Here is a 115,343-nt window from a genome sequence, read left to right as displayed (position 1 = left end):
AAATTGTTTTCAGTCAGAAAAATCATAGAATCTCTTAACGGTGTTGGGGGAATTATGACAATGGGAACAGACCTTATGTCTGGGAAGATATCTTCTGTCAAAAAGTTTGCTGCCCTAAATGTAGTTGAAAATTATGTTAATAACTTATCTCATAACAAATCTGTAATCAGTGCCATACCGTCAGGTTGCTACTTGAAATATCCTAATATTAAGTATGAGACAGATTATGATGTTAAATCACAATTTTGCAAGAGTAACTATAAGAACCTTAAAACATTAAAGTGTGAACTGTTTACAAAACCACTTGAGGATGTGGTGCATCAATACTCTTCATCAAAAAAAGATGTTGAGGTAGACACCAAGTGCTTCAGAGTTGTAAAGGGTGTCAATGCTCATCAAACATTTAAAGATGCCTTCTATTCGATTTTGCCAGACTCGCTTACAAAAGACATTAAACAGGCTGATGCTGATCTTGACTCTAAGAACGATGCTATCAATAAGCTTACCGGTGAGATTAAACAAATGGAGGCTCAGGCTGAGACAGCCTCTTCCGATAAATCATCAGCAAAGAAAGTTGATACATCACAATTAGAGGTTAAAAAGAAAGACCTCAGTGTACTTGAAAATGACAGAAAAAATATATTGCAAACCAGAAGCAAGCTTTATAAAGAAGCCGTAAACACACATCTCACAGGTAATGATGTGGAGTCTCAGAAGCAAAAAGCTATACTTGCGCAAAAAATGCAGGGGTTGATCAATTATATTGATGGTTCTCTTAATTCTACAACTGTAATGACCACTCTTTTAACGGCAGCTATTGTTTTTGACATAAAAGACTTAATCCCTGTAGTTACCAATCCGACTGCTGCTATAAATTCTGTCTCCCAACTAATTACGATGACACATCCAAATGTTAGTAAGGAGGAGGCAGCAAGCCTTGCTGAGAAAAGGGCTAAACTCCTCTTTAGCAGGTTGACCTCTTATCCAGGTTATGTATTTTCAATAATTTCAGGAGTTTCAGCGCAAAAGGATTTTGTCGCACAATACAAGAATTACATTGATCATGTAGTGAATGTGGGCTTGAAAAAGAAATATATAACTGCTCCTGCAAAGGAAACAATGCAATGCAAAGTGTACAAACAGCCGGTTATGGATATGGCAGATATGAGTGATTTTTCAAAATTGCAGGGTGGACAGGATAGTACAGAAAGTACCGTAAAATCAAAAACCGGTAAGAAGAAGAGAAAAGCTAAGAAAACAGAGGGATAAGAAGTAGGGTGGAGTCATGAAAAAACTTAGAGTGATATTGTTTTTGATAGTGATTCTTGCTATCCCATTACAACTATCTGCCGAGAAAACAACGGCAGATGGTAATGGCTCCTCTCCACAGTTGGCTGTTAAAGATGCAACAATTGCGGCATTAAAGAAATTGTGCTGGAGACTGCTTAAAGATTATGTGCGTGGGAATACACCATCGGATTATGAAAGATACATTAATAATGTCATTGGTTTGGTAGGCCACCCTAATGTACTTGAAGAGAAAGAGTTATTGCCTGGTGAATGGACTGTGTTAATAGAGGTTGACATTAACCCATCTTTACTCACTCAAAAGACCTTACAATTGTATTCCTCAAGAAATGGACAGCCACCAGGATATTCAGCTGGAAAACCTTCACAAAGTGATCCCGTAAATGGTGGTATTAACACTAGTGGCACTGGCGGTAGCGGTGGTAACGGCAGCGGCAACAACAAACCCAGCAACAATGATGGTAGTAGTATAACAACTGCCGCTGCCGCTCCTCCCACTATTGAAATCTATAAGCCTGAAGTTGATAGAGGGGTCAGCATAGTTTCAAAACCAAGAATTGCAGTTGAAGGCAGAGCAAATTCAGAGGCGGGAATTTCATATGTATTAGTTGACAATCGGCCTGCTGTGGTTGCTGCTGATGGCACATTCACTGCAAGAGATGTTCTGTTAAAAGTTGGAGAGAATGAAATAACTGTTGCAGCAAGAGACATAAATAGACAGGAGACAAAACAAACTTTTAAGATCAAACGAAAAGATGCTTCAGAACTTCCTTCACCTGGAAAAGGCAATTACTATGCGCTTTTGATAGGGATAAACACTTATCAAAACTATAGAAGATTGGACACTGCCGTTGATGATGTAGAAGTATTAGCAAAAATATTGCATGAGAAATATGGATTTAACACGGAACTATTGATTGAAGATAATGCAACTAAAGCTAATATTGAGCAAAAGATATTTGAATATTACAAAACATTGGGCAAAGATGACAGTTTACTTATTTATTATGCCGGACATGGTGACGAGGACAAAAAACGACACCAATACAATTGGATTCCTGTTGACGGAAATGAGGACAATAATTCATTGGTTAATACTTATGACCTTGTTAGAGATTTCGCCGAAAGTAACTCTTACCATATACTTCTAATAGCCGACAGTTGTTTTTCTGGAAGTCTCACTGAAGAAAGAAACGTTTACCGTATGAAGATACCCATAGCTGAGTATATCGAAACGGCATATCAAAATAAGTCGCGTCAGGTAATAACAAGCGGTGGTAACCAACCTGTGTTAGATGGTGGAGGTAAGGGAAATCACTCTGTGTTTGCTTCTGCTCTGATAGAAATATTAAAAAAGAAGGGTGAGAAACCTTTTACCGCCTTTGAAATAACTACTAACTTATGGCCGGTTGTATTAAAAAAAACCAATAATAAACAAACAGTTATGATAAAAAACTATGATAAAGCTGGTCATGAGGTAGGTGGCGATTTTGTTTTTATGAGAAAGCAATAAAAAAGTCGGAAAATTTATAATGTCTCCGACCATATCTTTAACTTGCCTTCTATAAAATCAGTGATAGCCTTATGCTCATCCGTGCCGGTTCCTTTTATGACAAGGGGTGTGCCGAAAGCAAAATGAACCACCTTTTTCGGGTCTATTTTGCCGTAGTCTTTCAGATACTTGCCATTCCCCCATGCGTCGGTTTTAAGTGCTAACGGAATTACCGGTACATTAGCCCGTCTGGCAAGCTTAACTCCAATAGTGTTAAATGCTGCTGCGTTAAACTCCACGCTTCGTGTGCTTTGTGGAAACACTACAACTGAGCGTCCCTCAGAAAGTGCGGCACAGCCGCCGTTAAGTACGGCCATTAGATCCTCTTTTGGGTTTTTTCGTCCAACTGAGATTGCCCTTATTCCAAACATTATGTGCTTAAATATGGGATAACGAAAAAGGCTTTCTTTTACCACATAAGTTAACTCCTTATAGGGACAGATAAATGTTGACAGTATAAATGTCTCCATTACACTCATGTGATTTGAAATAAACAGACACGCTCCCTCTGTGTTTTTGATGTTGTCTATTCCTGTAACATCAAAGGTAACTCCGACTTTTTCAAGTTCTTGAATAATCGTGATACCACTTTTGTAAGAGTTCTTTCTGTCATAAATTCCGGTCTTAGCCTCCCAACTTGCCTGATACACAGTGCGCACCATATTGGGATAGAAAAACAGGGATGGAAATATTGTTTTACCGTGCTTTTCGGTTTTATAAATCCCATTTTCAAACGGCAAATATTCTACTTGTAAAGGAGAGAGAAACAATTTCTTTAGTTTATGATTATTTTAAGGAATTTTCTCTTCCCAACGCTTATAACAAACTCACCCTTAGGTAGTTTTTCGTTAGCGTCGGTAACTACTCTGCCGTCTATTTTTACGCCACCTTGCTTGATGGCTCTCATCGCCTCACTGGTGCTTGCTGCAAGGGCATTGTCTTTTATGATTTTGCATATCCAAGGCGGCTCTGCCGATGCTATGACAACCTCTTTCATATCCTCCGGTATCTCTTTAGCGCCAAACACCTTGTCAAAGTGTTCTTTTGCCTTTAGCGCCGCTTCTTGTCTGTGATAACGCTCAACTATTTCCATGGCAAGATCTTCCTTGGCTTTTTTAGGATGATGTGTGCCGGCCTTTAGTGCATCCTTAAGAGTTGCCAATTCCTGTGCGCTCTTATGGCTTAACAACTCATAGTACTTAAGCATAAGCTCATCGGAGATGGACATGATTTTGCCAAAAATCTCATTAGGTGCCTCATTTATACCGATATAGTTACCGAGGCTTTTAGACATCTTATTAACTCCGTCAAGCCCTTCAAGAAGCGGCAGCATGATTACAGTCTGCTCCCTCTGCCCGTGAGTTCTTTGCAGATCTCGCCCCATCAAAAGATTAAATCTCTGGTCAGTGCCGCCAAGCTCAACATCGGCTTTCAAATGCACCGAATCATAGCCCTGAAACAGTGGGTAATAAAACTCCAAAAGAGTTATGGAATTTTGGCTGGCAAAACGTTTTTTGAAATCATCTCGTTCAAGCATCCGGGCTACAGTTTGCATAGCGCCAAGACGGGCAATCCCGATAGCATCCATCTGAGAAAACCATTCACTGTTAAACACTATCATGGTTTTATCGGGAGAGAGGATTTTGTAAATCTGCTCTTTATAGGTCTCTGCGTTTGCAAGTACGTCTTCTTTGGAAAGTGGTTTTCGCAGTTCGTTTTTTCCGCTTGGGTCGCCTATCATTCCGGTAAAATCCCCTATCAAAAAAATGACTTCATGGCCAAACTCCTGAAACTGCCTCATCTTTTCTATTAAGACAGTGTGTCCAAGGTGAATATCTGGCGCCGTAGGGTCAAACCCGGCTTTTATTTTCAACGGGATTTTGGTTGCGTATGACTTTTTGAGCTTTTCGACAAAGTCAGCCTCAGTGATTATCTCTGAAACTCCCCGTGAGAGTTCCGATAGCTGTTCGTCAGGAGTAAACATGCGGCTATATAATAAACAGTTACGGCTGCTTGCGTCAATAAGGGTTGTGAGGGAAAGTTAACTAAAATGAATTTAAAAAAGTGACGCAAAATATTAAATCGTGCTATTATTGTTAATAATGGCAGGGAGGGTCAGCAGAAAAATGAAAGAAAAAAATGAGATGGCTTGATGATGTACTTAAAAGGAAAATACGCCTTACTGATGAGCGTATAGCGCATATCGAAGCCGATCACCCTGAAATGTCTCAGCAATTTGATAAAATAAAAGATACCTTGTTAGAACCTGATGTCATTGTCAGGTCGTTATCAGATACCTTTGTGGAGTTGTTTTACAGGTATTACAAGACTACTCCGGTTGGTGTTAAATATATGTGCGTTATTGTAAAACAAGGAGAGAACGATTTTTTCATTATAACATCTTATTTTACAGATACTATTAAGCGAGGTACTATATTATGGCAGAAGAGATAAAAGTATGGTACGATAAAGAGGGGGATTATCTTGAGGTTGTCTTTAAGCAGGAGGTTGGTTACTTCAGAGAGACTGACAATGACGCCGTAATGGAAAAGGTTGACAGCGCAGGAAATATTATTGGGTTTTCCATCATGAATGTTAGTACGCTAAATGAGGAAAAGCCGCTGTCATTTGGATTGAAGACGCATATTGCATAGAAAAGTTGGCATTAGAATGAAAAAGGCAACTGATATGTACCATAAGTGGGTTGAATGGAGTGATGAGGATCAAACATATATTGGAAGGTGTCCTGATTTGATTACCTGTATCCATGGGGATAATCCTGTAAAATTGTACTCTGAACTATGTGAGGTTGTTGATGATGTAATTAGTCATTTTGAGGCCGAAAAGCGTAAACTTCCCACTCTCATGATAAAATCCATGCAAGACGTTGTATAGATTTACTAAAAAGTCAATTTATCTCTTCATTAATCAAATCAATGAGAGCGGTAATCAAATCGGACTCTTTTACCTTTCTGACAACAGTACCTTTTTTAAACAGCAGTCCCTCGCCGCTGCCGCTAGCTATCCCGTAGTCGGCCTCTTTGGCCTCACCAGGGCCATTTACCTCACAGCCCATTATTGCCACTGTTACGGTGCTTTGCACTGCCTTTAGACGCTCTGACGCCTCATGTGCGAGTTTTACCAGATTAACGCGCGTGCGGCCACAGGTCGGGCACGATATGAAATTTATACCCCGTTGCCGTATCCCCAGAGATTTTAATATCTCATACGCCACACGTACCTCCTCCTCAGGCTCACTTGTCAGAGACACCCTCATCGTATCCCCAATTCCTTCATACAGGAGTGCGCCAAGACCGACGGCGCTTTTTATTATTCCGGTTTCCGGTATTCCGGCCTCTGAAATTCCTATGTGAAGCGGAATGTCGTGCCGGCTGCTGAACAATCTGTAGGCTTCTATTGTAATTGGCACGTTTGATGCCTTAAGGGATACTTTTATTTCCTTAAAATCCATGTCGTAAAGTATTTCAATGTGGCGCTCGGCGCTTTCCACTATTGCCTCCGGTGTGGGATGCCCATACTTAGCCAGTATATCTTTTTGAAGCGATCCTCCGTTTACACCTATACGAATAGGAATGCCGTTGTCTTTACACGCTGTGACTACCTCTTTTACTTTCCACAATGGCCCTATATTTCCCGGGTTTATCCGCAACCCGTCCATCCCCTGTGCCACAGCCTCAAGTGCCAGTTTCCAGTCAAAATGTATATCGGCAATCATAGGAATGTGGATTTGCGCCTTTATTTTCCCTAAGCAAAGTGCCGCATCCATGTTAGGAACGGCAAGACGGATCAGCTCACAGCCTGCTATTTCAAGGGAATTAATCTGATATGCCGTGCCCTCAATATCGGTGGTTCTGGTCTTTGTCATTGATTGCACTGATACGGGAGCGTCCCCGCCTATTGTCACATTAGAGAGGTGGATCTGTCTGGTTTTTGCCCTTTTTAACATTATCGTCTTTTCCGTTTATGAGCTGACTTTTTACTTATCTTCTTCTTACTGTGAACCTTACCAGTTTTTCGTTTTTTTGTAATTTTCATATGCTGTTGTTTTTTAGTATCAGGAGCAGGTTCTATCTGAGTAGCTTCAGCAGCTGATTTATTAATTGTGTTTCTGTATTTATCAACATTTATCAGGTGTTCCTCATAAGTCTCTGAAAACCTGTGAGAGCCGTCTCCTTTGGCTACAAAGTATAAGTATGGCACATCGGCAGGCTCAAGGGCTGCCTGTATTGATCTTTGATTGGGCATCGCTATTGGTCCTGGAGGGAGTCCGTAAATTTTGTAAGTATTATAAGGTGTAACATTTTTCAGATCGCTTTTAGTTACCCCCTCTTTGTAACTTTTCACTCCGTAGATGGCCGTGGGGTCGGCTTGTAGTTGCATCTGCATCTTTAACCTGTTCTGATAGACGGCTGAAATCTGAAAACGCTCGCTGTCAAGTTTTGCCTCTTTCTCTATTATAGAGGCCAGTGTCAGAACTTGATTTTCCGTCATTCCAATGGCTGATGCTTTTTCCTTAAAGTCCGGTGGATAGTGTTTCCTCAGATTGCTTACCATTGTATTTAACGCATCTTTTGAGGATATGCCCTTTTCTATCACATACGTGTCAGGATACAGATAGCCTTCAAGAGACGGTGCTTTTACATTTAAACTTTTGAGAAGATCGGTGTCATTTGACTGCTTTAAAAAATCCTCACTCAGCTTTGTGCTATCCTTTATTTCCTCGGTTTTGTTAACCTCGCCAAACTTACGGGCTATATCTCTTAGAGTCTCACCCGGCACCACGCTGACCTTTATTTTAACCGTATCTCCCAACCCTAACGTCTCTATTATAGAAAGCGGAGACTGTCCGCTCTTAAACTTATAAAAACCAACCTTCATACGCCGGTCAAATCCCTTAAATTTACCGGCAAAATAGATCAACGAAAATCTTCTTAAAACCCCTTCGTTGACAAGTTTATTGACAGCACCTTTAAAGGATGTCCCTTTTGCAATATAAACCTCAACCTCATCCTTTGCAAACCTGACAGGCATACGCAGCTCGATGTAAAAGTAGGCAAAAAAAAGCAGCCCGCTTACAAGAGTTGAAATAATGAGTTTCTTTTTCATAGTGTTAGCCTCCTGCTTCACTTACCATCTATTTGAATGGTGAAGCCGGTAAGGACGTTGACTGTGGCGAGTTTTTCTTTAAGTCCCTCAGGGTTAAATTTGCCATACGCCTGGGAGAAACCCCAAAGAACAAGAAGTTTTTCGTTCTCATCTATTTTCCACGACCCGCCCCCTATGATTTTCCAACCGGTATCCGCAATTTCCAGATACTTATCAGCCGCATTATGGGTGTGCGCAATTTCCTGCTGCTTACAGAAAATCACCAGTATATCGGCATGGTAGGTGGTATAGTCTTTAGGAGAGAAGACAACAAACTCGGTGGTTTCATTTGTTAACTGAACAAATTTACCGGTACGCTCAAGAGGGGTTGCCGTCTTATGATTGGTCTGATAAAAAAAATCTGAATACTCTATATACTTGAAATCCATACTCTTGTCCCTCATATGCTCTTTAGCCCACACTTTTGGTATATACTGTAACATGAGGAAGTTTTTTTTGGCAACTTAACAGAAAGGTGGAGTGTTTAACCAAAATGAGAATGATAACAGGATATTAAAGGGGGGTCAATTAAATGAAATCTAAATTAGTATCTTTTTTATGCTGTCTATGTATCTTTTATGCAGAAGTAACATATAGTGGTTCAGTAAGCCCATGGCCTATGTTTCATCACGATGCACAGCATACAGGGCAGAGTGCTTATAACGGACCGCAAACAAATACTTTGAAATGGAGTTACAGAAGTACCAGCGGTTCTAATACAAGCATGTCGCCCAACACTCCAAGCATAAGCAATGATGGACAAACAATATATGCTAATTTTGCTAATAATCAATTACTTGCACTGAGTACAGAAACAGGGCAGCTGATATGGAGCGCTACTCTAAGTGGTGACGGAGCAACTGCAGTTGCCACTGATGGCACTGTATATGCCGTTGGGGGAACAACTCTTTACGCTTTTACATCTGCCGGTAGTTCAAAGTGGACTTTTTCCGAGGCAACAGAAAATATTTATGGGGAACCTTGCATAGGAGGCGATGGCACCTTGTACATCGGTTCGCGGGATACATATGTCTATGCTGTGAATCCCGACGGTACCCTTAAGTGGAAATATAAGACCTCTGGCTCCATAGCTCCACTTGCCTCCCCTACATTAAGCCCCGACGGACTTAGTGTGTATGTGGGAGCCGGAGACCCACACGATCAAACTGATGGGACTCTTTATGCGTTGAACTCCGCAAGCGGCACTCTCAAATGGAGTAAAAACATAGATCCTGTCAGAGCCAGTGGCGCTGTGGTTGGACAAGACGGGACTATCTATGTTTGCGGCAATAAGCGGGTTCATGCGTTTCAACCAGATGGGACACAGTTGTGGCAATCGGCTGATGGTACTGCAGAGTATTTAACACCAGCCCTTTCCTCATCGGGCATTATTTATACGGGTACAGGGGTAGATGGTAAGATTTATGCACTAAGTGCCAGCACTGGCAGTACCTTGTGGTCGTACCAGACAGGGACGAATATTGATCCTACAGGTCCGCAATATGGGGTTCTGACAGCTCCTGTTATCGGCGCTGACTCAACTGTTTATATGGGGTCGGTGGATGGAAAAATGTATGCCCTTAAATCAGACGGAACTCTTCGTTGGATCTATTCAACGTCAGCAAGCATTGTGGAAAACTGTCCGGCAATAGGAGCTGACGGCACACTGTATTTCAGCTCGGACGATACATATCTTTATGCGGTGAAAGACTCATCGTCAAACAGTACTTCAACGACAACTACTGCCTCCACAACAACCACAACTGTAAACTCAGGTACAATAGTTTCAAACAGCAGAGCAACAGTCACATATTCGCTGCCATATCTCCACACTAATACAAACAATGTAACCTACTGTGAGATATCTAATGTTTCGACAGATAATGTTACAGCACTGTATTTTGCGATGGGAGCAAACTCTGACGGAACTCCAACCGGCGCATTAAAGGAATTCCCCACAACTATGCTCTATGCTAAAATGTCAAAATTGATGACATTTAACGGTGAGTACATATACTTTGGGAATGATACCGTAGGGCTGTCATCAGAGCTTGGGAGCGCTACTTCTTACGGTGGAATGCTTACATTTTACTCATCAGGGACGGGATTAAATTGTAAGACTGTGGTTGTAAGCTGTTTTCAGGGAACCACAAGCCCCAGACGTAATTTAGCCGGACTTCTTTGCGAGGATAACAGCACAATAGGTCCTGGCGGAAATAAATTAATACTTGGATTTTAGTAAAGTAACATATGCTTATGGAAACCAAAGAGAGCTTCATATATGTACATATTCCTTTTTGTCTCAGAAAATGCCGGTACTGCGATTTTTATTCGATTCCTCAAAACGTAGAATCAGAACGGTTATATATTAATGCGCTGATACGGGAAATACATATGCGCCGTGGTGAAATAACACAGATCCGCACACTCTATTTTGGCGGAGGCACGCCGACAGTTTTATCAAACGAATCATTCTCAGCCGTTATACGTACGTTTTATGATAATTTCGAAATACATCCCGATGCTGAAATCACAGTTGAGGCAAATCCGGTAACTATTCAAGGCGATTATGACAATCTACTTTTGCTGAGACAACTCGGAGTAAACAGGATAAGCCTTGGAGTTCAATCATTCTGTGATGATGTATTAAAATCATTGGGCAGACTTCATAGCGCAGCTGATGCACGGGAGGCAATCCGCAGGGTTAGCGCAATTTATCCGAATTTTTCGCTGGATTTAATGTATGCAATTCCGGGGCAAAGTATGGCTGTATGGCAGGATACGGTAAAAGAAGCACTAAGCTATAATCCCGCCCACATATCGGCTTATGAGCTGACTCCGGAGGAGCACACGCCGCTATGGGAGGATATCAAAGCCGGAAAGATACAGATTACAGATGAAGACACTACAATAGAGATGTATGAGTTTTTAATTAAAACGCTTAAAAAAGCGGGATACAGCCATTATGAAATATCCAACTATGCGCTCAGAGACAGGCAGTGTCAGCATAATTTAAACTACTGGAGACGTGGGTTTTATACCGGATTTGGAGCCGCTGCACATTCGCACATTGCAGCAGATGGCGTAATTAAAAGATATTCAAATGCTGCAAACATAAACTCTTACACTGAGGCTATTAGTAACGGAACACTGCCAATTGTAGATGAGCTTATAGTGACAGAAAGTGAGGCGGAAAGAGAGAGAATTTTTTTGGGACTGCGAACCACTTACGGAGTACATTTTGAAAACATTCCCAAAGTTGCGGTAGAATTATTAAACGCCGGACTCATTGAAATCAACGGTAATATAATAACGCTGACAGAGAAAGGGTTTTTAGTGAGTAATTTTTGTATCGGACAGTTGACTGAATATTAATTAACCTTAAAACGACAGGTTAACGAGAAAAGTTGTTTACCATTTCTTGAAAACAAAAAACACTGCGGCCAGTATGAAGAAAAACCCCACTATGTAATTCCACCTCAGGTCTTCTTTCAGGTAGAAAATGGAAAAAACGCAAAAAACCACCAGAGTTATCACCTCTTGAATGGTCTTAAGTTGTGCGCCAGTGTACTGTCCATATCCAATCCGGTTAGCTGGCACCTGAAAACAATACTCAACAAAAGCAATAAACCAACTTATTAAGATAACTTTAAAAAGCGGGCTTCCTCTGTACTTAAGATGACCATACCATGCAAAAGTCATAAATACGTTCGATACTGTCAGAAGTATTATTGTTTTCAATCAGTAAGTCTCACTTCAGATAAATATTGTGAAATCATTATTCTTAATATTATAAATGATTATAAAAAAAAATACTCTATCGTTTGAACAATCTGTAATATAGCTTTTTTGTTATAATATAAACAATATCAGAATAGAGGAGTTTGTATGAACGATGCGGATATTCAGTACATATCAGACAAAACAGGAAAAGTAAGTGGGGTCATAGTTCCTATAGATTTATGGCGTGAGATTGAATCTGAAAAGGAGACAGCCTATCTTCTAAAGAGCAATACCATGCGGGAAAGGCTTAAAAAGTCAAGGGAACGCATTGAGAGTATTCCTGTAGAGGTTGTTTTTGAGAAGCTTGGTGTTTGACCCTCATGCGCTTGAGGACTTAGAGTGGTGGGTAAAAGAAGACAAGAAAAAAGTTTTAAAAATTATTAATCTTATTAAATATTTTCTTTCACGCTAAAAAAGTTTATAAATGGGCGGAAAACCCTGAAAACGAAAATGAACAGTCCCATGAGAAATTTCCGTTAACTTCTATAGGGCCAATAAAAAAAATAAGGATAAAGAAATTTGATAACACAACACTTGATAATATTATAATAAGCAAGATAATCCACCGCAATCTTGAAGTACCAGAAGTAAAATTCCTTCTTAAAGAAGTTAGTGACACTATTATTGTCCGTTATCTTTCCTATAACAAGACAAAAGAGGATGCCGAACGTGATTATTCCCAGGGGATTGATTTAAAGGGACGAGACTTAAGATTTGGTGATTTCGCAAAAACAGTGTTTTTGAATGCTGATTTCAGAGAAGCAAAATTAGAGAGAGCAAATTTTTACAGTGCTAACTTACAAGGGGCTTATTTAAAAGGAGCTTCGGTAAAATGTGCAGATTTGACATATACTGTTCTTAAAGGCATATATTATGACAACATTAGTTTTTTAGACATAGAAAACAATTTAGATTATGATAATCTGACAAAAATAGAACGTACTTCATCTTTTGAATCTGTTAAAAACAATATTAAACTCGCAAAATAAAGATGTGCAAAATTTAAATAAAAAGATAAAAACGAACTTGTCGCATTACTACAAAAGAACGACAATTTGACCGAGTTTATACATGTGAGAAGCAAAATGGCGTGTGAAAGTCCTCAAATGTCAAAAGCTGTGTTGAAAGGTATGGAGTGGGTTAGAAGCAATGATAATAGAACCGTAGCTAATGAAATAATAAAAAATATGGGAAAGAAGTGTCCCGATGTTTTACAGAAGGTTGGTAAGGAACGCAGGAGTTAGAGTACTATTCCAGGTTATCGGTGATTTTTGATGTGTCATTTTAATTCCGAACTGTTATACTAAATCATGATTAGAGCTGAGTGGATTTTGAGATGATTAAAGGGTTAGACAAAACTGAAGGGATGGTATGTAGTGAAGGGATTCCCTCACCGCTTGCAAATGCTGTAAGGACGATAGTTCAGGTGGCAAGACCTGACAAGATAATCCTTTTTGGTTCTTACACCGCAGGCACAAATAATGCTGGTAGTGATTATGATCTTCTTGTTTTGAAGAAAAATCTAAAGAACCAGAGAAAGTTAGTGCAAAATATATATCTGCATTTTAGAAATATCGGAGCTCCTGTTGATGTTTTAGCATTAGACCTTGACAGATTTGCTGAGCTTAAAGATGACCCATATCTGATTTACTATGAGGCAGATAAAAATGGGAAGGTTATCTATGAAAAATATCATGAAAGCAAGGGAATGGCTTAAAAGAGAATGACAGAAAAAACATCCACTTCTTTGTCATTCTCAGGGATCAGTGACCCGATGTAGAGCAGTAATCCAGTTCTTTTAATATATCCTTAGCTGAAAGAAACAGTTTAGTGGAGTTAACTTTAAAGCGTTTAAATCTTTTAATCTGCTCATATGTTGTGCGGGCAGAGCTCGTATTAAGACTTTTTAAGCGGCGGAACGCCGGTTAAAAAATTCTTTACCAACAAAGACAATGAAACAACATTAAAATAAAACCTCTTAATCGTTAACTGAAAACCGAGGGGTCACGGGGAAATCATTTCCCCGTGCGGATAGGGTTTAAGGGAAAGGCAGTGCCTTTCCCTTACTTAATTTACCTTTTTGAATCTACTTATTTTTGACAAGACGTGCCATGATATCTTAATATCTACAGCAGGGGTTAATTTTGAAAAACCACTTAAATAGGAGCATGAAGATATGTCAGATAAGATATTGATAACAACAGGCGATTTGGTACTAACGGCAGAGCTTAATGACACCGAGACGGCAAAAAAATTAAAATCCTTGCTGCCGCTTCAATTTTCTATGAGCCGGTGGGGGGACGAGTACTACGGGGATTGCGGCATCAGGGTGGAGCAGGAATCGGGCGCAAAGGTCGTCATGGAAATTGGAGAGCTTGCTGTGTGGCCTGTGGGCAGCGCACTGTGCATATTCTTTGGCCCCACTCCTGTTAGTGTTGGCGATGAACCCAGAGCGGCGTCATCGGTTAATCCGGTTGGAAAGCTTATTGATGACCCAGTACCGCTTAAAAAACTTAAAGATGTTATTAAAGTAACAGTCTCTAATTTAAACTAATTTTGAAGTTTTTAAAGAAATTCTATGATTGGGTTCTGCACTGGGCTTACACCTCATACGCAGTGCCTGCGCTGTTTATCCTGTCTTTTGCCGAATCCGCGTTTTTACCGATTATGCCGGAGGTTATCCTTTTTCCACTGTGCCTTTCCCGCCACAAAAAAGCATTTTACTATGCTTTTGTCTGCTCAATATCGTCTGTGCTTGGAGGGCTCTTTGGTTATCTTATTGGGCTTGAGTTTTGGAGTATCGGACAGAAAATTGTTTTCCATTACATGACACATGAGAAGTTTGAATCAGTGCGCCTTACGTATCACAACCATGAGGCCTGGGTGATTTTTATGGCGGCTCTGACCCCTGTCCCTTACAAAATTTTTACCATAGCTGCCGGATTTTTCAGAGGCGACATCCTTGTTTTTACAATAGCGTCCATTTTAGGCAGAAGCGCAAAGTTTTTTATTCTTGTTGCACCATTTTATTATTTTGGCCCCGGGATTAAATCCAGAATTGAGAAGTCTTTTCATATCATAGGGGTTTCAGTTATAATAGCCGCACTAATCGTAATTTTAATAATAAAGTTGGTGAAAAGATGAAAAAACAAAAAGTATCCGTAATAGGTGCCGGTAATGTTGGGGCAACATCGGCTCAGTTGCTTGCTATGGGAGGGCTTTGTGATGTAGTGCTCTTTGATATTGTTGACGGAATGCCGCAAGGGAAAGCCCTTGATATTGCTGAGGCCTGTCCGCTTTGGAATTCCTCAGCCACTATTATTGGCACAAATGATTATGCGGCAATTAGAGGCTCTGACGTCATAGTTGTAACAGCCGGAATGGCCAGAAAACCAGGCATGTCCAGAGATGATCTGCTTAAAATTAATGCCGGAATCATAAGCGGCGCTGCCGCAGAGATTTTAAAACATGCGCCGGACTCTGTCGTTATCGTGGTAACAAACCCGATGGACGTGATGGCGCACCTTGTGCTTAAGACAACCGGTTTTAACTCTAATCGGGTAATGGGCATGGGAGGGGTTTTAGATGCAGCGAGGTTTTGCTCGTTTGTTGCTGCAGAACTTAAAGTATCGCCTGAGGTTATAAGCTCTATGCTAATGGGTGGCCATGGGGATCAGATGGTGCCGCTTCCCAGATTTAGCACAGTAAGGGGAATACCGGTTACGGAATTATTATCTAAAGAAAAAATTGACGCAATTGTAGAACGAACCCGAAATGGCGGGGCTGAAATCGTGGCGCTGCTTAAGACCGGAAGCGCCTACTATGCGCCTGCCGCATCAATTTATGAAATGGTTAAATCAATTCTACTGGATGAAAGAAAGGTGCTTCCTGTTTCATGCTGTCTTGAGGGACAATACGGGGTAGATCACGTGTATGCCGGAGTTCCTGCAGTGCTGGGTAAAAACGGAGTAGAAGCAATTATCGAAATTAACCTTAACGAGGATGAAAAGAACGCTTTTATGAAATCTGTCAATGCAGTTAAAAATCTTGTAAAATCAATAACTTAGATACCATAAATTAAATATAAATATAAAGGAGATTACAGATGCAAAGAACGCTTTCAATTGTTAAACCGGACGGGGTTAAGAAAAACTTGATAGGAGAGGTAATCGGACGGTTTGAAAAACAGGGATTTAAAATAGTTGCGCTTAAAATGAAACACTTGTCAATAAGAGAAGCCGAGGGGTTTTATATAGTGCATAATGCAAGACCGTTTTACGGTGAGCTGACCACATTTATGTCCGAGGGGCCGGTTGTGGTTATGGTGATTGAGGGAAACGGAGTGATAGATAAGGTGCGTGAGTTGATGGGGGCTACTAACCCTAAAGATGCAGCAGCCGGCACTATAAGGGCTGATTTTGCTGATAATGTTGAAAGAAACATCGTTCACGGCTCTGATTCGGAGGAGTCCGCATCTTTTGAAATCCCTTATTTCTTTTCAGCACTTGAAATAGCTGGTTGATAAACAGAACAATGAAGCTTTTCGTTATTGCTGTTGCTTTTATTTTGGCCACATCAGTAATAGCCCATGCCGAAACGGAGGGTGTTCAGTCATCTTCTACCGCCTCCGATCAGAAGTCAGTAGCTCTTACGGTTTATAATGTAAATATTGGGCTGGTTAAAGAGGAGCGTGTTTTAAAGTTACCCACGGGTAGGGTGCTTTTAAGTTATATGGATGTGGCAGCCGATATAATCCCTCAAAGCGTAAGCATCCATGCACTGGCCGGAGAGAAAGTCCTCAGCGTTCTTGAACAGAACTATGAGTATGACCTTCTTACTCCTCAAAAGCTGCTTGATAAGTATGTTGGCAAAGAGGTTAAGCTCTACCAGAAAAATTACTACAATGACAAAGAGGAGGTAGTAAAGGCTACCGTGCTTTCAAACAATAATGGTGCGGCGGTGTTTAAAATTGGGGATGAGATAACTTATAATCATCCAGGGCGGATAATTTTCCCAAAACTGCCTGAAAACCTTATTGCTAAACCCACACTTCAGTGGCTTTTGAACAATGAAGGCACTTCTGAGCAAAAAGTTGATGTTACTTATCTGACAAACGGAATAAACTGGCGTGCCGACTATGTTCTTTTGTTAAACCAAAAAGATACGCGAGCTGACTTAACCGGCTGGGTTACAATTGAAAACAAAAGCGGGGCTAACTATGCTGGCGCAAAGTTGAAACTCGTTGCCGGTGATGTTAACCGTGTTATAGAAAATGCCTACAGAGACGCCGCAGCTTATAAGTCTATGCCTGTTGCTGCGGCACCTGCCCAACAATCATTCAAAGAGGAGGGGTTTTTTGAATACCATATCTACACTCTTAACAGGCCATCAACTATAAAAAACAACCAGATCAAGCAGATACGGCTTTTGAAGGAGGACAATCTGGTTGTGCATAAGGATTTTGTTTTTCGTGGACAGCCGTATTATTTCAGAAGTGTTTACCGTGACAATATTCCCAAAGAGAAAGTCGGTGTATATGTTGAAATTGATAACCGTAAGGACAATAACCTTGGAATTCCCATTCCTAAGGGCACAGTAAGGGTGTATAAGGCCGATAGCGAGGGTGCGTTACAGTTTATCGGAGAGGACACAGTTGATCATACACCAAAGGACGAAAAAATCAGAATCAAGATGGGAGATGCCTTTGACATAACAGGGCAGCATAAACAGACTGACTGGAAAAAGCTGGAGTGGGACACCTATGAGGCATCGTTTGAAATCGTCTTGAAAAATCATAAAAAAGAAGACGTAAGAGTTCGGGTGTTGGAACCGGTTCCCGGAGAGTGGAAAGTCCTCAACAATTCCCACGCTTACAAAAAAGCTGAAAGCAACCTTCTGGAGTTTGCCATTGACGTACCTAAAGACGGCGAGGTTAAGTTAAATTATACGGTTTCTATGAAGTTTTAAGGTTTATTATAATACTACGTTGAATATATTTTGTGTTCCGGCACGTTTGTTAAATAAGTAATCAGTCCACAAACGCACCGGAACTATTTACCTTACCTTGACAGCAATTTCTTACCAGCCTTAGTACTACGCCCTTTTGCTGATGTGTTAGTCTCACCGGTCTTAAAGAAACCTATTGCCTCTTGAAGTTCTATCGCTTGTGCATTTAATTCCTCAGCAGTTGATGCCAGCTCTTCTGCTGCCGAGGCGTTTCGCTGTATTACCTCATCAAGCTGCCCAATGGCTTTATTTATCTGCTCAGCACCGGTACTTTGCTCTTGACTTGCTGCAGTTATCTCTTGTACAAGCTCAGAAGTTTTTTGAATATCGGGTACCAAACTATTCAGCATACCCCCTGCCTTCTCGGCTATTGTTACGGTCGTTGCCGATATGTGGGTTATTTCGCCGGCTGATTTCTGCGAGCGTTCCGCAAGTTTTCTTACCTCTGAGGCTACTACGGCAAAACCCTTACCTTGCTCGCCGGCACGCGCTGCCTCTATGGCGGCGTTGAGGGCTAATAAATTAGTTTGTCTGGCAATTTCCTCTATAATTGATACCTTACCGGCAATGTCTTTCATGGCCCCAACCGCCTCCGTCACAGATGTCCCACTCTCTGTAGCATCCCGTGCGGATTTCATAGCCAGTTTTTCCGTCTGCACGGCATTGTCCGAACTCTGTCTGATACTGCTGGTCATCTGTTCCACTGAAGCCGAGGTCTCCTGCACGGAGGCCGCCTGCTGCGTTGAGCCATCTGCTATTTGCTGTGCATTGTCACTTAGCTCCCCGCTGCATGAAGATACGTAATCGGCAGCCGTTCTTATCTTTACTACCAGCTCACTTAAATTGGTTACCATCTGGTTAAATCCTTGTGACAGTAACCCTATCTCATCTTTTGTGTTGTAGTCAAAATGCACATTTAAATCTCCGTTTGACATCGCAAGAAGTTCCTTTGACAGTTCAACCAAAGGCTTATGAGTTTTCTTAAAGGTATAAATGAAAATTACCGTTATAATCAGCAAACCCAACAGGCCTGCCGTGATAAAAATATATTTGAGCCGTTTGATACTTTCTACTGATTTAGCCATAGATACACTAAGACTGACTACAGCGAGCACATCTCCCTCTTTGACATTGTGGCAGGTTAGACAATCACGCCCCATAAAGTTCTTACTTGCAATATACGGGTACAATCCCCGCACGGTATTGCCTTCTATAATTGTGCGTTCTTTGCCGCTTTTGAGAACCTCAGCTTCAACGTTATCTGCTGAATACTGATCCGGCTCTCCCTTACCGTAGTCTTTGTCGAGTGCTTCACTTCTCAGTATTTTTATTTTTACACTGCCTTGCATCTGCTCAATAAACGGCTTCTTACCGTCTTTGATACTACCGGTTATCATCATAGTTGTAAGGGCATTTAAAACAGTATCCTTGTATCCTTTAATTGCTCCGTTTTTTATCTCATCCAGAACAATATCCCTTGACATTATAATAGTTAACATGACAATAGTTATTAATACAGCGGCTGCAGCTAAAAGAATCGGTACTAATGTTCTGGTTACCATAGACAGACTTTTCATTACTTTCCTCCATTAAAGTATTACAAAAGTTACCAATAAAACTAACAATATCTTTTGTCACAGTAAAACATATAATTAAGTAAAAAATCAAGTTTTTATTTACCTGAATGATGTATAATGTCGCAAGTCAGCAGTTTCACTTAATCAAAAAATTAACAGCAAGGAGGTTTCAATGGGTAAGAGGAGACGTTTTGGTTCCAGGCTTTTTGTTTTATTGTTAACACTGACACTCGCTCTGGGTTTTGTAGTTGTGTCAGAGGCCTTTATCAAGGGCGACAAAGTAGAGGTGCTGTGGAAAGGCACCTGGTACACTGCAACAGTGCTTAAAGCAAAGGGAGAGCTCACGTATATTCACTATGACGGCTACAGCAAGTCATGGGATGAGTGGGTTGGGCTTGACAGGATAAGAAGCAACGGAGGAGCTGAAACTACAACTCCGGCCTCTTCAAACGTAACCAGTAGCTTTATGAGGGGTGATAAGGTTGAGGTATTTTCGAATGGGACGTGGTACGCTGCCACAGTGCTTAAAGCACAGGGAGATCAAACATATATCCACTATGACGGCTACGACAAGTCAACGGATGAGTGGGTCGCGCTTGACAGAATAAGAAGCTATGGACAAGCACCGGTTGCTGAGCCTACAACTACCACAACCACTACTGCATCCGGCGTAAACATCAATATTCCAGACATCAATATTCCAAATCCTTTTAAGTAACTGCAAGTTCTTATTTTGTTATTGTAACAAAAAGGGCCTTGCTTTGTGAGCAGGGCTCTTTTTTAACTTTATAATATTAGAGTCTTTGTTGTATAATTTATATGTGTCTCAAAATGTTGAATACGGAGGGTCCGTTACCATAGGTGGTCATGAGGGCGCAATGATGAGTTTTTCATGAGACAATTTTGAATTATGGAGAGTCCGTCTTTAACAAACATTCAGAGCTTCATTTCGGCTCATACCGGCCTGCACGTTGATGAGAAAGACTTAAATGCCACAATACACTCAAGGCTGAGGCACGTGTCTTTACAGTCGTCGGACGATTACTGTGCATTTCTTGCAACAGACTCCCCGGAAAGCAGGCACGAGTGGAGAGTCCTTTATCAGAAAATTACCACGGGTGAGAGTTTTTTCTTTCGGGATAAGGGGCAGTTTTCATTGCTTAGAAACACTATTTTGAAAGAACTTATAGAGTATAACAAGGAAAAACGTACCCTCCGGCTATGGAGCGCCGGTTGCTCAACCGGAGAGGAGCCATACTCCCTTGCCATTGTAATTAACGAGCTTATACCTGATATTCACATGTGGGATATAACAGTTATCGGCACCGACATTAATGAAAGTGCCTTAGATAAAGCGGCAAAAGGCATCTTTAGCGATTGGTCTTTCCGCATGGTGCCTAAAGATGTAATTGCCACTTATTTTATAAGGCGAAAAGGCCATTACGAAATAGAGCCGCGTATTCGCCGTATGGTTACCTTTAAACAGGGTAACCTGATTAAAGACAACTACCCCGATATTATTTCCGGCATTTATGACATGGATTTAATCATATGCCGGAATGTGTTTATTTATTTTCAACCTGAAAATATAACGATTGCGCTTAATAAGTTGACAAAGAGCCTCAGAGACGGCGGTTATCTGCTAACCGGCCACGCCGAGCTTCAAGCTGTGCCACACCATGACCTTATGCCGATTGCCTACCCTGATTCAACTATTTTCAGGCGCAGTGACAAAGTACACAAAAGACACACTGAGCCTCTGGTTAGTTTTTTACCTCCTCAAATCATACCGGTTCAGCATATACCGGTTAAAAAATCAGAAAAGCACCACTCTCATAAGACACCTTCTACTTACGCCACGCCGCAAAAGAGCGCAATTAAAAGGGCGGCTGCCGTTCGTCCCTCTCCCTCAGTGCTTGTTGACGAGGCTAAGGCTCTGTTAAAAGACGGTAAGTACCCACAGGTTATAGAGAAAATGAGATTTTTTCTAATTGACAACCCTAAACAATCTGACGCATACGCACTCCTGGCCGAAGCTTACGCTAATACCGGAGATCTTACAAACGCAGCCGCTGTCTGTAAAGAGGCTATTGCCATAAATCCGCTTGATATACGCCCGTATTATCTGCTTGCTCATATTGCCGCTGAGTACGGCAACCTTGAGGAGGGAAAGGATATGCTTAAGCGGGTTATCTATCTTAACTCCGGCTGTATTGCGGCGTATCTTGAGCTAAGCGCTATTTACGAGCACACAGGAGACACAGCAAAGGCGCTAAAATTGAAAGACAACGCACTCAGTATTCTTGACAGTTTACCGCCTGATACTGAAATTGAGTTCTATAGCGGCCTGACTGTAAAAGAGCTGCTCGTGCAGTTGAATAATTCTTACGTAGCACCGAAAGCCAAAAGCGGGATTAAGGAATAATATGACAGAAGAGGCATTTTTAATACCCTATATTGCCTTCCGCTGCGGCAGGTTTGTCTATGCAGTTGATACGCTGCATGTGCGGGAAATCATTCATCTGCCTGAGTTTAAACCCGTAGATGAGGCTCCTGAGTACGTGGCCGGGCTTATCAACGTCCGGGGAAACGTTATCCCTCTGATAGATATTGACAAACGCTTTGGACGCAAAGGGCATAAGTTCGCTTTGACAGATAAGGTTATTGTATTTAGCCACAACAGACGTCGAATTGGCGTCATAGTAGATGAAATTATGGACATTTATGACGTATCCTCAGATTCAATAGAAAAGGCGCCGCTTTACTCTGATGATATAATGCATCGGAGCGGTTTTATAGAGCACGTGGCAAAAATTAATGAAAATATACTGATGATCTTAAGCCACCACAAACTCTTTGACTCTCGTGTGATGGCTGTAATCAGCAACTACCAGGGGCGGGAGGTTTTGGCAGAGGAATTATTTCCATCTGAAGGGCAATCGCCGGGCACCCCTACAGAGACTGCCGCCATTTTTCATAAAAGAGCAGTGGCATTAGCTCATAAAAATAACCAACAAAAAGACAGCAGCTCACTTATGCCTGTTGCAGTGGTAGAACTTGAAGATGAGTTGTTTGGCATTGAGCTTACCGTTGTAAGAGAGTTCGTAACTGTTAATGACTATCGGCAGGTGCCCTGCTGTCCTTCTCATGTGATTGGAAACATTAACCTAAGGGGTGAGATAGTAACTCTGATAGATATTCGCGACACCCTTGGGATGACCAAAAGCAGCGGTAGGGCTATGGACTCTGCTGTTATAGTAGTAATTGATAACTTTACACTTGGCATTTGTATAGAATCGCTTCGTGATGTTTTATATGTGCCGGTGTCGGAGCAAAAAGAGCTCCCTATAGCAATTAAACACGCCAATGAAAGTTTTTTTAAGTGTACCGCCCTCTTTGATAATAAGGCTATTGTGGTGTTAAACCTGCAAAACGTTCTATACAGAGGGTCATTAATTGTCAATGATATTTTGTAACCAATATAGGAGGAATTTTGATGAATGTAAAAATGCCACTTAAGATGAAGCTGTTTGCTCTGTTTATATTAATAGGAATGATACCGTTTACCACAGTTGGAATTTATTCATACTCAAAGACAAGGGATAGATTTGTTCAAAAGACCCTTGATAAACTTGTTGGGATGAGAGAGCTTAAAAAATCTCAGGTTGAGCAGTATTTTAGCAGGATAATTGCTCAGGCTTCTACACTTAGCGAAAGCAGAATGACTGTGGATGCTATGAAAGAGTTCTCAAGTGCATTTTCTCTTGTTGACAAAGAATCCGGAGCCAGATACGATTCCAACCAAAAACACAACGACGACCAGCTTATGGTACAATATCAGGCACTAAAAGACAGCATCCCTGATTTACCCGATAATATCATAACATCATGGTGGCCGCAGAAAAAAACAGTTAAGGCTCTTCAGAACGATTATATATCAGGGAACCCTTACCCCATTGGCGGCAAGGACAAACTGGACTTTGCAGCGGGCGATAACACATATAATGCAGTACATAAGAAATACCACAAAATATTTCGCAACTATGCAAAGAAGTTTGGTTATTACGACATATTTTTAATAGATACTGAAGGCTACATTGTATATACTGAAGAGAAAGAGCTGGATTTTGCAACTAATATAGTAAACGGCCCGTATAGTGATTCAAACCTTGCTAAAGCATTTGATGCCGCTATAAAATCCAAAGAAAAGGGTTTTACTAAAATCGTGGATTATGACCACTATATACCATCAAAAAACGCCGCAGCCGGTTTTATAGCCGCTCCCATATTTGATGGCGATAAAAAAATAGGCGTCCTCGCATTCCAAATGCCTATAGGCCGGGTAAATGATATAATGACTAACAACAAGGACTGGAAAGGTGTTGGCCTTGGTAACACAGGGGAGTGCTATTTAGTTGGAGATGACTTTCATATGAAGACAGATTCAAGAGCCTTAATAGAGTCGAGGGACACTTTTATCAATACGCTTCAGAAACTTGGAGTTGATAGAAAGGTGACAGATGATATAAAAAGGTACAACTCCACAATTGAAACTCTTCAGGTAAAAATTCCTGATGTTAAAGAATCATTAAACGGTATCACAGACAGCCATAAGGGGGCGCTCAGCTACTTGAATGTACCGGTACTTATAGCACATGCTCCGGTAAACGCTGGGGGGTTGAAATGGGTAATTATTTTAGAGGAGGCTGAGAGTCAGGCGCTGGTAACATCACATGAGCTGAAAAAATTCATGTGGATTTTAGGAATAATCACGGCTATATGCGTTTTAGCTGCCAGCTACTTTATAAGCCGGGCCTTAAGTGTTCCGCTTAACAAAGGGATAACCTCTATCTCATCCTCCACAACTGAAATCTCAAGCACTGTGGAGCAACACGAAAGAACTGCAGCCCAGCAAGCCTCAGCTGTTAATGAAACCACTACCACGATGGATGAGCTATCGGCCTCGTTTAAACAATCTTCAGAGCAGGCACGGACCGCCTCCGATGGGGCAGGACAGGTGCTGGTTATGGTAAATGACGGCTCTCTCAACATAAATGAAATGCTCTACGGCATGACTATGCTAAAGGAAAGGGTTGAAGCTACTGCGTCAAAAATTCTTCAGCTTAGCGAAAAAACCACCCGTATTGAGAGTATTGCTGCTGTAGTGTCAGACTTTGCCAACGAAACCAAGATGCTGGCTATGAACGCTGCAGTTGAGGCGGTAAGAGCTGGTGAGCACGGAAAAGGATTTTCAGTTGTTGCTATGGAGATACGAAAACTTGCCGAACAGAGTAAAAAATCGGCAGAGGAAATAACCGAGGTTGTTGCTGAGATCCAAAAAGCCACAAATTCCACTGTCATGGTAACTGAGGAAAGCACAAAAACTGTGGATAAAGAAATGGAACTTGCCGAAAACACTGCAGAAACGTTTAACAAACTTACTACAGTTATAAGAAGCTCAGCCGAGAACATTCAGCAAATATTTCTGAACATTCAACAGCAATCCGCTGCTATTTCACAGGTGGTGGATGCAATGAGCTCAATAAACAGAGGGGTCAAGGAAACCTCAGCAGGAATCACTCAGACAAAGCTGGGCATCAAAAACCTTAACGAGGTGGCAAAAGAGCTTAAGGAGATGGTCTGAGAAATGAGTATTCTTAAACTGAGGAATTTTTGAAAATGGGGGAGTTAGTGCGTATTTATAAAAGAGGAGATTGCGACGCTGCGCTCGCAATGACGGCTGGGGTTTGTTGCCGATGACAGCACCGATTTGTTGTCCAGTGATGGCGTGGAGCAGCGTTTTCTTATCCGTCATTACGAGGAGCGTTAGCGACGTGGTAATCTCCTCTGTTTTTCCGTTATCTTTGAAAAGCGGCGATTGCCACACCCCCTGGGGGTTCGCAATGACGGATGGCGACTGTCCTGTTACAAATTAGAGGTTAATCATGATAGAAGACGTCGAACTAAGAGATATATTTAAAGCGGAAACAGAGGAGCATTTACAGAAACTTGAGGAGGGGCTTCTGGTGCTTGAGCAAACTCCGGATAAGCCCGGGTTGCTTGAGGAACTGTTTAGAGAGTCTCATTCGCTAAAGGGCTCGGCAAGACTAATGGGCGTGGATAAGATAGAGCTTGTAAGCCACACGCTTGAGGATATGTTATCCAAAGCCAAGCGCGGAACCACTAAGCTATCCACAGCCTCAGTAAACAGCATCTATAAATGTCTTGACGTTATAAGAGCGCTGCTTCATGAAGCTTTAACCGGAGAGACTTCCAATATAAATATTATACATGTGATAGAGGAGTTAAAAGGTGAAAGGGTTAGTACTACAGCTTTGGTAAAACCGGTTCATAAGGAGCCGGATGCTGCAACACAAGCGCCAGCACCAGCAAAACCTCAACCCGTTATACCCGTCAATGAGCCTGAAAAGGTGTTATCTCAGGCAGAAGAGACGCTTTCGGTTTCAGAACCCCAACCCTATGAAGACACCGAGGAAACTAAAACCGGAGCCTCTGATGTCTCACGAGCTGATGGGGTTGTACTTTGGCTTGACAGCAGCGAAAAACGCTCTTCAATTGAAACCATACGTGTGGAGGCCCACAAACTTGACTCTCTTATGGTGCATGTAGGCGAACTTGTAGTAATAAAAAACAGAATAAACCAACGCATAAATGATATACAAGAGACTATAAGTATGTGGGAAAAAGTGATTTTGCCTCAGTTAGGCGGCAGCACTGACTTAAGCGTCCAGCAGAGGGTGCAATCGGCAAACGATCAAGAGGCATTTTATAAACATCTGAATAACCTCAAAAACTCCCTCTATGAAGATGGCGCAAGAATCTCTTTTGTATCACAGCAGCTGGACCATGGAGCGCACGAACTCATGCTTATTCCCCTCTCTACGGTGTTTAACCCGTTTAAGCGCATGGTAAGAGATTTAGCAAATGAAAAAGCTAAAGAGATAAACTTCTGTGTAGAAGGCGGAGAGACAACGGCGGAAAAGCGAGTACTTGAGGAAATAAAAGACCCGCTTATGCATATCCTCAGAAATTCCATAGACCACGCAATCGAGCCCCCTGAGGTTCGCACCGGGCTTGGGAAAGACAAGTGCGGACTGATTCTCCTTAAGGCTTACAAAGAGAGCACAAATGTGATTATCGAGGTGCTTGATGACGGACAGGGACTTGCTACAGAAAGTATAAAAGAGACCGCTATTAAGAACAAACTCGTCAGCCGTGAAGTTATGGATAAAATGACCACGGCAGAAATCCACAATTTCGTTTTTGCACCTGGGTTTTCTACAAATAAGATAGTTACGGATATTTCCGGCCGCGGCATAGGAATGGACGTTGTTAAGACCACTTTGGAGCGGCTAAAGGGCAGCATCGCGATGGACTCTGTTCCAAACGAGGGATGTAAGATGACTCTGCGCATACCGGTAAATATCTCATCCACCAGGGTGTTTCTGGTAATAGCCCGTAACCGCACCTATGCTCTTCCCATTGAGTTTGTTATGACTACTTTTATGCTAAAACTCTCGGATGTTTATAACTTAGAAAGCCAAAAGACCATTACATTTATGGATAATCCGGTCTCCATTTTATATATAACCGATATCCTTGAAATCACGGAACGGGCGGATTCCGGTAGAATGCTCAAATCTGACACACTGGCTCAGAAACTTCCCTGTATAATGTTTAAGGTAGAGGGACAGATGTTTGGTGTTTTAGTAGATGTGCTTGTAGATGAACAGGAAATAGTGTTAAAATCATATGGTGGAATATTAAAGCGGGTGCGAAACGTGCTGGGCTCTACGATACTGGGCAGTGGCGAGGTTTGCATGGTGCTTAATCCGAATGACATTCTAAAAACGATACGGAGCAGCGGTTTTACCTCTGCATCGCTTCAACAAGCGGAGGCATTGTCCAGACAGCATAGTATTTTAATGGCAGAGGACTCTATTACGACACGGACTCAGATGAAGCGCATACTTGAGGGAGCAGGCTATGAGGTCACAGCGTGTGTGGACGGACTGGATGCTTTGAATAAGTTGAGAACCGCAGAGTTTGATGCCGTGATTTCAGACATTCAAATGCCAAATATGGATGGATTGACTTTGACTGAAAATATCAGAATGGATACTAAATACAGAGAGCTTCCCGTGATATTAGTGACAACAATGTCCTCAGAAGAGGACATGAAGCGTGGAATCGAGGTGGGGGCAAATGCCTACATCACAAAACCCGCATTTGACAAGCAGGTGTTTCTTGAAACACTAAAAAGGCTTATTATATGAAAGCTTTGAAAAAACGTATAAGAGTGCTAATCGTGGAGGACTCGCCTGTAGCTGTGCTGGCTCTTAAACGGATGCTTGAGACAAGTGATGAAATCGAGGTAGTGGGCACAGCCCGGCACGGCAAAGAGGGGCTTGAGATGATTCCCAGAGTGAGTCCCGATGTAATATGTACAGACCTTCACATGCCTGTTATGGATGGCCTGGAGTTTACCAAAGAGGTGATGGCCCGGCATCCCCTTCCCACATTAGTGGTAAGCGTCAGTGTAAGCGAAACTCACACTCAAAATGTGTTTCAACTTCTTCAGGCAGGAGCCATCGACGTGTTTCCAAAGCCTCAGGGTGCTTTAATTGATCAGACAGGGGAGTTTTCAGCCGAGTTAATAAGTAAGATAAAGATTCTCTCCGGGGTGATTCCATTTAGTAAACAAAAGAGACAAAAGGGTGCAGCCGGTGTTTTTCCCGTTGTACCAGCCCGTTTAGATAAAGCTCACAGTGTTTCCTTAACCAAAAATCTGAGGATGATTGTAATAGGAGCATCTACTGGAGGCCCGCAGGCTCTTGAAGCCATCCTTAAGGCGCTGCCCCATGATTTTCCCCTGCCCATAGTGTGTGTGCAGCATATAAGTGACGGGTTTATTGATAGTCTTGTTGAGTGGCTCGATAAGGCCTGTAAGGTGAAGGTGGTACTTGCCCGCAATGATGAAATACCTCAGCCATCAACCGTTTATTTTGCGCCCGACCATAAACACTTAACATTTAACAGCGAGGGCAGATTTTTACTGACCTCTGCTCCGCCGGTTGATGGCCACAGACCGTCTGTTACAGTGACAATGGCATCCCTTGCCGAACGCTATCAGAGAGGTGCTATGGGTGTGCTCTTAACCGGCATGGGACGCGACGGCGCAGACGGACTGCTCTCTGTAAGCAGGGTAGGGGGCATAACCATTGCTCAGGACAAAAAAAGCAGTATTGTCTTTGGGATGCCCGAACAGGCTATAAGGCTTGGGGCTGCCAAGTACGTGCTCGATGTTGGCAGTATTGCAAAGGTGTTGGTTGAATTTGCGCATAATGAAAAAACCGGTATATAAGGTCTGATATGTCACAATTACATAGAACCAGATTGCTTATAGTTGAAGACAGCGCCATTCAGAGGGAGCTTCTGAAACGGGTGCTGTTGCGTGTCGGCTATGACGTAGTCGCTGCGGTGGATGGTATTGACGGGTTTGCAAAGGCAGAAAAACACAACCCCTCGTTAATCATAAGCGACATTTCAATGCCAGGCATGGATGGCTATGAAATGTGCCAAAAGATAAAAAACACAGAGAGATTATCGGATATTCCTGTGATTTTACTTACTGCGCTTTCAGACGTTAGAGAAATCATACGAGGGCTTCAGTCCGAGGCCGACTACTACATCACAAAGCCGTATGATGAAAAGTATCTGCTCTTGTGTATAGAGTCGCTTCTTTCCGAGGAAAACAAGGGTTGGGACGACAACCCGGATGAAGGGCTTAAAATTAACTTCCTCGGTGAACATTACACAATAAAAACTCATCCACGGCAAACCCTGAACCTGCTTCTTTCCACGTATGAAAATGCCGTCCAGAAAAACACCGAACTAATCAAAGCCCAATTTGAGTTAAAAACCCTCAACGAGGAACTTGAAAACAAGGTACGTGAGCGTACCAAGGAATTACAGTCCTCCGAGGAGAGCTACAAAGTGCTTTTTGAAAACACTTTCAGCGGATTTTACAGATTTACCCCCGATGGCAGATTCCTTTCAATAAATCCGGCCTTTACCACAATGCTGGGGTACTCAAGTAAGGACGAGCTGTTGTCCTTTTGCCAGGACCTCTCGTGCCAGTATTTTAAACACAGGGATTATGAAAAATTTATGGAGGCACTGAGAGAGAACACTTCTATAAAAGACTTTGTGTGTCATCTGAAAAAGAAAGACGGCAGTGAACTGATTATAGAGCAAAACATCCGTGTGGTAAAAAACGATTCCGGCGAAGTGGAGTACTATGAGGGGTTTATTAATGACGTAACGGAGTGTAAACGTGCCGAGGCGCAGTTGATTAAGCTCTCAAGCGCCATAATCCAAAGCCCGGTGGCTGTGATTATTACCGATGTGGACGGCAAAATAGATTTTATTAATCCCAGATTCTGTGAAATGACAGGCTATACCAGGCAAGAGGTGAGAGGGAAAAACCCCAGGTTTTTGCAATCTGGAAAGACTCCACCTGAGGTCTATACAGACCTTTGGGATACGATAAAATCCGGCGGCACATGGCATGGAGAGCTGCTTAACAAAAAAAAGGACGGCAACTTCTACTGGAACAGCATCACAGTGTCACCGATAAGGGATGCCGATGGCACTATCACTCACTATTTGTCTGTGAATGAAGATATCACAGGCCGTAAAGAGGTAGAGGAGACACTGAGAAAAGCCAAGGAGGCCTCAGAGGTAGCAAACCGCACCAAAAGCGAATTTCTGGCTAACATGAGCCATGAGATCCGAACGCCTATGAATGCCATTATTGGGATGTCCGGTCTGGTTCTTGACACGAACTTACAGCCAGAACAGAAGGAATACATAGAGACAGTGCTTAATTCAGCCAATTCCCTTCTAACGATTATAAACAGCATCCTGGACTTTTCAAAAATAGAGTCCGGCAAACTGGAGCTTGAGGAGATAAGTTTTGATCTGCGTGAGCTAACGGAAAACATATGCGATCCTCTGTCCATATCTGCCTACAAGAAAGGCCTTGAGCTTACAAGCCATGTAAAACCCGGTGTGCCGCTAAAGTTAATTGGCGACCCGGCACGGCTTGGGCAGATAATTATTAACTTAGTTGGTAATGCTCTGAAATTTACAGAGACCGGAGAGGTAGTGGTAGAGGTGGACACGGAGCCTGGGTATGATAACGGGAATTCGGTCATGCTGCATTTTACTGTCTCTGACACAGGTATTGGAATACCTGCCTCCAAGTTTAAGTACATATTTGAAAACTTTTCCCAGGCTGACGGCTCAATGACGAGAAAGTATGGGGGCACTGGCCTTGGCCTTGCCATCTCAAAGCAGTTAGTGACGCTGATGGGCGGCGAGATATGGCTTCAGAGCACTGAGGGCAAGGGCAGCACATTTCATTTTACAGCAAAATTTTTCATAAGCGGCGTCAGTGAGGTTATAGAACAGCCATGTTTTAACAATGTCAAAGTGCTGGTGTCCTGTAATTATCCCACAGGTTGCACATTAATCAGAGACATTCTAAGTTGTGCCGACAATGAGGTTACAGAGGCAAACGGGCCTGAGGAGACAATTAAAAAGCTGGAGGCTGCCAAAGCTGCCGGACGCCCATTTGATATAGCGTTTGTTGACGTACGGCTTGCCGGAATTGGCGGATTTAAAATGGCTGAGCATATTCTGAATGATAAGACATCAGCCTCATCGGTAGTCATGATGTTAAATTCTAATCAAAGAAGCGGTGATGTGGAAAGATGCCGGGAAATCGGTGCCTCATCATATTTGATTAAACCGATAAAGTATAAAGAGGTCATAAGGACCTTAACAGAACTGTTGAAAAAACCGGCTGCAGAAGCTGACGTAGTAAAAGCTGCGCCAAAGACTGAGCCTGTGCCAACTGCAATTTCAACTCTTCGCATTCTTTTAGTAGATGATAACCTTACAAACCGTGTCGTTGCCAAAGGGATAATGAAAAAACACGGTTACTCAATAACTGAGGCAGAGGATGGCCAACAGGCGATAGCAATTCTTAGTGAAGGACTGTTTGATATGGTTTTAATGGACGTTCAAATGCCTGTGATGGATGGCTTTGAGGCAACAAAAATAATAAAGTCAACAGAGTCAACCCGTCACATACCGGTTATAGCAATGACGGCACACGCTATGAAAGAAGACAGACAGCGGTGTCTTGATGCCGGTATGGATGATTATGTAACAAAACCGATAAGAGCCGCAGAATTGAAAGAGGTTATAGAGCGGCATAATCCGCTAAAACAGCACAGCTGATAACAGCAGTGTAAGAAATACACTACCTAAATAAAAGGGCGAATTATGGCAGAACATGAACAGAAGGACGGTATAGATGTCTTATTAGTAGAGGACAGCCTTAGTCAGGCGGTGTTTCTTAAAAACCTGTTACTCAGATACAGGTATAAAGTGAGGATAGCCAGAAACGGCCTTGAGGGCCTTGAGTTTCTGAAAGAGGAGCCGTATCCTGCCATAATAATCAGCGACGTTCAGATGCCAATTATGGATGGCTATGAGATGTGCAAACAGGTTAAAAATGATGACATACTAAAAAACATCCCAGTAATACTGCTTACTCAACTGTCAGCAGCCGAGGATATAATAAAGGGACTTGAGAGCGGGGCGGATAACTTCATAATAAAACCATACTCAGAGGAATCCTTAATCAGCAGGATAGAGCAGTTGATAAAATTGTATAAGACAGAGCACATCCCATCTGACCCAAAGACTGGGATTGAGTTAACGATGGGCGGGAAGAATTACGTATTAAATCCTGAGCGCCGTCAGATTTTAAATCTCCTTGTGACTACTTACGAAAAGGTTATTGACCAAAACAAGCAGTTACTTGAAAAGGAATTCGAGTTAACCAGAATTAACAGTATATTAGAGCAACGTGTCGAGGAGGAGACAAAGAAAAGGCTTGAGCATGAGCAGTTATTGGTTCACCGCTCAAAGATGGCTACAATGGGAGAGATGCTTGGAGTTATAGCCCACCAGTGGAAACAACCACTGAACTCATTTGCGCTACTGGTTCAGGATTTACGAGATACTTTTTCTGCCGGACAGCTCAATCAGAACTACATTGATATAAACGTAGAGGAGTCAATGAGACAGATAGGGTTTATGGCAAAAACGATAGACGATTTCAGAAAGTTTTTCATGCCTTCTAAAAAAATGACCGAATTTAATGTGGTTGAAGCGATAAATGAGGTCATACGGATATTATCGTCACAGATAAAGATCAGCTCTATTAAGATAACCGTTGAGAGCATTGGCAACGGCAAATTAACAGTTACAGGGTATCGTAATGAGTTTATGCACGTAATTTTAAACATACTATCCAACTCACGGGATGCTATCTTAGCACGAGATAAGTCAGGGGAGCGTGCAATTTCAATCGTAATTAACACAGATGGCAACTCTGTGGTAACAGAGATACAGGATACCGGGGGTGGGATTCCTGAAGATATTCTCTCTAAGGTGTTTGATGCCTATTTCACAACGAAAGAGCAGTCAGACGGCACAGGAATCGGGCTTTACATATCAAAAATAATAATAGAGAGCAACATGAGAGGTACTATTTCGGCAGAAAACAGAGGCGGCGGAGCACTGTTTAAAATATCAATTCCACACTCATAGGAGGGGAAGTATGCAAATTCCTAACTAACTGCCGAGTAAATTTTTGTAGAGTTTTACAGCGGACTGTGCCATTTTTTCTCTTGTAAAGAAGTTCATAAACCGTTCCCTGCAATTAATAGAAAACCTGTTGTACATCTCCTTGCCGTTTAGAATCAACTTAATGGCATGAGAAAGTTCGGTGGGGTCCCCGGGCTCCACATTTATACCAGTTACGCCGTGCTGGTTAACCCATCCGACACCGGCAAGTTTTGTGGCTACCACCGGTTTTCCAAACGACATGGCTTCAATAATGACTATTCCAAAAGCCTCCGAGCGTTCAACCGAGGGCAGGCAAAATAAATCACAGGCCTCATAGTATGTGCCCAGTTGCCGGTCGGGAATGTGTCCGGGCAGAAAAACCCTGTCGCTGAGTCCCATTGATTTTACCATATTGCTAAGACGCTCTCTAAGCGGGCCCTCTCCGGCTATTATTACAGAGTAGCCCTCCCCAAGCTCTGAGGCAGCTTTAATCAAATGCTCATACCCCTTGTAGTAGATCAATCTGCCGAGGCTGAAGATTATTTTCTTACCCTCATGGAGTTTTCTTATGGCTGCAACCTCCTCTTTGTTCGAGGCAAGATGCTCTGTTGCCACTCCGATTGGGATTGTCACAGCCTTATGTTCAAACGGATTAAGATGCCTGGAGCAGGTAATGTAGGTAGGGGTTGTGGTAATTATAGCATCTGCTCTTTTCATAAGCCAGTGCATAACCGGCGCATAGAGTTTAAGCAGCAGACGTTGTCTTACAATATCGCTATGCCAATGAAGGACAACTTTATTTTTCGGTTTGGCAAGCAAAACAGCAAGGTTTGCCAGCGGGTCAGGAAAATGCACGTGGATAATGTCGTAGTTTTTGTTAATATCTATAAATTTCGAGATCAACTGGGGTGAGACTGAGGTAGAGAGGATCTTTCCGTAGGATTTTGTACGGATTACGTTGTAGCCGTTATAGATTTCCTCAGAATAGGTGGCATTGGTGTTAGAACAGAGGACATCACACCTTGTGCCTTCTTTGTTTATTCCCTCGGTAAGGTTATACATGACAACTTCTATGCCGCCAGGTGGTGCCGGCGGATAATACTTTCCAAACTGTAGCACTTTCACGCTATTAATACTCTCTTGTTTGGTTTGTATAGACTATTTCCTTAAATACCTTTACGTGCTGCTCTGAGACTCGCTCCCAGCTAAAGGACTCAGAGCGTTTAAGTCCGTGCTTAATCATGCGCATCCTGAGTTTTTCGTTCGTAAGCATTTCCCTTAACCCCTCGGCAATAGTTTCAGTCTTAAGCGGGTCAAAGTATAGGGCAGCTCCCTTACATACCTCCTGCATGGGTGCAATATTTGAACAGACCAAAGGACAACCGGATGCCATTGCCTCAACAAGAGGAAGCCCAAACCCCTCGTATAGGGACGGATGCACTGTCACGGCAGCAAGGTTATAATAATATGGCAAATCAGCATCACTTAAAATGCCTTTGATTAAAACATGCCGGCTGAGTTGTGCATCCTCGTTAACAGCCCTCAGAAATTCATCATCACCTGTTCTGAACCCCTCCGTCTGTCCTACTATAACAAGCCTCAGGTCTTTGAAGTCAGGTTCGGACAGTAGCATCTCAAAAGCCTTAAGCAACCTCATCAGATTTTTATGTGGTTTTACATTTCCCACATAGAGAATAAATCTCTCTGGCAGGTTTAACCGTTCCTTGAGCTGTGTCAGAGCTGCCTTATCCTCACATGGCTTAAAAACCTCCCTGTCCACTCCGTTATGTATGGCAACTACCTTAGAGGATGGCTGCTTTGTGTATTTTATTATTTCAGATTTTGAAAACTCAGAAACTGTGATTATCTTATCTGAGAGTGAGGCTGCCGTGTTTAACATAACCTTGGAATATAATTTCTGTTTCATAGTGAGTGTGTTGAAATGTGCAAGCAAAAACATGTCGTGAATTGTGACAACACGTTTAATGGTTTTAAACGGATAAATAGGTACATTAAAATGGGGGGCGAAAAACAGGTTACATTCCGGAGGAAGCATGCTAAGCATGAATAGTTGCTCACTCATAGTGAATACGGAATCGGTGTAGTGAATTATTCTGTGGCTTTCAGGGTTACTTAAAAGAGGATAGATTTTTCCCCTGTCGCCGATAAAGGTAAGATTGATGTCATCACGGTTGGATATTGCTTTTAAAAGGCAAGATATATACCTTCCAATTCCAGAGGAGCCGATTAGGCGGACATCTATGGAAACATTACACCCCATAATAAAAGTTATGTGCAAGCATCAGGTTGCACTCATTAAACCTGCCACAAACGGGAGCTTGAGCAGCAACACAACATATAAACACATTTTTGGCCATGATTTATATAATACCAAAACCATATTAAAAATAAAAAGTGTCAGGCTATTGATAATAAATTTCTTTAGCGGCATAAAACTGTATAAATATTTCAACGCTCTGCTTTGTCTTAACTGGAAAAAATTTCTTAAAAAACAGGCAATTGACAAGCAGACTCTATCGTATGTATGATACCATGGCGGTTAGGGAGAAAAATGTTGGAACAAGAGAAAATACATCAAGTTGAATGCCAAATATCTGTTGTGGTACCTATGTACAACGAATCGTCAAATGTGGCAGTATTCTTTCAGCGGTTAGTGCCAATTCTTGAGTCAACCGGATTAAGTTACGAGATAATTTGTGTTAATGATGGAAGTTCTGACGATACTCTTGTGAGACTTCAGAAGGAGAGACAAAATAACCCTGCCATTGCAATTGTTGACCTTTCCCGTAATTTTGGTAAAGAACTGGCTCTCACTGCAGGGCTTAACTTTTCAAGAGGAAATGCCGTCATCCCAATAGACAGTGACCTGCAGGACCCACCGGAGTTAATCACCTCAATGATTGCAAAGTGGCATGAAGGCTATGATGTTGTTTATGCCGTCAGAAGTTCACGCTCCGGAGAGTCTTTTATGAAACGTCTCACAGCTAAAATGTTTTATAAGACTATTAATTACATTACCGATATAGACATCCCAAGAGATACCGGTGATTTCAGGCTTCTTGACAGGCGGGTCGTTGACGTGCTTAACAAAATCCCTGAAAACACCAGATTTATGAAAGGACTCTTTGCATGGGTGGGTTTTAAGCAAACCGGTATATTTTTTGACAGAGACCCGAGGTTTTCCGGCAAAACTAAATGGAATTACTGGAAACTTTGGAATTTTGCTATAGATGGAATAACTCTTTTCAGTGCAACACCGCTTAAGGTTTGGACTTATGCGGGGTTTTCCATTGCTTTGCTGTCTCTTTTTTTTGCAGCCTTTGTGATAATAAAAACACTGGTTAAAGGGATAGACGTTCCCGGTTACGCCTCCATAATGGTCACAGTACTGTTTATCGGGGGAATTCAACTTCTAAGTGTGGGAATAATGGGTGAGTACATTGGGCGGATTTATACAGAAGCCAAAAGGCGGCCACTTTACATAGTTAATAAGATTTATGGTATAAACAACGACAGTACAAGCTAAGTTAAACTCAAGAACTTTTTTGCCTTATCACCAAAGATATAAGATTACATAAGGCAATTGTACGAATGTGCATTGACATTACTGTTCATAGACTGTTAAGATTACCACTCAATGATTACTAACTTTAAGGGAGGATATATGAAAAAGTCTTTTAGAGTTTTCTTAGTAGTTTTAGCTTTATTATTTCCATTTTCCAGTGCGGTATATAGCGAGGATTGTTCCAGCGTAAAGCAGCCATTTAGTTTTATAGTGTTTGGAGACAGCAGAGCTGACAGGAAAATTGACGCTGCGGTAAGCCCTTCACTTGCGCCATTAGTTGTTACAATTAAAGCCTATATAGATAATCCTCAAAAATATTACAAAAACGGTATTAAGCCCTCTTTTATCATGTTTAACGGAGACCTTGCAGTAAGGGCTAATAAGGAAAACTATGCAACATGGAAAAAAATAATGCAGCCGCTTTACGATGAAAAATTACCAATTGCCATAGCTTTGGGTAACCACGAGCTTTATGACTCAGATTCGGAATCCGGCTATCTGCAAAAACAAAAGGATTTTCAAGATTTTAACAACGAGGGACTGAGCAAGTTCCCAGAGCAGGGGAGGTGTATCAAGGGGTGGAATAATAATGCCGCATATTCGTTTATGTGGAATAATTCCTTGTTTATCACCATGGATACATATCTGTTTCCCCATGAGCTTAACGAACACAAAAAATACGACTTAAGCGGATGGATGGATAAGGAGCAATTAAATTTTGTCAAACATGAGTTAGTTTCAAATAATAAAGCAACGTTTACCTTTGTATTTGCACATACACCTATTTTTACCGTATATAATTCTTATCATCCTTTGACTAAAGGGCAGGCAGTATTTGGTGGAACTTACAACGAAAGCCTGCAAAAACTGTGGCAGACTCTTGATAACACAGATGGAGATAAAGCGTATCACCACATAGATGCCTATTTTTCTGGACACGATCATTTTTATGCAAGAAAGCTGATTAATAAAGAGATGGACTCAAAGTGGAAAAACAGTATTGTTGAGGTTGTCTGCGGCGGAGCCGGAGCCCCTCTGGCAAACTCCAAAGGTTGCCTGACTGACAGCGAAAAATGTATAACTTTCGATACCCCTCCGGAAATCAGCAGCCAGTTTCACTTTGTCGTGGTTAACGTATATGATATGTTTGTAACTCTGCACGTTTTTAACACGGAGGGTGCAGAAATAGATCACTATCTAATCGAAAAAGTAGATTAAAGGAGCGTTTAGTATTGGAAGAGCACTTAATAAAAAGTGACTGGATATGTTCATATCTGCAAGAAGACGACATATTCTCAAAAGCTAAGAATGCAGAACTTGCGCGGCTGTTGCCTTACGTAGCGATTAAATCTTTTACTACAGGGCAGACTATTTATACTCAGGGGCAGCACGCCCAGTTTCTTTATATGGTGATAACAGGAGAGGTAAAGCTATTCTCTGAAATTTCCTCTATGACAATTACCAGCAAGGGAAAAATTGGGCTTGAAAGCTGCTCTGAACTCCCTCGATATGTAACGTGTGCCACTGTGCTTACCGATGCTACGGTTTTAATGATTCCGAGGGACAAAATTGATGCTCTTAAAATATCACGTGAAATTAAAGGCGATTTTATTCTCTCTCTGCTGGAGAATTTTACTGGTAACAATGTAGCCTTAGAGAACGAAAACAACAAAAAAGTTGATGTAACAACAGACAAAAAGAAATCTAAGGATAAAAACAAGGTGCCGCTTAATAAGGCCATAGGCTGGATTTGTGTAATTATCTTTTCCCCTTTAGCTCTGTGGCTGAGTTACAAACACGGTCTGGATTTAAATGCAATTTTTTTTATAGGAATATTCACCGCAACCGTACTCATGTGGATTTTTAAGCTGGTTGACGAGTTTGTTCCCGGGCTTTTTGCGATATTGGCTTTTTTGTGTATAGGAGTTGCAGACACGGATGTTGTGCTTTCAGGTTTCATCTCAGACGGATTTTTCCTTGCTATGAGTGTTCTTGGTTTAGGCACTGTTATTGTTATATCCGGGCTAAGTTATCGGGTTATACTTATTCTGATATTGAAATTACCTAAAACCCAGTCTGTCTTGAACTTAATCTTAACTTTCACAGGTATTGTGCTTACTCCGATTATTCCTACTGCTAACGGCAGAATTGCTCTGCTGAGCCCTTTTCTGAAAGATATTATTGAAACTTGTAAGTTAACTCCCGGGAAAAATGCAGCATCAAGGCTTGCATTTTCAACATTTTCCGGTACCACGCTGTTGTCAGGGATGTTTATCACCAGCAAGTCAGTTAACTTTGTGGTTTTGGGTATGATGCCAATGCAGGTACAGGAGGAGTTTCAGTGGTTATCGTGGCTTGTTGCATCCATCGTTACAGGTGTTGTACTTCTTGTAATTGTATATGTAGCCACTTATTTAATGTACAGAAATAAAGAAGCCATACAAGTTTCATCCGACCAAATCCGAGTGCAGCTCAGGCTCCTTGGCCCCCTGTCCTTACAGGAGTGGTCAGCTATCGTAGGGGTACTTTTTTTTGTACTGGGGATTTTGACGTACTCTCTCCATAAGATACAACCTCCGTGGATTGGTTTGTCAATTCTCTACGGGTTGTTGCTTTTTGGATGTCTTAAAAAAGATGATTTCAGAGAGAAAGTTGACTGGCCGTTTTTAATTTACCTTGCCTCAGTTGTTGGCATTATTCAAACTATGAAAAGTGTGGGGCTTGATACTTTGATAGCTAAGCATCTTTCAGTGCTGATACCTTATATGCACTACAACTTTGGTGTTTTCGTCCTGATACTGGCCGGTATTATGTTTGTCATGCGCATTGCAATGCCGATTAACGCAGCTATCGTTCTCGTAGCGGCCGTGTTTATGCCCTTAGCGGATGTGGCCGGACTGAACGCATGGCTTGTTGGGTTTATTATTTTGGTTTTAGGTGAAATGTGGGTATTTCCATATCAGTGCTCTTACTATATGCAGTTTCAGGATATGACATTAACCGAGAAAATCTATGAAGAGAAATCATTTCTGAGGCTTAATATGTTGGTTAATGTAATAAAACTTGTAGCGATTTATGCGGCTGTTCCGTATTGGAAAATGCGGGGGATATTATGAAAAAGAAGTATTTTAATCTATTGATTGTTTGTTTCATTTTTGAGGTTATATTGATGTTGCTACCGTTTAATCTAAGCAAAAAGCGTGTGCTCATCCTGCACAGTTATGACACTAGCTATGGGTGGGTCAGGGACATTAATGTTGGAATTAATCGTGTATTAAAAAACAAAACCCATTACTTTGTCAGATGGCATTATCTTGATACAAAGCGTCATCCATGGCGTGAGTTTAAAGAAAACTCAGGGAAAGTAGCAAGGAGTATGATAGATAAGTGGCAGCCCGATGTCATCATAGCAGTTGATGATGATGCACAGGAGTATGTTGCTAAATATTATAATAACAATCCAAAGATAACTATTGTATTTTCAGGCGTTAATAATGAAATCGAGGACTATCGCTTCGACAAAGCTCAAAACGTTACCGGAATACTTGAACGGCTTCCTTTAGATGCAGTTAAGGAGGGGTTACAGACGTTTTCACATATGGCGGGTAAAACAGGTCCAATAAAGGTGTTTTTTATCGGTGATAAATCTGAGACCGTAATGGGAGATGAGAAATGGATAAGACAATACAACTGGAATCCAGTTAAACTTGAGGGCACATGTTTAGTCAACACACTGGATGAGTGGAGGGATGCGGTTGATAATGCCTCTAAAAGCGTGGATTACATACTGGTTTCAAACTACAGAAAGATATTACGTTCTAAGGGCACATCTGAACTTGTACCGCCTAAAGAACTGATAGATTTTACTATAAAACATTCTAAAGTGCCGGTTATCGGTACAAACGCATTCTTTGGTGATGATGGCGGAATGCTGGCTATAGCCACGTCTCCTTTTGAACAGGGTACTGTAGCAGCTAAGATGGCTGTAGATATTCTCGATAATAAAACTCATCCAAAAGATATTCCAATTGCCGTAACCTCACAGTTTGTGGTTTCAATGAATGATTCAAGAGTTAAGGAATTCCATTTTGATTTGCCAAAGGTGTATGAGGCAAGCGCAAGAGCAAGCAACCATTTCTATAAATGAAATTGTATGTTATGAAAAAATATATCACGATAACGACAATTTTAGTAGTTTGTCTGTTTTTCATATTGATGCAATGCAAGTCTTATGCCTCTGCCAAAAATGGTCAATATGAAAAACACATCTTATTGTTAAACTCCTACAATAAAGGTTATCTGTGGACGGACAATCAAGTGAGGGGAGTGGAGTCTTTGTTTAAAGAAAAGGAGGAAATCACCCTTCACATTGAGTACATGGATACAAAACGTATTAAAAGCGCTGAGTATTACAAGATATTGAGTGAATTATTCAAACATAAGTACAAAAAAATACATTTTGAGATTATAATCGTAACCGATGACGATGCGCTTGACTTTGTCAAACAATACAGGGAAGAGCTTTTTAAAGGAGTGCCATTTGTTTTTTGTGGCATAAATGATTACACACCAGAAAAAACAGCAGGGTATCAGGGTTTTACGGGTGTTAATGAAGGGTCAGATTATGAAGCAACAGTGGATTTAGCACTGAAGTTAAATCCTGGACTGAAGCAGTTTATAGTTATCAGCGACATGACAACAACTGGAATTTTAGAAAAGAACTCTTTTAATAATGCAATTGGTAAGTATAAACAGACGATTAACTTTACATATCTTGACAACTCAACAATGGATGAGGTCAAACAACTTGTCAGCAAATTAAAGCCTGATACGGCTGTATTTTATCTTTCCTTTTTTAAAGACAGAAATGGTGAGGACTTTACACCGTCAATGGCAGTAACTCAAATAACGCGTGCATCATCGGTGCCTGTGTATGGCGGGGTTGACTACATGCTGGGGTATGGTATAGTTGGCGGTATGCTTAAAAACAGTTTCTACCAGGGTGAGTCAGCAGGTAAACTTGCTATTAGAATATTAAACGGCGAAAAAGCAGACAATATACCTGTAATCATGAAAAGTCCCAACACATTTATGTTTGATTATAATGTGATGCAGAGGTTTGACATAGATATTTCATCTTTGCCTGCTGGAGCCATTGTTATAAATAAACCGGAGACATTTTACTTCAAATACAAACGCGTGATATGGGGAGTTACGGCGCTCATAACCGTTCTGATTGTTTTTATCGTTATTCTCCTTGTTAACATCCGGCAGCGAATCATGGCTCAGCATGAATTGTTAAAATATCAGAATCATTTAGAAGAGCTCGTAACTGAGCGTACAAGCGAGTTAAAGAAAGCCACGCAGCACCTTGTGGAATCTGAAAAAATGGCAGCCCTTGGCGGGTTGGTAGCCGGTGTTGCACATGAAATAAACACGCCTGTTGGAATTGCTGTCACCGCTGCCTCACACCTGCAGGACGTGACAAGCAAACTCTCAGTTGCGATAAATAATAAGACCGCAAAAAAAGATGAGCTTTTTAACTATTTTACACATGCCACGAAATCCAGCGAGCTTATTTTAGCTAACCTTGAGCGAACCAGCGAACTCGTTAAGAGTTTCAAATTAGTCTCAGCCGATCAGACATCGCATGAAAAGCGTATATTTAACATCAAAGATTATATCGAAAAGGTGATAACAAGCCTTAGTCCTAAATTAAAACACACCTCAATAGAAATTAAACTTGATTGCCCGCCCGATATGGAGATAAACAGTTACCCAGGAGAATTGGCGCAGATAATCACAAATTTAGTAATAAACTCCCTGATGCACGCTTATAACGAGGCTGACAAAGGGGTCATAACTATAGAAATATCAAGTACCGATGATTCTTTTGTATTAAAGTATATCGATGACGGAAAGGGAATCCCGGAGGAGAATCTTAGCAAGATATTTAATCCGTTTTTCACGACAAACAGGGCAGGGGGAGGCACAGGGCTAGGCTTGCACATACTTTATAATCTTATAACCCAGACCTTTAAGGGCACTATTAATTGTGAAAGCACTGTAGGTAAAGGAACCACCTTTACCGTGACGATACCTGCAACCTAACAAAAAGTCTGACCTTCAATGCCTCTCTTGCTCTCTTTGCTGCCATTGTGTTTTGTGCAAACAAAATGTTACTCTCGAATTTGCATTAAAATCAGGGGGAGAGGATTAGTGGATAAGCGTTATCAAGTATTTGTAAGTTCAACTTATGATGATTTGCATGATGAGCGGCAAGAGATTATGCAGGCACTTTTGGAACTTGACTGTATTCCATCAGGAATGGAACTCTTTCCGGCAGCGAATGATGATCAATTGACATTAATTAAAAAAATTATAGATGACTGTGATTACTACATTGTAATTATCGGTGGAAGGTACGGTTCAATCAGTAAAGATGGGGTCAGCTATACAGAAAAAGAATACTGCTACGCATTAGAAAAACGAAAACCTATCATTGGATTTATTCATAAAAACCCTGGGCAAATTCCACTGGATCGCTCTGAGAAAGATCCTGCCGGTAAGGAGAAACTTGAGGCATTTATTGGAAAACTTGACGAGGAAAAGGTGATACAATACTGGGAGACATCTAAAGACCTTGCTTTGGCTGTTTCAACAAGCCTTCAAAAATTAATAGACAATAATCCAGCAACCGGCTGGGTAAGAGCCGATAAAGTAGCCACTGAAGAAAGTGAATTGGAAATACTTAGTTTAAGACAAAAAGTTCAGGAATTAGAAGAAAAACTGGAAGCTGAGTCAAACAGACCACATGGAGATATTGAAAGTTTGGCACAGGGTGATGATTCTTTTATTATTAATTATACTTTTAATGAAAAGACTCGTTCACTTACAACCACTTGGAATGATATATTTAAGAAAATTTCCCCGTCAATGATAAAAGGAATTTCCAGATATGAAGTATTAATTAATTTGTACACTATGCTAGGCAAACACTTGGGTATGAAAGACAGTTATCTTAGTGAATTAGAGTTAGACGACAATTTTATAAGTCAAATATTAAATCAGTTTAGATTACTTGGGCTCATTGAAGTATTAAGCGACAATGAAGAAAAGTGGGCTTTAACAAAAAAGGGGAATTCTGTAATGTCAAACCTTCTGGCAATAAAAAAAGGATAAGGAACAGAAAAACAACTCAAGACAGCGAGCGGGGTTTAAGTATATTTTATACAAGATTATGAGACAAGATGATGACTTTTTTATGATTAATGAAATCCAGAAACATATAGACACATATATAGTATGGCTTAAAGATAAAACAGCGCTACGACAGGTTAAAGACTGGATAGAGATAACAACACCTTATCTTGACAGGCATAATGATTATCTCCAAATCTATGTAAAACGGCAAGAGCATGGGTTTATTTTCACTGATGATGGGTACACAATTGAAGACCTTAAGCAATCAGGCTGCGAACTACAAAGCATGAAACGTAAGGAACTTCTAACTTTTACATTGAATGGGTTTGGGGTAAAACTAGAAAATAATTCATTAACGATTCAGGCCTCATCAGAAAATTTCGCGTTAAAGAAGCATAATTTAATTCAGGCGATATTGGCTGTTAATGACCTTTTTTATCTTGCTGCTCCTATGGTGACATCACTTTTTCTAGAAGATGTTACTTCATGGTTAAAATTGTGTGATATACGATACACTCCAAACATAAATTTTACTGGCAAAAGTGGATTTGTTCATAGATTTGACTTTGTTATTCCTGCATCAAAGCAACAGCCGGAACGCATCCTTAAAGCTATAAACAGGCCAGGCCGCGACTCAGCTGAGGGAGTTGCTTTTTCATGGTTTGACACCAAAGTTGTTAGACCGGCAAATTCACGGGCCTATGCGTTTCTGAACGACTCGGAACATGCTCCAGCGGCATCCGTTCTGGACGCAATAAAAAGTTATAATGTCAAACCCGTGCTTTGGAGTGAACGTGAAGAAATCCGAGAAGAGTTGGCAGCATAAAACAGGCAAGCTGAGAGAATCGCAAAACCTATGAGAAAACCAAACTTATGACAGCATTTTTAGCATCAGTACTTGTAGTGTTCATTGCCGAGATGGGAGACAAGACCCAGCTTCTGGCCATGTGTATGGCGGCAAGGTACAAGTGGCATACGGTAATGTTGGGGGTATTTGTGGCAACCCTTGCCAATCACCTGTTAGCTGCCCTGGCTGGCACGTATGTTACACGGATAGTTCCAATGGTTTATATAAATGTGGCTGCTGCCGTTGCGTTTATTATGTTTGGACTTTGGACTATTAAGGGAGACGACTTGCAATGCGAGGATAAGAAGTCTGAGATGAGCCCGTTTTGGACCGTTGCAGTGTCATTTTTTGTGGCTGAAATGGGTGATAAAACACAACTTGCTGCAGTAACTCTAGCCGCAAAGTATAACTCTTTGATGGCCGTTTGGCTTGGCACAACGGTTGGAATGATGGTAGCCGATGGCTTTGGTATTATAGTTGGGGTGGTTATGGGTAAAAACATTCCAGAAAAAATTGTTAAATGGATAGCCGCTCTTATTTTTATACTCTATGGTCTGTACAGCCTTTATATCGCACTTCACTAATTAATAGATAAGATGACAACTACAATCATGTCCTGTAGTAGCCACACCTTGTCTGCCAATCAGTGCCGCATTTGCTAACTTTTCTTATCGCCTTTGGGTTTTACTTTATCTATAAGCGGATCAAAATAGCCACCAATCTGTCTTCTCAGTGCTTTAAACATGGTTTTAGCAACAACTGTTGCCGCTCTGCTTCTGGGGTGGTCGGCTATGGCGTCAATAATCATTAGTTCATCAACCAGGTCCTCTTTACACAGCCTCTTACTACCCTCAAGCATACTAACCGATGGACACAGACTTACCCAGCCTATCAACAATGAGATAATAATTGACTCTATTTCGGTATCATCCTCAAAGGCTGTGTGTTTGCTCTTTTCATATATGTGCTTAATAAATCCAGGTTCTTTAAATGTCTTTGCCTTTGTTTCTTTTTTATGTTTTTTAAAATGTTTTACTCCACTCTGGTACTTTTCCTCTTCTTTGATAACAAGCTGATGGAACTCACATTCTGTGCATCTTCGTATCTTAGCGGCATAAGATTCTTTCTTTTTTCCAATAGAAGGTAAAATTGCCCAGCACGCCCTGCCTGCATTTATTCCCCCATGAAGTCCGTTAAAAGATGTTGCCGTTGCTACCGGACACAGCCCAAACCTCTCCACATGCTTACCACCAGGTTCTCTCCCGCAATTATGAAATTCCCAGCAATTCAGTTTTCTAATAGTTTTGGGCTTCTCGACGATATTTCGCACCACAATAACTTTTGGCTTTCCTTTTACTTCTATATTTTCAACTTTTTCTATAGTAATGGCCATATTACTGCCATTTCCGCTACCACCATTGTCTCCGGTTATTACCGGCTCCCCAAATACCTGCTTATCATCTGACATATCTTAGGCCCCCCCGGCTTGTCCGCAATACCCTCACAGTTTGCGCACACATCACTCTACCTGTCATACAACTCTTACAACACACAATACAAACTAACACTTTTAATCTGATGTTGTCAATGATTGTTTCTAATTAATTCTTGTCAGAAGTAACAGTGTTTTGTTAACATAAATGTAACAAAATGGAAATACCCTGTCTATCATACAAAGGCTATAGTTTAAGCCTCTGCTCACCCTCAAAAGTGGTGTTCTGTGACTGATAAAAATATTCCAGTTGATTTACAAATGCTTTTTAACACTGTCCCCATAGGCGTTGTTTATATTGGGGCTGATATGAAAGTCCTGAAAGTTAACGGCTTCATAGAAAAACTAACCGGTAAGTCAAATGATGAGCTAACAGGAAGACCTTGTTATGAGATAATAGCCGAAAAGGCAGATAGCCAGGACAAAGGGTCTGAAATGTGCAGCTTTTGCAGAAAACAGCAGTGTCTCTTAACTAAAAATCCTGCTGTTGTAGAAAGATCATTTGGCGAAAAACATATAAAAATAACACTCACTCCTAAATTTAATTCCAGGGGAGAGGTAACTCAATATCTTGAGGCCATTGAGGATATTACATCCAAACTTGAGACAGAGCAAAAGATAGTCTTAAACTCTCAGATGCAGTCAGTGGTTGACTTAATACTTCAAATCTCACTCGAACCTATAGAATTAAAAGAACAACTTGAACGTATCCTTGATTTTATATTTACAATTCCAAGACTGGCTCTTGAATCAAAAGGTTGTGTGTTTTTAGCCGATGAGGAAAAAAAGAAACTTAAGATGAAAGCACAAAGGGGATTAACCGAGCCGATTACGACCCTTTGTAATGAAGTGCCTTATGGCAGGTGTATCTGTGGTAAGGTAGCCCAAAGCAGGGAGGCAGTATATGCCCCGGATATAGACGACCGTCATGACATACGTTATGACTCTATGCCTGCGCACGGCCACTACTGTGTACCGATCATTTCTGGACAGAAGCTGCTTGGAGTTTTGAACCTGTTTATCGGACACAATCACAAGAGGGACACGGATGAGGAGGAGTTTCTGGCAACGGTGGCTAACACAATTGCTAACGTTATAGAGCGAAAAAGAGCAGAGGAGGTTTTAAGAGATCAGAAGGAGTTCCTCCGCTCTATAGTTCAATCAACTCAGGATGCCATAATTACAATTAACGCTGATGGCATTGTATTGTTTTGGAATGACGGCGCAGTAAGAACATTTGGTTACAGTACTGATGAGGTTGTAGGAATTCCTCTTAATTTTATAATTCCGGAGCGGTTAATACACAAACACGAAGAGGGCATTAAACGAGTGCTATCTACCGGGGATTCTGAGGCTATAGGCAAGACCTTTGAGCTTGTGGCCCAAAACAGAGAAGGGGGTGAATTCCCAGTTGAGTTGTCTTTAGCTTCCTGGAAAAATCAAAGAGAAACTTTTTTTACAGGAATAATAAGGGACATAAGCAGGAGAAAATGCGCAGAGGCAGAGCTTCAGCAGAGTGTTGAGAAGTTAAGAAAAGTAATAGGCGGCATAATCCAGACAATAGCTATGACTGTAGAGGTCAGGGACCCCTATACCGCAGGACATCAGCGGCGCGTGGCTAATCTTGCGCGGGCAATAGCCACTGAGATGAAACTCGATGAGGATACGATAGATGCCATACGAATGGCCGGCACCATTCATGACATCGGAAAAATCTATGTACCTGCAGAGATACTGAGTAAACCGGGGAAACTTAGCGATATAGAATTCGAACTGATAAAAATGCACTCTGAGGTTGGTTTTGATATTTTAAAAACCATAGAATTCCCGTGGCCTGTGGCGCAGATTGTGCTTCAGCACCATGAGAAATGGGATGGCAGCGGCTATCCTATTGGGCTTAAGGGCACAGGTATATTGCTTGAAGCAAGGATAATATGCGTTTCAGACGTAATTGAGGCAATAACATTCCACAGACCTTACAGAGCCGGACTTGGAATTGAAAAAGCTATCGAGGAGATACAAAAAGCAAGGGGTATTCTTTTTGACCCCGATGTCGTTGACGCTGCTACAGCGCTGTTTATCGGGGAGAGGTTTAAATTCGACTAACGTAGTTTAGGTTTTCTCATGGGGTATATGACAGTCTTAATTTATTAATCTAAATGTAACATAAATGTAACTCTGTTGTAACAATTGAAGTGTTATGATATTTTACTTACATAGGTATTATCAGTGTTATGGCATGTGAAATACGACTCAAAAAACCATTTTAATGGTAAAACCAAAACAAAAAGGAGAATATGACTTATGAGGACGAAATTAGCAAGTTTTTTGATCTTCCTTTTTTTAGCAGGTCTAACAGGCACGGTTTATGGGGAAACTGCAATTGTTAAGGCAGACGGTTCGTCAACTGTGTTTCCAATATCATCTGCAATGGCAGAGGAATTTCAAAAAGCTGAAAAGGGTAAAATTAGAGTTACTGTTGGATTATCCGGCACTGGGGGCGGTTTTAAAAAGTTCTGCAGAGGAGAGACAGATATAAGTGACGCTTCTAGACCAATAAAAGAGACAGAGGCTGAGCTTTGCAAATCCAACAAGATAAAATACATAGAAATTCCAGTGGCATATGACGGAATAGCAGTTGTTGTAAACCCAAAAAACACGTGGGTAAAGGATATTACTGTAAGTGAGCTTAAGAAAATTTGGGAACCAGAGGCACAAGCTAAAATTTCCAAATGGAATCAGGTTAGAGCTAGCTGGCCGGATAAGGAAATTCATCTGTTTGGCCTTGGTGTTGACTCAGGCACTTACGATTATTTTACTGAAGCTACGGTCGGTAAGGAACACTCAAGCAGGGGGGATTACACATCAAGTGCTGACCCAAATGTGTTAGTACAGGGGATATCATCCGATGTTAATGCTCTTGGCTTTTTTGGCGTTGCATACTACGAAAATAACAAGGATAAGTTAAAATTAGTCCCTGTCATCAATGATAAGAAAGGAGGCAAGGACGCTGTGCTTCCAACATATGATAATGTACTTAAGGGAGTTTACCAGCCGCTTTCAAGGCCAATTTTCATCTATGTGAGCGTTCAATCGGCTGCGAAACCAGAGGTTCAGAAATTTGTGGAGTTTTATTTAAAAAGTGCTCCAAACATTGTGAAAGAGGTTGGCTATATTTCCCTTCCTGCAACAGCCTATCCTTTAGGGCTTAACAGATTTACAAAAAGAATGGAGGGCTCAGTCTTTGGCGCTCACGGCTCTCAGATTGGCGTAAAGATAGAGGATCTTCTCCAGAAAGAATCTATTTCCAAGTAGCTTCCAGAAATTAAGGATTAGTCCGCAGATGACGCAGATGGACGCAGATGAAAAAAATCTGCGAGAATCTGCGTCATCTGCGGATAAAATCTTTTTTATGATTCCTCATATATTCATGATTTTTTGATATTAGAGAAAACTTAAAAAATACTACTTTTTTGAGCGCTACTCGGTATCAATCTCTATGATTGTTACCTCGGGCGGCTCAAAGAGTCGTATGGGAGGGCCCCATGTGCCGGCTCCGCGGTTTAAGTATATGGATGAGCCGTTTGTGAGTTTGGTATAGCCGGTGTTTATCTTAAATACCAACAGTGGAAAAACATTGTATGGGAAAATCTGTCCGCCATGTGTGTGCCCTGAAAGTTGAAGGTCAAAAAGTCCTACAGAGTCAGGACTTATAATCGGCCTGTGCTTTAATAAAATTGTAAATTTATCTTTTGGCAGGGCTGACAGCAGGTCTGTTTCAGTTTTTGTTTCAGCAATGTTAAATCTGCTGATATCTTTGTCATCCACTCCGGCAATGTTCAGAAATCCAACAGTAACCGCCTCATTTCTAAGTATTGTAAATCCCGATTTTTTGGTGAACTCCAGAGAGTCCTGAAGCCCTGCGTACAGTTCATGGTTTCCAATTACTGCATATTTACCGGAGGGAGGATTTAGCTCCAAAAACAGGTTTGACAGCCCGTCTAAATGATCAAGTTGTCCGTCCACAAAGTCTCCGGTTGACAGTATTATATCTGGTTTTTCCCTCTTAAGAATGGAAATTATTGGCTTGATTCTGCTTTCTCTGACAAGAACTCCGATGTGGACGTCTGATATTTGGGCTATTTTAATTTTACCGGCTCCTTTGGGAATTTTTGGAGTCTTTATTGTAAGATGCACTGTACGTATTACTCGTGCGTCAATAAAGGCGTAGATGTAAGCTGAGAGTGTTATTAAGAGAGTCAGTAAGAAAACTGTCCGGCTGGTGATTTTTAGCTGTATCATTTTTGAGAAGAAATCAGACTGTGATATTACCCGTATAATTTCAAGAGAAAATGAGACAGGAAGAAAAATAACGATAAGCCCCATCCATGTATAACCCACGTTTGCGCTAAGTGAGGCGGCATTTTCATAATCGTGGCGTTCTGCAAGCCTTATAAGCATAGGGGTAAAGACCATCAGCGCCATAAAAACAACAATGGCAACCCTCAGATGAACCGGCAGCGGGAAAGCGTTTGTTATACGGCTATAGACGTAGTAGTGGATTGTGCTGTAGAGCGCCACAAAAATTACGACGAATAATTTCATAGCCGTGTTAGACTGCATTTGCTGATTTCTGTCATATTAATTAAAATAATAATATCTTATTGTAAAACAAGAGCATAAAATAAATCAGCAAGGGGTAAGCAGCATGGCTTTTAAAATAAAAAGAATTGAACTTGAAAAAAAAACTGTTGGAAAGATGATTTCACTTTATTGCAGGAAAAATCACAAGGCTGCGGCTAACACACTATGCCCCGACTGCCAGTCACTCCACGATTATGCTCAGGTACGCCTTGACAGGTGTAAATTCCAGGACAGTAAACCAAACTGCAGCCACTGCACAATACACTGTTATAAGCCCGATATGAGGGAGAAGATCAAGGCCGTTATGCGCTTTTCAGGCCCCCGAATGATTTTCAGAAACCCCATCCTTGCCTTTCTGCACTCAATTGATGGAATCATTAACAAAAAAAGCGGTTAATGCAAAGGCGGCTGCCCTATGGCAGCTGTCTTCTCTGATGGATGTTATTTAGCAGCGGCTAATGCTTTACCGTAATCCGGCGGATTGGTAATCTCCGGTACAATTTCTATGTATTTAATAACATCGTTCTTATCAACAACAAAAATAGCGCGTGTAAGGAGCCTTAGTTCCTTAATCAAAACACCGTAATTTAAGCCAAACGATGCGTCCTTGTAATCAGAAAGGGTTTTAGCGGCGTTAATGCCGGCAGTGGCACAAAACCTTGCATTTGCAAATGGTAGGTCCATGCTTACGTTTAGCACAACAACATCAGAGCCTGACTTTGCCTCCTCCTCGTTAAATTTCCTCAGCTGGGCGTCGCACACAGGAGTATCAAGAGACGGGGTTACGCTGATTATTTTTGTTTTCCCGGCAAAATCCTTAAGGGTAACTGCTCCTAGGGCGTTGTCTGTAAGTGTGAAGTCAGGCGCCTTGTCACCAACCTTTACTTCGTTTCCGGTAAGTGTTAAGCCGCCTCCCTGAAATGTTATAACTCCAGTCCTGTCCATATAAACCTCCTGCCATTTTTTTTTATTGGAACCCTCTTAAAATTCTATAATATATAACAGGTGCTTGTAAAGATTCTTTTTTAATAGAGAACTAAGTGAAGTTTATCTATCTATCTATTTGTTTTGAGATTAATTCATAAAGTCTTTGGAAATCATGAGGCTGGTCTTTTATTGGCTTCGTTACAAGATCTTTAGTAACAGTTTTCAGTCTTTCTTTTTGAGGAATTTCTTTAATAGCTTTTCCATTAAAACACGTAGTTCTAACAGATGGCAAAACTTCTTTTCCCTTTATCAGCTCAAGCCATTTCCCCGTATTAAATTCTAATTTACCGTCTCCACCTGTAATAAGATTGTAAAATTCTTCATATTTATTTTTAAGATAATTTTCTGATGTTTTTTCAGAAATCTTATCTTTAAATTTATTAAAACTATTCAATCCAGATAGTTTTTCTATTGCATCGTCATTAGTCTTAAAATCATCTTTTTTTTCAAACAGTTTAATCTCTGTTTGTTTAAAGTTCTCTCTTATATCTAAAATAACTAAATTTGCAGAGTCTATGAAAATCCTCTCATTGCAAAGTTTTATAATACAATTTTCCAGTTCGTCAAACGATACGCTCAAATATTCAGACTGTTTTATATAATCAGGGATTATAAAGTAGTTTTCGATTTCTCGTCGGGGCCATACAAGTAAATTTGAAAAGTTGGGGTCAGGGAAATTACTCCAGCGCTCTTCAATAAAAGCGTCATCATAATGGTCTCTGTCAATTAAGAAGTAGTACTTGGGATGATGTTTATACATGGCGTCTGCCACACTTTTTATATAAGGAGAAGCCCCTAATGGTTTTACTCTGACTATATCATGTAATAACTTGGAAATCACCTGTGGATCAATGGAATTCTCTTCGCCCTCTACAAAAAGAGTATGTTCCCCTTTTTGTTTGAATGCCTCGGCGCTTACATTTTTTTCTACTGTAACCATCTAATCAGTTTAGCTGTGTCGCAGTATTATCCGTCTGTTCTTATCTACCGAGTCAGCAATATCCTCAGAATGAGTTGCTATAATATATTGGTTATTTGGAGCCATGATATTTAGTTGTCCTATAAAATTTCTATGCCACTCGTGATTAAGGTGTAATTCAGGTTCGTCTATCAAAACAACAGCCGATGAATTCTGTGTATAATGCCAAATTAAAAACAACGTGGATATGATTTCCTTTTGCCCTGAACTCAAACCATCAAAAGCAAAAGACTTACCGCCGTTTACTGGAGTTACTCTGAAGTCAACTGTACTATCGGCATCAGCAGTGAGTTTTTCAATTGTACCTTTAGCATAATTTTTAAGCAGATTGTTAAGTTTTATTAACACAGCTGATGAATCCTTAGGGTCAAGAGTTTCAACAAGATTAGCTCCTCCTATAAAAGCTTTCAGTACCTCACCCTTAAAAATGCTTTTTAACGGCTTTCTGTAAAAAGGCCTTAATCGTGGAATATGCTCATCTCGTTCTTCACGGTCCACTATCATTCCTAACGGTATTCTCCCCTCCTGTACTTTTCTGTAACTATGAAAATACATAAAGTAAGAAAATAATAAGGGTTCATTAGAGTAGCCAGCTAAAGTATGAATAAAATAGTCATACATTTCAACATTTCCATCTTTATTGGCACTAACAGCATTAGGATGGTCTATATCTATTTTCCCATTTGTGTGTAATGTTAAACTTACTAATTGCACTTTATTGTTTATTTCTACATCAGCCTCTATAACAGCTTTATCTGAACCTGAACGTATCAATAAATCAAAGAAATTAATAGGGAATTCAAAAGGGCCTCTATTTCTGAGCTTTATTCCACCGGTAATGGCTAAAACTAAAAGAGTGCAGGCCTCCAGTATAGAGGTCTTTCCGAGGCCATTAATGCTACCCATAACAAAAACATCCGGTTCATTCTTAATTATTGGTTTAGGGAATTCTATTTCTATAAAATCAATCGCCTTAAAATTTATAATCTTTAGACGCCTGATTTTTAATTTTTTTATGCCTTTTTTCGTCATTTTATATCAGTCCCTCACTTCAATTATACTAACATAATAACATTTTTTGCCTCACTGTAAAGTACACTAATTGCCTCTCCTTAAAAAATCATTATACAAACCTATGAAAGATACTTGACATGACTCATATAAAGTATTATAATAAGAACAGTAAATATATGATATGAGGATTGATAAGATATGGCAACAGGAACAAAAGACTATTACGACTTATTAGGAGTTGGGAAGAAGGCAACTGCCGAGGAGATAAAAAAATCATTCCGAAAGCTTGCCCGGAAATATCACCCTGACCTTAACCCTGAAAATAAAGCCTCTGAGGCAAAGTTTAAGGAAATCAGCGAGGCCTATGACACCCTTGGCGACCCTAAGAAACGCACTGAGTATGACAACATGAGGACAAACCCGTTTGGTTTCCAGGGCGGTTTTGACAGAGCTGCCGGTAACAATTTTACAGGGGGTTTTAGAGGCTTTACAGACAAACGTGCTGGTGCAAATTTTGATTTCGGAGGCTTTGGCGATATTTTTTCAGAGCTCTTTGGATTTCAGGAAAGACCCTCCGGTTCAGCCTCGATGTTTTCCCGCGGCACTGACATTGCAACTAATCTTACTCTTACCCTTGAAGAGGCATTTACCGGAGTGACTAAATCCCTGAATTTAAGACGAGATGCGCCATGTAAGAATTGTGGCGGCACGGGTAGGAAAAACAAAACACCTTGCCGCGTTTGTAACGGCACAGGGAGCACACATGCTAACGAAAACATAAAGGTTAAGATTCCACCGGGGGTATCTCAGGGCTCTAAGGTGCGTCTTAAGAGCAAAGGCGCACTTGGCACAGGAGGCGGAGAGGCCGGAGATATCGTCATTGAGCTTAACGTGCTGCTTCACAAACTGTTTACCAGAAAAGGCGATGACCTCTATGTTGACGTCCCTGTGACAGTTGTTGAGGCAGCCCTTGGCGCAAAAATCGAAGTCCCCTCACTTAATGGCACATCTATGATGACACTGCCTGAGGGCTCTCAAACCGGCAAAACATTTAAGCTTAAGGGCAAAGGTATGCCATGCCCACAAAGTGGCGGCACAGGCGATTTGTACGCCGTAATCAAAGTTGTCGTCCCAACCGAGCTATCTGAAACTGACAAGGAATTGGTGCGCCGGCTTGATGCTCTTTATAAGGAAAATCCACGCAATGGGATGGTGAAAGAGTAATGTTTACTAAAGACAAAGATCGCCCGCTTTATGTTATAAGTGTTGTGGCCGAGATGCTTGGAGTGCATCCCCAGACTCTCAGACTTTATGAACGGGAAGGGTTTATTGCCCCTACAAGGTCAAATAAGCAGCGGATGTATTCGGATGACGATATAGATGAGCTGTCGTTTATTCTTAATTTGACCAAAAATCTGGGGGTCAATAAGGCAGGCCTTGAGATTATACTTCCTATGAGGCGGCGGATGCAAGCATTTCAGGACGAGATGGAACAGTTTATGGTATGCCTTGAGGATGACTATAAGAGGGAACTACAGGAGAGGTTAAAGAGGGTTCTGCAGGAGGTAAAATGACACTGGATAAATTGACAGTGAAAAGCCAGGAGGCACTGGCGCAGTCTCAAAAAGCAGCGGAGAAGTACGGCAATCAGGAGCTTAACCCAGAGCATCTGCTTCTTGCGCTTTTGTCAGACAAAGAGGGTACTGTTAATCAGATTCTCCTGAAGCTCGGTGTGAACACCGGAGATTTAATAAAGGCAACACAAGAGGCAGTGGAGAGATTTCCTAAAGTCAGCGGCTCAACTCCGTTTGGGCAAACGTATGTATCGGTGCGGTTTAAGGAGTCTTTGGATGAGGCCTTTAATCAAGCCGCTCACTTTGGTGATGAGTACGTAAGTGTAGAGCACATTATGCATGGGATAATACTCAAAGGCGGTGCAGCCTCCGAGTTACTCAAAAAACACGGCGTTACTGCAGAAGACTTTTTAACAGCTATGCAGGCCGTGCGCGGGCACAGCAGTGTGTCAGACCGAAGCCCTGAGGAAAAGTATCAGGCACTGAAAAAATACAGCCGGGATTTAACTGAGCTTGCCAGACGAGGCAAACTTGATCCGGTGATAGGCAGAGATGAGGAAATCCGGCGGGTCATACAGGTGCTTGCGCGTCGCACCAAGAACAATCCGATTTTAATAGGGGAGGCCGGTGTAGGCAAAACAGCGGTTGCCGAGGGACTGGCTCTCAGAATAATAGACGGGGATGTCCCGGAGCCTCTTAAAGACAAAAAAGTGGCAGCCCTTGACCTGGGTGCACTGATAGCGGGTTCAAAGTTCAGAGGGGAGTTTGAGGACAGGCTTAAGGCCGTCTTAAAAGAGGTTGAGGAATCCGAGGGCGGTGTAATAATGTTTATTGATGAGTTACACACATTGGTTGGCGCGGGGGCCGCTGAGGGCGCTATGGATGCCTCTAATATGCTTAAACCTGCCCTCTCCAGAGGCGAGTTTCGCTGTGTAGGCGCTACCACACTGAATGAGTACAGAAAGTACATTGAAAAGGATGCCGCACTGCAGCGGCGGTTTCAACCAATTTTAATTAAGCAGCCCTCAGTATCAGAGACAATCTCAATTCTCAGAGGCCTTAAGGAAAGATACGAGATACACCACGGGGTGAAGTTTAAGGACTCTGCCCTGATTGCCGCAGCCACGCTTTCTCAGCGCTACATAGCGGACAGATTCCTTCCGGATAAGGCAATTGACCTGATAGATGAGGCCGCTTCTAAGTTGAGAATGGAGATAGACAGTATGCCTGCGGAGCTGGATGAGATGCAGCGGCGGGCAAGGCAGCTTGAGGTAGAGCGCCAGGCGCTCCTTAACGATCCATCCAAAGAGGGTGCGGAACAGCTTGAAAAGATTAACCGTGAGTATGCAGACTTAGATGAAAAACGTACCGCGCTTAAAGCAAAGTGGATGGGTGAAAAGGATATAAATACAAATATCCGGAGACTCAAAGGGGAAATAGACGTAACACGTATTGAGGCGGAAAATGCTGAAAGAGATGCCAATTTGGCACGTGCCGCTGAGCTAAAGTACGGAAAACTTATAGAGCTCAATAAAGCTCTCGATGCTGAGACTCAAAAACTACAACTCTGGCAGACAGATAATAAAATGATAACCGATGTGGTTACAGAGGAGGACATTGCCAGAGTCGTTGCAAAATGGACGTCTATTCCAGTTACCAGAATGCTTGAAGCTGAAACTGACAAACTCCTTCATATGGAAGACAGGCTTAGACTCCGTGTTGTGGGACAAAACGAGGCGGTAGCTAAAATATCCAACGCCATAAGGCGAGCACGTGCAGGCATTCAGGACCCCAACCGGCCAGTCGGTTCATTTATATTTTTGGGCCCTACAGGAGTAGGCAAGACAGAGCTTGCAAAAGCGCTTGCAGAGTTTCTCTTTGACGATGAAAATGCAATGGTGCGCATAGATATGGGTGAATACCAGGAAAAACATTCAATCTCAAGACTTATTGGAGCGCCTCCCGGATACGTCGGCTATGATGAGGGTGGCCAGCTTACTGAGGCAATAAGAAGAAAACCGTACTCTGTAGTTCTCTTTGATGAGATTGAGAAGGCTCATCAGGACGTGTTTAACGTGCTGTTACAGGTACTTGATGATGGACGCCTAACGGATGGCCAGGGCAGATCGGTTGACTTTAGAAACGCTCTTATCATAATGACCTCTAATATTGGGAGCCGCCATATAGTGGAGTTTCTTGAAGACAAGTACCTTCATCCGGAGTCGTATTGGAGTCCGGATGAGAATTCAGAGATTGTAGCTAAAGTCATGGAGGATTTGAGGGAGCATTTTAAGCCGGAATTTCTCAACAGGGTTGATGATATTATAGTGTTTAACCCGCTGAGTAAGGAGCTTATCAAAAAAATTGTGGATATTCAGCTTTACCGGATGAGAAAGTACCTGAAAAACAAGCAAATAGATATAATTCTCACAGACTTAGCCAAAGAGGCGATTGCCGAGAACGGCTATGATGCGGTGTATGGTGCAAGGCCGTTAAAGCGTGTGCTTCAAACAGAGATTCTTAATCCGCTTGCAATGAAAATTATTGAACATACTGTTACAGACGGCGACACCGTGGAGGTTGATTACATTGGAGGAATGATGCGCTTTTCCAAAGTTGATGTAGCTGAGTTTGTGCCGGAGGAATAGTGTAGGGGATTGCTGCTAAAGAACTCGTTATTTGTAATGCAGCAGAAGCGCTTATGTAAGCTATCGTTAATATCGATGATAATTAAGGTGCTGCTTGAGGTATTATCTTTTTTATAAATAACTCTGTGGCTTTTAGGTATTCCTTCACAGCGTTTGTTTCAGTTAGCAATCCTCTGTAATAACCTGCAATGTGGAGAGCATCATAGAGACTGTTAAATTCCCTCATTAGCTTACCGTTGTGTATGGCAACATGCTTCTGGAGAGCTTCCCTGTAGCCATCAACTGATTTTGGGAGTTTTTTTTCCGATATGCCATGCTCAAGCAGATATTCGTTAATCGCCTCCAAAATTGCTAAATAAGCTGTACCAAACGCCTCTCGCACGGGCTTCTTGTCGAGGTAAATATTCCCCTCTATCGAAGACTTGCTTAATATCTCCCGGGCATTAGCTAAATACCTGAAAGCCTCCCCAGGTGTATGCGTTTTAGTGTGTTGTATCATAGTGTATTGTATCGTTTAGCAGCTGCCACTGTCAAGATTGACCAGAAATCCTTGCTAAAAATAATTTCTTTCTTGATTAATTTTTTAACATGTGCTACACTTGTGTTAACAATCTGACTTGTTTCCATTACATTAAGGTGATATTATGCTTAGGTGTTTTATCTTTCTCTCAAAAAAAAAGCGCAATTGACAGTTACATCTATCTCTAACGCGAAGATTTAGGATTATGACGTAAGAATGCCTGGCACTTTTATTAACACAGTAAATAACTTCTTAGGAGGTTATATCTTAGTTCCACGTTTAAGTGGTCTTTACAAAGGGGCGATTAAATGAAATTTAACTATTTAGAACGTTCTTTTAAACAACTGTACCGTTATGCGAGAAGAGATATTTCTCTTTTTGCAGTGGCTGTTTTATGCAGTCTGTTTGTCTTTGACACTGATGTAACATATAGTAGCACTTCAAGCCCATGGTCTATGTTTCATCACGATGCACAGCATACAGGGCAGAGCGCTTATAACGGACCACAAACCAATACGTTGAAATGGAGTTATAAGAGTAGCAGTACTAGTTCAGACGTACCGCCCAACACCCCCAGCATAAGCAATGACGGACTTACAATATATTCTAACTTTGACTCCAGTCAATTACTTGCTCTGAATGTTGACAACGGGCAACTGAGGTGGAGCGCCACCATAGGGGGCGGCGGGGCAACGGCCGTTGCTACTGATGGCACTGTATATGCCGTTGCCGGAACTAGTCTTTATGCCCTTACATCTACCGGGAGTACAAGATGGACTTTTTCCGAAGCGACAGAAAATATTTATGGGGAACCATGCATAGGAGGCGATGGCACCATATATATCGGTTCGAGGGACACATACGTCTATGCCGTAAATCCTGACGGTACCCGTAAATGGAAATATAAAACAGCAGGCTCCATAGCTCCTCTTGCCTCCCCTACATTAAGCCCCGACGGCCTTAGTGTGTATGTGGGAGCAGGAGACCCTCACAGTCAGACCGACGGCACTCTTTATGCACTGAACTCATCCGACGGCACTCTCAAATGGAGTAAAAAAATAGATTCTACGAGAGTAAGTGGTGCCGTAGTAGGACCTGACGGAACCATATATGTCAGCGGAAATGGCAGAGTCAATGCTTTTCAATCAGATGGGACACAGTTGTGGCAATCGGCTGATGGCACTGCAGAATATTTAACACCAGCTCTTTCCTCATCTGGTATTATTTATACGGGCACAGGGAGATATGGAAAGGTATATGCGCTCAATTCCAGCACTGGCGCAACCTTGTGGTCGTACCAGACAGGGACTAATCCTGACTCCTCAGGCACTCAGTATGGAGTTCTGACAGCACCGGTTATAGGTGCTGACGCAACTGTTTACGTGGGGGCGATAGATGGGAAAATGTATGCACTGAAATCAGACGGAACCCTTCTGTGGACTTACTCAACTTCAGCAAGCATTGCAGAAAACTGCCCTGCAATAGGGGCAGATGGTACACTGTATTTCAGCTCATCCAATACATACCTTTATGCGGTTAAGGATTCGTCATCAGGCAGCTCAACAACAACCACAACAGCCACTGTTGTCTCAACAACCACTTCTACCACCACAACAACAGTGAATGCTACTACCATTATTTCCAACAGCAGATCAACAGTTACATATTCGCTGCCATATCTCCACACTAATACAAGCAATGTAACCTACTGCGAGATATCAAATGTTTCAACTGATAGTGTTACGGGGCTCTATTTTGCGATGGGTGCAAATTCATCAGGAACTCCGACAAGTGCATTAAAAGAATTTTCTACAACTACGCTCTATGGTAAAATGTCAAAGATGATGACCTTTAGCGGAAACAATGTATATTTTGGGAATGACACGGCAGATCTGTCATCAGAGCTTAGTTCTGCGTCATCCTACGGTGGAACGCTCACATTTTACTCCTCAAACACAGGCTTAAATTGCAAAAGTGTAGTTCTGAGCTGTTTTCAGGGAACTACAAGCCCAAGGCGCAATCTAGCTGGGTTAGTTTGTGAAGATAACAGCACAATAGGACCTGGCGGTAAAAATATACTTACAGGATTTTAATGAAATCAAGAAAACGATATAAATTATTTGCCTGTTTTTCAGGCATAAAAAATTTTGGGAGGTCACAAGTTATGAAAAGAAATATTACGATAGCAGCAGTTGGGTTAATGATGATAATAGTGCTGACATCAGCAATAATATTAACCGGAGAAATAGCTAAGGCAAGTAACGTATATTATTATTTACCATATTTTCAGACTAATGCCAGTGGTGTGACATACTGTGTAGCATCGAATATGTCTTCAGAGAGTTTAACGGTATCGTTTACGGTAGGCTCAAATCCTAACGGTAATCCAACAGGAACAGCTAACACTTTTGCTACTACACTTGCTTCTAAAACTACAAGGCAGTATGCCTTTAGTGGTCAAACAGTAACAGGCGGCTCGGATACAATAAGTATATCGTCAGATGCGGGGACTTCAGATGCATATGCAGGTACTTTAACATTTTCCACAACGGCAACCACTACCGGTACACGAGCAACGTGTAAGAGCCTGATTATGGCGTGTTTTCAGGGAACTACCAGCCCAAGACGTAATCTGATAGGGTATGTATGTGAAGATGACAGTACATCAGGCCCTGGTGGTAATAAGATTATGCTTGGGTTTTAGAGATATTTGTTTTAGAGATCTGTTGGACATTGCTTATGTAATGCCAAGTAGCTTACCAAAAAGTAAAGAGTAATCCGCAGATGGATGCAGATAAGGAAATCTGCGAGAATCTGCGCAATTTGCGGATAAAATCTTAATAAATATCTTTTTGCAACTCTGTAAATTGTAACATAATTGTAACAATTGAAATGTTAAACTCCGCATGTGTGCCATCATCTGAAAAAATAAAAGCCCTCTTAGAGGGTTTTCAATTATAATGTTGCCATTAACAAAGAGGATCGGCTAAGGTATGTTTAACAAAAGAGTCGTGGAAAAACTAATAGAGGTAATCCTGCTATTAGCCGCGCTCTTATCTGTGTTTACAACTGTGGGGATTGTCTTGGTCCTGTTGTTTCAAACATATGAGTTTTTTGCTGTTGTCAGGATACGGGATTTTCTGTTTGATACTCAGTGGACGCCGCTCTTTGCTGAAAAACACTTTGGGATTATATCGTTGTTTTGCGGCACTTTTCTAACCACTTTTATCTCTATGCTCATAGCACTGCCGATAGGTCTTATCGGGGCAATCTATATAAGCGAATATTCTAACGAAAAAACAAGAAAGATACTAAAGCCCTCAATTGAAATACTGGCGGCTGTGCCAACCGTTGTGTATGGATACTTTGCCCTGCTTGTTATAACACCGTTTTTGCAGAAGATTATTCCGAATCTTTCCGGTTTTAACGCTATTAGCCCGGGCATTGTGATGGGGATTATGATTATACCTATTGTACTTTCGATGAGCGAGGATTCTTTAAGATCTGTGCCAATAAGTATCAGAGAGAGTTCGTTTGCTCTTGGCGCCTCTAAATTTCAGACCTCTTTTAAAATAGTGCTTCCTGCTGCCCTTTCCGGTGTGGCAGCCTCATTTATACTTGGCATATCAAGAGCCATCGGGGAAACCATGGTTGTTGCCATAGCAGCCGGCCAGCAGTCGCGTTTTACCCTGAATCCGTTAATACCGATAGAGACTGTTACTGCCTACATAGTGCAGGTAAGTCTTGGCGATACGCCAACCGGAACGCTTGAGTTTAAAACTATTTTTGCAGCTGGTATGAGTCTTTTTGTCGTGACTTTTTTGTTAAATATTTTAAGTTATTATTTAAAAAAGAAATTCAGGTATGTTTATGAATAAACCCAAAAAATTTGATATAGCTAACAAGGTATTTCCTGTAATCGGCTTTCTTGCTGCAGTTTTTGGACTTGTTATGGTTATTTTTCTGATATACAATGTGGTTACTGACGGTTTCCCCAGGTTAAGCTTTAACTTTTTAATAAGTTTTCCTTCAAGAAAACCGTTAGAGGCCGGTATCCTTTCGGCATGGGTAGGTACTATATGGATTGTAGTAACCACAGTTATGGTTTCATTTCCCTCCGGAGTGCTGGCTGCTATTTATCTGGAGGAGTATGCTAAAAAGAGTTGGATGACTGAGTTGATAGAAATCAATATAGCCAACTTGTCAGCCGTACCGGCTATAATTTATGGTCTTTTAGGGCTTGAATTGTTTGTAAGAATATTAAAGTTAGGAAACAGTGTGCTTGCCGGAGGGTTGACCATGGGGCTTCTTGTGCTACCCATTATTATAATTTCATCCCGTGAGGCTATAAGGTCAATACCATCCACAATACGTGAGGCCTCATACGCTCTGGGCGCCACAAAGTGGCAAACCATAAGAAAGCAGGTCATTCCTGCAGCTATGCCGGGAATTCTCACCGGTGCAATTTTAGCCATATCACGCGCTATAGGTGAGGCTGCGCCTCTTATCATGATTGGCGCTCTTACGTATATCGCCTTTCTTCCTGACATGCCAATAAAGACTGAATTTCCTTATTTTTCCTTTCAAGGATTTTTCGATGGATTTACTAATATGCCCATCCAGATCTTTAACTGGGTGACTAGACCACAGCGAGGGTTTTCCGTAAATGCCGCCGCCGCCATTACTGTTTTATTGGTAATTGTTTTTATCATCAATGGTATCGTTGCTCTGCTTAGAAACAGGTATGAAAAAAAAATGAGATGGTAAACGCAGATTATCTCCGCGCATCTAATTAAAACCAACCTATAAGTTTAACATTTAACATAAGCTTCATTATAGTGTAACAAATGCAATGTTAGAATCTACTATAGCGTGAAAGTTACAGTTCTCCGGGACTGTTGCAACAAATACGCAAAAAGGAGGCTATTCTAATATGGCATTGACACAAATGTATGTAAATACAGATGTTCTTACATCTTTAAGCAACTCACAAAACAGTGATTTCTATCAGAGTGAACGAGACCTGATATTTGACCTGATAGACAATGATCTGCTGACAATACACTTTCAACCGATATATAACCAGGCTGATGGCTATCCTTTCGGTTTTGAAGCACTAACCAGGATAAGCGACCCCAGTGTAAATATTAATACTGGTGAGTTGTTTGATATGGCTAGAAATACAGGGTTGTCACACCTGTTAGATGGCCATGCCAGACATATTGCTTATACAAAAGCATCTGAACAGGGAGTACAGGAACATATTTTCATAAATGTGTGTCCTGAAACTCTTGTCAAAATAAGTTCTGATTATGAGCTAATTGATCTTTTTGGCACAGAACTCAGCCTACCACGTGAGAGGATAGTTTTAGAGGTAACCGAGGAAAGCGCCATTAAAAATTATACTCTCTTTGGTAATGCGATAAAGCAGTTGAAAAAGAAAGGATATAAAATAGCAATAGATGATTTTGGGGCCGGATATGGGGGACTTAAGATGCTATCAATAATAGAGCCGGATTTTGTAAAAATTGACCGGCATTTCATCTCAGACATAGACACTACAGTCGTGAAGTATAATCTTGTGGATGCAATCGTTATGGCCTGCCACAGGTTAGGTATAAAGGTTATAGCTGAGGGTGTGGAGCGGGATGAGGAGATGTTTGCTGCTTTAAATTTTGGAATCGAGTACTTTCAGGGTTATTTGCTGGCAAAACCGGCAATGCTTGCGCAAAGGAATTTTGTGCCGATTCCAGGCGGCAGGGACAGATGTGCGATAAAAGCGGCAGAAGATAAACGTATCGGTGATTTAACTGTTTACACAAATACTCTACACCCGCACGACTCTCTCAGAGAGGCATATGATAAATTTAAATCTAATCAGGAAACCCGCCTCATACCGGTTGTAAGGGATGGTTACATTGTCGGTACGTTAAACAGAAGAGAGTTTCTTGAACTTCAGGTTTTGGGTAAATGCGGCTACGGGGTTGCGTTAAATCACCGTAAAACGATAGAAGAGCTTATGGAAAAAATCGTAATTAGTATCGACTCAGAGGCTACTCTTGAGGATGCTGCCAAGCGTATTCAGGCAAGAAATAAGGATGTGATATATGATGACGTGTGTGTTACACACCGCGGCAAATATTATGGCACTGTTCCGGTAAGCGTTCTTTTAAGCGCAATGACAGAAAAAACCATATCACTAGCAAGAAATGCAAATCCGCTGACCGGCTTACCCGGTAATGACGCCATATTCAGAGAAGTAACCCGTAAATTTAGTGAGGGAGTCCACTTTGATGTTTGCTACATTGATATTGATAATTTTAAGCCCTTTAACGATAACTATGGATTTGACAAAGGTGATATTGCAATAAAAGAGCTTGGCAGAATCATTTCTGATGTGTTGAAATTGTATAGTGCTCAATGCAGCTTTATAGGGCATATTGGCGGAGATGATTTTATAGTGATAGCTGATCCGGGGCAATCAGAAGGGATATGTTTTGAAATTAATCATCACTATAAACATATACTGCCTGAACTACATGGAGGTGGTGACTATCAACTTGGTTATTATTTTTCTAAAAACCGCAAAGGCAACCTTGAAAAATTCCCGCTCCTTTCCCTCTCAATTGGAATAGTCAGCACCGCCTCAAGCAATATAGACTCTTATCAAAAGCTGTCGCAGGCTGCCGCTGAGGTCAAAAAAGCTGCTAAAATGACACATGGATTCTCAGTCTTTAAAGAACGAAGAGCCTTCGATTTAACTGACATGTAATAAAGTCTTCATTTTGCTGTAACACTTGAGATGTTAAAATTCCATATAGCTTAAAAGATATAGGGTGGCTATGGCAACAAATATACAAACAATGAGGCGAAAATGCTTGAAAACTGTTATGTAACAAGGAGTCGGTAATGGAAACGATAATAATATGTGAGAGATTTGAGAGCATCTCGGAAATTGTAACATGCGTGCAATGTATCTATAACAAGGCGTGTGAAAGCTTTAAAGAGCATATGTCGGTTAATGTCACAGTAAACTGAGCATTGTCTGTAACTATGTAACATTGGGGGTAAATGTGATGGAATGTGAAAATTGTAACACTGTCCTTGTGCTTCAGAGTAAGTTTGAAACAGGATATCTGTACTTATGTCAAGAATGTGAAACCAGGCATTTTTTCCCGATTAAAGACCATAGAGTTGCATCGGAAGTTAACTGTGTTGATATAGAACAATTGACAGATTAAAATTGGGAGGTGTTACAATGAGGGGGAATGAGAGCATTACGGTAATGTCGGAACAAGATGTACAATTAGCGGCGGCAGCTTTTAAAAATTTTTGTAAGGCATGTAACAGCTTAGATGTGGCCTTGCAGGTTGGGCAAAACTGTTGGGAGTTTTTTAACTGTGGAATGGAGAAAGCCGGGCCGTGTCCGGCGTTTGCGAGATCATCGGGTAGAAAATGCTGGCTGGTGGCTGGCACTCTCTGCGGCTCTGAGCCGGAGGGCATAATGGCTAAAAACAAAAACACATGCAAAGAATGTCCGTTCTATCAGAAAATTAAAAGTGGTGCATTGTAGTTTTGAAATGGTATTCGTAAAGCAGTATTAAATCTGATATATGGTTTCAATCAGAAAGTGGTATCATAGCAGCAGCATAATGGGTAAAGTTAAGATAATTGGTGGTGAGTTTAAAGGGAGGACTCTTAAAGTTGCAGTGTGTAAGACACTAAGACCAACCTCTGCAAAAGTGCGTGAATCGCTTTTCAATATCATAAGAGACATCACATCGGGTTGCCGATTCCTTGATCTCTATGCCGGCACCGGAGCAGTGGGGCTTGAGGCTCTAAGCAGAGGTGCTGAGCGAATTGTCTTTGTTGATAAGAGCGCAAAGGCTATTGAGGCAATTGTCAGTATTCCGGATTTTAAAATGAGTGGCTCATGTGCGGCTTTTGTGGGGGATGCCAAAAGTGTCTTAAAAAAACTGGAAAATTTAAACGAAACCTTTAACTGTATCTACATAGACCCGCCATATTATTCAAATGAAATTGAAAACATTCTGCCTGTCATCGCCTCATCTAAAGTGCTGACTGCGGATTCTTATGTGATACTTGAACATCCGTCAAAAAAAACATTGCCTCATACAGTTGGAAACCTTATCACTAAAAAGCAATATACATACGGTGATGTTTCATTAACCTTGTATGAATTTTTTCAGGACTAAAACACTGCCGTTTGTGTATAATCTCAGTATATGGAAAGATTGGCAATTTATCCGGGCACGTTTGATCCCTTTACAAACGGACACCTTGATATTGTACTTAGAAGCACGAGATTTTTTGACAAACTGATTATAGCAATAGCGACAAATCCCAAAAAGACTCCACTTTTTTCGGTAGCGGACAGAACAGCTCTCATCCATAGTTCCATCAGCCGCATGGATAACATTATAATTGATAGTTTTGAAGGACTGGTGGTTGAGTATGCCCAATCCAAACATAGCACAGTAATCATAAGGGGTCTCAGGGCGGTTTCTGATTTTGAATATGAACTCCAGATGGCTTTGATAAACAGACGCTTAAATCAGAATGTTGATACAATTTTTATGATGCCCTCCGAGGAATACTCCTTCATCACATCAACAGCCGTAAGGGAGATTGCATCATTGGGCGGATGTGTGGATGCTCTTGTGCCCCCACCAGTTAAAGCTGCGCTACTTAAAAAGTTTGGTATAGTGACTGAGATTTAATGAGTCATATTTCTAAAGTATTTCCTTAATTTATCACCTATAATGGCTTATTATTTATATATAATCCTTGCGATGATAATATGGAGCACTCTTGGAGTGTTTATAAAGAGTGCTGAATTACCTGTTGCAACGATAATGTTTTATCCATCTGCTATTTCTGTCTTTATTCAACTTCCCATGTTTCTGAGTAAAAAGATGCGTCAGGAGTTTCCGTCTTTTAAGAAGATTTCATTGTTGGCTTTAGTAAGCTTAGTGGTGCTATCGAACACCTATTCGTTTTTTCTTGCTTATTCGTGGACAACTATACCTAATGCCGTCTTTACGCACTACATAGCGCCGGTTTTAGTAGCAATACTTTCACCAGTTTTTCTTAAAGATAAACTTCATGTTTCTATCTTCATATCCCTGACTGTTGCCACAATTGGGTTATGGTTGATTTTAAAGGATGTCTCAATCGTTACGATTGTTAAAAACGGTGGGTTTGACAGGAATTTCTTTGGCATAATCTCTGGTCTTGTCTCAGGAGTAATGTATGCTGTGTTGGTCATATTGTTAAAGCTCTACATGAGTATGTATAACCGGAATATAATTGTTTTTATACAAAACACGTTTGTTGCACTGTACCTGCTTCCATTTGTCACATTGCCGCCGAGGCAATATATTTGGATGTTTATAGTTATAGGGATTTTTCACTCAACTATAGCCAACTACCTTTACTACAAGGGATTGGAAAAAGTACAGGCATGCAAAGCTGCCATTTTAGGCTATATCGAACCAGTAGGGTCTATATTGTGTGGTATAATATTTCTTTCCGAACATGTTAATCTGTTTTCACTTATCGGTGGCATTATGATTATTTTCTCAGGCTACATCGTTATGAGGCAAAAACATGAGAAGTGCGTACAGCCGTTATAGCCTTATACGGAAATATTTACAAGCGAGCCACTCTTTCCGCTTGTAGTGTTTGTGAAATTAGCGGAGGCACTCTGATATGAGTTTAATGCGCTTTTAGCGCTGTCTCCGCTAAACATAATAGGCGTAGAGGGTTGCGTTGTTGAAGACATAACTGCGCTTTGGCTGCCGGCAAGAGTATTATTCTGATTACTTATGGACGTATTCAAAAGACTTTCATTGTTATTAAATTTAACGTTATCTGTCTTATTTTTCTTGCTTTTTTCAGCTTCAGCTTGTTTCTGTTGTGCCTCAAGCAGGGATTTACTGAGTTGATCGAGTACATTAAGGTTTGGAGGAGTGAAAATAGAAACAGGTGCAATGTTAGAGTTTATGGTGGAAGCAATCGCCTGCCCCATAGGTAATGAGGCAACAGCGTTTTGTCCGCCAGGATTTCTTTTGCCGCCATCTAAGGCGCTGACTGTGTTCCTGAAATTGCTAATATTATATAAGCTTATATCCATAATATTAGACTCCCCCTTAATTTACTACTTCTCAGCTTTAGTATAGCATGTTAAAGTTCAAAAGTCAATTATAAAATTTAATTGTGGACATTTTTTGCAAATTATAGTAAAATCTCTTAGATGCTCAAGATTTATTATCTTGTTTTGTTTCTATTGTTGCCATCTGTCTGTTATGCCTGGGGGCCTCTGACCCATACGTATCTGGCAAATGAGGTGCTGTTTTTTTCTTTTTTACTGCCGCCTTTTGTCAGTTCCATTATTAACCGGTTTAAAGAGGATTTCCTCTACGGTAACATAATGGCGGATATGGTGCTGGGGAAGAAGTATCTCCCGCAGGACAAGAGCTCCCATTCGTGGGATTTCGGTTTCAGACTTGCTGATGGAGCCAAAACCCCTCAACAAAAAGCTTTTGCTTTTGGTTATATCTCACACCTTGCCGCCGATACGGTTGCACACGATATTTTGACCAAAGAAAGCAAAAACATTGAGCATACACTTTATGAACTCAAAGCCGACAGCTTTATTAATAAAAAGTACTGGCTGCAGGCAGTTGCCATAAAAAAGAGTGTACAGAAACGCAATGACTTGTTTTTAGAAAATTCAATTTGCAAGCTGTTTTTGTCTTTTAAAATTAATAAGAGAATTTATAAGAGTCTGCTCTTTATGTCACTGTTTACCACTGGTGGCGTTATGAACATTGTTGAAGGACATATGCCATTTTCATACACTCCGCCCCGCCATATGATTGAGGACCTTACTGAGGAATCCCTGGGCCGCATAATAGATATTTTAAGGCATGGCAGAACATCCAAAATTGCCGACATAAAGCCAAGCGGCGAAATAATACACGGAAAGCTGTACAAAAGTCTTTTTTTGTAGGGGTGATTTATAATTGCAACAGTTATTCTGATTATAATTCAGAAGTATAACGAGGCGGCAAGGAGCAAGCGACGCAGACGTACTGTTTTGTACGTTGAGGAGCTTGTAACGAAGCCAACAAAGTTAGACGATTGAATTAGAATTAGGGATGTAGATATGCCTGATATGCTTGGCAGGGTAGGGCTGATTTCGGTTTCAGCCGCCAAAAGTTTAATCGCCTCTGTTCAATACAATGTTATCGGTGTTGACGTAATAGGTATTGAAAGCTCAGTTGGGCGAGTGCTTGCCACAGACATTAAATCCAGCGAAGATCTGCCTGCTTTTTCACGCTCTGTTATGGATGGGTTTGCTATACAAAGTTCAGATACTTTTGGAGCTACGGAGTCAGTGCCTGCATATCTTAATGTAAAGCATGAAGTATTTATGGGTAAGCTACCTGATTTTAAAGTAAACACGGGTGAGGCAGCTAAAATTCCTACAGGTGGAATGCTCCCCGACGGTGCAGATTCAGTCTTAATGCTTGAGCATACCCAAAAACTGGATGAAGACATGATTGAAGTGGTAAAAGCGGTTGCACCGAAGGAAAACACAGTTTTAAGGGGAGAGGATGTCAAAGCCGGGGAGCTTCTGTTTCAGAGGGGACATCAGTTGAGACCGCAGGATGCAGGTGTTTTAGCTGCACTGGGGATTTCCAAAGTTACGGTACATAAACTGCCGGTGGTTGCAATTATTTCTACTGGAGATGAAATTGTGCCGCCTGAGGGCAATATTAATCCGGGTCAGGTACGGGACATAAACACATATACGCTTGCAGCCCTTGTGAAGGTTAACGGCGGGGAGCCGGTAATCATGGGAATTTTCAGGGACGATTATGAAACGATGACAGAGGCCATGAGTAAGTCGTTAAACTGTGCCGATATGGTTTTAATAACGGGGGGAAGCTCGGTTGGTACTAAGGATTTAACACCGAAGATTATAAATTCATTTGGAGCACCTGGAGTTATATTTCACGGAGTTGCGTTAAAGCCCGGAAAACCGACAATTTTTGGCATGGTTAATAAAACACCGGTGTTTGGACTCCCTGGGCATCCATCGGCTGTGATGGTTGCTTTTGATGTGTTTGTAAGGGGAGTTTTACAGAAAATCGCAGGTCTGTCAGAGGATAGTGTCTTATCGGAGTATAGCGGCAGGATAAGAGCGCGTATAGCGAAAAACATATCGTCTTTACCGGGCAGAGAGGACCATGTATGGGTAAAAGTGGAAAACCGGGATGGAGAGCCGTGGGCGGTACCGATTTTGGGTAAATCCGGCCTTATTAATACGATGGTCAAAGCAGACGGGGTTATTGTGGTTGGCGCAGACAAAAGGGGAATTTCAGAGGGCGATTTTGTGGACGTCAGGTTGTTTCAAAAGTAGATTAATGATAAAATATAGATACTCAGGTAATGGATGTGGAAAAATTAGACAAACATAAGATACGGGAGACAATATTGGCCAACCAGTGGTTGCTGAAATTACAGATATAGACGAAACACTGAGACGAATTACAACTTATGCAAATGCACAGAATATTCGTATTACTCAACACGCTCATCAGGAAATGGCCGATGAGGACATCACAATTGATGAAGTGTTGGAGGCTATTGCATCAGGAGAAATTCTTGAAAACTATCCTGAGCACCGTCGTGGGGCGTGCTGCCTGATTAGTGGTCTTACAACAAAAGAACAACGTCCTTTACATATAGTTTGCACAACAACAAGTCCTGTGGTTATAATAATAACAGTATATGAGCCAAGACCTCCGAAATGGATTACACCGGCTCAAAGGAGGCAACAAATATGAACTGTAGCATAGAAGGCTGTACTGGCTATTATGAAGAAAGTCATATTGTGCATACTGTGCAACATAGAGGACAGGTAATCGTCATTGACCATGTTCCGGCAGAAGTATGTTCTGTGTGTGGAGATGTTCTTCTTAAGCCTGAAACTGTCAGGCATATTGAAGAATTGCTAAAGACAGCAAGCGTGCCGACACGGACAGTTCCCCTTTACGAGTACGCTTAGATGTCATGTTTAATGGTAAATATCACGAACGATCACTTTATGTTCTTCAGATACGTCATTTTCAATATTATTAAGGAACAATTCAAACTCCTTAATATTTTCCTTTGAGAAGATTCTAACTGAATACATATTCTGAATATTTATATTGTCATCTACTAACCATTGGCGCATATGATTGTCAACAAACATGGCATCACAGTATGGGGCATAAACAGAAATAAATTTTGCATCGAAATATAAGCCTGAGATACTCTTCTTTATTTTCTTAACATTTGAAGGGAACTGCCCTTGCTGAACTTTTTATCGGAGCAAGCTATAAATTTTAGAAAATATGTTGACAAATGGTATATGTTTAATATAGTCCGATTTCATATATTCCGTCATTTTGAGATAACGTTCATCTGGTGTTTCTCCCCGGCTATTAAACATAAAAAGTTGCATAAGGTATTTACTCAAAATTGGTAAAAATAACGGGTTATCTATTGTCTGAAATTTAAGTTCTTTAAACGCATCTTTAACAGTTTTTTCCCATGCCCCCACGTTTAGTTCAAAAATCTCCTCAAAAGATAGGCGTTGTTTCCTCCATTCGTCAATGTCCATTATTATATTATCCACGACCTGATTCTTAAGGCTTCTTACTAACTCGGCATCCTCAACATACCTCCCTGCATCAACAAATATATGGTTATCCCACTGATGTACGTCTTCAGGTACTGCGTCTTGTTCCAACAGACCAATTGCGGGGGAAGCTCCATTTAAAAAGGCTTCATAAGAGCGTTTAAGCTGCGTCATTTCTACTTCATAATCAGCTTCAAAATAGTGTCCTCTTGAATATCTCTTTATGAACTCAAAAAGCTCTGCCATCTCATTATATCTCCATTGATGTGTTTCTGTCTCATGAATTGTCGAATAGGGACAGACAAGGACTTGGTAATATGCTAATCGTGTCAGTGTCTCTGACGCTTTAATAAAATCTTCCTCACTTTTTCTGAATACTTTTGAAAGAAAAAATTGGTCAAGGTAAATGATTTTCTTTTTTATAAGAGGAAGTGCCTTTGATTGGGTTTCCTTACATTTTTTACATTTATATATCATGTTGTTGTTACTTATAAACAAGAAGGGATAAGTATTTACCCCACCACATTCTGGACAATTACCGAGACGTCTCGTCAATATCATGAATCAAGTATAACAATTCGTCTTTTATTCCAGCAATATTCCATATCGTTTCTAATCATTCTTTAACTTCAACGGCGAATTTCAAGCCCAGGCTATCAAGTAATGAAGAGAGGCTTGAAAGTTTGGGATTTCCTTTTTCCGATAACATCCGGTACATGCTTTCCCTGCTCAGGTTTGCTTTTCTTGAAACGTTTACAAACCCTCTGGCATCTGCGATATTGCGAAGAGCCAGCAAAAAAGCTTCCCTTGAGTTTTCATCTAAAGTGGCATTAATATATGCCGCAGCCTCTTCAGAGTCTCTTAAGGATTCCAGTAAAGTGTCTTTGTAGTTAATTGTTTTTCTTGCCATTACTCCCTTCCAAAATCTATCCTCAACTCAAAACTCCACTGCCTATTGCCCTGCAATCACAAAAGTTACCGACAGTCAGTCTTTGAAAACAGTGATTACAAAAATAATTACAAATAGGCAGTTATCTCTTTTTAATTTTTTGTCGCTGTCCCTTTTGTCTTTAACAAATTTTTTTGCAGTTTTTCAGATTTTTTCCTTATAAACGAATCTGTTCTTCTACTGATAAACATTTTGTTCCTTCAAAATGTTTATCTCGAATATTACGAATCATTTTAACTGCTTTCACAACGTAAATAATCGCTTTCTTCATAATTATATTTTAGCATTATCAATAACTATTATTGCCTTTGTAGTTAACTCCGTTAATAAAGGACTGGATTCCTGCTTTCGCAGGAATGACAGAAAAAAAGAAGTCACCCCTTTGTCATCCCGCACTTGTTGCGGGATCCAGTCCTTTTTTCCACTTAAAAAAAAAGAAACCTACCTACTTAGAATCCTGAAAACCCTCTGCCAGAGTTAATTCAATAAGCATTTAACTATTTAATTAAAGTTTAAAAGATACTAAGATAAACCCGTCACATTTAATGTCCTGTTTATCGAACAATAATCCAACTCTGTGGTATAATTTACTATCACGAAAGCTAAGACCACAAGGAGTATAGTAAAGAATTAACAATATTCAATGATTAATGCGGGAGGATTTTTTATATGTTAAAACAAGGCGATACAGCCCCCGACACAAACATTTTGCTTTCAGACGGTACTGAGACAAACTTAAGCACTCTATGGCAGCAGGGCAATGTGATGCTTGTGTTCTTACGACACTTTGGGTGACCATTTTGCAAAGAGCAGGCTGTGCAGTTGCACAGAGAAAAGGAACTCTTTGACGCACTAGGTACGCAAATAATACTTGTCGGTATGGGTAGTGTAAAACAGTCGGAATCATTTCGTAAAAATCATGGATTAACATTTAAAATTATCTGCGATCCGCATAAACATTTATACAAGGTGTATGAGCTCTTTAGCGCAGGACTCACTGGTATCGCCTCCCCAAAGGTTTTAGTGCACGGCATGAGGGCATTAGTAAGAGGACATCTTCCCGGAGTGCCGGTCGGTGACATATTTCAACTTTCTGGAGTCTTTATTATTGACCGCACCTCCACAATAAGATATGCACATTACTCAAAAGATATTGCAGGGTATCCGCCTGCCGAAGAGCTTTTGAACGAGGCGGCTCTATATGCTTAAACAGCTCTAATGTATTTACATTAGCTTACAACCTGGCATTCATTTTAAACTTAATATGAAAAAGAAAGTTACCATAATTGGAGCCGGCCCCGGAGGGTTGGCAGCTGCTATGTTGTTGTCGTATAAGGGGTATGACGTAACTGTCTATGAGAAAGGGAATTCCGTTGGAGGCCGCACTGGCAGATTTACGTTTAACGGTTACTCTTTTGATATAGGGCCGACCCTTTTAATAATGCCACAGTACGTAGAGGAGCTTTTTGCTCTTTCCGGTGTAAACTTAAAAGACTACGTAGAGATTAAGATGCTTGACCCGCTATACCGGTTAAAATTTGCAGACGGCACAGAGTTTTTCCCATCATCGAATGAAAAGAAAACCGTGGCGGAGATAAAGCGTTTGTTTCCCGTAGAGGTGGATAATTACCTGAAATTTAAACAGTACGAGCACTATAGGTTCAGGCGAATAGAGGGTTGTTTTAAAGTAGCGTACGAAAAAATGTCTGATTTTTTGAAGCCTCATTTCTTAGAGGCGCTCCCTCAGTTGGACATATTTAATACGCTTAACGGACGGCTTAAAAAGTATTTTAGTGATGAGAAAATGCAATTAGCTATGTCCTTTCAGACAAAGTATATAGGGATGTCTCCGTGGAGAGCGCCCTCAGCATACACCTTAATATCTTTTATAGAACATAAATGGGGAATAGCTCATGTAACAGGGGGATTAAACCAATTAACATTGGCGATGGCCAAAGTTATTGAGGGATACGGGGGGAAAATTCACACATCCACTTCAGTGCGGCAGGTTTTGAGAAAGAACAGAAAAGCGACAGGGGTACTTTTAGAAAATGGCGACAAAGTGGAATCAGACTACGTGGTAATCAATGCTGATTTTGCGTATGCGATGTCAAATTTAATCGGTGAGCGCAAAAAGTACACAGATAGTAACTTACAAAAACGTGATTACTCGTGTTCTGCATTTGTGCTGTATCTCGGTATTAATACGCAATATGATATGGCGCATCACAACCTGATTTTTGGATATGACTTTAAAAAGAGCATGGATGATATAGCAATGACTCAAAAACCCTCGTCAACCGCCTTTGCATATATTCAGAATCCGTCTGTTACAGACAGCACTTTAGCACCCTCAGGGAAATCCACTATGTACATCCTTGTACCGGTACCAAATAATAAAGCCTTGATTGACTGGGAGGCGATAAAGCAGGATTTCAGAGATAAGGTGTTGGATAATATTTGTAAAAAAACAGAAATCAAAGACATAAGAGACCATATCGAGGTGGAAAAAATTGTTACGCCCATAGATTGGGAATACGGATTTAATACATTTAAAGGAGCAGTGTTTAACCTAAGCCATAACCTGAATCAGATGTTTTACTTCAGGCCACATAACAGGTCTGAGGAACTATCTAATTGCTATATCGTTGGCGGTGGAACCCATCCCGGCAGTGGTCTGCCAAATATCTGTATATCCTCAGTAATAACATCAGAATTGATTATCAGAGACGACATCGGAAACAGAAAATGGTCTTTTGATAGAAAACTGTTGTAATGAAATGAATTACTTCTTTGACAGCTTACCCTGTATCACCAAACATAAATTGAAGAAGCAGTACTGAAGCAAAAGAGGCTGTTTCGGCACGTAGCACTCTGCTGCCTAAATACACCGATGTTGCACCTGATTCTTCAGCTTCACTTATTTCATCTGAGCTGAAACCGCCCTCCGGGCCAACTATTGCATATATGGTTTTTATATCGCTTTGTAAAACCTCTGATTTTAAACGCATCCCACACTTCTCATAAAAAATAAATGCACGGCTCTTCACATGTTCTTTAATCATTAACAGCAAATCGGAAAAATTTAACGGTGGTCTTACAAGAGGCACTGTTACACGCTGTGACTGCCGTGAGGCCTCTATTGCTATCTTATTCCATCGGAAGAGTTTTCTTGTTTCTGTGAGCTGGCAGCGTGAGCTATAAAACGGAATGATTTCACTTACTCCACACTCGGTGCTCTTTTCAATCACAAAGTCCATTTTGGCTCCCTTAAGAAGCCCCTGACAAAGCACTATATCAACTGATTGTTCCTCTTTTGGTGCGTCCTGAGGGGTAAGTTTAAGAAGTACCTCTTTTGCTCTGACATCTGTTATGATTCCGGTAAAAACCTGTCCTGACGAATCAAAAAGAAGCACAGTGTCACCAGCCCGCTGTCTTAGAACATTGGTAAGGTAGTGGGCGTTTTGTCCGTTAAGGCAGAAAAAACCGTCTGTCTCTGTTATTTTTTCAACGTATAACCGGTGCATGAATTATCAGTTTTGTGATTATTATACTAATTAGCCATATCTTTGCGATATAACTATCAATGCTATACCCTCTATGAGGATAATCACATTAAAGAGTACTGAAATTTGGTGCAGTCTTTTAAATTTCATCCGTAATAAACCCTCATCGGTTGTATCAGGCATTGATTTATCAAAGGAATGTATTTTTGCTTTCACATCTTTAACTTTCGGATGAATGACTATATAGTTTAACATGCTAAAGATAAAAGCCAAAACAAGTAAACACAGTATGATCGTTTGTAATCGCCTTAAAGGCCATGACAAGAGAAAGAGGTACGACAAAAGTGAGAATCCGGAAACAGCGGCAACAAACGGAAAGTACACAGGAAACAGATAACTTACAATGGAACCAGCTGCGTCTCTGGTATTATTTTTAAATACAAGAGGAGTTACTATAAAAGAAAACATAAACATTCCCCCAACCCATAAAGCCAGGGAAAGACTATATATTACAGAAAACATATTTCTCATTACACAGATATTGTAGCACAAATAGGGCAAAGTGGCGTTTTTTTTGTTTAACAAAAAATATGTTATAATCTCTTTTTCTGTGGTAATGCCCAGCCGGTTCTTTAGGACACCAGTATTTGCATCGATGTAGTGGTCAGAGTTTGAGTACTTCGATATGGGCATAGCGAGCGTACAGATTATCGATAACGTTGGATGTGGATATTTCGCCGTTTGAAACGCGAGCCAAATCAGCGGCAGTTTCAGGAGTCACTGTTAACCCCTCAATTTCTTGTTGTGCAAGAGCATTGGCGAGCGCCCTTTTGTTTTCCTGGATTTCGGAATCCGTCATCTATTTCCCTTCTTAACTATTAAAATTATAACCACCTGTGGTCTTGCCTCAGGGAGTTTTATTTAGCTTTTTATAAAGTTACTTAGCATCATTGGTGAAAAAAAAGCCCTTTACCTTTTCGGCAAAACTCCTTTGCACCTCATCACCGCTTTCTTTTGCAAAGTCCTCCAGAAGCTCTTTTTGCCTTGAAGAGAGCTTTTGGGGTACGTCTATATAAACCTTAACGATTAGATCGCCCTTATGTCCTCCACCTACGCGCTGAATTCCCTCACCTCTTAATCTGAAAATCTCACCGGATTGCGTGCCGGTGGGGATTTTTATTTTTCCGCTTCCCTTAAGTTTAGGAACTTCAATCTCTCCTCCAAACACTGCTACATAAAACGCTATCGGCACCTCACAGTATATGTCCCTTTCGTGGCGCTTAAAAAACGGATGCTCCTGGACTGACAGATAGACATAGAGGTCTCCCTGTGGGCCGCCTTTTGTGCCACTTTCACCCTCACCGCTAAGTTTGAGTTTCATTCCCGTGTCCACACCGGGCGGAATTTTAACATTGAGTGAGCGGCTCTTTCGCATCCGTCCGCTGCCTTTACACTCAGTGCACGGGTCTGTGATGACCGCTCCTGCCCCTCCACATCTGCCGCAGGTTTTACTGACAGAGAAAAAACCCTGCTGAAACATCGTCTGCCCGGTTCCCTTACAGGCAGAACATCTCTCAGGCGCTTTGCCTCCGGCAGAGCCTGTGCCAGAGCACTTTTCACAAGGCTCATGGCGTGGCACAACAATATCTTTTTCAATGCCAAAGGCGGCCTCCATCAGATTAAGCTCTATATCGTACCTGAGATCAGAGCCCTTTCTTGGCCGGTTTGATCTCTGAGTGCCGCCTCCAACCCCAAATCCGCCCAGAATATCCTCAAATATGTCCCCAAAAATATCGGAAAACCCGCCCGAAAAAGAACCAAACCCCGGACCCCCGCCGCTAAAAGCATCAGCTGTACCAAATCTGTCATAGCTTGACCTTTTGGCAGGGTCACTCAGACACGAGTATGCCTCATTTATCTCCTTAAACCGCTCCTCTGATTCCTTGTCTCCGGCGTTTCTGTCCGGATGAAATTTTAGAGCTAACTGCCTGTACGCCTTTTTCAACTCATCTGGTGTTGCCGTCCTGCTTACGCCCAGAGTTTCATAGTAATCTTTCGTCATTTATAATTATCCAGTCTTTACTTATTTTTATCTTTGTCTTTTTTATCCACATCCTCAAATTCAGCCTCGACAAAATCCTCCTCAGTTTTCCCACCTCCGCCTTGATGCTGTTCACCTCCGTCGTGTCCAGGTTGCCCATCGCCGCTAGCTTTCTGCCCCGCATCTTTATAAATATGTTCGGCTAACTTGTGGGAGGCCGTCTGAAGAGTTTCAACTGCTGATTTTAACTCTTTGGGGTCTTGTGTTGTGTCCTTTAACTCATTGACCCGTTTTAGTGCACTTTCTATTTCCGACTTCTCTCCCTCAGAGAGTTTATCTCCATGCTCTTTTAGTGATTTCTCAACGTTATATGACAGTGAGTCGGCTTCATTTTTAACCTCTGCAAGCTCCTTTTTCCTCTTGTCATCGCTCGAATGTGTTTCTGCATCGCGTACCATTTTCTTTATGTCGTCATCGGAAAGTCCGCTTGAAGCAGTTATCTTTATGGACTGCTCTTTGCCAGTGCCGAGGTCTTTAGCGGAAACGTGCAGGATGCCGTTAGCGTCTATGTCAAAGGTCACCTCTACCTGAGGTATTCCTCTTGGAGCCGGTGGTATCCCAACCAGTTCAAAGTTTCCCAGAAGTTTGTTATCGGCAGCCATTTCACGCTCACCCTGAAATACCTTAATCGTAACCGCTGGCTGGTTGTCCGAGGCAGTTGAAAACACCTGACTCTTTTTAGAGGGGATTGTAGTGTTGCGCTCTATCAACTTTGTAAATATTCCGCCAAGTGTCTCTATTCCCAGTGAAAGCGGAGTCACATCTAATAGCAGAACCTCTTTAACTTCACCCTTAAGCACAGCTGCCTGAATTGCAGCTCCTACGGCCACTACCTCATCCGGATTAACTGTCTTATTGGGTTCTTTGCCAAAAAAAGACTGCACTGTGGAAACCACCTTAGGCGTCCGCGTTGAGCCTCCAACCAGAATAACCTCATCAACTTCTGAGGTGGACATCTGAGCATCTTTTAGGGCGCGCTTACAAGGCTCTACCGAATTCATTATCAGATCATCTGCCAACTGCTCAAACTTAGCCCTCGAAAGCTTTATTAGTAAGTGCTTGGGACCGGCAGCGTCAGCAGTTATGAAAGGCAGGTTGACCTCGGTCTCGGTAGCGCTGGATAGCTCTATTTTTGCTTTCTCTGAGGCCTCTTTCAGCCTCTGAAGTGCCATTTTGTCGTTTTTTAAATCAATCCCCTGGTCTTTTTTAAACTCATCCACAAGCCAGTCCATAACTTTGAGGTCAAAATCATCGCCGCCCAGAAACGTGTCCCCGTTTGTGGACTTAACCTCGATAACTCCCTCTCCGATTTCAAGGATTGATATATCAAAAGTGCCGCCACCTAAATCATATACGGCCACTTTTTCCTCTTTTTTCTTGTCTATTCCATAAGCAAGCGAGGCAGCAGTAGGCTCATTAATAATTCTGAGCACGTTAAGGCCTGCAATTTTCCCGGCATCTTTCGTTGCCTGACGCTGACTGTCGTCAAAGTACGCTGGCACTGTTATTACCGCATCTGTAACTTTTTCACCGAGGTAGTCCTCGGCTGCTTGCTTAAGCTTTTGTAAAATCATTGCCGATATTTCCGGCGGTGAGTACCTTTTCCCTCTTATTTCTACATGGGCATCCCCATTTGGTGCATCCACTATCTTATAGGGCAGCCTCTTTATCGCCTCTGACACTTGTCTGGTCTGGAAACGTCTACCCATTAGTCTTTTGACTGAGTATATTGTGTTTTCAGGGTTGGTGATTGCCTGACGTTTTGCAATCTGCCCTACAAGCCGCTCTCCCTTATCAGTTATTGCAACAACTGAGGGCGTTGTTCTGCTGCCCTCCTGATTCGGTATTACAACTGACTCTCCCCCTTGTACCACTGCAACGCAAGAATTTGTAGTCCCAAGGTCAATTCCAATTGCCTTAGCCATTGTTTCCCTCCTTTATCTCATTGGGTTCAGTATTTTCTGTTGGTTCTGATGTCTCCTCCACGTCGTCCTGCTCTGCGGCACTTCTGGACACTGATACCATAGAGGCCCTTAACACTCTCTCTTTATATGTATAACCTTTCCTAAATACATCCACAACCGTTTTATCGTACAGATCATCCCTCTGTACCTCTGTCATAGCATGGTGGAATGCAGGGTCAAAAGCCTTGCCTGCAGCTTCTATCTCTGTAAGACCATACTTGCCAAGGATTTTCTTTAGCTCCTTTAGTGTCAAATCAATACCCTGTGCAAGAGGGTTTGTCATATCGGTAACATGAGACAGGGCAGCTTCAAGGTTGTCAATTACAGTAAGGAGGTCGGAAACCATAGGCTCTGCACCGTATTTGTATATTTCCTCTTTTTCTTTCTGAATCCTTTTTCTATAATTATCAAACTCGGCATGAAGCCGGATGTATTTGTCCTTAAGGTCAGCGTTGTCAGCACGCAGCTTTTCCAGCTCATCCTGTTGTACTTTGGCATCCGGCATAACCTCAGCATCAGGTGCTTTCCCTGCAGTGCCGGATTTTATGCCGTCATCACCAACTGTTATATCAATAGTCTTCTCCTCCAAAGTCAACCTCCTGTCTGTCCTCAAGACGGCTTGAAAGAAACCGTGCCGAGGTCTCTATTATTGAAATAGCACTAGCGTAATTCATTCTCTGCGGGCCAATTAATCCAAGTACCCCTAAAGGTCTGCCCCTGTCGCATACTGATGAGGCAACAAGACTCAGTTCTTTTTTATCCAGGAAAGGCTCCGACCCGACAAAGACCTGTACTCCGCCGTTTTCTGTTATTTTATCCAAAATCTCTATAATTCTCTCCTTATCACTAATAGCGTTAGAGAGTTCCTTAATCTTCCCTATATCATCAAAATCGGGCAAATTAATGAGCTCACCAAGGCCTGAGATGAAAACATCACGGTCAAACGAACTCAGATATTTATCAAAGAAACCGAATACTTTTGAAATCAGAGTATCCCGTTGAACTCTTTTGTCGCGCACCTCTTTTTCAAGTATTATTTTGATTTCCCCCAGAGTGCGTCCTCTGAACTCAGAGTTAAGGAAATCCGCTATATTTTTCAAATCTCTTCGGGAAAGCGGCACATCAAGCTCTGACACCTTATGCTTTATAGTGCCCTCCTCAGTCATAAGCACAACTGCAACCATATCGTTACGGCAGCGCAAAAGCTCAATTCTACCCAAAATACTGTTTTCCATGGTTGTCTCCATGGCAACCACCATGTAGTGGGAATAAGTTGAGAGAATCTTTGAGGCTGCTCCAAGGAAACCTGACAAATGGCCTCTGACACCAATAACCTCGTCACAAAGCAGCTTCAGAAGCTCTGCGTTGGCTGATACTCCAAAGCCCATCAGCTCCTCAACGAGTAATCTGTAACCCTTTCCCGTAGGCATTCTGCCAGCGGATGTGTGAGGCTGAGACAGATACCCCATCTCCTCAAGATCACACATAGCGTTGCGAATTGTGGCCGAGGATATGCCAAGCCCAAACCGCTTGCTTATGTAGCGTGACCCCACAGGGGAGGCGCTGTCAACATAGCTTTCAATAACCGCAAAAAGTATTTTTTTCAGTCTCTCTTCCAAAGCCGACCTCTGCATATCGCATGCAAAATAGAAACAGGGCTAACGCCCTTATAACTGTAACACTTATTAGCTTACAGTTTCAAGGAGTAGGGGCGAATAATTATTCGCCCCTACAAACCTAAAACAACACACTCACTCAAACAAATCTTTAAACTAAACTCCCAAACGCTCAACCCCAAAAAACCGGGGGTCAAGGGGAATTCCCCAAAGGGGAGGCAGTGCCTCCCCTTTAAAAATCTTCTTAGTACATATCTCCCATACCGCCCATGCCGGGGTGACCACCGCCGCCCATAGACATTTTATCTTCCTTATCAGGCAGGTCGGTTATCATAACGGCAGTGGTAAGCATAAGGGATGCTACCGATGCTGCGTTTTGAAGGGCGCATCTTGTCACCTTAGTGGGATCAATGATACCCTCTTTAATCATATCGCAGTATTTTTCATCCTGAGCGTCAAAACCAAAGTTAGCGTCGCTGTTTTCCTTAACTTTCTCAATAATTGTGGCGCTCTCAAGGCCGGTGTTAAAGATTATCTGCCTGAGAGGCTCTTCAAGGCATTTTTTGATAATGTTGGCTCCGATTTTCTCATCCCCTGCAACTTTGAGAGCCTCAACGCTCTTGATACATCTGATAAGAGCAACACCGCCGCCGGGCACAATACCCTCCTCAACAGCCGCTCTGGTAGCATGAAGGGCATCTTCAACGCGTGCCTTCTTTTCTTTCATCTCGGTCTCGGTTGCTGCTCCAACATTGATAACGGCAACACCGCCAACTAATTTTGCCAGCCTCTCCTGGAGTTTTTCCCTGTCATAGTCCGAGGTGGTGTCCTCAATCTGGGCCTTTATCTGCTTCACTCTGCCCTGGATTGCCTTAGCGTCTCCTGAGCCCTCAACAATGGTAGTGTTATCCTTGTCGATGGTGACTTTGCGGGCCTTACCGAGGTCGGTCATTTTTACGTTTTCAAGTTTCATCCCGAGGTCTTCGGAAATCACCGTGCCGCCGGTGAGAATTGCGATATCTTCAAGCATAGCCTTTCTGCGTTCGCCAAATCCGGGAGCCTTTACGCCGCTTACGTGCAATGTACCGCGAAGCTTATTGACAACAAGGGTGGCCAATGCCTCTCCTTCTACATCTTCAGATATAATAAGCAATGGCCTGCTCATCTTTGCAATCTGTTCAAGAAGAGGAATCAGGTCTTTCATGCTTGATATCTTTTTGTCATGCAGCAGGATGAAACAGTCCTCAAGAATACACTCCATTCTCTCGGCATCTGTTATAAAGTAGGGTGAAATGTAACCTCTGTCAAACTGCATACCCTCAACAAAGTCAAGAGAGGTTGTCATGCTCTTTGCCTCTTCAACAGTGATTACGCCGTCTTTGCCTACCTTATCCATGGCGCTGGCTATAAGATCGCCAATTGTTGCATCGTTGTTGGCTGAAATCGTGCCTACCTGAGCAATTTCTTTTTTGTCAGAAACCGTCTTACTTATACTTTTAAGGTTTCCCACAACGGCTTCAACCGCTTTTTCGATACCACGTTTTAAATCCATGGCGTTAGCGCCTGCTACGACGTTTTTCATACCCTCTTTGTAGATGGCATGAGCCAGTACGGTGGCTGTCGTTGTGCCGTCTCCGGCTGTATCAGATGTCTTTGAGGCTACCTCTTTAAGAAGCTGAGCGCCCATGTTTTGGTATGGCTCTTTCAACTCTATTTCTTTTGCTACGGTAACACCGTCTTTGGTTATGAGGGGGGATCCAAATTTCTTATCTAAAATAACATTCCTGCCCTTTGGCCCCAGTGTTGCCTTAACGGCGTTAGTTAATACAGTGATACCCTCAAGTATCTCTCTTCTTGCCGTCTCATCAAAGGCTAATTGTTTTGCTCCCATTGTACCTTATCCTCCTTATTCTAATATTCCTAAAATATCTTCTTCTTTGATAATCAGGTAATCCTTGCCGTCAATCTGGACTTTTGAGCCCGAGTACTTATCAAAAAGCACCTCGTCTCCAACCTTCACCTCTTTGGCCTCTGACCCTACAGCCTCAACCTTACCGCGCTGCGGTTTTTCTCTGGCAGTGTCGGGCACGTAAAGACCACCGGCCGTCTTTTCCAGTTCGTCCTTGTAGCTTACAAATACACGCTCTTTAAGGGGTTTGAACTTCATACTGCACACTCCTTTCATTAGTTTTATTTTAGTATTTTGTTAGCACTCATCGTAGATGAGTGCTAACTGTTCTAACTATTTCCAGTTATTATAACATAACATTTTGTTATTGTCAAGAAATTTTTTCTTGCGTGTCAAGGCAAAGTAGAAATATCCTGAAATTAGCAAAATGAAGGTATTAAAAAAAAATATAGTGAAAACGCTTGTCAAAATGATAAAAATTATGTATAAATTACCCATGGTTATTGACTCTGCCGCTAACACAGTATAGATAGATGAGGAGATTAAATGATTCGTTACAACGACGATGAGACAAGCGTACAAATAAGTGACAAAAAGAACATACCAATAGGAGTGGATGATTCTGGAAAGCCTTTTTTTGTCATCAGCAAGATACGGAGTAACGATTTTTATGACGGCAAGGACAAGAGCGACCAGTTTGTCACAACCATACCTGACCCTCTCGGAATAAACGGTGAAACACTTATAGGCCAAAGGCGTAGTGAACGGTCTTTTACGGGCCACTACGCTTACGTTCCGATGAAGAGTTTTGATGAGGATACTGTAAGAATGCTGTTTCCACTTTTTGTAAGGAACGAAAACCTCTGGATGCTGGGCATTGTTATAGAAAATATAGAAAGTTCGGATTTCCTCCTCTGGATATCTGAACAGTTGGAGGTGATGTACAAAAGTGCAATAATTGCTGAGGAGGAGAGGGTAATACTTGACAAGAAACTTATGCTTAACCCCTTTGCGCCGCAAGAGCTGATAGAGAGACATTGCGAATTCTGTAACATAGATTACCGCGACATACTGGAAAACCTCAGGGTGCATAACGGTACCTTTGCCATTAACTATAAATACTCCTTTGGCCCTATATTTCATAAGATATTAATTGTTAAAAGAAAGGAGGGTGCCCATGACGTTGCAAACGGTATAGATAAGGATATATTTTATCTGTACGAGCTGCTACATAGCATAACCAGACAAACGAAAGATGAACAGGATCTGTTAGACGGTGTAAGTTATGGCATGAATTATGGAATGCCGAGGCTTCACAGGGGTGTGCATGTTCCCTCTGCAGGCGCCTCTCAAATTCACATACACTCGCAGGTTTTGGGATTAGTAAAGAACTCCTTTAATACTGCCGATAAGCTTGGCCTTATATGTGAGGGATATTACAAGAAACATAATCGGGATTATTTAGAGGACTATATGACTCTGTTGAGAGAGGCCAATCTTGTGATTGAGGAAAACAATGATGCGATTCTCTACGTCCCAATAGCCCAGAGATTTAACAATGAACTTCAGATAATGTTAAAAAATCCAATTGGAAACATACTTGAAACAACTCAATCTTCAAGGATGTCTTTGGCGAAACTCGAACGGCTTGCATTAAATCTGTACGGTCATCCGGAGATTAATGTAAGGAGCTTTAACACGCTTATGTATGCAACACGGTTTTCAAGTGATAATGAGTTCAAGCAGCGGCTTATTCTGAGCATCTGCCCGCGTAACACCATAATAGCTTTCCTTGAGCTAAGTGGCCGTTATGTCGTTGATGAGCTCCCGTGGTACTGTGCTGCAAGGCTCAACTCCGTAAAGCATGAGCTTTCCACAAGAGGAGCCAAAAAGCTAAACATCATGTTTATCGGCGCTCATCCTGATGACATAGAGCTTGGATGTGGCGGAACTATAAAGAAACTCAAAACTTGCGGACACAAAGTTATATCTTTAATAGTTACAGACGGTTGTGCCGGCAACAGGACTCCGGATATGCGGGCTGAGGAGGCCAGAGAGTCTGCCGGATTCCTTGGCATAGACGAGGTATATTTCTGTGGAATACGCGACAGCCAAACACGTTTGATTAACCTTTATGATGTCCTACTCTATCACATAAGCCGTTACAGCCCTGATGTGATTTTCACCCATGCAGGCCTTAACGAACACACCGACCATCAGAGTATTAACGAGGTGGTGCAGACAATATGGGCTAACAGGCTTAAGACAAAACCCCATCTGCTGCTCTTTGAAATACCGGTTTACAGCGAGAGTGAGGTGTTTTCTGGAAATGTGTTTGTTGATATTGATATAGATACGAAAATGAAGGCAGTAGAAAAGTATCGAAGCGAGGTGACACGTGGCAGCGTAAAACTGAGCGACGTAAAAGAACGGGCTGAAAAAAGAGCCAAAGAGCTGGGCCAACAATATGATTACTGCGAGGCTTTTGTTTATAAGGGACGGATTGAAGAGCTTATTAAGGTCTTTCCGTTTATTGCCACCGTATCGTCTCATCATTCGTAGTAATACATTTTTAACTTGTGTTACAATACCATATGTCAGATATAACTGATTGTTAAATATAATGTTCTTAAGTAAGGCAACCTGATAATAATGATTTTTTTCACGCAAAGATTTTCACTTCTTATGGTGTTATTTTCACTGCTGCTGTCAGTTTTGTCTTGTAAATCCGGTAAAGATAGTGCTTTTTCTGAAAATCCGCTCTTTACTGAACGAAAGATGAAAAGTACACTTATTTCAATAAACTACGGAGATTTTGTTGCCTCTGACAATGCGAAGCTTTCAACAGGGCTGTCATTTGATGGTAAGAATTCGGTAGTTATAGAAAATACAGACAGTACCAGCAAAGAGGCAATATTTACAACTACTGTGACGACAGAGCCCTCTTCTGATATGAACTTCTCGGTGTCAGCCTGGGTTTGGTCAGATACGCCGCTGAGTACATATTTAAAGTTAGAGTCCGGCAGCAAAAACATAGCAACATCTGCCTGCCATAGCGGTAACGGTACGTGGGAATATATCACGGTGGTGTATCCATTTAATAAAAGCGAAACCTTTTTTAAAATATCGCTGGTAAGTACTAAAGGCATAGCAAAGTTCTACAAGGTACAGCCTGTGGTTATCTCAGATGACAGATTTTACAATCCTGAGCCTGATTATTTTTTTACGTCTTCTGAACAAATACGCGAAAAACTAAACTATAAAAAAAGCAGCCGTATTCGTATTTTGGTTTTGGGTAACTCAACTGTCTACAGTATCTGCTCAAGTAACAACTCTTCAATATCATACATTTTACAGCAAAAACTCGAAAGCCTTTATCCCGGCAAATTTGAAGTCATTAACTATGGGATAGCTGCATGGAATCTCCAAAGCCAGATAGTGTCTTTGTCATATGGTTTTTACTTTAGAAATGTGCTCCTTGACCCGGTGCTTCCTGAAAAATTAGCTTTCATTAAGGAAAACACCCCCTACGCTTTTGTCAGGGAGGCTGTTGATAATAAATCAACAGAGAGAAACCCTTACACGGTTGCCACACTCAAGCCTGATATTATTGTGCAAGCCAGCATGTGGAATGACCTTACAGAGATAATAATGTGGCCGGGTATGAAACGCAAAGATAATTTTGATATATCCTCCACTGATAATGATTCCGTGGTAGTTCAGTATTTTAAGGCTCTGTACAACTACATGGATAATCCCAGTGAAGATAATCTTAAGAAAGCTCAATCTATGCACGATTTTGCTCTTAAATCCACAGAGGAAAAACGAAAAGATGTTGAACTCTTTCAGCGTATGAATTTTAAAGAAAGACACGAATTTCCCGGCGTAACCGTGGAACCGCTTGCATTTGAAGAGCACCTGTACAACAGAGTTTTAAGTGAGCTAATAAGAGGCGCAAAAACAGCATATGAGTATTTATTAAATGAATTTTTAGCCAGGGCGCATTCATACCAGGTATGGAACCTTGTGTTACCATCAAAGGGCGGCGCTAATTACATGTATTACATAAAGCGAAATCCTGACTTTATGGCAATACTCCCATGGGACTCTGAAAGGTACTACAGCAGGCTGTGGATAGAATCATCTATACAACAGGATATTGGACGCAAGTTATCCAGCCAATATAATCTGCCGTTTATAAACTTAGCAAGTGAGTTTTCAAATCAATATGATAATCTTACGGCTCCTGTCTATAGCAATCTTGATTATTTTTGCGACCAGATACATTTCACTTACAGGGGAAATGAGTGGTTAGCAGACAGACTGTTTATGCAGATGAAAGACAGGTTTGAACAGATGAATGGTAAGTAAATGAAAAAAGTCCGGCTATCTGTGAAATGTATAGCCGTAGTGCTAATCATTATTTCAACAATTATAATGTCTGAGTGTTTTGCAGAGTTGTTCTATTACATTCAAAATAAGGATTTGTATTTTCTCCTTAGCAAACAAGTTAATAAAAGAGACTCGATGGCGTTATATCGGGACCCATTTCAAATAAAAAAGACAAAACCTTACAGGATTATTGCCATAGGAGGGAGTACAACTTATGGCTTTGGAGTAAGTCCTGAGCATACATGGCCTAAGAGACTTGAAAACATTCTGAAGGGAAAATTTAATGACAGATACGAGGTGATTAACCTTGGACGGCTGGGCGGCCATCTGAGTGAATTTATGCAAAATTATGAAAACTCAATCAATGTCTTTATCTCAAGAGAAAACTGGATGAAAGGGCAGCGTCCTTTGAAAGACGAATTAGCAGACTGGGGCTGGAAAGACCTGAAACCGGATATGGTTATACTGTCGCCGGTAATAAATGACACAGCCCCTGATTATCTGTATCTTTCATCACAGGGTTGTGCTGCAGATTTGGCTGGTTCAATTTTGGCTTTTAGCGGGAATTCCTTTTTCTTTAGAAGTTTTGCATTGGGTTTTTATGTTAAAAAAGCTCTTGTGCTTATTGAGATTAAAAACAGATTACCCTTTGAAAACAATGATAAAAAGCTTGCAATGATAAAAAATGAATATAAAAAAAATCTTGAGAAATTTATAAGTCTTTTTGATGATAAAAACGTACAAATTATAGTTTTTGGATTTCCACTGCTTTTTAATACCGAAGACTCTGGAAAACAAGCTGATCTGGCAGCCATGTACTGGAACCTGGGGGATGTATCCTCTGTGGAAAAAGAGGCTGCATATCTTCCGAAACTGGAGGCACTTGAGACTGAGGTAAGAGCAGAGGTTGCACTAAAAAACCACAATGTAAGATACAAAGAGCTTGGGAAAAAAATTAAGAGTCTGCCCTTTAAAGAGAGATTGAAACTTTACGTGGATTCATGTCATCTTAACGATAAAGGAGTTGAACTTCTAACGGAGGAAATGTATGAGTTCATTTTTCAAAAATAATCTGAGTGGATTGTGTGCCATGGGTTTGTTTTTGTTGTTTACTATTTTTCCAACAGCTCTGTATTCAGAGGATTTATCTGGCCTCAGGAAAATAATTTCAGAAGAGTTGGTGTATCCCAGAGAATGTAAATATCTTCTGCCTGCCGTACTGCCTGCTGTTAATAAGAATGCAGCTGAAAATGAGGAGTATAAACGGGTTTCCAAAGTCCTTGAGAAAATGGATGTTATAAAACGGGTTCCCTTTGGAAATTCTGTAAAACTAGTCCCCGCTAAGAACACATATGATATTTTAAAGCAAAATGTGGATATGAGCTATGAACTTATCAGTATAAACATTGTGCTTGGCACCTGGGATGTGGAGCTAAAGCAACAGCACAAAGACAGTGAGGGGATAACTGTTAAGGGTTTCAGAGAGATTAAAAATAAAACAAAACTCTACAAACCGGTTACAGAGGTGCTTTCAAAAAACAATGTAAGGTTGTATATGCCGGCTGAGGTTCAATGGAGGATTATTAATAAAAACAATGAGAATAAGGTATCGGAAAGAATTCTTTAGGATATTATGAAAAAAAATTATCCCGTTGTATCATATGATACAGACATGATGAAAACGATAGGTTATCATACATTCAAAAGGAAGGGGTTCATAGGATCCCAAAGTAAAAAAAATAGAGTGGGGATAAAATTATGACTAATGAACAGGGATCAGAGAAAAGCCGTTTGGTAACATTATTACTTTGCTTCTTACTTGGTTGGGCCGGAGGCCATCGTTTCTATGTAAATAAGGTAGGTACTGGCATCATAATGTTGGTTACAATGGGTGGCTTCGGGATTTGGTATTTCGTTGATTTTGTAATGATAAGCCTCGGTGCATTCAAAGACAAAGAAAATCTGCCAATAACCAAGTGGTAGGGCAGGGCAAATTTATGCTGTTTTGTTTTTAAACGGGGAGGGAGTTTTTCTCCCCGTTTTTATTATTGAGAGGGCGTGGAAATGTATTATTTTGCATTGTTGTTGCTGATTTTTTTTATTATTGTATGGCGTCGTGATTTAAAAGCTGCAAAAAAAATGTATTCCAATATGCTTAGCGAGCTCCAAGTGGAGCGCATGGAGCTTGATAAACTCAAGAGTCATTATTCTGAATTACTTAACAAATCAAAAAATGAAGATTTATAAAAAAACGTGTTTTCCTATTGACTAACAATATAAAAAATATTTACAATACTGTGTGATGGTGAGTATAGTTCAACGGTTAGAGCACTGGACTGTGGCTCCAGGGGTTGGGGGTTCGAATCCCCTTACTCACCCTCAATGACCTTTAAACTAGAAGGACTATTAGGAAGTTTCCCAAAACTATGTATCTATTCGTAGTAAAAATGTTACAATTGCGGTTGGATGATTAAGTATAAACAATAAGGAGGTTTAAGTGCCTAAGAAAAACTACTATTTTACGTCTGAGTCAGTAACCGAGGGGCATCCCGACAAGGTAGCTGATCAAATATCCGATGCGATACTGGACACAATAATAGGAAATGACCCAAACGCGAGGGTCGCTTGTGAAACTCTCGTTACCACAGGGCTTGCATTTATAGCCGGTGAGATAACAACAAACTGTTATGCGGATATTCCCTCTATAGTAAGAAATACGATAAAAGATATTGGATATACCCGTGCTAAGTATGGTTTTGACTATGAAACCTGTTCGGTTATAACGTCAATACATGAACAGTCTCAGGACATAGCAATGGGTGTGGACCCGGGCGGAGCAGGAGATCAGGGGCTGATGTTTGGTTATGCCTGTGATGAGACTGAGGAGTTGATGCCCCTTAGCATAATGTTGTCACATAAGTTAGCCATGAAGTTATCCGAGGTGAGAAAGACCGATGTGCTGCCCTATCTCAGGCCTGACGGAAAGACCCAGGTGACTGTCGAGTATAAAGACGGAGCCCCTTTCAGGATAGATAATATAGTGGTGTCCTCACAGCACAGCCCTGATATAACACTCAAAGAGATGAAAGAAGATATAATTGAAAAAGTAATCAAACCAATAATTCCAGTCAAGTTACTGGATGAAGAGAAGATTGCATATCATGTCAATCCTACCGGCAGATTTGTGGTTGGCGGCCCAATGGGAGATACCGGACTTACCGGCAGAAAGATTATAGTAGATAGCTACGGAGGAGTGGGCAGACACGGCGGGGGATGTTTCTCCGGTAAAGATCCAACAAAGGTTGACCGCTCAGGCGCTTACATGGCAAGGTATATAGCTAAAAACATTGTGGCCTCAGGCATTGCCACTAAGGCTGAGGTGCAGATAGCATACGCTATAGGAATAGCCGAACCGTTATCCATCCTTGTTGACACTGGCAACACCAGTAAAATTGCCCACGATAAACTGGTAAAAATCATTCGTGATAACTTTGATTTAAGACCAAGGGCAATAATCGAAAAGTTAAATCTGAGAAGACCGATATACAAAAAGACGGCAGCTTATGGGCATTTTGGACGCAATGACAGCGATTTCACATGGGAGGCAACCGACATGGCTGAAACACTCAAAAACGCAGCCGGTTTATAAAAATATGGTAAAAAGTTGAAGCAGGCAAAAAAAAATCTCCTGGAGGATATGAATGGTAAAACATGATGTGAAAGATATGAGTTTGGCGGACTCCGGCAAGCTGCGAATCGAGTGGGCAGAGAAGGAAATGCCAGTACTCAGGAAAATAAAAGATTATTTCAGCAAGGAAACTCCTCTTAAGGGGATACGCCTGGCAGCCTGTTTACACGTTACTACGGAAACGGCAACTCTGATGCAAACCCTTAAAGCCGGAGGGGCAGAGGTTGTCCTATGTGCATCAAATCCTCTTAGCACTCAGGATGACGTGGCTGCAAGTCTGGTCACCCACTCGGAGATTCCAACTTTTGCTATAAAGGGTGAGGACAACGACACTTACTACAAGCATATTATGGACGTGCTGGAGTTTAAGCCTAACATTACGATGGATGACGGGGCTGATCTGGTGTCAGTTCTTCATAAGGATAAAAAAGACCTCCTTGAGTATGTCATAGGGGGAACTGAGGAGACAACTACAGGTGTTATCCGGTTGAGGGCAATGGCCTGGGACAAGGTGTTGCAGTATCCTATAATAGCCGTAAACGATGCCCAGACGAAGCATCTGTTTGATAACCGCTATGGAACAGGCCAGAGCTCAATTGACGGAATACTAAGGGCAACTAACCGTCTGATAGCGGGCAGTGTGTTTGTAGTGTGCGGGTATGGGATGTGTGGACGTGGGGTTGCGATGAGAGCAAGGGGAATGGGAGCGCGTGTTGTGGTGACAGAGATTGATCCGTTAAAAGCGCTTGAAGCCACCATGGACGGCTATGAGGTCATGACCATAGCGGATGCTTCTAAAATCGGCAATATTTTTGTAACAGTAACGGGCAACATAAATGTGATAAGCGAAAAGTGTTTCCCCATTATGCAAGACGGAGCCATAGTGTGTAATTCAGGCCATTTTAATGCTGAGATTGAGCTTCAGGCACTTGCAAAGCAGGCGGTGGCAAGACGGGTGATAAGACCATTTGTTGAGGAGTTCAGTTTAAGCACTGGAAAGCGTATTTATGTACTTGGCGAGGGCAGGCTGATTAACCTTGCAGCCGCAGAAGGGCATCCGTCCTCGGTTATGGATATGAGTTTTGCTAATCAGGCGCTTTGTGCCGAATATGTAGCCAAGAACTACAAAAAGCTAAGTAAATCAGTTTATAAGGTGCCTGAGGATATTGACAGAGAGATAGCAAAACTAAAACTCATCTCTATGGGCATCAAGATAGATAAGCCTACAAAGGCTCAAAAGGATTACCTGAAGAGCTGGGAGATGGGCACGTAGTTGATCTTAAGGCATTTACGGAGGAGCAGTTAGCGGCCTTTTTTAAAACTCTTAAAGAGCCGGCTTTCAGAGCAAAACAGTTTCTCCTTAGGGTTTATACAAAGAAGGCTGTTTCAATAGATGAAATAACGGAGTTTTCGCTGCCCTTGAGAGAGCATCTCAAGGGCATTTCGTTTATCAGTGGCCTACGTATTGTTAACCGTCTTGTGTCAAACGATGGCACACGCAAGTATCTTTTTGCACTTGGCGATGGACTTACGATAGAGAGTGTGTTGATAGAGGATGGTGAGAGGCTGACTCTCTGTGTCTCCTCGCAGGTTGGCTGTGCTATGGGGTGTAAGTTTTGTTTAACGGCAAGAGGCGGGTTTAAGAGAAATCTGAAAGCACATGAAATCTGTGATCAGATTCTTTGTGTAAGCCGTGATATAGAGCCACAGCGGAGAATTACAAACATAGTGATGATGGGAATGGGTGAGCCTCTCAGTAATTATAAAGAGGTGACAGGCGCGCTAAAAATCATGATGGAATGGTTAAACATATCAAAACGCCACATAACGCTTTCAACCGCAGGTCTTGTGCCGGAGTTAGAGAGACTCTACTGCGATGGTTTTAATGTTAATCCTGCAATTTCTTTAAATGCAACAACTGATGACATACGGAGCATGATAATGCCGGTTAACAAAAGATATAACCTTAAAACTTTGCTTAGTGCCTGCCGCAGACTACCCATACCGGAGCGCAGAAGAATAACCTTTGAGTACGTACTGTTAAAGGGTGTAAATGATTCGGTGGATGATGCCTCAAGACTAATAAGATTGCTTAAAGGAATCAGGGCAAAGGTTAATCTTATTCCTTTTAATGAATATGAGGGGGCGTATTTTAAGAGACCTGATGATACCACTGTGTTAGAATTCCAGGAAATTGTAGCCCATGGCCACATAAGCGTATTTATAAGAAAAAGCAAGGGACGTGATATACTTGCCGCCTGCGGTCAGCTCAGAGCCAGTAACTAATACAAAAAATCTGCCAGCAATGTGACTTACAAATTGTAACAGTTTTGTAGCATTTTCTTAATATAAGTGTAATCATGGATGTGGCTTAATATTGAGGAGATGGTCAGTACTACAGACAGAGCTGCGGCAATCAGAAGGGTGTTGTGGGTTACTCTTTTTTTTAATATCGCTGTGGCAGCAGCAAAGGTAGCATACGGGTATTTTTCCCACTCCATTTCGATAACAGCGGACGGTTTCCACTCCACGTTTGACGGGGTATCAAACATTGTGGGCTTTGTAGGCATATATTTTGCGTCCCGTCCCCCCGATGAAGAGCACCCCTACGGTTACAGAAAAATAGAGACGATTTTTACCATTTTCATTGGTGTTATGATGTCACTGATGTGTATTGAGATATTTAAACAGGCTTATGAGTCCCTCAATGGTGAGACGAGGGTTAGTGTTACTAAAGAAAGCTTTATAATTATGGTAATAACCCTTGTTGTTAATCTTTTTGTCATGACTTATGAAAACTGGATGGGAAAGAAACTTAAAAGCGAATTTCTTGTTGCTGATGCTAAACTTACCAGAAGCGATACCTATTTAACCACAGGGGTCATAATAGGCCTGATTTTTACGAAACTGGGTTTCACACGAGCAGACACAATTGTTGGCGCTCTTGTTGGAGTGCTTGTGGCAAAGGCAGGAATAGGGATACTGTGGGAGGCCGCAGGGGTTTTGGCAGACCGAAAGCAGATGGACCCTGAGCAGATAAAGGAAATCGTAAAAAGTGTGGACAATGTCATCTACTGTCACAGAGTAAGGACAAGAGGCACCAACAGCCATGTCTTTTTAGATTTACACATTAAAGTAAACCCCAATATTTCAGTCATCGAAGGACATAAAATTTCCCACATTGTCGAGGAAAAAATCAAAGAAAATATCAAAGAGGTAATAGACGTTCTTATCCACATAGAGCCGTACGTTGACTAAGGTACCTGAAACCAGAAAGATACCAGTTTGCCGGTAAACTCATTGCAGATTGCTTCTATAAGTTGTATAATTTAACGTTGGAAAAATAGGAGGACTGTCATTGAATATATTTACGCGATTGTATTACCAATATCGCAAAATTGTTAAAGCAATTAAGCTTTTTCTTATTATTTCCGGACCAGGGTTGATTGTAATGGTTGCTGACAATGATGCCGGAGGCATAACGACATACTCGGCAACGGGAGCAAAGTATGGCTATAACCTGATTTGGGTAATCATAATCCTCATGCCCGTCTGCTACTACGTACAGGAGATGACGGTACGATTGGGCGCAGTAACAAAACGGGGACATGCAGAGGCAATCTTTGCCGGATTTGGTACTTTTTGGGGCTGGTTTTCACTTTTTGACCTCTTACTGGTCAACTGGCTCACTATGGTAACCGAGTTCGTCGGCATGACGGCTGCCATGAATATCTTTGGCATACCACCGTATTTGACAGTTATTGGCATGTGTTTGATAATGGGAACAATGGTTGTAAACGGCAGCTATTGGACATGGGAGAAAATAACCCTTGTTTTTTGTGCTGTGAACCTGATTTATATTCCCGCCGCATTTCTTGTCAATCCTTCAGTGTCAGAGATATTGCACAAGGGCATAGTGCCCAATTTCCCGGGAGGTTTGAATAACGATCTTTTCTTTTATCTTATGGCTAACATTGGCACCACTATAGCTCCATGGATGCTTTTCTTCCAACAAAGCGCCGTTGTTGACAAAAACATGAAAGAAAAAGACATCCCCTGGGGTAAACTCGATACACTTATGGGTTCGTTGTTTACAGGAACTGTTGCGATATTTATCATTATTGTTACCGGTACGCTGCTAAAAGGGGTAAATATAGACGATGCAGCACAAGCATCCGTAATGCTGATGAAGATCAATAAGCATATTGGTACGTTTATGGCAATTGGCCTTTTCGATGCCGGTTTTCTGGGCGCTGTCTGCATCGCACTTGCCAGCTCCTGGGCCTTTGGTGAGGTATTTGGCTGGGCGCACTCGTTAAATTATAAAATAAAAGAGGCTCCGTGGTTTTACGGGTTTTTCTTTTTCCTGCTGTTATCCTCAGGGGTAGTTGTGCTGATTCCAAAGGCGCCTCTTGTACTTATCACGCTGTTTGTACAGGTAGTGGCAGTCACACTTCTGCCTGCTGCGCTGGTTTTTTTGATTTTGCTTTTGAACAACAAAAAGACCATGGGGGAGTACACCAACACGTTAACGCAAAACGTTGTCAACGTAATTATTGTGGTGGCAATTATTATCATATCGAGCCTGTATGGTATCGGCACCCTGTTTCCAAATATTTTCAAATGAAGGAGAATGGCTGTGATAAAGAGTTTTTTCAGTAACACTTATGCAAAGGTCCAGAATATCAACAAGAAATATGCAACTCCCAACGTTGTGATGTCAAAATGGGTAAAGTTTTCACTTTTGTCATTGCGGCTCTACCTGATTTTTCTTGTAGTATTATTGGTTTATAAATTTATCACCCTGTTGCGATAAAGGAGAGTGATTTTGAACACAATAGCTAAAAGTACACAGGAACAGGAAACAACCGGATATGAATTTTTCTTAAGTGATCTTATCGGCTTAAAGGTGTATAATGGGGATAAAAAGACAGGAAAACTGCAAGATGTTGCCATCATTGAACAGGAAAAACTCCCTGTAGTTACTCATCTTATCGTTCACCGGCCATTTGGCAACAAGCCGTTACTTGTACCCTGGGAGAGGGTAGTGTTTGTCAGAGCGGAAATGATTATTATTGATCTTGAATCTTTGGACCAATATGAACAAGAGCCCTCCGAGGGACAGGTGCTACTTGCCGGCCATGTTCTTGATAAAAAAGTCCTTGATATGGACGACAATGAGATAGATATGGTCTATGATATTAAGATGGTTTTGCGAGGTGGAGTGCTATATGTCACAGATGTGGATTTTAGCAGATATGCGTTACTAAAAAGACTCGGCCTCAAACCTATTGTTAAATTTTTGTTTGGGAGTGATTTTTTAAAGAAAGAGACTCTTTCCTGGTCATACGTTCAGCCGCTTCCAGAAAACACAGGTGTATTTAAGGGTAATGTCAAACTCAATGTCCTTAAAGAAAAACTTCCGGAGATTCATCCGGTTGACCTTGCGGACATTTTGGAGGAGTTAAGCGGTGAGCAGCGGCTTGCAATATTCAATGAGCTTGAGACCTGCCAGGCATCAGATACACTTGAAGAAATCGAGCCGCGTGTTCAAAGAGAACTCATCTCATCCATTAAGATAGAGAGGGCTGCCGAACTGATTAACGATATGACTCCGGCACAGGCGGCCGATATTCTCACGATTTTGCCTGCTGAAGAGGCGGATGAAATTCTTAAACTGATTGATAAGGAAAATGCTCAAAAGGTACACTATCTGCTGGATAAACATGATGAGGAGATTATAAATTTTACGACATCGCATTTTATCAAACTTCCGCCTCAAACTCAGGTCAGCCACGTCCTTCATCATTATCGTGACATAGCAAAAGACAAGGATGTAATAATGTACCTCTATGTTGTTGACAAACAGGATACCCTGCTTGGTGTTGTGGACATTAAAGAGACGCTGCAAGCAAACGCAGACGACACTCTTGAGGACATTATGACAACAAACGTTATAAGTTTAAAGTCGGAAAATACACTAAGAGAGGCTTCTGAAATGTTTAGTCGTTACAGCTTCCGTGCCATTCCTGTTAACGATGATAATGACGTGATTCTCGGTGTTGTTCTTTATCGGGATGTCATGAATTTAAAACACAGATTTGTGTAAATTCTTCAGTTGCCATTGAAATATGCTTGAAACACCTGTGCTCCTGTCTTAGTGATAATTCTTTAAATGAAATAAAAAAACGCTGCTCTTCTGTGACAAATATCACAGACTATTTCTGCCAAATGTAATAACATTAGTCTCTTTTATTTTTTGTTTAAAATTACAAATATAATAAGAGTTTATTAGCTGAAGTAGTGAGTTTTGTGAAATATAGTTGAATTAACAGAATATTGACTCTAAAATAAGTATTGTATAAAACGAAGAGGGGGTATTGACTAAAGTTACACATAAATGATATAATCCACTCAGGGGACTTTTACACACTAAAACAATAATAAAGGAGGTTTGTATGAGAACGAAGTTTGTGTTTTTATTGGTATTTTTAATAGCAACAGTAACCACTGCATACGCGGAACTGAAGTTGGAGATACCAAAGGAACTGTCAAAGGAAAGCCAGGCGTGTGTTGCATGCCACGCAAGCACTACGATTAACATTTACCAGCATTGGGGCAGAAGTAAGCATTTCAGAGCTAACGTGGGTTGCTATGAGTGTCATATGAAAAAGAAAGGGGACCCGGGTGCATTTGAGCATAACGGAGCAATTATATCTATAATAGTCTCCCCCAAGGACTGTGGCAAATGTCACGCAAAAGAGACTGATGAGTTTGTGAATTCACATCATTCAAAAGCCGGGCGTATAATGGGATCAATGGATAACATTGTAGCAGACGTAGCCGAGGGCAATTTAGGAATGAAGACAGAGGCATTCCCTATGGGAGTTTCTGCAGCGGCGGTTAACGGTTGTTGGCAGTGCCACGGAACAGTTATCAAGGTAAATAAAGACGGTAAGCTGGACCCTGCAACATGGCCTAACACTGGTATCGGCAGAATTAACCCTGATGGTTCTGAAGGCAGTTGCTCGGCATGTCATCAGCGCCATGAGTTTTCTGTGGCGCAGGCGCGTCAGCCGGAAAACTGTGGTAAATGCCACATGGGCCCTGACCATCCGCAGATAGAAATATACACGGAGTCCAAGCACGGTATCAACTACTACGCTAACAAGGACAAGATGAATCTGGAATCCAATAAGTGGGTTGTAGGTGAGGATTATTTTGCGGCACCAACCTGTGCCACCTGCCACATGTCTGCAACAAAAGATCTGCCTGTATCGCATAACGTTGGATTACGCATAAAATGGAATAACCGTCCTGCACAGTTAAAGCAAGCTCATGAAACAGATTTAGTGTGGGGACTGCCATCAGGTAAAATCACTGGAGATATGCGCAAAGAAAACATGAAGAAAGTTTGCGTATCCTGCCACAATACTAATTTTACGAATGCCTTCTACATTCAGTACGAGGCCGAGATGCAGCTGTATAGTGAGAAGTGGGCAAAACCAGGCGAGAAACTGTTTAATAAAGCCACAGAGGTGCTAAAAGCGGTACAGGGCAAAGAGTATGCTACGTTTGCTAATAAGATAGACTACACGTGGTTTGAGCTTTGGCACCATGAGGGACGCAGAGCGCGCCATGGAGCCTCTATGCAAGCTCCTGATTATACTCAGTGGCATGGCAACTATGAACTGGCAAAGAACTGGTATGGTGAGTACGTGCCGGAGTTAAAAGAGGTCATAGAAATGGGTAAGAAGAGTGCTAATAAAGAGGCCAATTTGAAGGCTGAAGAACTTGAAAAACTTCTCCACGAAGTTCAGGCTACAGACAATCACAGATGGTCTGTCGGAAATGAGGATCCTGCCGTTAAGGCCGAAAGAGCAAAAAGAAAAGCAGAGTTCGATCAACGCTATAAATAAACAGTAAGTATCTATCGTAACAAAGGGAGGGAAAGCAGTTTTGCTTTCCCTCCCTTTAAAATTTATACATCAAAAAATTAAATTTATGTTATGATTAAGGTCGTGCATGGATTGGGAGATATTTTACGAAGCATAGCGTTAGTTCTGATTAATCCGCTCATTTATCTGGGCGCCGGGTTGGTCTATCTTGCAATTGCCAAAAAACACAGAAGTGTTTTTACATGCACTCTAGCATTGGCTTTCTACTTAGTGTTCTCACCTGTTGCATCGTCCTTGTTCTTAAAATTTTGGGCTGTACCAGATACCTACAATCCTAAGACGGAATACGACGCAGTTGTGGTTCTCTCAGGGGCTATAAATTTAGAATGGCATATCAGGGAAAAAAACAATATGGCTGGCGAAAACATTTACGTACCTGTAAACTACGTCAGAACAACTCTACAGACTGATCGTATCCTTACAGGTATTTATTTCGTTAAAACAGGACACGCCAAAAAATTCTTTATGGGCGATTGGGAGACATCTAATGCTAACGGCACGGCTAGTGAGGGTGCTATAATATCAAAGAGGTATCTTGCTCAGGCACTTGACGGACATGATTTTGAGTTGTACGGGGAAGTCAGACGAACTGTTGATGAGGCTATGAAGATGAAAAAAATCTCAGAAGACGAAAAATTAAAAAAAATCCTCCTTGTCACCTCTCAAAGCCATATGCGAAGAGCGCTTGCAATGTTTAAAAAGCAGGGATTAAACCCTGACACATTTTCTGTTAACAAGAAAGATTTCAGCTTCTTTTTTGAAAAGATGGTACCGATAGCACAAGGCGCTACCTCCATGTATGACTGTTTGTATGAACTTTCTGGTTATGCGACTTATACAATTCTGGGGAAACTGTAGATTCCGATTGACTTGTTAAGTAGATAACAGGTATCATACTTTCCATGCAACACGCACAATACGTACCGCTACACCTGCACACTCAATACAGCTTACTGGATGGGGCTATCCGTATAGATGAACTGGTTGAAAAGTCGGTGGGGTATAAGCTTGCGGCTCTTGCCATCACAGATCATGGTAATCTTTTCGGCGCTATGGACTTTTATAAGAAAGTCTCTGATGCCGGTATAAAACCCATTATAGGTTCAGAAGTTTATATCTCTAACGGCAGTCGGCTTGAAAAAACCAAAGGCTCATATCACCACCTGATACTTCTTGCCAAGAATATGGATGGTTATAAAAACCTCGTCTCTCTTGTCACAAAAGCATACACGGAGGGGTTTTACTACAAACCGCGAATTGATAAAGATCTGCTACAGCAGTATAGCGGCGGTTTGATTGCGCTTTCTGCCTGTATGAAAGGCGAGGTGCCATATTTACTTCAGCAGGGACAGACAGACAGTGCCAGAGAGGCTGCTCTGTTTTTTAAACACATATTTGGCCCTGACTTTTACATTGAAATTCAGAGTAACGGTCTTCCCGAGCAAGAGACACTTAATAAGCAGCTAATTGAGCTTTCCTACGACACCCACATAAAAGTTGTTGCCACTAACGACTGCCATTATCTGACACGTGATGACGCTAAAGCTCATGAAATTCTGCTTTGTATTCAAACCGGTAAAACTATTTATGACGAGGATCGTCTTAAGTTTAAAACCGATGGTCTCTATTTTAAATCACCGGAGGAGATGACAGCAGCGTTTTCTTACATTCCGGAGGCTGTGACTAACACAAGAGAAATTGCCGAAAAATGCAATCTTACCTTTAAACTATACGACATCCGTCTTCCCAGATATAACCTCAAAGACAATCAGTCCCCGGAGGACTACCTTGAAAAGCTGGCACGTGCCGGATTAGCCGTTAAGGTTAGCCCAACTCCCGATAAACCCTACATGGAGAGATTTGAAACCGAACTTAAGGTAATTAAGAAGATGGGTTTTGCCTCATATTTTTTAATAGTGTGGGATTTTATAAATTATGCACGCACTCAGGGAATACCTGTTGGCCCCGGCAGAGGGTCGGCTGCAGGCTCTTTGGTAGCCTATTGCCTCGATATAACCGACATAGACCCTCTTAAGTACAATCTGCTGTTTGAGCGCTTTCTTAACCCTGAACGAATCAGTATGCCTGATATTGACGTGGATTTCTGTAAGGACAGGCGCGGTGAGGTTATAGCTTATACGGCACAACGGTATGGTAAAGACCACGTTGCTCAGATAATAACCTTTGGAACTATGGCTGCAAAGGCGGCAGTGCGGGATGTTGGACGCGCACTTGCTATGCCCTACGCTGAGGTTGACAGGATCGCAAAGCTGATTCCTCTCACCCTTAATATAACCATAAAAGAGGCCATGCAAGCTGAGCCTGAGTTAAAAAACGCTTATGAAAAATCCGAGGAAATTAAAAAACTTATAGACATTGCGATGAGGCTTGAGGGATTATGCCGTCATGCCTCCACTCACGCCGCAGGAGTTGTTATATCTCCCACACCGCTTACCGATTACACCCCTTTGTATAAGCCCACAAACGAGGACAACATTATTACTCAGTTTGATATGAGCTCAATTGAAAAGATGGGACTGCTTAAGTTTGATTTTCTGGGGCTAAAGACACTCACTGTGATTAAGCAAACTCAGGAGTATCTGAAAGAAAAGAGCATTGAACTGGACTTAAAGGGGATTTCATTTGATGATGAGCAAACGTACCATCTTCTTGGACAAGGTACCAGCACAGGGGTGTTTCAACTTGAAAGCGCCGGGATGAAAGATATCTTAATCAGGATGGCTCCAAACAGGTTTGAAGACTTAATAGCGCTTGTAGCGCTCTACAGACCCGGGCCATTAGGTAGCGGGATGATTGATGATTTCATAAAGCGCAAAAAGGGTCTCATCCCGGTTCAGTACGATTTACCGCAACTTAAAGACATTCTGGATGAGACTTACGGAGTTATCCTGTATCAGGAGCAGGTTATGAGAATAGCCAATAAGCTTGCCAGTTTCACCATGGGTCAAGCTGATATTTTGCGGAAAGCAATGGGAAAAAAGATAAGCTACGAGATGGATAAGCAAAAGGATGATTTTGTAAGCGGGGCAATTAAAAACGGGATAAAAGAGACAATGGCCGTTAAGATATTTGACCTTATGGCTCAATTTGCAAAGTACGGATTTAACAAATCCCACTCCGCCGCTTATGCTTACATATCGTATTTGACAGCGTATCTAAAGGCTCACTACTCAGTGGAATTTATGGCAGCTAACCTTTCAACAGAGGACAGTTCCGAAAAAGTTGTGAAATTTATAAAAGAATGCCGTGAAATGGCTATAGAGATACTGCCTCCGGATATAAACGTAAGTAACAGGAAGTTTAAGATAATCGGCAGCGCTATAAGTTTTGGACTTGAAGCGGTAAAAGGGGTTGGTTCAGCTGCTATAGAGTCAATCTTAGAAATAAGAGAGAAGGGCATTTTCTCATCATTAGAGGATTTTGTTAGACGGGTGGATTCCCGCAGGGTTAATAAAAAGGTGATAGAAAGCCTGATAAAGGCCGGCGCGTTTGACTCTATGATAAAAACCCGCAAAGGAGCTGTTGATAACTTAGATATTTTGTTAAACGGGGGCGGGAATTCAACACCGTCGCTTTTTGGAAACATTCCTGTGTTTAGTGGAGCTGGCACAGAGGTTGAGTGGGATGAAATGGAAAAACTCAGTAATGAAAAACAATCTCTTGGGTTTTATATCACAGGGCATCCGCTAAGAAACTATGAAAGGGAATTAAAGCAGCTAAATATCACTAAAACATCCTCATTTGAAAACTTTATGGATAAAGAAGAGGTAAAAGTGGCAGGCATAGTGTCTGTATTGACTAAAAAGCAGGTGAAAGACAATAAGGGGCAGATGGCAATTGTGCAGTTAGAGGACGATGAGGGGGCCGTGGAGGTTGTGGTTTTTCCGGATACATTTTCACGTTCAGATTCGTTTCTTAAAAAAGATGCTCTGGTAGTTATTAAAGGAAAACTTGAGGTTTCTGAAAAAGGCGCTAAAATTTTGGCTTCAGAGATTTCCACTCTTCAGAGAGCTATAGATGACTCCTTTAGGCAGATGGAGATAAGACTTCGCGAAAAATACTGTAACACAGCTACATTTATAAAACTCAAAGAAACTCTGTCAGAGGTCAGAGGACCTCTTCCTGTCTATCTAAAACTCTATGGCAGCGAAACGGTAACCACTATAGTGACAGCATACAATGTGTCGGTGGAATCCGGGTTAATAAATAAAATAGAGGATATTTTGGAAAGGGGCTCAGTGTCTCTTAATTGACGTATAGATTTTTAATGTCTTAAAAAAACTTGATTTTAGGTAGTCAATAGTGGTATTGTTTTATGATAGATGGACTTGAGGATAAAACCTTTAAGTCACTAATACCAAGACAGTTTTTTTGTATGGAGGCCTGATGTAATGCCAATATGTAATGTTATATTTGATGGTAAGATAAAAGATGGTTTTGAGTCAGACGAGGTTAAAGCTTCCCTGAAAATTCTTTTAACACGCAATGATGATGAGTTTTTAGAAAAATTATTCTCCGGTAAGCAAGTTATCATAAAGAAAGACATAGATTGTGAAGCTGCTAAAAGTTTTTGTGACCATTTCAACACTAGTGGTGCCATAGCAATTGTAGAAACTGTAAACGAAACCATATCTGACACAATTAGACAAGAAGGTTTCTCAGAGGATGAAAAAGCCGCACCGCATAGTCAACATAAAAGAAGGATAGATGATACCGTGATGTAACTCAATTTAACTGTCCCCTTTGTAAAGCCCGCTTTTAATTAAAATGTTATATAAATTTTAATCTGCCTTTTGTTAAACTATTATTAGGAGGGACTGATGGCTATAGAGCTGAGACTTAGTAAAGATCGTGGCCACGCAAGTTACTCGTGGTTAAAAACCTATCATAGCTTTTCTTTTAGCAGTTACTATGATGCAAATCACGTTCAGTTTGGACCACTGCGTGTATTAAACGAGGATTTTGTAAGTCCCGGGGCTGGGTTTGACACTCACTCGCATGAGGATATGGAGGTGGTGACGTATTTGCTTGCCGGCACTCTTTCACACAAGGATTCCACAGGAGGAGTAGCAACTCTTATTGCGGGAGACGTTCAAAGAATGACTGCAGGTACTGGTATAGCGCACTCCGAGTTTAACACAAGCGACAATGAGGTGACTCATCTTCTGCAAATCTGGATAATACCTGATAAAAAATCACTTAACCCCGGTTATGAACAAAAACAAATTACTAAACTTGCAGAGAATCGTCTTGTTGCCGTAGTGTCAAATATGCAATCTGCCGATACAATGTTGATTCACCAGGACGTTACTCTATCTGTGTGCGGTTTGCAGGCTGGGAACACGGTACATGCTGTCGTAGAAGCAAATCGGTTAGGGTATCTGCACAACGTTATGTTTGGCAGTTTACAAGTTAACGGCTATACACTTGGCCCCGGAGATGGATTAAAGATTACCGGACATGAGAGTCTGGTATGTATAGCTGTAACGGATAGCCGTTTTATTCTTATTGATATGAAAAAATAGAATAATTTCATTAACATTATCTATATAAATTTTAAGTTATTTGTGGTGGGGGGAAGGACTGGAGAAAAGAACACGGGCAAAATGCCCATGACAGCCCCCCAAAGTATTATGGTTACAAAATTTGAGAACACAGGCAAAATGCTTGTAATAGTTCCCCAAATTGTTGTGGTTATGAAGTTTGCAAAAAACGGTAACTGTAGATTGAGTGTTATTTCCATAGTTGCCCCCTTAATAGTTATTTGCAATTCAATTGCACCAGTCCATAAAGACAACATTTATAGTTTAATTGTAATAAATAACATCAGAAAAAGGCAAGGGTAGCATGATTTAACTCTGCACCAAGGTTTCCAGTAAAGTGAATTATGCCATTATTTTCTTTGAAATCCACAACCGTAGCAGTTCTGTTTATTCTTTTTTCTATACACAATAAACGTGAAAGAGCCAAAAATAGTTAGTCCAGTAGTTGGGCTTGTTTCTGCTACGATTAGGGAACGGGTTAAGCCATACACTTTACGGAACATGAGATTAAGGAAATTTTGAGGGGGTAAAATTATTTATACTGCTGGCTAAAATCAATAAATCCTGCTCTTTTAAAATCCTCGTCGAAAGAAAAATAGTACTGAATCTCCATTTTTTGCATTACTAAAAAGCTTGTGCAATCGGTAAAAGAATAAATTTTGTCATTGTGTCTCTTAAAATACTCCCATGCTTTTTTTTGCAGTTCCTCGTTAAGCCACATAAATTCAATTATGTTGCTGTTAAAAATAAACTCCCCCATATTTACGGCTGTTTTATGGTTGGTTCTGCCTAAACACAGAGTAAGCGCTTCATCAAAAATAAAATTGGTTAAAAGCAGTTTCAACTTATTTCCCTTAATAATTTCCATTTTAGAAAGAGCTTCTATGTGCATTTCATCCGCTTTATCAAAAAAAGCAACTAATATGTTGGTATCAATAAAGACTGAAGACATATTTGATTTTGATTATTTGTTATTTTTTACAAGGCCGTAAAGATATTTATCGTGGTTTTTTGCCAAATCACCTACTCCGCTGTCCATAATTCCAGCTAACTTAAAGAAAGGGTCGTTTTCCCAAACATCGTCATCGTTCAAATCAACAGCTTCTTTTTCAGGTATGGAGACTTCATCGATAGTAACGATAACTTCTTTGCCTTCTGGAAAATCTATTTTTTCCAAAAGCTCAATTCCCCCATGTGAAACTCTGGCCTTAACTGTTGTGGACATGCTTGCCACCTCCTTTTAAAACACTTCGATTAGCTCACTTTATTGTACTCTAAATAAACATAAATTTCTACTTTTTTGTTTTTAGTGAAAAAGATTTTCTCAATCGTTATTGAAACAAACAAACCCGTGTCTTTTCACCGCGCGTTTTCTCCTTGATTTTTCACTGCCTTCAAGCGTTATAATAGAGCACTAATAAAATGAGAGCATACCTGGATTTTGAAAAACCACTTGAAGAGCTGGAGCTAAGAATTGCCGAGATGCAGGAGTTACAGATTTCATCTAATGGCCTTAGTAACGGGACAGCGGATATATCGCCATTAGCTGAGACATTAGAAAACTTAAGAAAAGAGATATTTAAAAATCTCACCCCGTGGCAAAAATGTCAGCTTGCCCGTCATTCTGACAGACCATATACGATGGATTACATCAATAAAATAACCGACACCTTTATAGAGCTTCACGGCGACAGAAGGTATTCTGACGATCCTGCCATAGTGGGTGGTCTTGGCACTATAGGGGGCATATCGGTCTTGATTGTTGGGCATCAAAAGGGACGCGGGACAAAGGACAGAATCATCAGAAACTTTGGCCAGCCAAATCCGGAGGGATACCGAAAGGCGCTTCGCCTGATGAAACTTGCCCGTAGGTTTGACATTCCAATCGTTACATTTATAGACACACCGGGGGCATACCCTGGAATTGGCGCAGAGGAGAGGGGACAGGCTGAAGCGATAGCTGTAAACCTTATGGAAATCTCGATGTTAGATGTGCCGATAATATCTATAGTAATAGGGGAGGGCGGAAGCGGAGGCGCTCTGGCCTTAAGTGTGTCAGATCGGCTTGTGATGCTTGAGCATTCTATTTACTCGGTAATATCACCGGAGGGCTGTGCCGCTATACTGTGGAATTCCCCTGATAAGGGGCTTACTCAGGAGGATTTTGCAAAAGCAGCCGAGGCGCTTAAACTAACGGCAAGTGATCTCTTGAATTTCAACATAATAGACACGATTTTACCAGAACCTCCCGGCGGCGCTCATGCTGACCCCGATAAAGCGGCCATAACCATAAAAAACTATATAATTGAAACTATAAAACAACTAAGAAAAATCCCCCGCAAACAGATGTTGAAAAGCAGACAAAAAAAGCTAAGAAACATCGGCTCTTTCTCAGAAACAAAACCCTAACGATTATCGTTTAGCGTATCCTTTAAGTTATTCAAATCAGATTTGCTGCTGTCTGAGGCAGCCTCGTCAATTGGAGATTTGCGCTTAAGTTTAACATCAAAACCCATCGCCATAGTGACGATTTCCTTTCCCTGTGTTTTAACAGTCAAAATAGCCGATTTCACCTCTTGCTGGTAGTTAAAGCAAGGCCACAGGGAAACCAATAAAAATGCTGGCGCTATCAGATGATGATACTTGTTTGGAACGGCTCCTTTTGTTAAATCAAAAATCACGTTTCTTATAAACGCAAGTGCATATATAATGGCAGCCACAACAAATATACCGCTTGTTGCAAACCAAAAAATAAATGTAAGTGCAGCACGTGCCGTCAGGCCCTCGTCGTCGGCATCTTTTAACTTATCAACTATTGTAAATTTCTCAAAAGGATGTGCAGCAATGTCAGGGAATCTGAAAATCCAGTAAACAATACAAATAAGCCATAGAAAAAATAAAACCTCACCTATCCGAAACCTGTTTTCATAAACGTGGTCAAAAAAAGTTTTCTCTCTCATAAATATCCTCCTCCTTCTTTACGTAAGCTCTTCTTATACCGAGTTGCGTTCAAAGATATAAATAAAATACTGGATTCCTGCCTTCGCAGGAATGACAGATAAAGGATTGCACCTCTTTGTCATCCCGCACTTGCAGGGGAATCCCCTTGAGGGGAGGCAGGATCCAGTTCTTTTTCTGAACCATTATATTACCATTTTGGAAGCTACTTGATATTATAAGCATACGGTAAGTATGAATTTTTATATAAAAAAAGTCAATAATTATTTGAAAGGGATTAATTTGCCCATATTTAAGCAAAGGGCTAAAGAATTCACAACAGCAGGTTACTCAAATATATCGTTAATGTCAACTTGAAGACCTTCAATGACTTTGGATGTAACAAAACCCTCAATTGCCGCAAAAGAATGTAGCTTATACTTATCACCTACGATGGTTAATATCTCAACAGTTTGCGGCTCTGGCATGACTATCCAGTACTCAGGCACCCTGTATCTCTGATAGATAGCCTTCTTTACTGCCGTATCCATTTCATAGCTGCCTGAAGATATTACCTCACAAACCATATCCGGTACGCCTCTTATCCAATCCTGTGCAATACTCAGGTTTTCTTTTCTGATAAACATTATGTCCGGTTGAAGCCTGTTAACTCCTTCTTCAAAGATTACATCAAGTGGTGATAAATAAACTTTCCCTAATTTATTAGTCTTTACGTGGTGGCGTATAATATCCGCTAAGTTAAAAACAATATCCTGATGTCTCATAAATGGGCTAGGCCCCATGATTTCCTCTCCGTTTATGATTTCTGTTAAGTCAAAATCTGCGTCTACTGTTCCTGCTATCATATTAATTTATAGCACTAATCCAATCGTTTTGTAAATTATGTGAATAACCTGTGTTAAAGCTCTGCCCACATCTGTAGTGTTTGGATTTTACAAAAAACCGGACTTTTTTTAAATTGGTTAAATAATCCTGAAAAAAGATATTGACAAAGTATTTTTAGTTGTGTATAATCGCCATAGTTTATGGTAGTAATACCATACTTGGGAAATGTAAAAGAGTTCTAAAAATATAAATTATTGGGAGGATGAAAATGAAAGAAATAATTGTATCTAAGTTTGTGCTTCTTTGCTTGTTGCTTATGTTGGTAAGTTTGGGGATGGTAGAAAGGTGCTATAGTGAGATATTTGATAATAATGGAAAAGGTAACACCTTGCATTCTGAAGACCGCAATATATCTGTTAGCGCTGGAGGGACTAAATCTTTTACTGCTTCTATAATACTGAAAAATCATTGTGTCAAAGGTAGGTTTCTAAAAATAAGCTGTGATGGGAGCAACTGTTCTAATAAAACTCCAAAAGATATTTCTGAGTGTAACAGTAAAAACCTATGCGGAATTTCTGAACCTTTAGATGAGAATAAATCTTACAAATTTGAAATTACAGATAATAGTGGTAGCAGTGTATGCAATCACACTGAAACAGTAAATCCAGATAAGTCTATTGTCATAGACAGGTAGACCAATATTGGGGAGGTTGATTATGAGCGTTGGTGACTTTATCCGTAAAAGTGTGGTTCTGTTTACACTATGTATTTTCTTTTTCAGCTGCACCCATATGCAAATGGATCAAACAAAAAATGATTTTAATGAAAATGCAGAAGAAGGTAAATGTTTTATGAAAGATCAATTACAAAATAATTCAGCTGAAAATGTACAAAAAAACAGATGTATTGACGTTATAGGAAATGAAGAACTTGGTGCACTTGCTGAAAAAAATTGTGACCAATATTATGATGAATATCAGTACTCAGATTATGACTTTAATACAATTACCAGATATGGTAGTGACAATGACAGTTACCTAAAGCAAATAAAAGTACCGGAGGCTTGGGAATATTTTAAGAAAAATAACCCTGATGAAACTAAAGATGGGAACAAAATAGAGTTCAGGAAACCTGATAAAAAAATTAGAGTGGCGGTAGTTGAAGATGTTCCATTTCTCAAACATATAGATTATAGGAATAACTTGTCAGAGGTGTCTTACTACATTGATGGAGAAGAACAAAGTGGCTTAGAACCTGACAAAAAAAAGGTTTTTTATAATTCTTCTGATGAGGCAATAGAAAAACTAGTTGGTCTTGACAATGTTAGTCGTTGGGATTTAGAAACAACAAAGAAGTTAGTAGAGGGTTTAAAATTAGCTAAGGAAGTTGATATGGTAGGTTTATCATATAAAATTGTTGAAAAAACCATTAAAGACATGTCAGATAGAAGACAGCTTATAGTGAACGCAATAAAAGATAAGAAGAAATCAATTGCTTTCCCACAAGTTTATTATGCAGATAAAAAAACAGATGAATCAGATATAAGCGGCAGCGCAAGTGTAGAAAGAAAAATTATTGAACAAGCAGACCATGCTACAAATGTAACAGGTTTAATCGCTGCAAACCATAATGATATAGGAATAAAAGGAGTGTGTCCTTATGCCAAAATAATTCCAGTTTATGTCGATTTTTATAAAGGAACGGCTGGTAAAGGTATATACTCCGATTCAATAATAGACCCATTACGAGAAGTATTGGATAAAGAGGTTCAATTGGATGTCATTAACTTATCAAGAGATTTACCAAGTACTAAGCCTATTTTTGAAACAACAAATATAGATACAGTAAGAGTTCTTGAACACTTCAAACAGGTTAAGAGGAAAGGTGAAGATATAGAAATTCCAATAGTTGTTGCTGCTGGAAATAAAAGCACACCAATTGATAAACGTTTTATACTTAAAAAGCCTTTTATCCCTGTTGGGTTTGTTGATAAGGAGTTAAAAAAAGATAAAGAAAGTAATTACCTGCAAGATCAAGATAAAAAGTTATTATTTGCTCCTGGGAGAGATATATTTACAACATCTTTTTTAACTTCAACGTTTTTTGTAACAAGATACTCTGTAGATAATAAATTTGATGATGGTAATTGGGGGCGAGCATCAGGAAGCTCGTTCAGCGCTCCTTTAGTAAGCGGCGTCATTTGTCTTATGCTTGCTGCCAATCCTGTTCTTAATTTTGATACCATTACAAACATTTTGTATGAAAATAAAGACTCTATAAAAATTGATGATGCTCCAAATGGAGTGTTACTAAACGCTGTAAATGCAGTTAGAAAGTCATTTGTAAAAGTTATTACGGACTGGGAGAGATATTGGAACGATGGTATAAATAAAAATAAATTTGATTTATATGCGAGTTATTATGATAATGACAGTATAATCGTACGGGGGAGTGTTTCTAATAAAAATCAGGTTGTTTATACGGTTTACTCAAACAGAAAGAACATTGATTATAAAAAAGAAGTAATGGAGCCTATTACAAAAGAAATGGACAATGATAACACAACAAAAAAATATGGTGCAAAGGTGAGTTTCGATAAGAAAATAAGAACGCTTGAGGAGTTTCGTAAAAAGATGGAATTAATTTATAAGAAATATGGTTCAATTAAAGTGCACATAGATACTAGTAAAGACAACGAGACATTTGCGGCTGGCAAAGATAATGTAAATATTGAAACAATGAATTTGAAACTAGATCAAAGTTATTCTACAAATCTTAATGACAATGTTAGTGTGGCTCATAGAAACAATAAGAGATACGAAGATAATGGGAAAAAGATGTTAAACCTAAAAAGGAAAGGTGATGAGTGGATAATAGAAAAAGAGCTGTGGATATATGCACAAAAAAATAAGGAGGCTGATATCAATGAAAAAAAGTAGAATGAAAGCAATTTTAGTAATTTCAATTTTTTGTATAGCAGTGCTTTGTTTAAATGTTAACACAGGTAAGACAGACTCAGGAGAAAATTCCGGCACTGAGGACAAAACAGTCGCTTTTAAAGATAGAACAGGAAACATTTTGGATAGATTATCAGTTTCAAAAAAATACGTGATTTTGGAATTTAAAATAACAGATAATTTTAAACCTTCTAATTTAACTGAGTTTAAACCTGAAAACGAAAATGATAAAATATTAGTTAACTATCTGAGAGAAATAAAGCAAATAATTTATAAAAAAGAAAAAGGTTTTGAACTGCAATCATTGAAGAATGAAAGAAATCTTGTTGACATTATAGGTGTATTTTATGATTCACAGAATAGTGAGGATAAATTATACTCTATAAGTGAATATTATATTTCAGACAAGAATCAGGTTAAAGCGGGAATTAAGCGTGATTCTGATGTAAATTCAATAAAAAAGGCAATAAAAAGTATAGCAAGATTGAAAGATGAGGCAGAAATAGATTTTAATGAGAGAAAAAGGGAGCTTACATTTAAAATTCACACAGTTAATCAACCCGCTGAATTTATAGAGGTTACTGATTCTATAAAGAGGATTGAAGAAATACTATATGCGAAACCTCTTTTTCTTGAAACTGAACGTATAATAGCAAGTTATATAGCGCCAGCAGAGAAACCAGTGCCAGCAGAGAAACCGGCAACGGCAGAGAAACCAGCAACGGCAGAGAAACCGGCAACGGCAGAGAAACCAGCAACGGCAGAGAAACCGGCAACGGCAGAGAAACCAGCAACGGCAGAGAAACCAGCAACGGCAGAGAAACCAGCAACGGCAGAGAAACCAGCAACGCCAGAGCCAGCGTTAGCAGCACCGTCACAAACGCAGGCAACAGATGCTAATTCTGCAGATTCCTCTAAAAAAGCGGATAAAACAAACAGTAAGGATCCACTTGGTTCCATTAATGGTAATGATATGAACAAAAGATAAATTAATTGCGTGGGCAGACAGAAATGTCTGCCCAGTTATTTTAATTGCCGCTATTTGTACATGCATTCAGTTAGTTAAGTTCTGATTAAAATTTTTTGGATTGGAGATCCAGTTTGATACGCAAGCTGCAAAAAAAAAGTAATTTATGAGAAAAAATTTTTTAAGCATTATCACTACGCTGTCTGTATTTATTTCCATTTTTAATGTGTTTAGTGCATACGGAGCTATTGATAATGAAAAGAGTGGCTTTTGCAACATAACAACAAAAATAATTGAAAAAGGTAAAGATATTGATTGTAAAGGAGAAAACATAACATCTTCCGAGCTTGAGAAACTAATCAAAAATAGTGCAAATAATAAAAAGTTACACGCTAACGAGCTTTATATAAAGAATGCAATTGTTGTCGGTGACTTAATACTAAAAAATGTTAGAATTCCGTATGAGTTATTTTTAATAAACTTTACTTTCAACGACAATGTTGATTTTTCAAACAGTGTTTTTGAAAAGAAGATAATTTTTACTAGTAGCACATTTAAAAAAGAAGCTAATTTTAATGCTATAAAATCTGCATATTCAGTTTTTTTCGATAATGTCACATTTGATGGTTCTGTAGATTTTGTTGCTTCAAATATTGACGTTGACTTTAATCTTCAAAAAGCAAAGTTTCTAAAAGAAAATGCCAATGTTTCATTTAATAGTATGAAGATTGGTGGTAATGCACTGTTAAACTATGCTTTATTTAATGTTTGTGTAAATTTTGCGCGAGCTGATATTAAAGGAAACCTTCAACTTAGTGGTGCAAAATTTACGAGTACAGAGAAGCTCAATGATTCATATAAAGGAACCGACGGTAAATACTCATATTTTTTTAGCGGCATGAAAGTAGGTGGCGGTGCATTTTTTAACAATACGAATTTTAAAGGCAATTTCTATATGAAGGATTCGTATTTTGAATCAGTATATTTTGATAATATAACATATGGATGTAACATCAATGATAAAGAAGATAATTATTCTGATAAAATCAACCTAACCGGAATGACCTATAAACATATTTATGGGATTGAGGACGAAAAAGAAAGGGATAAATTACTAAAAAGGACGGAATTTAGTAAAGATGTTTACACAACGATGGAGACGTATTTTAAAAACATGGGGGAAAATGATATTGCAAATGAGATTTATGTAAAAATGAAAAATAAAGAAACAGAAAGATTGTCTTGGTCAGGGACTAAATTTTTAAATACATTAAATAGTTACCTTACAGGTCATGGCCGTTATCCTGTGAAAGCTATTATTATTAGCGCTATTTTTGTTTTCTTTGGTTCTGTTTTATTTAGACCAAAATATATGGAACCTGCTGAACCAACTCAAACTGGCAGTGAAACTGGCTCAACTGCACTAACTACAGCTAACACGACTGTTTTCAAGCGTTTTTGGAACTGGTTAATCACATGGTTTTGGAGCGATATATCTTTTAGATTTTGGTACAGTCTTGACCTTTTTATACCTGTGGTTGACCTAAAAGTCGAAAAAAACTACAAACTAAGAGACGGTTGCAATTGTATTATTAGATACTATATGTACTTTCATATTATTGCAGGGTGGATTTTAGTTCCCATTGCGCTTCTAACAA

107 protein-coding genes, 1 tRNA gene and 1 pseudogene (1 of these 109 running past the window's edge) are annotated in these 115,343 nt (G+C 40.9%); 77 read left to right on the top strand and 32 right to left on the bottom strand.

The annotated features are described in order from the left end of the window. Positions 1–1,269, top strand: the 3' portion of a protein-coding gene (locus tag HQK88_06690; GenBank protein ID MBF0616488.1) for a hypothetical protein. It extends 435 nt beyond the left edge of the window; 1,269 of the gene's 1,704 nt are visible here — the last part of the coding sequence; its start codon lies off the left edge, out of view; its stop codon occupies positions 1,267–1,269. Between the two features lie 16 nt (positions 1,270–1,285). Further along, positions 1,286–2,821, top strand: coding sequence for a caspase family protein (locus HQK88_06685; GenBank protein ID MBF0616487.1), 1,536 nt, complete (start codon positions 1,286–1,288; stop codon positions 2,819–2,821). A gap of 14 nt (positions 2,822–2,835) precedes the next feature. Here the strand turns inward: HQK88_06685 and HQK88_06680 are convergent, their stop codons facing one another. Continuing rightward, positions 2,836–3,600, bottom strand: coding sequence for a 1-acyl-sn-glycerol-3-phosphate acyltransferase (locus HQK88_06680; GenBank protein MBF0616486.1), 765 nt, complete (start codon positions 3,598–3,600; stop codon positions 2,836–2,838). Positions 3,601–3,635: 35 nt separating this feature from the next. Further along, entirely contained in the window at positions 3,636–4,844 is a 1,209-nt protein-coding gene (locus HQK88_06675; protein ID MBF0616485.1) for a tyrosine--tRNA ligase, read from the bottom strand. A 155-nt stretch (positions 4,845–4,999) separates the two neighbouring features. Here HQK88_06675 and HQK88_06670 point away from each other — a divergent pair, with 155 nt between their 5' ends. The 3 genes from HQK88_06670 to HQK88_06660 are packed head-to-tail and all read left to right on the top strand — an operon-like array spanning position 5,000 to position 5,755. Then, positions 5,000–5,314: a hypothetical protein gene (locus HQK88_06670; protein MBF0616484.1), complete on the top strand. Its 315-nt coding sequence runs from the start codon at positions 5,000–5,002 to the stop codon at positions 5,312–5,314. Further along, positions 5,299–5,514 (top strand): DUF2283 domain-containing protein, encoded by a 216-nt coding sequence (locus HQK88_06665; protein MBF0616483.1) that lies wholly within the window; start codon positions 5,299–5,301, stop codon positions 5,512–5,514. The genes HQK88_06670 and HQK88_06665 overlap by 16 nt, the downstream gene beginning before the upstream one ends. 16 nt (positions 5,515–5,530) lie before the next feature. Next, positions 5,531–5,755 carry a pilus assembly protein HicB gene (locus tag HQK88_06660; GenBank protein MBF0616482.1) on the top strand — a complete coding sequence of 75 codons (225 nt, stop codon included), beginning with the start codon at positions 5,531–5,533 and terminating at the stop codon, positions 5,753–5,755. A gap of 13 nt (positions 5,756–5,768) precedes the next feature. Here HQK88_06660 and ispG read toward each other — a convergent pair whose 3' ends face one another. Genes ispG through HQK88_06645 form a run of 3 tightly spaced genes read right to left on the bottom strand, consistent with a single transcriptional unit; the run spans position 5,769 to position 8,415 of the window. Beyond that, a complete protein-coding gene (gene ispG / locus HQK88_06655) occupies positions 5,769–6,827 on the bottom strand; it encodes a flavodoxin-dependent (E)-4-hydroxy-3-methylbut-2-enyl-diphosphate synthase (GenBank protein ID MBF0616481.1) in 1,059 nt (352 codons plus the stop codon). Next, on the bottom strand, positions 6,827–7,987 hold the full coding sequence (mltG, locus tag HQK88_06650) for an endolytic transglycosylase MltG (protein ID MBF0616480.1): 1,161 nt from the start codon (positions 7,985–7,987) through the stop codon (positions 6,827–6,829). Before mltG ends, ispG begins: the two co-directional genes overlap by 1 nt. A gap of 17 nt (positions 7,988–8,004) precedes the next feature. Next, on the bottom strand, positions 8,005–8,415 hold the full coding sequence (locus HQK88_06645) for a hypothetical protein (protein ID MBF0616479.1): 411 nt from the start codon (positions 8,413–8,415) through the stop codon (positions 8,005–8,007). A gap of 143 nt (positions 8,416–8,558) precedes the next feature. Here HQK88_06645 and HQK88_06640 point away from each other — a divergent pair, with 143 nt between their 5' ends. Both HQK88_06640 and hemW read left to right on the top strand, forming a co-directional pair. Next, positions 8,559–10,265, top strand: a complete 1,707-nt coding sequence (locus tag HQK88_06640; GenBank protein ID MBF0616478.1) for a PQQ-like beta-propeller repeat protein — start codon at positions 8,559–8,561, stop codon at positions 10,263–10,265. Positions 10,266–10,282: 17 nt separating this feature from the next. Beyond that, positions 10,283–11,401, top strand: a complete 1,119-nt coding sequence (gene hemW / locus HQK88_06635; protein MBF0616477.1) for a radical SAM family heme chaperone HemW — start codon at positions 10,283–10,285, stop codon at positions 11,399–11,401. 36 nt (positions 11,402–11,437) lie between these two features. On the opposite strand, the gene HQK88_06630 is transcribed toward hemW, so the two are convergent. After that, entirely contained in the window at positions 11,438–11,767 is a 330-nt protein-coding gene (locus HQK88_06630) for a DMT family protein (protein MBF0616476.1), read from the bottom strand. Positions 11,768–11,914: 147 nt separating this feature from the next. On the opposite strand from HQK88_06630, the gene HQK88_06625 reads away from it, so the two are divergent. The 10 genes from HQK88_06625 to HQK88_06580 all read left to right on the top strand — a co-directional run bounded on the left by HQK88_06625 (position 11,915) and on the right by HQK88_06580 (position 17,776). Continuing rightward, complete coding sequence (locus tag HQK88_06625; protein ID MBF0616475.1) at positions 11,915–12,124, top strand: prevent-host-death protein; 210 nt, start codon at positions 11,915–11,917, stop codon at positions 12,122–12,124. Beyond that, positions 12,105–12,221 (top strand): type II toxin-antitoxin system YoeB family toxin, encoded by a 117-nt coding sequence (locus HQK88_06620; protein ID MBF0616474.1) that lies wholly within the window; start codon positions 12,105–12,107, stop codon positions 12,219–12,221. Before HQK88_06625 ends, HQK88_06620 begins: the two co-directional genes overlap by 20 nt. A gap of 328 nt (positions 12,222–12,549) precedes the next feature. Continuing rightward, complete coding sequence (locus tag HQK88_06615; GenBank protein MBF0616473.1) at positions 12,550–12,798, top strand: pentapeptide repeat-containing protein; 249 nt, start codon at positions 12,550–12,552, stop codon at positions 12,796–12,798. Positions 12,799–12,894: 96 nt separating this feature from the next. Further along, positions 12,895–13,053: a hypothetical protein gene (locus HQK88_06610; protein MBF0616472.1), complete on the top strand. Its 159-nt coding sequence runs from the start codon at positions 12,895–12,897 to the stop codon at positions 13,051–13,053. Positions 13,054–13,145: 92 nt separating this feature from the next. Beyond that, positions 13,146–13,526 (top strand): nucleotidyltransferase domain-containing protein, encoded by a 381-nt coding sequence (locus tag HQK88_06605; protein MBF0616471.1) that lies wholly within the window; start codon positions 13,146–13,148, stop codon positions 13,524–13,526. A gap of 459 nt (positions 13,527–13,985) precedes the next feature. Continuing rightward, the gene (locus HQK88_06600) at positions 13,986–14,363 is read left to right on the top strand and encodes a hypothetical protein (protein MBF0616470.1); all 378 of its coding nucleotides are present in this window, start codon (positions 13,986–13,988) and stop codon (positions 14,361–14,363) included. A gap of 2 nt (positions 14,364–14,365) precedes the next feature. After that, the gene (locus HQK88_06595; GenBank protein ID MBF0616469.1) at positions 14,366–14,953 is read left to right on the top strand and encodes a DedA family protein; all 588 of its coding nucleotides are present in this window, start codon (positions 14,366–14,368) and stop codon (positions 14,951–14,953) included. Next, the gene (gene mdh, locus HQK88_06590; protein ID MBF0616468.1) at positions 14,950–15,876 is read left to right on the top strand and encodes a malate dehydrogenase; all 927 of its coding nucleotides are present in this window, start codon (positions 14,950–14,952) and stop codon (positions 15,874–15,876) included. The genes HQK88_06595 and mdh overlap by 4 nt, the downstream gene beginning before the upstream one ends. Before the next feature lie 38 nt (positions 15,877–15,914). Next, entirely contained in the window at positions 15,915–16,331 is a 417-nt protein-coding gene (gene ndk / locus HQK88_06585; protein ID MBF0616467.1) for a nucleoside-diphosphate kinase, read from the top strand. A gap of 11 nt (positions 16,332–16,342) precedes the next feature. Continuing rightward, a complete protein-coding gene (locus HQK88_06580) occupies positions 16,343–17,776 on the top strand; it encodes a DUF4139 domain-containing protein (protein MBF0616466.1) in 1,434 nt (477 codons plus the stop codon). 92 nt (positions 17,777–17,868) lie between these two features. On the opposite strand, the gene HQK88_06575 is transcribed toward HQK88_06580, so the two are convergent. Beyond that, positions 17,869–19,392 (bottom strand): methyl-accepting chemotaxis protein, encoded by a 1,524-nt coding sequence (locus HQK88_06575; protein ID MBF0616465.1) that lies wholly within the window; start codon positions 19,390–19,392, stop codon positions 17,869–17,871. 172 nt (positions 19,393–19,564) lie between these two features. Here HQK88_06575 and HQK88_06570 point away from each other — a divergent pair, with 172 nt between their 5' ends. The 8 genes from HQK88_06570 to HQK88_06535 all read left to right on the top strand — a co-directional run bounded on the left by HQK88_06570 (position 19,565) and on the right by HQK88_06535 (position 33,102). After that, the gene (locus tag HQK88_06570; GenBank protein ID MBF0616464.1) at positions 19,565–20,110 is read left to right on the top strand and encodes a hypothetical protein; all 546 of its coding nucleotides are present in this window, start codon (positions 19,565–19,567) and stop codon (positions 20,108–20,110) included. Positions 20,111–20,302: 192 nt separating this feature from the next. Beyond that, on the top strand, positions 20,303–21,817 hold the full coding sequence (locus tag HQK88_06565) for a tetratricopeptide repeat protein (protein ID MBF0616463.1): 1,515 nt from the start codon (positions 20,303–20,305) through the stop codon (positions 21,815–21,817). 1 nt (position 21,818) lies between these two features. Continuing rightward, positions 21,819–22,868 (top strand): chemotaxis protein CheW, encoded by a 1,050-nt coding sequence (locus HQK88_06560; GenBank protein ID MBF0616462.1) that lies wholly within the window; start codon positions 21,819–21,821, stop codon positions 22,866–22,868. Positions 22,869–22,888: 20 nt separating this feature from the next. Continuing rightward, positions 22,889–25,036 (top strand): methyl-accepting chemotaxis protein, encoded by a 2,148-nt coding sequence (locus HQK88_06555; protein ID MBF0616461.1) that lies wholly within the window; start codon positions 22,889–22,891, stop codon positions 25,034–25,036. Between the two features lie 301 nt (positions 25,037–25,337). Continuing rightward, entirely contained in the window at positions 25,338–27,689 is a 2,352-nt protein-coding gene (locus tag HQK88_06550; GenBank protein MBF0616460.1) for a hybrid sensor histidine kinase/response regulator, read from the top strand. Next, a complete protein-coding gene (gene cheB / locus HQK88_06545) occupies positions 27,686–28,777 on the top strand; it encodes a chemotaxis-specific protein-glutamate methyltransferase CheB (protein MBF0616459.1) in 1,092 nt (363 codons plus the stop codon). The genes HQK88_06550 and cheB overlap by 4 nt, the downstream gene beginning before the upstream one ends. Positions 28,778–28,785: 8 nt before the next feature. Further along, positions 28,786–31,722 carry a response regulator gene (locus tag HQK88_06540; protein ID MBF0616458.1) on the top strand — a complete coding sequence of 979 codons (2,937 nt, stop codon included), beginning with the start codon at positions 28,786–28,788 and terminating at the stop codon, positions 31,720–31,722. 45 nt (positions 31,723–31,767) lie between these two features. Then, positions 31,768–33,102, top strand: a complete 1,335-nt coding sequence (locus tag HQK88_06535; protein ID MBF0616457.1) for a response regulator — start codon at positions 31,768–31,770, stop codon at positions 33,100–33,102. Between the two features lie 24 nt (positions 33,103–33,126). Here the strand turns inward: HQK88_06535 and HQK88_06530 are convergent, their stop codons facing one another. Both HQK88_06530 and HQK88_06525 read right to left on the bottom strand, forming a co-directional pair. After that, positions 33,127–34,245: a glycosyltransferase gene (locus HQK88_06530; protein MBF0616456.1), complete on the bottom strand. Its 1,119-nt coding sequence runs from the start codon at positions 34,243–34,245 to the stop codon at positions 33,127–33,129. 4 nt (positions 34,246–34,249) lie between these two features. Then, positions 34,250–35,401 carry a glycosyltransferase family 4 protein gene (locus HQK88_06525; protein MBF0616455.1) on the bottom strand — a complete coding sequence of 384 codons (1,152 nt, stop codon included), beginning with the start codon at positions 35,399–35,401 and terminating at the stop codon, positions 34,250–34,252. Here HQK88_06525 and HQK88_06520 point away from each other — a divergent pair. The 9 genes from HQK88_06520 (at position 35,382) to HQK88_06480 (ending at position 45,340) form a co-directional block, all read left to right on the top strand. Further along, positions 35,382–35,669 carry a hypothetical protein gene (locus HQK88_06520; GenBank protein ID MBF0616454.1) on the top strand — a complete coding sequence of 96 codons (288 nt, stop codon included), beginning with the start codon at positions 35,382–35,384 and terminating at the stop codon, positions 35,667–35,669. The two genes, HQK88_06525 and HQK88_06520, sit on opposite strands and share 20 nt — an antisense overlap. Before the next feature lie 23 nt (positions 35,670–35,692). Next, the gene (locus tag HQK88_06515) at positions 35,693–36,667 is read left to right on the top strand and encodes a glycosyltransferase family 2 protein (GenBank protein MBF0616453.1); all 975 of its coding nucleotides are present in this window, start codon (positions 35,693–35,695) and stop codon (positions 36,665–36,667) included. Positions 36,668–36,805: 138 nt separating this feature from the next. Next, on the top strand, positions 36,806–37,924 hold the full coding sequence (locus HQK88_06510) for a metallophosphoesterase (GenBank protein MBF0616452.1): 1,119 nt from the start codon (positions 36,806–36,808) through the stop codon (positions 37,922–37,924). Positions 37,925–37,938: 14 nt separating this feature from the next. Next, positions 37,939–39,822 (top strand): anion permease, encoded by a 1,884-nt coding sequence (locus HQK88_06505; GenBank protein ID MBF0616451.1) that lies wholly within the window; start codon positions 37,939–37,941, stop codon positions 39,820–39,822. Continuing rightward, complete coding sequence (locus tag HQK88_06500; protein ID MBF0616450.1) at positions 39,819–40,853, top strand: hypothetical protein; 1,035 nt, start codon at positions 39,819–39,821, stop codon at positions 40,851–40,853. The genes HQK88_06505 and HQK88_06500 overlap by 4 nt, the downstream gene beginning before the upstream one ends. Positions 40,854–41,041: 188 nt before the next feature. Continuing rightward, positions 41,042–42,817 carry a sensor histidine kinase gene (locus tag HQK88_06495; protein MBF0616449.1) on the top strand — a complete coding sequence of 592 codons (1,776 nt, stop codon included), beginning with the start codon at positions 41,042–41,044 and terminating at the stop codon, positions 42,815–42,817. Between the two features lie 108 nt (positions 42,818–42,925). After that, positions 42,926–43,888 carry a DUF4062 domain-containing protein gene (locus tag HQK88_06490; GenBank protein ID MBF0616448.1) on the top strand — a complete coding sequence of 321 codons (963 nt, stop codon included), beginning with the start codon at positions 42,926–42,928 and terminating at the stop codon, positions 43,886–43,888. An 82-nt stretch (positions 43,889–43,970) separates the two neighbouring features. Further along, entirely contained in the window at positions 43,971–44,735 is a 765-nt protein-coding gene (locus tag HQK88_06485) for a DUF1829 domain-containing protein (GenBank protein MBF0616447.1), read from the top strand. 47 nt (positions 44,736–44,782) lie between these two features. Next, a complete protein-coding gene (locus tag HQK88_06480; protein MBF0616446.1) occupies positions 44,783–45,340 on the top strand; it encodes a TMEM165/GDT1 family protein in 558 nt (185 codons plus the stop codon). Between the two features lie 74 nt (positions 45,341–45,414). On the opposite strand, the gene HQK88_06475 is transcribed toward HQK88_06480, so the two are convergent. After that, positions 45,415–46,224 (bottom strand): hypothetical protein, encoded by an 810-nt coding sequence (locus HQK88_06475; GenBank protein ID MBF0616445.1) that lies wholly within the window; start codon positions 46,222–46,224, stop codon positions 45,415–45,417. Positions 46,225–46,476: 252 nt separating this feature from the next. Between HQK88_06475 and HQK88_06470 the strand changes: the two genes are divergently transcribed. Continuing rightward, positions 46,477–48,354, top strand: coding sequence for a PAS domain S-box protein (locus HQK88_06470; protein ID MBF0616444.1), 1,878 nt, complete (start codon positions 46,477–46,479; stop codon positions 48,352–48,354). A 198-nt stretch (positions 48,355–48,552) separates the two neighbouring features. Continuing rightward, positions 48,553–49,563 carry a PstS family phosphate ABC transporter substrate-binding protein gene (locus HQK88_06465; protein MBF0616443.1) on the top strand — a complete coding sequence of 337 codons (1,011 nt, stop codon included), beginning with the start codon at positions 48,553–48,555 and terminating at the stop codon, positions 49,561–49,563. Between the two features lie 165 nt (positions 49,564–49,728). On the opposite strand, the gene HQK88_06460 is transcribed toward HQK88_06465, so the two are convergent. Further along, positions 49,729–50,853 (bottom strand): metallophosphoesterase, encoded by a 1,125-nt coding sequence (locus tag HQK88_06460; GenBank protein ID MBF0616442.1) that lies wholly within the window; start codon positions 50,851–50,853, stop codon positions 49,729–49,731. 103 nt (positions 50,854–50,956) lie between these two features. On the opposite strand from HQK88_06460, the gene HQK88_06455 reads away from it, so the two are divergent. After that, entirely contained in the window at positions 50,957–51,289 is a 333-nt protein-coding gene (locus HQK88_06455) for a nitrous oxide-stimulated promoter family protein (GenBank protein MBF0616441.1), read from the top strand. 44 nt (positions 51,290–51,333) lie between these two features. Here the strand turns inward: HQK88_06455 and tpx are convergent, their stop codons facing one another. The 3 genes from tpx to HQK88_06440 all read right to left on the bottom strand — a co-directional run bounded on the left by tpx (position 51,334) and on the right by HQK88_06440 (position 53,890). Beyond that, positions 51,334–51,837 carry a thiol peroxidase gene (tpx, locus tag HQK88_06450; protein MBF0616440.1) on the bottom strand — a complete coding sequence of 168 codons (504 nt, stop codon included), beginning with the start codon at positions 51,835–51,837 and terminating at the stop codon, positions 51,334–51,336. A 106-nt stretch (positions 51,838–51,943) separates the two neighbouring features. Further along, entirely contained in the window at positions 51,944–52,819 is an 876-nt protein-coding gene (locus HQK88_06445; protein ID MBF0616439.1) for a hypothetical protein, read from the bottom strand. A 9-nt stretch (positions 52,820–52,828) separates the two neighbouring features. Further along, complete coding sequence (locus HQK88_06440; GenBank protein ID MBF0616438.1) at positions 52,829–53,890, bottom strand: ATP-binding protein; 1,062 nt, start codon at positions 53,888–53,890, stop codon at positions 52,829–52,831. Between the two features lie 180 nt (positions 53,891–54,070). Here HQK88_06440 and HQK88_06435 point away from each other — a divergent pair, with 180 nt between their 5' ends. Genes HQK88_06435 through clpB form a run of 3 tightly spaced genes read left to right on the top strand, consistent with a single transcriptional unit; the run spans position 54,071 to position 58,094 of the window. Continuing rightward, positions 54,071–55,096 carry a DnaJ domain-containing protein gene (locus tag HQK88_06435; GenBank protein ID MBF0616437.1) on the top strand — a complete coding sequence of 342 codons (1,026 nt, stop codon included), beginning with the start codon at positions 54,071–54,073 and terminating at the stop codon, positions 55,094–55,096. After that, positions 55,096–55,446: a MerR family transcriptional regulator gene (locus HQK88_06430; GenBank protein ID MBF0616436.1), complete on the top strand. Its 351-nt coding sequence runs from the start codon at positions 55,096–55,098 to the stop codon at positions 55,444–55,446. The genes HQK88_06435 and HQK88_06430 overlap by 1 nt, the downstream gene beginning before the upstream one ends. Further along, positions 55,443–58,094 carry an ATP-dependent chaperone ClpB gene (clpB, locus tag HQK88_06425; protein ID MBF0616435.1) on the top strand — a complete coding sequence of 884 codons (2,652 nt, stop codon included), beginning with the start codon at positions 55,443–55,445 and terminating at the stop codon, positions 58,092–58,094. Before HQK88_06430 ends, clpB begins: the two co-directional genes overlap by 4 nt. 82 nt (positions 58,095–58,176) lie before the next feature. Here the strand turns inward: clpB and HQK88_06420 are convergent, their stop codons facing one another. Beyond that, a complete protein-coding gene (locus tag HQK88_06420) occupies positions 58,177–58,593 on the bottom strand; it encodes a DUF5618 family protein (GenBank protein MBF0616434.1) in 417 nt (138 codons plus the stop codon). Positions 58,594–58,922: 329 nt separating this feature from the next. Here HQK88_06420 and HQK88_06415 point away from each other — a divergent pair, with 329 nt between their 5' ends. From HQK88_06415 to HQK88_06375, 9 genes are all read left to right on the top strand, one after another. Continuing rightward, entirely contained in the window at positions 58,923–60,707 is a 1,785-nt protein-coding gene (locus HQK88_06415; protein MBF0616433.1) for a PQQ-like beta-propeller repeat protein, read from the top strand. A 71-nt stretch (positions 60,708–60,778) separates the two neighbouring features. Next, a complete protein-coding gene (locus HQK88_06410; GenBank protein MBF0616432.1) occupies positions 60,779–61,318 on the top strand; it encodes a hypothetical protein in 540 nt (179 codons plus the stop codon). 289 nt (positions 61,319–61,607) lie between these two features. After that, a complete protein-coding gene (pstC, locus tag HQK88_06405) occupies positions 61,608–62,492 on the top strand; it encodes a phosphate ABC transporter permease subunit PstC (GenBank protein MBF0616431.1) in 885 nt (294 codons plus the stop codon). Continuing rightward, entirely contained in the window at positions 62,485–63,381 is an 897-nt protein-coding gene (gene pstA / locus HQK88_06400; protein ID MBF0616430.1) for a phosphate ABC transporter permease PstA, read from the top strand. Before pstC ends, pstA begins: the two co-directional genes overlap by 8 nt. Before the next feature lie 166 nt (positions 63,382–63,547). Then, the gene (locus HQK88_06395) at positions 63,548–65,386 is read left to right on the top strand and encodes an EAL and GGDEF domain-containing protein (GenBank protein ID MBF0616429.1); all 1,839 of its coding nucleotides are present in this window, start codon (positions 63,548–63,550) and stop codon (positions 65,384–65,386) included. Positions 65,387–65,872: 486 nt separating this feature from the next. Continuing rightward, positions 65,873–66,187 carry a hypothetical protein gene (locus tag HQK88_06390; GenBank protein ID MBF0616428.1) on the top strand — a complete coding sequence of 105 codons (315 nt, stop codon included), beginning with the start codon at positions 65,873–65,875 and terminating at the stop codon, positions 66,185–66,187. A gap of 79 nt (positions 66,188–66,266) precedes the next feature. Continuing rightward, positions 66,267–66,830: a 16S rRNA (guanine(966)-N(2))-methyltransferase RsmD gene (rsmD, locus tag HQK88_06385; GenBank protein MBF0616427.1), complete on the top strand. Its 564-nt coding sequence runs from the start codon at positions 66,267–66,269 to the stop codon at positions 66,828–66,830. A 30-nt stretch (positions 66,831–66,860) separates the two neighbouring features. Next, complete coding sequence (gene coaD / locus HQK88_06380) at positions 66,861–67,355, top strand: pantetheine-phosphate adenylyltransferase (GenBank protein MBF0616426.1); 495 nt, start codon at positions 66,861–66,863, stop codon at positions 67,353–67,355. A gap of 72 nt (positions 67,356–67,427) precedes the next feature. Continuing rightward, positions 67,428–68,270: an EamA family transporter gene (locus tag HQK88_06375; GenBank protein ID MBF0616425.1), complete on the top strand. Its 843-nt coding sequence runs from the start codon at positions 67,428–67,430 to the stop codon at positions 68,268–68,270. 2 nt (positions 68,271–68,272) lie between these two features. On the opposite strand, the gene HQK88_06370 is transcribed toward HQK88_06375, so the two are convergent. After that, positions 68,273–68,770, bottom strand: coding sequence for a hypothetical protein (locus tag HQK88_06370; protein ID MBF0616424.1), 498 nt, complete (start codon positions 68,768–68,770; stop codon positions 68,273–68,275). Positions 68,771–68,890: 120 nt separating this feature from the next. On the opposite strand from HQK88_06370, the gene HQK88_06365 reads away from it, so the two are divergent. The 4 genes from HQK88_06365 to HQK88_06350 all read left to right on the top strand — a co-directional run bounded on the left by HQK88_06365 (position 68,891) and on the right by HQK88_06350 (position 71,713). Continuing rightward, complete coding sequence (locus HQK88_06365; GenBank protein ID MBF0616423.1) at positions 68,891–69,649, top strand: zinc dependent phospholipase C family protein; 759 nt, start codon at positions 68,891–68,893, stop codon at positions 69,647–69,649. 156 nt (positions 69,650–69,805) lie between these two features. Beyond that, positions 69,806–71,065, top strand: a complete 1,260-nt coding sequence (locus HQK88_06360) for a molybdopterin molybdotransferase MoeA (protein MBF0616422.1) — start codon at positions 69,806–69,808, stop codon at positions 71,063–71,065. 85 nt (positions 71,066–71,150) lie between these two features. Continuing rightward, positions 71,151–71,492: a DUF4258 domain-containing protein gene (locus HQK88_06355; GenBank protein ID MBF0616421.1), complete on the top strand. Its 342-nt coding sequence runs from the start codon at positions 71,151–71,153 to the stop codon at positions 71,490–71,492. Continuing rightward, positions 71,489–71,713, top strand: a complete 225-nt coding sequence (locus HQK88_06350) for a YgiT-type zinc finger protein (GenBank protein ID MBF0616420.1) — start codon at positions 71,489–71,491, stop codon at positions 71,711–71,713. The genes HQK88_06355 and HQK88_06350 overlap by 4 nt, the downstream gene beginning before the upstream one ends. 300 nt (positions 71,714–72,013) lie before the next feature. On the opposite strand, the gene HQK88_06345 is transcribed toward HQK88_06350, so the two are convergent. Further along, positions 72,014–72,886 carry a hypothetical protein gene (locus HQK88_06345; protein MBF0616419.1) on the bottom strand — a complete coding sequence of 291 codons (873 nt, stop codon included), beginning with the start codon at positions 72,884–72,886 and terminating at the stop codon, positions 72,014–72,016. A gap of 61 nt (positions 72,887–72,947) precedes the next feature. Next, positions 72,948–73,241 (bottom strand): putative addiction module antidote protein, encoded by a 294-nt coding sequence (locus HQK88_06340; GenBank protein ID MBF0616418.1) that lies wholly within the window; start codon positions 73,239–73,241, stop codon positions 72,948–72,950. Positions 73,242–74,102: 861 nt separating this feature from the next. Between HQK88_06340 and HQK88_06335 the strand changes: the two genes are divergently transcribed. Then, complete coding sequence (locus HQK88_06335) at positions 74,103–74,489, top strand: redoxin domain-containing protein (protein MBF0616417.1); 387 nt, start codon at positions 74,103–74,105, stop codon at positions 74,487–74,489. Between the two features lie 55 nt (positions 74,490–74,544). Then, positions 74,545–76,056 carry a phytoene desaturase gene (gene crtI, locus HQK88_06330; protein MBF0616416.1) on the top strand — a complete coding sequence of 504 codons (1,512 nt, stop codon included), beginning with the start codon at positions 74,545–74,547 and terminating at the stop codon, positions 76,054–76,056. A 25-nt stretch (positions 76,057–76,081) separates the two neighbouring features. On the opposite strand, the gene HQK88_06325 is transcribed toward crtI, so the two are convergent. From HQK88_06325 to HQK88_06285, 9 genes are all read right to left on the bottom strand, one after another. Then, positions 76,082–76,807: a 16S rRNA (uracil(1498)-N(3))-methyltransferase gene (locus tag HQK88_06325; protein ID MBF0616415.1), complete on the bottom strand. Its 726-nt coding sequence runs from the start codon at positions 76,805–76,807 to the stop codon at positions 76,082–76,084. Between the two features lie 30 nt (positions 76,808–76,837). Beyond that, complete coding sequence (locus HQK88_06320; GenBank protein MBF0616414.1) at positions 76,838–77,254, bottom strand: DUF4149 domain-containing protein; 417 nt, start codon at positions 77,252–77,254, stop codon at positions 76,838–76,840. A gap of 196 nt (positions 77,255–77,450) precedes the next feature. Further along, positions 77,451–77,645 (bottom strand): hypothetical protein, encoded by a 195-nt coding sequence (locus tag HQK88_06315; GenBank protein MBF0616413.1) that lies wholly within the window; start codon positions 77,643–77,645, stop codon positions 77,451–77,453. Between the two features lie 78 nt (positions 77,646–77,723). Further along, entirely contained in the window at positions 77,724–78,848 is a 1,125-nt protein-coding gene (gene dnaJ / locus HQK88_06310; protein MBF0616412.1) for a molecular chaperone DnaJ, read from the bottom strand. Between the two features lie 17 nt (positions 78,849–78,865). Continuing rightward, positions 78,866–80,812 (bottom strand): molecular chaperone DnaK, encoded by a 1,947-nt coding sequence (gene dnaK / locus HQK88_06305; GenBank protein ID MBF0616411.1) that lies wholly within the window; start codon positions 80,810–80,812, stop codon positions 78,866–78,868. Then, complete coding sequence (gene grpE / locus HQK88_06300) at positions 80,805–81,440, bottom strand: nucleotide exchange factor GrpE (GenBank protein ID MBF0616410.1); 636 nt, start codon at positions 81,438–81,440, stop codon at positions 80,805–80,807. The genes dnaK and grpE overlap by 8 nt, the downstream gene beginning before the upstream one ends. Next, the gene (gene hrcA, locus HQK88_06295; protein MBF0616409.1) at positions 81,421–82,470 is read right to left on the bottom strand and encodes a heat-inducible transcription repressor HrcA; all 1,050 of its coding nucleotides are present in this window, start codon (positions 82,468–82,470) and stop codon (positions 81,421–81,423) included. Before hrcA ends, grpE begins: the two co-directional genes overlap by 20 nt. 241 nt (positions 82,471–82,711) lie before the next feature. Further along, a complete protein-coding gene (gene groL / locus HQK88_06290; GenBank protein ID MBF0616408.1) occupies positions 82,712–84,358 on the bottom strand; it encodes a chaperonin GroEL in 1,647 nt (548 codons plus the stop codon). A gap of 15 nt (positions 84,359–84,373) precedes the next feature. Further along, positions 84,374–84,634: a co-chaperone GroES gene (locus HQK88_06285; protein ID MBF0616407.1), complete on the bottom strand. Its 261-nt coding sequence runs from the start codon at positions 84,632–84,634 to the stop codon at positions 84,374–84,376. A 288-nt stretch (positions 84,635–84,922) separates the two neighbouring features. On the opposite strand from HQK88_06285, the gene HQK88_06280 reads away from it, so the two are divergent. The 17 genes from HQK88_06280 (at position 84,923) to HQK88_06200 (ending at position 105,960) form a co-directional block, all read left to right on the top strand. Beyond that, positions 84,923–86,938, top strand: a complete 2,016-nt coding sequence (locus HQK88_06280) for a PIG-L family deacetylase (GenBank protein MBF0616406.1) — start codon at positions 84,923–84,925, stop codon at positions 86,936–86,938. Between the two features lie 90 nt (positions 86,939–87,028). Further along, positions 87,029–88,747: a hypothetical protein gene (locus HQK88_06275; protein MBF0616405.1), complete on the top strand. Its 1,719-nt coding sequence runs from the start codon at positions 87,029–87,031 to the stop codon at positions 88,745–88,747. Further along, complete coding sequence (locus tag HQK88_06270) at positions 88,748–89,839, top strand: SGNH/GDSL hydrolase family protein (protein MBF0616404.1); 1,092 nt, start codon at positions 88,748–88,750, stop codon at positions 89,837–89,839. It begins immediately after the preceding gene. Further along, a complete protein-coding gene (locus HQK88_06265; protein MBF0616403.1) occupies positions 89,817–90,395 on the top strand; it encodes a hypothetical protein in 579 nt (192 codons plus the stop codon). The genes HQK88_06270 and HQK88_06265 overlap by 23 nt, the downstream gene beginning before the upstream one ends. Positions 90,396–90,526: 131 nt before the next feature. Further along, positions 90,527–90,751 (top strand): TM2 domain-containing protein, encoded by a 225-nt coding sequence (locus HQK88_06260; protein ID MBF0616402.1) that lies wholly within the window; start codon positions 90,527–90,529, stop codon positions 90,749–90,751. Between the two features lie 322 nt (positions 90,752–91,073). Continuing rightward, positions 91,074–91,146: transfer RNA gene (locus HQK88_06255), tRNA-His, on the top strand. Between the two features lie 119 nt (positions 91,147–91,265). Next, the gene (locus HQK88_06250) at positions 91,266–92,417 is read left to right on the top strand and encodes a methionine adenosyltransferase (GenBank protein ID MBF0616401.1); all 1,152 of its coding nucleotides are present in this window, start codon (positions 91,266–91,268) and stop codon (positions 92,415–92,417) included. A gap of 52 nt (positions 92,418–92,469) precedes the next feature. Then, on the top strand, positions 92,470–93,729 hold the full coding sequence (locus HQK88_06245; GenBank protein MBF0616400.1) for an adenosylhomocysteinase: 1,260 nt from the start codon (positions 92,470–92,472) through the stop codon (positions 93,727–93,729). After that, positions 93,711–94,742: a 23S rRNA (adenine(2503)-C(2))-methyltransferase RlmN gene (rlmN, locus tag HQK88_06240; protein MBF0616399.1), complete on the top strand. Its 1,032-nt coding sequence runs from the start codon at positions 93,711–93,713 to the stop codon at positions 94,740–94,742. Before HQK88_06245 ends, rlmN begins: the two co-directional genes overlap by 19 nt. A gap of 78 nt (positions 94,743–94,820) precedes the next feature. After that, positions 94,821–95,714, top strand: a complete 894-nt coding sequence (locus HQK88_06235) for a cation transporter (GenBank protein ID MBF0616398.1) — start codon at positions 94,821–94,823, stop codon at positions 95,712–95,714. Between the two features lie 100 nt (positions 95,715–95,814). Continuing rightward, positions 95,815–97,083, top strand: a complete 1,269-nt coding sequence (locus tag HQK88_06230; protein MBF0616397.1) for a divalent metal cation transporter — start codon at positions 95,815–95,817, stop codon at positions 97,081–97,083. 201 nt (positions 97,084–97,284) lie between these two features. Beyond that, positions 97,285–98,565 carry a CBS domain-containing protein gene (locus HQK88_06225; protein MBF0616396.1) on the top strand — a complete coding sequence of 427 codons (1,281 nt, stop codon included), beginning with the start codon at positions 97,285–97,287 and terminating at the stop codon, positions 98,563–98,565. 349 nt (positions 98,566–98,914) lie between these two features. Next, the gene (locus HQK88_06220; GenBank protein MBF0616395.1) at positions 98,915–100,375 is read left to right on the top strand and encodes a hydroxylamine oxidoreductase; all 1,461 of its coding nucleotides are present in this window, start codon (positions 98,915–98,917) and stop codon (positions 100,373–100,375) included. 90 nt (positions 100,376–100,465) lie between these two features. Then, positions 100,466–101,272: a YdcF family protein gene (locus HQK88_06215; GenBank protein ID MBF0616394.1), complete on the top strand. Its 807-nt coding sequence runs from the start codon at positions 100,466–100,468 to the stop codon at positions 101,270–101,272. Between the two features lie 44 nt (positions 101,273–101,316). Then, positions 101,317–104,688 (top strand): DNA polymerase III subunit alpha, encoded by a 3,372-nt coding sequence (locus tag HQK88_06210; GenBank protein MBF0616393.1) that lies wholly within the window; start codon positions 101,317–101,319, stop codon positions 104,686–104,688. 138 nt (positions 104,689–104,826) lie between these two features. Beyond that, a complete protein-coding gene (locus HQK88_06205; protein ID MBF0616392.1) occupies positions 104,827–105,159 on the top strand; it encodes a hypothetical protein in 333 nt (110 codons plus the stop codon). 96 nt (positions 105,160–105,255) lie between these two features. Next, positions 105,256–105,960 carry a pirin family protein gene (locus HQK88_06200; protein ID MBF0616391.1) on the top strand — a complete coding sequence of 235 codons (705 nt, stop codon included), beginning with the start codon at positions 105,256–105,258 and terminating at the stop codon, positions 105,958–105,960. Positions 105,961–105,980: 20 nt separating this feature from the next. Here the strand turns inward: HQK88_06200 and HQK88_06195 are convergent, their stop codons facing one another. The 3 genes from HQK88_06195 to HQK88_06185 all read right to left on the bottom strand — a co-directional run bounded on the left by HQK88_06195 (position 105,981) and on the right by HQK88_06185 (position 107,203). After that, a complete protein-coding gene (locus HQK88_06195) occupies positions 105,981–106,178 on the bottom strand; it encodes a hypothetical protein (protein ID MBF0616390.1) in 198 nt (65 codons plus the stop codon). Between the two features lie 332 nt (positions 106,179–106,510). Then, on the bottom strand, positions 106,511–106,930 hold the full coding sequence (locus HQK88_06190; GenBank protein MBF0616389.1) for a PIN domain-containing protein: 420 nt from the start codon (positions 106,928–106,930) through the stop codon (positions 106,511–106,513). 12 nt (positions 106,931–106,942) lie between these two features. Then, positions 106,943–107,203, bottom strand: a complete 261-nt coding sequence (locus tag HQK88_06185; GenBank protein ID MBF0616388.1) for an antitoxin family protein — start codon at positions 107,201–107,203, stop codon at positions 106,943–106,945. Between the two features lie 197 nt (positions 107,204–107,400). Here HQK88_06185 and HQK88_06180 point away from each other — a divergent pair, with 197 nt between their 5' ends. After that, positions 107,401–108,387 (top strand): acetyl-CoA carboxylase carboxyltransferase subunit alpha, encoded by a 987-nt coding sequence (locus HQK88_06180; GenBank protein MBF0616387.1) that lies wholly within the window; start codon positions 107,401–107,403, stop codon positions 108,385–108,387. Here the strand turns inward: HQK88_06180 and HQK88_06175 are convergent. Both HQK88_06175 and HQK88_06170 read right to left on the bottom strand, forming a co-directional pair. Beyond that, positions 108,384–108,938, bottom strand: coding sequence for a hypothetical protein (locus HQK88_06175; protein ID MBF0616386.1), 555 nt, complete (start codon positions 108,936–108,938; stop codon positions 108,384–108,386). The two genes, HQK88_06180 and HQK88_06175, sit on opposite strands and share 4 nt — an antisense overlap. A 324-nt stretch (positions 108,939–109,262) precedes the next feature. After that, entirely contained in the window at positions 109,263–109,781 is a 519-nt protein-coding gene (locus tag HQK88_06170) for a Uma2 family endonuclease (protein ID MBF0616385.1), read from the bottom strand. A 248-nt stretch (positions 109,782–110,029) separates the two neighbouring features. On the opposite strand from HQK88_06170, the gene HQK88_06165 reads away from it, so the two are divergent. From HQK88_06165 to HQK88_06150, 4 genes and pseudogenes are all read left to right on the top strand, one after another. Then, positions 110,030–110,455, top strand: a complete 426-nt coding sequence (locus tag HQK88_06165; GenBank protein ID MBF0616384.1) for a hypothetical protein — start codon at positions 110,030–110,032, stop codon at positions 110,453–110,455. 22 nt (positions 110,456–110,477) lie between these two features. Continuing rightward, entirely contained in the window at positions 110,478–112,700 is a 2,223-nt protein-coding gene (locus HQK88_06160; GenBank protein ID MBF0616383.1) for a S8 family serine peptidase, read from the top strand. 709 nt (positions 112,701–113,409) lie between these two features. Then, positions 113,410–113,541: pseudogene (locus HQK88_06155) on the top strand (ABC transporter ATP-binding protein). Positions 113,542–113,851: 310 nt separating this feature from the next. Next, positions 113,852–115,343: hypothetical protein (locus HQK88_06150; GenBank protein ID MBF0616382.1), on the top strand; the 1,492-nt coding region annotated here is incomplete at its 3' end.

The sequence above is a fragment of the Nitrospirota bacterium genome, from assembly GCA_015233895.1.
GTDB lineage: Bacteria > Nitrospirota > Thermodesulfovibrionia > Thermodesulfovibrionales > Magnetobacteriaceae > Magnetomonas.
This window is presented reverse-complemented; position numbering and strand designations above follow the sequence as displayed.

Excerpts from the sequence above, each read along its gene's own strand:
- pstC (MBF0616431.1), top strand. The coding sequence starts at position 61,608 with ATGTTTAACAAAAGAGTCGTGGAAAAACTAATAGAGGTAATCCTGCTA.
- HQK88_06190 (MBF0616389.1), bottom strand. The coding sequence starts at position 106,930 with ATGTCTTCAGTCTTTATTGATACCAACATATTAGTTGCTTTTTTTGAT.
- groL (MBF0616408.1), bottom strand. The coding sequence starts at position 84,358 with ATGGGAGCAAAACAATTAGCCTTTGATGAGACGGCAAGAAGAGAGATA.
- HQK88_06340 (MBF0616418.1), bottom strand. The coding sequence starts at position 73,241 with ATGGCAAGAAAAACAATTAACTACAAAGACACTTTACTGGAATCCTTA.
- crtI (MBF0616416.1), top strand. The coding sequence starts at position 74,545 with ATGAAAAAGAAAGTTACCATAATTGGAGCCGGCCCCGGAGGGTTGGCA.
- hemW (MBF0616477.1), top strand. The coding sequence starts at position 10,283 with ATGGAAACCAAAGAGAGCTTCATATATGTACATATTCCTTTTTGTCTC.
- coaD (MBF0616426.1), top strand. The coding sequence starts at position 66,861 with ATGGAAAGATTGGCAATTTATCCGGGCACGTTTGATCCCTTTACAAAC.
- HQK88_06455 (MBF0616441.1), top strand. The coding sequence starts at position 50,957 with ATGGCTTTTAAAATAAAAAGAATTGAACTTGAAAAAAAAACTGTTGGA.
- HQK88_06275 (MBF0616405.1), top strand. The coding sequence starts at position 87,029 with ATGATTTTTTTCACGCAAAGATTTTCACTTCTTATGGTGTTATTTTCA.
- HQK88_06430 (MBF0616436.1), top strand. The coding sequence starts at position 55,096 with ATGTTTACTAAAGACAAAGATCGCCCGCTTTATGTTATAAGTGTTGTG.
- HQK88_06540 (MBF0616458.1), top strand. The coding sequence starts at position 28,786 with ATGTCACAATTACATAGAACCAGATTGCTTATAGTTGAAGACAGCGCC.
- HQK88_06185 (MBF0616388.1), bottom strand. The coding sequence starts at position 107,203 with ATGTCCACAACAGTTAAGGCCAGAGTTTCACATGGGGGAATTGAGCTT.
- ndk (MBF0616467.1), top strand. The coding sequence starts at position 15,915 with ATGCAAAGAACGCTTTCAATTGTTAAACCGGACGGGGTTAAGAAAAAC.
- HQK88_06160 (MBF0616383.1), top strand. The coding sequence starts at position 110,478 with ATGAGCGTTGGTGACTTTATCCGTAAAAGTGTGGTTCTGTTTACACTA.
- HQK88_06625 (MBF0616475.1), top strand. The coding sequence starts at position 11,915 with ATGAACGATGCGGATATTCAGTACATATCAGACAAAACAGGAAAAGTA.
- HQK88_06170 (MBF0616385.1), bottom strand. The coding sequence starts at position 109,781 with ATGATAGCAGGAACAGTAGACGCAGATTTTGACTTAACAGAAATCATA.
- HQK88_06515 (MBF0616453.1), top strand. The coding sequence starts at position 35,693 with ATGTTGGAACAAGAGAAAATACATCAAGTTGAATGCCAAATATCTGTT.
- mdh (MBF0616468.1), top strand. The coding sequence starts at position 14,950 with ATGAAAAAACAAAAAGTATCCGTAATAGGTGCCGGTAATGTTGGGGCA.
- HQK88_06520 (MBF0616454.1), top strand. The coding sequence starts at position 35,382 with ATGGAAACATTACACCCCATAATAAAAGTTATGTGCAAGCATCAGGTT.
- HQK88_06565 (MBF0616463.1), top strand. The coding sequence starts at position 20,303 with ATGGAGAGTCCGTCTTTAACAAACATTCAGAGCTTCATTTCGGCTCAT.
- HQK88_06600 (MBF0616470.1), top strand. The coding sequence starts at position 13,986 with ATGTCAGATAAGATATTGATAACAACAGGCGATTTGGTACTAACGGCA.
- HQK88_06375 (MBF0616425.1), top strand. The coding sequence starts at position 67,428 with ATGATAATATGGAGCACTCTTGGAGTGTTTATAAAGAGTGCTGAATTA.
- HQK88_06205 (MBF0616392.1), top strand. The coding sequence starts at position 104,827 with ATGCCAATATGTAATGTTATATTTGATGGTAAGATAAAAGATGGTTTT.
- HQK88_06510 (MBF0616452.1), top strand. The coding sequence starts at position 36,806 with ATGAAAAAGTCTTTTAGAGTTTTCTTAGTAGTTTTAGCTTTATTATTT.
- pstA (MBF0616430.1), top strand. The coding sequence starts at position 62,485 with ATGAATAAACCCAAAAAATTTGATATAGCTAACAAGGTATTTCCTGTA.
- HQK88_06175 (MBF0616386.1), bottom strand. The coding sequence starts at position 108,938 with ATGAGAGAGAAAACTTTTTTTGACCACGTTTATGAAAACAGGTTTCGG.
- HQK88_06395 (MBF0616429.1), top strand. The coding sequence starts at position 63,548 with ATGGCATTGACACAAATGTATGTAAATACAGATGTTCTTACATCTTTA.
- HQK88_06165 (MBF0616384.1), top strand. The coding sequence starts at position 110,030 with ATGAAAGAAATAATTGTATCTAAGTTTGTGCTTCTTTGCTTGTTGCTT.
- HQK88_06480 (MBF0616446.1), top strand. The coding sequence starts at position 44,783 with ATGACAGCATTTTTAGCATCAGTACTTGTAGTGTTCATTGCCGAGATG.
- HQK88_06485 (MBF0616447.1), top strand. The coding sequence starts at position 43,971 with ATGATTAATGAAATCCAGAAACATATAGACACATATATAGTATGGCTT.
- HQK88_06675 (MBF0616485.1), bottom strand. The coding sequence starts at position 4,844 with ATGTTTACTCCTGACGAACAGCTATCGGAACTCTCACGGGGAGTTTCA.
- HQK88_06685 (MBF0616487.1), top strand. The coding sequence starts at position 1,286 with ATGAAAAAACTTAGAGTGATATTGTTTTTGATAGTGATTCTTGCTATC.
- HQK88_06195 (MBF0616390.1), bottom strand. The coding sequence starts at position 106,178 with ATGGAAATAACACTCAATCTACAGTTACCGTTTTTTGCAAACTTCATA.
- HQK88_06260 (MBF0616402.1), top strand. The coding sequence starts at position 90,527 with ATGACTAATGAACAGGGATCAGAGAAAAGCCGTTTGGTAACATTATTA.
- rsmD (MBF0616427.1), top strand. The coding sequence starts at position 66,267 with ATGGGTAAAGTTAAGATAATTGGTGGTGAGTTTAAAGGGAGGACTCTT.
- HQK88_06580 (MBF0616466.1), top strand. The coding sequence starts at position 16,343 with ATGAAGCTTTTCGTTATTGCTGTTGCTTTTATTTTGGCCACATCAGTA.
- ispG (MBF0616481.1), bottom strand. The coding sequence starts at position 6,827 with ATGTTAAAAAGGGCAAAAACCAGACAGATCCACCTCTCTAATGTGACA.
- HQK88_06660 (MBF0616482.1), top strand. The coding sequence starts at position 5,531 with ATGAAAAAGGCAACTGATATGTACCATAAGTGGGTTGAATGGAGTGAT.
- HQK88_06180 (MBF0616387.1), top strand. The coding sequence starts at position 107,401 with ATGAGAGCATACCTGGATTTTGAAAAACCACTTGAAGAGCTGGAGCTA.
- HQK88_06550 (MBF0616460.1), top strand. The coding sequence starts at position 25,338 with ATGATAGAAGACGTCGAACTAAGAGATATATTTAAAGCGGAAACAGAG.
- HQK88_06525 (MBF0616455.1), bottom strand. The coding sequence starts at position 35,401 with ATGGGGTGTAATGTTTCCATAGATGTCCGCCTAATCGGCTCCTCTGGA.
- HQK88_06245 (MBF0616400.1), top strand. The coding sequence starts at position 92,470 with ATGGTAAAACATGATGTGAAAGATATGAGTTTGGCGGACTCCGGCAAG.
- dnaK (MBF0616411.1), bottom strand. The coding sequence starts at position 80,812 with ATGGCTAAGGCAATTGGAATTGACCTTGGGACTACAAATTCTTGCGTT.
- HQK88_06415 (MBF0616433.1), top strand. The coding sequence starts at position 58,923 with ATGAAATTTAACTATTTAGAACGTTCTTTTAAACAACTGTACCGTTAT.
- HQK88_06555 (MBF0616461.1), top strand. The coding sequence starts at position 22,889 with ATGAATGTAAAAATGCCACTTAAGATGAAGCTGTTTGCTCTGTTTATA.
- HQK88_06285 (MBF0616407.1), bottom strand. The coding sequence starts at position 84,634 with ATGAAGTTCAAACCCCTTAAAGAGCGTGTATTTGTAAGCTACAAGGAC.
- HQK88_06670 (MBF0616484.1), top strand. The coding sequence starts at position 5,000 with ATGAGATGGCTTGATGATGTACTTAAAAGGAAAATACGCCTTACTGAT.
- HQK88_06500 (MBF0616450.1), top strand. The coding sequence starts at position 39,819 with ATGAAAAAGAAGTATTTTAATCTATTGATTGTTTGTTTCATTTTTGAG.
- HQK88_06320 (MBF0616414.1), bottom strand. The coding sequence starts at position 77,254 with ATGTTTTCTTTTATAGTAACTCCTCTTGTATTTAAAAATAATACCAGA.
- HQK88_06215 (MBF0616394.1), top strand. The coding sequence starts at position 100,466 with ATGATTAAGGTCGTGCATGGATTGGGAGATATTTTACGAAGCATAGCG.
- HQK88_06365 (MBF0616423.1), top strand. The coding sequence starts at position 68,891 with ATGCTCAAGATTTATTATCTTGTTTTGTTTCTATTGTTGCCATCTGTC.
- HQK88_06315 (MBF0616413.1), bottom strand. The coding sequence starts at position 77,645 with ATGACGGATTCCGAAATCCAGGAAAACAAAAGGGCGCTCGCCAATGCT.
- HQK88_06435 (MBF0616437.1), top strand. The coding sequence starts at position 54,071 with ATGGCAACAGGAACAAAAGACTATTACGACTTATTAGGAGTTGGGAAG.
- HQK88_06475 (MBF0616445.1), bottom strand. The coding sequence starts at position 46,224 with ATGTCAGATGATAAGCAGGTATTTGGGGAGCCGGTAATAACCGGAGAC.
- HQK88_06325 (MBF0616415.1), bottom strand. The coding sequence starts at position 76,807 with ATGCACCGGTTATACGTTGAAAAAATAACAGAGACAGACGGTTTTTTC.
- HQK88_06460 (MBF0616442.1), bottom strand. The coding sequence starts at position 50,853 with ATGAAATTATTCGTCGTAATTTTTGTGGCGCTCTACAGCACAATCCAC.
- tpx (MBF0616440.1), bottom strand. The coding sequence starts at position 51,837 with ATGGACAGGACTGGAGTTATAACATTTCAGGGAGGCGGCTTAACACTT.
- HQK88_06270 (MBF0616404.1), top strand. The coding sequence starts at position 88,748 with ATGAAAAAAGTCCGGCTATCTGTGAAATGTATAGCCGTAGTGCTAATC.
- HQK88_06350 (MBF0616420.1), top strand. The coding sequence starts at position 71,489 with ATGAACTGTAGCATAGAAGGCTGTACTGGCTATTATGAAGAAAGTCAT.
- HQK88_06440 (MBF0616438.1), bottom strand. The coding sequence starts at position 53,890 with ATGACGAAAAAAGGCATAAAAAAATTAAAAATCAGGCGTCTAAAGATT.
- HQK88_06645 (MBF0616479.1), bottom strand. The coding sequence starts at position 8,415 with ATGGATTTCAAGTATATAGAGTATTCAGATTTTTTTTATCAGACCAAT.
- HQK88_06360 (MBF0616422.1), top strand. The coding sequence starts at position 69,806 with ATGCCTGATATGCTTGGCAGGGTAGGGCTGATTTCGGTTTCAGCCGCC.
- dnaJ (MBF0616412.1), bottom strand. The coding sequence starts at position 78,848 with ATGACGAAAGATTACTATGAAACTCTGGGCGTAAGCAGGACGGCAACA.
- HQK88_06605 (MBF0616471.1), top strand. The coding sequence starts at position 13,146 with ATGATTAAAGGGTTAGACAAAACTGAAGGGATGGTATGTAGTGAAGGG.
- HQK88_06665 (MBF0616483.1), top strand. The coding sequence starts at position 5,299 with ATGGCAGAAGAGATAAAAGTATGGTACGATAAAGAGGGGGATTATCTT.
- HQK88_06640 (MBF0616478.1), top strand. The coding sequence starts at position 8,559 with ATGAAATCTAAATTAGTATCTTTTTTATGCTGTCTATGTATCTTTTAT.
- HQK88_06235 (MBF0616398.1), top strand. The coding sequence starts at position 94,821 with ATGTGGCTTAATATTGAGGAGATGGTCAGTACTACAGACAGAGCTGCG.
- HQK88_06465 (MBF0616443.1), top strand. The coding sequence starts at position 48,553 with ATGAGGACGAAATTAGCAAGTTTTTTGATCTTCCTTTTTTTAGCAGGT.
- HQK88_06445 (MBF0616439.1), bottom strand. The coding sequence starts at position 52,819 with ATGGTTACAGTAGAAAAAAATGTAAGCGCCGAGGCATTCAAACAAAAA.
- HQK88_06200 (MBF0616391.1), top strand. The coding sequence starts at position 105,256 with ATGGCTATAGAGCTGAGACTTAGTAAAGATCGTGGCCACGCAAGTTAC.
- HQK88_06210 (MBF0616393.1), top strand. The coding sequence starts at position 101,317 with ATGCAACACGCACAATACGTACCGCTACACCTGCACACTCAATACAGC.
- clpB (MBF0616435.1), top strand. The coding sequence starts at position 55,443 with ATGACACTGGATAAATTGACAGTGAAAAGCCAGGAGGCACTGGCGCAG.
- HQK88_06610 (MBF0616472.1), top strand. The coding sequence starts at position 12,895 with ATGGCGTGTGAAAGTCCTCAAATGTCAAAAGCTGTGTTGAAAGGTATG.
- HQK88_06560 (MBF0616462.1), top strand. The coding sequence starts at position 21,819 with ATGACAGAAGAGGCATTTTTAATACCCTATATTGCCTTCCGCTGCGGC.
- HQK88_06570 (MBF0616464.1), top strand. The coding sequence starts at position 19,565 with ATGGGTAAGAGGAGACGTTTTGGTTCCAGGCTTTTTGTTTTATTGTTA.
- HQK88_06535 (MBF0616457.1), top strand. The coding sequence starts at position 31,768 with ATGGCAGAACATGAACAGAAGGACGGTATAGATGTCTTATTAGTAGAG.
- HQK88_06420 (MBF0616434.1), bottom strand. The coding sequence starts at position 58,593 with ATGATACAACACACTAAAACGCATACACCTGGGGAGGCTTTCAGGTAT.
- mltG (MBF0616480.1), bottom strand. The coding sequence starts at position 7,987 with ATGAAAAAGAAACTCATTATTTCAACTCTTGTAAGCGGGCTGCTTTTT.
- HQK88_06390 (MBF0616428.1), top strand. The coding sequence starts at position 65,873 with ATGAGGGGGAATGAGAGCATTACGGTAATGTCGGAACAAGATGTACAA.
- HQK88_06265 (MBF0616403.1), top strand. The coding sequence starts at position 89,817 with ATGAGTTCATTTTTCAAAAATAATCTGAGTGGATTGTGTGCCATGGGT.
- HQK88_06410 (MBF0616432.1), top strand. The coding sequence starts at position 60,779 with ATGAAAAGAAATATTACGATAGCAGCAGTTGGGTTAATGATGATAATA.
- HQK88_06370 (MBF0616424.1), bottom strand. The coding sequence starts at position 68,770 with ATGGATATAAGCTTATATAATATTAGCAATTTCAGGAACACAGTCAGC.
- HQK88_06220 (MBF0616395.1), top strand. The coding sequence starts at position 98,915 with ATGAGAACGAAGTTTGTGTTTTTATTGGTATTTTTAATAGCAACAGTA.
- HQK88_06575 (MBF0616465.1), bottom strand. The coding sequence starts at position 19,392 with ATGAAAAGTCTGTCTATGGTAACCAGAACATTAGTACCGATTCTTTTA.
- cheB (MBF0616459.1), top strand. The coding sequence starts at position 27,686 with ATGAAAGCTTTGAAAAAACGTATAAGAGTGCTAATCGTGGAGGACTCG.
- HQK88_06280 (MBF0616406.1), top strand. The coding sequence starts at position 84,923 with ATGATTCGTTACAACGACGATGAGACAAGCGTACAAATAAGTGACAAA.